General features: G+C 41.8%; 134 protein-coding genes, 1 other RNA gene, 1 pseudogene and 2 other annotated features (1 of these 138 running past the window's edge). Of the genes and pseudogenes, 17 read left to right on the forward strand and 119 right to left on the reverse strand.

Annotated elements, in window-relative coordinates; genetic code table 11:
- Positions 1–136 precede the first annotated feature (136 nt).
- From LD028_RS15555 to LD028_RS15565, 3 genes are read right to left on the reverse strand one after another with little or no spacing between them, the layout of a single operon-like run.
- Positions 137–2,341 carry a DNA internalization-related competence protein ComEC/Rec2 gene (locus LD028_RS15555; protein ID WP_237810666.1) on the reverse strand — a complete coding sequence of 735 codons (2,205 nt, stop codon included), beginning with the start codon at positions 2,339–2,341 and terminating at the stop codon, positions 137–139.
- Between the two features lie 18 nt (positions 2,342–2,359).
- Positions 2,360–2,827 (reverse strand): ComE operon protein 2, encoded by a 468-nt coding sequence (locus LD028_RS15560; protein ID WP_006317820.1) that lies wholly within the window; start codon positions 2,825–2,827, stop codon positions 2,360–2,362.
- A 45-nt stretch (positions 2,828–2,872) separates the two neighbouring features.
- Entirely contained in the window at positions 2,873–3,460 is a 588-nt protein-coding gene (locus LD028_RS15565; RefSeq protein WP_237810663.1) for a helix-hairpin-helix domain-containing protein, read from the reverse strand.
- 77 nt (positions 3,461–3,537) lie between these two features.
- Here LD028_RS15565 and comER point away from each other — a divergent pair, with 77 nt between their 5' ends.
- Positions 3,538–4,368, forward strand: a complete 831-nt coding sequence (comER, locus tag LD028_RS15570) for a late competence protein ComER (RefSeq protein WP_237810662.1) — start codon at positions 3,538–3,540, stop codon at positions 4,366–4,368.
- Positions 4,369–4,429: 61 nt separating this feature from the next.
- Here comER and LD028_RS15575 read toward each other — a convergent pair whose 3' ends face one another.
- From LD028_RS15575 to LD028_RS15610, 8 genes are read right to left on the reverse strand one after another with little or no spacing between them, the layout of a single operon-like run.
- Entirely contained in the window at positions 4,430–5,170 is a 741-nt protein-coding gene (locus LD028_RS15575) for a class I SAM-dependent DNA methyltransferase (protein ID WP_237810661.1), read from the reverse strand.
- Positions 5,167–5,523, reverse strand: coding sequence for a ribosome silencing factor (gene rsfS / locus LD028_RS15580; protein ID WP_237810660.1), 357 nt, complete (start codon positions 5,521–5,523; stop codon positions 5,167–5,169). Before rsfS ends, LD028_RS15575 begins: the two co-directional genes overlap by 4 nt.
- Entirely contained in the window at positions 5,520–6,095 is a 576-nt protein-coding gene (gene yqeK / locus LD028_RS15585) for a bis(5'-nucleosyl)-tetraphosphatase (symmetrical) YqeK (RefSeq protein WP_004889432.1), read from the reverse strand. The genes rsfS and yqeK overlap by 4 nt, the downstream gene beginning before the upstream one ends.
- On the reverse strand, positions 6,085–6,651 hold the full coding sequence (locus LD028_RS15590; RefSeq protein ID WP_004889430.1) for a nicotinate-nucleotide adenylyltransferase: 567 nt from the start codon (positions 6,649–6,651) through the stop codon (positions 6,085–6,087). The genes yqeK and LD028_RS15590 overlap by 11 nt, the downstream gene beginning before the upstream one ends.
- 10 nt (positions 6,652–6,661) lie before the next feature.
- Positions 6,662–6,955 (reverse strand): ribosome assembly RNA-binding protein YhbY, encoded by a 294-nt coding sequence (yhbY, locus tag LD028_RS15595; protein ID WP_004889429.1) that lies wholly within the window; start codon positions 6,953–6,955, stop codon positions 6,662–6,664.
- Positions 6,949–7,776: a shikimate dehydrogenase gene (gene aroE / locus LD028_RS15600; protein ID WP_255706777.1), complete on the reverse strand. Its 828-nt coding sequence runs from the start codon at positions 7,774–7,776 to the stop codon at positions 6,949–6,951. Before aroE ends, yhbY begins: the two co-directional genes overlap by 7 nt.
- Before the next feature lie 19 nt (positions 7,777–7,795).
- Positions 7,796–8,899 carry a ribosome biogenesis GTPase YqeH gene (yqeH, locus tag LD028_RS15605; protein WP_237810659.1) on the reverse strand — a complete coding sequence of 368 codons (1,104 nt, stop codon included), beginning with the start codon at positions 8,897–8,899 and terminating at the stop codon, positions 7,796–7,798.
- A gap of 5 nt (positions 8,900–8,904) precedes the next feature.
- Positions 8,905–9,417 (reverse strand): YqeG family HAD IIIA-type phosphatase, encoded by a 513-nt coding sequence (locus tag LD028_RS15610; RefSeq protein WP_237812300.1) that lies wholly within the window; start codon positions 9,415–9,417, stop codon positions 8,905–8,907.
- Between the two features lie 278 nt (positions 9,418–9,695).
- Between LD028_RS15610 and LD028_RS15615 the strand changes: the two genes are divergently transcribed.
- Positions 9,696–9,836 (forward strand): sporulation histidine kinase inhibitor Sda, encoded by a 141-nt coding sequence (locus LD028_RS15615; RefSeq protein WP_035019450.1) that lies wholly within the window; start codon positions 9,696–9,698, stop codon positions 9,834–9,836.
- 8 nt (positions 9,837–9,844) lie between these two features.
- On the opposite strand, the gene LD028_RS15620 is transcribed toward LD028_RS15615, so the two are convergent.
- A complete protein-coding gene (locus LD028_RS15620; protein WP_077428844.1) occupies positions 9,845–10,642 on the reverse strand; it encodes a phosphatidylserine decarboxylase in 798 nt (265 codons plus the stop codon).
- Between the two features lie 124 nt (positions 10,643–10,766).
- On the opposite strand from LD028_RS15620, the gene pssA reads away from it, so the two are divergent.
- The 3 genes from pssA (at position 10,767) to motB (ending at position 12,963) form a co-directional block, all read left to right on the forward strand.
- Entirely contained in the window at positions 10,767–11,306 is a 540-nt protein-coding gene (pssA, locus tag LD028_RS15625) for a CDP-diacylglycerol--serine O-phosphatidyltransferase (RefSeq protein ID WP_237812301.1), read from the forward strand.
- A 117-nt stretch (positions 11,307–11,423) separates the two neighbouring features.
- Positions 11,424–12,224: a flagellar motor stator protein MotA gene (gene motA, locus LD028_RS15630; RefSeq protein WP_006317787.1), complete on the forward strand. Its 801-nt coding sequence runs from the start codon at positions 11,424–11,426 to the stop codon at positions 12,222–12,224.
- Complete coding sequence (motB, locus tag LD028_RS15635; RefSeq protein ID WP_094240714.1) at positions 12,208–12,963, forward strand: flagellar motor protein MotB; 756 nt, start codon at positions 12,208–12,210, stop codon at positions 12,961–12,963. Before motA ends, motB begins: the two co-directional genes overlap by 17 nt.
- A gap of 26 nt (positions 12,964–12,989) precedes the next feature.
- On the opposite strand, the gene LD028_RS15640 is transcribed toward motB, so the two are convergent.
- Positions 12,990–14,306 (reverse strand): TrkH family potassium uptake protein, encoded by a 1,317-nt coding sequence (locus LD028_RS15640; RefSeq protein ID WP_275124996.1) that lies wholly within the window; start codon positions 14,304–14,306, stop codon positions 12,990–12,992.
- A gap of 172 nt (positions 14,307–14,478) precedes the next feature.
- Between LD028_RS15640 and LD028_RS15645 the strand changes: the two genes are divergently transcribed.
- Positions 14,479–14,868 carry a sigma-70 family RNA polymerase sigma factor gene (locus tag LD028_RS15645; protein ID WP_304512064.1) on the forward strand — a complete coding sequence of 130 codons (390 nt, stop codon included), beginning with the start codon at positions 14,479–14,481 and terminating at the stop codon, positions 14,866–14,868.
- A gap of 5 nt (positions 14,869–14,873) precedes the next feature.
- Here the strand turns inward: LD028_RS15645 and LD028_RS15650 are convergent, their stop codons facing one another.
- The 26 genes from LD028_RS15650 to LD028_RS15770 all read right to left on the reverse strand — a co-directional run bounded on the left by LD028_RS15650 (position 14,874) and on the right by LD028_RS15770 (position 29,821).
- Positions 14,874–16,367, reverse strand: coding sequence for a recombinase family protein (locus LD028_RS15650; RefSeq protein WP_237812303.1), 1,494 nt, complete (start codon positions 16,365–16,367; stop codon positions 14,874–14,876).
- Between the two features lie 337 nt (positions 16,368–16,704).
- Positions 16,705–17,061 carry a hypothetical protein gene (locus LD028_RS15655; RefSeq protein WP_237812304.1) on the reverse strand — a complete coding sequence of 119 codons (357 nt, stop codon included), beginning with the start codon at positions 17,059–17,061 and terminating at the stop codon, positions 16,705–16,707.
- Positions 17,058–17,399: a hypothetical protein gene (locus LD028_RS15660; protein ID WP_237812305.1), complete on the reverse strand. Its 342-nt coding sequence runs from the start codon at positions 17,397–17,399 to the stop codon at positions 17,058–17,060. Before LD028_RS15660 ends, LD028_RS15655 begins: the two co-directional genes overlap by 4 nt.
- Positions 17,368–18,024 (reverse strand): ATPase, encoded by a 657-nt coding sequence (locus tag LD028_RS15665; protein ID WP_237812306.1) that lies wholly within the window; start codon positions 18,022–18,024, stop codon positions 17,368–17,370. The genes LD028_RS15660 and LD028_RS15665 overlap by 32 nt, the downstream gene beginning before the upstream one ends.
- Positions 18,024–18,377: a hypothetical protein gene (locus LD028_RS15670; RefSeq protein ID WP_237812307.1), complete on the reverse strand. Its 354-nt coding sequence runs from the start codon at positions 18,375–18,377 to the stop codon at positions 18,024–18,026. The genes LD028_RS15665 and LD028_RS15670 overlap by 1 nt, the downstream gene beginning before the upstream one ends.
- 83 nt (positions 18,378–18,460) lie before the next feature.
- Positions 18,461–18,865 carry a hypothetical protein gene (locus LD028_RS15675; RefSeq protein WP_064214516.1) on the reverse strand — a complete coding sequence of 135 codons (405 nt, stop codon included), beginning with the start codon at positions 18,863–18,865 and terminating at the stop codon, positions 18,461–18,463.
- A 136-nt stretch (positions 18,866–19,001) separates the two neighbouring features.
- Entirely contained in the window at positions 19,002–19,283 is a 282-nt protein-coding gene (locus LD028_RS15680) for a hypothetical protein (protein ID WP_237812308.1), read from the reverse strand.
- Positions 19,283–19,750 (reverse strand): hypothetical protein, encoded by a 468-nt coding sequence (locus LD028_RS15685; RefSeq protein ID WP_237812576.1) that lies wholly within the window; start codon positions 19,748–19,750, stop codon positions 19,283–19,285. Before LD028_RS15685 ends, LD028_RS15680 begins: the two co-directional genes overlap by 1 nt.
- Positions 19,751–19,910: 160 nt before the next feature.
- Positions 19,911–21,296: a fibronectin type III domain-containing protein gene (locus LD028_RS15690; protein ID WP_237812309.1), complete on the reverse strand. Its 1,386-nt coding sequence runs from the start codon at positions 21,294–21,296 to the stop codon at positions 19,911–19,913.
- Between the two features lie 83 nt (positions 21,297–21,379).
- Entirely contained in the window at positions 21,380–22,498 is a 1,119-nt protein-coding gene (locus LD028_RS15695) for a hypothetical protein (RefSeq protein WP_237812310.1), read from the reverse strand.
- 59 nt (positions 22,499–22,557) lie between these two features.
- Positions 22,558–22,749: a hypothetical protein gene (locus LD028_RS15700; protein ID WP_006323838.1), complete on the reverse strand. Its 192-nt coding sequence runs from the start codon at positions 22,747–22,749 to the stop codon at positions 22,558–22,560.
- 58 nt (positions 22,750–22,807) lie between these two features.
- Positions 22,808–23,023 (reverse strand): hypothetical protein, encoded by a 216-nt coding sequence (locus LD028_RS15705; RefSeq protein WP_064214512.1) that lies wholly within the window; start codon positions 23,021–23,023, stop codon positions 22,808–22,810.
- Positions 23,024–23,027: 4 nt separating this feature from the next.
- Positions 23,028–23,186 carry a hypothetical protein gene (locus LD028_RS15710; protein ID WP_012574467.1) on the reverse strand — a complete coding sequence of 53 codons (159 nt, stop codon included), beginning with the start codon at positions 23,184–23,186 and terminating at the stop codon, positions 23,028–23,030.
- 281 nt (positions 23,187–23,467) lie between these two features.
- Entirely contained in the window at positions 23,468–23,698 is a 231-nt protein-coding gene (locus tag LD028_RS15715; protein ID WP_237812311.1) for a hypothetical protein, read from the reverse strand.
- Positions 23,699–23,900: 202 nt separating this feature from the next.
- A complete protein-coding gene (locus LD028_RS15720) occupies positions 23,901–24,197 on the reverse strand; it encodes a hypothetical protein (protein ID WP_237812312.1) in 297 nt (98 codons plus the stop codon).
- A gap of 244 nt (positions 24,198–24,441) precedes the next feature.
- Complete coding sequence (locus LD028_RS15725) at positions 24,442–24,816, reverse strand: hypothetical protein (RefSeq protein WP_035021139.1); 375 nt, start codon at positions 24,814–24,816, stop codon at positions 24,442–24,444.
- Positions 24,817–25,351: 535 nt separating this feature from the next.
- A complete protein-coding gene (locus LD028_RS15730) occupies positions 25,352–25,534 on the reverse strand; it encodes a Fur-regulated basic protein FbpA (protein ID WP_136260347.1) in 183 nt (60 codons plus the stop codon).
- Positions 25,531–25,716, reverse strand: a complete 186-nt coding sequence (locus tag LD028_RS15735; RefSeq protein WP_136260348.1) for a hypothetical protein — start codon at positions 25,714–25,716, stop codon at positions 25,531–25,533. Before LD028_RS15735 ends, LD028_RS15730 begins: the two co-directional genes overlap by 4 nt.
- The gene (locus tag LD028_RS15740; RefSeq protein ID WP_237812313.1) at positions 25,709–26,131 is read right to left on the reverse strand and encodes a TubC N-terminal docking domain-related protein; all 423 of its coding nucleotides are present in this window, start codon (positions 26,129–26,131) and stop codon (positions 25,709–25,711) included. Before LD028_RS15740 ends, LD028_RS15735 begins: the two co-directional genes overlap by 8 nt.
- Before the next feature lie 117 nt (positions 26,132–26,248).
- Positions 26,249–28,546 carry a phage/plasmid primase, P4 family gene (locus tag LD028_RS15745; protein WP_237812314.1) on the reverse strand — a complete coding sequence of 766 codons (2,298 nt, stop codon included), beginning with the start codon at positions 28,544–28,546 and terminating at the stop codon, positions 26,249–26,251.
- Positions 28,547–28,555: 9 nt separating this feature from the next.
- The gene (locus tag LD028_RS15750) at positions 28,556–28,774 is read right to left on the reverse strand and encodes a hypothetical protein (RefSeq protein WP_221277369.1); all 219 of its coding nucleotides are present in this window, start codon (positions 28,772–28,774) and stop codon (positions 28,556–28,558) included.
- A complete protein-coding gene (locus tag LD028_RS15755; protein WP_237812315.1) occupies positions 28,752–28,934 on the reverse strand; it encodes a hypothetical protein in 183 nt (60 codons plus the stop codon). Before LD028_RS15755 ends, LD028_RS15750 begins: the two co-directional genes overlap by 23 nt.
- Complete coding sequence (locus LD028_RS18045; RefSeq protein ID WP_255573357.1) at positions 28,918–29,049, reverse strand: hypothetical protein; 132 nt, start codon at positions 29,047–29,049, stop codon at positions 28,918–28,920. Before LD028_RS18045 ends, LD028_RS15755 begins: the two co-directional genes overlap by 17 nt.
- A 16-nt stretch (positions 29,050–29,065) precedes the next feature.
- Positions 29,066–29,323 carry a hypothetical protein gene (locus LD028_RS15760; RefSeq protein ID WP_237812316.1) on the reverse strand — a complete coding sequence of 86 codons (258 nt, stop codon included), beginning with the start codon at positions 29,321–29,323 and terminating at the stop codon, positions 29,066–29,068.
- Between the two features lie 21 nt (positions 29,324–29,344).
- Entirely contained in the window at positions 29,345–29,584 is a 240-nt protein-coding gene (locus LD028_RS15765) for a hypothetical protein (protein ID WP_043967619.1), read from the reverse strand.
- Between the two features lie 12 nt (positions 29,585–29,596).
- Complete coding sequence (locus LD028_RS15770) at positions 29,597–29,821, reverse strand: helix-turn-helix transcriptional regulator (RefSeq protein WP_219986004.1); 225 nt, start codon at positions 29,819–29,821, stop codon at positions 29,597–29,599.
- Positions 29,822–29,980: 159 nt separating this feature from the next.
- Between LD028_RS15770 and LD028_RS15775 the strand changes: the two genes are divergently transcribed.
- The 5 genes and pseudogenes from LD028_RS15775 to LD028_RS15795 all read left to right on the forward strand — a co-directional run.
- On the forward strand, positions 29,981–30,304 hold the full coding sequence (locus LD028_RS15775; RefSeq protein WP_219986037.1) for a helix-turn-helix domain-containing protein: 324 nt from the start codon (positions 29,981–29,983) through the stop codon (positions 30,302–30,304).
- A gap of 1 nt (position 30,305) precedes the next feature.
- Positions 30,306–31,064, forward strand: a complete 759-nt coding sequence (locus tag LD028_RS15780) for a restriction endonuclease (protein ID WP_237812317.1) — start codon at positions 30,306–30,308, stop codon at positions 31,062–31,064.
- A 283-nt stretch (positions 31,065–31,347) separates the two neighbouring features.
- A protein-coding gene (locus LD028_RS15785) for an IS3 family transposase (protein ID WP_152619630.1) occupies positions 31,348–32,513 on the forward strand; the annotation gives its coding sequence in 2 pieces (ribosomal slippage) (positions 31,348–31,624 and positions 31,624–32,513; 1,167 coding nt in all).
- Between the two features lie 699 nt (positions 32,514–33,212).
- A complete protein-coding gene (locus LD028_RS15790) occupies positions 33,213–33,710 on the forward strand; it encodes an ImmA/IrrE family metallo-endopeptidase (RefSeq protein WP_237812318.1) in 498 nt (165 codons plus the stop codon).
- A 41-nt stretch (positions 33,711–33,751) separates the two neighbouring features.
- Positions 33,752–34,138: pseudogene (locus LD028_RS15795) on the forward strand (sigma-70 family RNA polymerase sigma factor); the annotation flags it as partial.
- A gap of 36 nt (positions 34,139–34,174) precedes the next feature.
- Here the strand turns inward: LD028_RS15795 and LD028_RS15800 are convergent.
- The 7 genes from LD028_RS15800 to LD028_RS15830 all read right to left on the reverse strand — a co-directional run bounded on the left by LD028_RS15800 (position 34,175) and on the right by LD028_RS15830 (position 40,859).
- Complete coding sequence (locus tag LD028_RS15800; protein WP_237812319.1) at positions 34,175–34,945, reverse strand: DUF4405 domain-containing protein; 771 nt, start codon at positions 34,943–34,945, stop codon at positions 34,175–34,177.
- Between the two features lie 235 nt (positions 34,946–35,180).
- Positions 35,181–36,305: an IS200/IS605 family element RNA-guided endonuclease TnpB gene (tnpB, locus tag LD028_RS15805; protein WP_237812320.1), complete on the reverse strand. Its 1,125-nt coding sequence runs from the start codon at positions 36,303–36,305 to the stop codon at positions 35,181–35,183.
- 801 nt (positions 36,306–37,106) lie between these two features.
- A complete protein-coding gene (locus LD028_RS15810) occupies positions 37,107–37,340 on the reverse strand; it encodes a YrhC family protein (RefSeq protein WP_226373772.1) in 234 nt (77 codons plus the stop codon).
- 59 nt (positions 37,341–37,399) lie between these two features.
- Entirely contained in the window at positions 37,400–38,533 is a 1,134-nt protein-coding gene (locus tag LD028_RS15815) for a bifunctional cystathionine gamma-lyase/homocysteine desulfhydrase (RefSeq protein WP_237812321.1), read from the reverse strand.
- A gap of 1 nt (position 38,534) precedes the next feature.
- The gene (locus LD028_RS15820; RefSeq protein ID WP_237812322.1) at positions 38,535–39,458 is read right to left on the reverse strand and encodes a PLP-dependent cysteine synthase family protein; all 924 of its coding nucleotides are present in this window, start codon (positions 39,456–39,458) and stop codon (positions 38,535–38,537) included.
- Positions 39,459–39,503: 45 nt separating this feature from the next.
- Complete coding sequence (gene mtnN, locus LD028_RS15825; RefSeq protein ID WP_237812323.1) at positions 39,504–40,202, reverse strand: 5'-methylthioadenosine/S-adenosylhomocysteine nucleosidase; 699 nt, start codon at positions 40,200–40,202, stop codon at positions 39,504–39,506.
- A gap of 18 nt (positions 40,203–40,220) precedes the next feature.
- Positions 40,221–40,859: a class I SAM-dependent methyltransferase gene (locus LD028_RS15830; protein WP_237812324.1), complete on the reverse strand. Its 639-nt coding sequence runs from the start codon at positions 40,857–40,859 to the stop codon at positions 40,221–40,223.
- Between the two features lie 136 nt (positions 40,860–40,995).
- On the opposite strand from LD028_RS15830, the gene LD028_RS15835 reads away from it, so the two are divergent.
- Positions 40,996–41,199, forward strand: coding sequence for a DUF2536 family protein (locus LD028_RS15835; RefSeq protein WP_035018511.1), 204 nt, complete (start codon positions 40,996–40,998; stop codon positions 41,197–41,199).
- A 4-nt stretch (positions 41,200–41,203) separates the two neighbouring features.
- Here LD028_RS15835 and LD028_RS15840 read toward each other — a convergent pair whose 3' ends face one another.
- From LD028_RS15840 to LD028_RS15975, 28 genes are all read right to left on the reverse strand, one after another.
- On the reverse strand, positions 41,204–41,800 hold the full coding sequence (locus LD028_RS15840) for a DUF1510 family protein (protein ID WP_237812325.1): 597 nt from the start codon (positions 41,798–41,800) through the stop codon (positions 41,204–41,206).
- Positions 41,797–43,545 (reverse strand): peptidoglycan D,D-transpeptidase FtsI family protein, encoded by a 1,749-nt coding sequence (locus LD028_RS15845; protein WP_237812326.1) that lies wholly within the window; start codon positions 43,543–43,545, stop codon positions 41,797–41,799. The genes LD028_RS15840 and LD028_RS15845 overlap by 4 nt, the downstream gene beginning before the upstream one ends.
- Positions 43,546–43,592: 47 nt before the next feature.
- Positions 43,593–44,069 carry a transcription elongation factor GreA gene (greA, locus tag LD028_RS15850; RefSeq protein WP_035050159.1) on the reverse strand — a complete coding sequence of 159 codons (477 nt, stop codon included), beginning with the start codon at positions 44,067–44,069 and terminating at the stop codon, positions 43,593–43,595.
- A 93-nt stretch (positions 44,070–44,162) separates the two neighbouring features.
- Positions 44,163–44,798: a uridine kinase gene (gene udk, locus LD028_RS15855; protein WP_006320548.1), complete on the reverse strand. Its 636-nt coding sequence runs from the start codon at positions 44,796–44,798 to the stop codon at positions 44,163–44,165.
- Between the two features lies 1 nt (position 44,799).
- Entirely contained in the window at positions 44,800–46,053 is a 1,254-nt protein-coding gene (locus LD028_RS15860) for a peptidase U32 family protein (protein WP_237812327.1), read from the reverse strand.
- A 20-nt stretch (positions 46,054–46,073) separates the two neighbouring features.
- The gene (locus tag LD028_RS15865; protein WP_004889322.1) at positions 46,074–47,003 is read right to left on the reverse strand and encodes a peptidase U32 family protein; all 930 of its coding nucleotides are present in this window, start codon (positions 47,001–47,003) and stop codon (positions 46,074–46,076) included.
- Between the two features lies 1 nt (position 47,004).
- Positions 47,005–47,652 carry an O-methyltransferase gene (locus LD028_RS15870; protein ID WP_237812328.1) on the reverse strand — a complete coding sequence of 216 codons (648 nt, stop codon included), beginning with the start codon at positions 47,650–47,652 and terminating at the stop codon, positions 47,005–47,007.
- Between the two features lie 109 nt (positions 47,653–47,761).
- Complete coding sequence (mltG, locus tag LD028_RS15875; protein ID WP_237812329.1) at positions 47,762–48,844, reverse strand: endolytic transglycosylase MltG; 1,083 nt, start codon at positions 48,842–48,844, stop codon at positions 47,762–47,764.
- A gap of 86 nt (positions 48,845–48,930) precedes the next feature.
- Positions 48,931–49,224, reverse strand: coding sequence for a DUF1292 domain-containing protein (locus tag LD028_RS15880; protein ID WP_004889318.1), 294 nt, complete (start codon positions 49,222–49,224; stop codon positions 48,931–48,933).
- 5 nt (positions 49,225–49,229) lie between these two features.
- Complete coding sequence (gene ruvX / locus LD028_RS15885) at positions 49,230–49,652, reverse strand: Holliday junction resolvase RuvX (protein ID WP_077429362.1); 423 nt, start codon at positions 49,650–49,652, stop codon at positions 49,230–49,232.
- 4 nt (positions 49,653–49,656) lie between these two features.
- Entirely contained in the window at positions 49,657–49,923 is a 267-nt protein-coding gene (locus LD028_RS15890) for an IreB family regulatory phosphoprotein (RefSeq protein ID WP_035020016.1), read from the reverse strand.
- Positions 49,924–50,006: 83 nt separating this feature from the next.
- The gene (gene alaS, locus LD028_RS15895; protein WP_237812330.1) at positions 50,007–52,640 is read right to left on the reverse strand and encodes an alanine--tRNA ligase; all 2,634 of its coding nucleotides are present in this window, start codon (positions 52,638–52,640) and stop codon (positions 50,007–50,009) included.
- Positions 52,641–52,949: 309 nt separating this feature from the next.
- Positions 52,950–54,008, reverse strand: coding sequence for an AI-2E family transporter (locus tag LD028_RS15900; protein ID WP_237812331.1), 1,059 nt, complete (start codon positions 54,006–54,008; stop codon positions 52,950–52,952).
- Between the two features lie 87 nt (positions 54,009–54,095).
- Positions 54,096–54,236 carry a YrzQ family protein gene (locus tag LD028_RS15905; RefSeq protein ID WP_006320530.1) on the reverse strand — a complete coding sequence of 47 codons (141 nt, stop codon included), beginning with the start codon at positions 54,234–54,236 and terminating at the stop codon, positions 54,096–54,098.
- Between the two features lie 10 nt (positions 54,237–54,246).
- Complete coding sequence (locus LD028_RS15910) at positions 54,247–54,438, reverse strand: hypothetical protein (protein ID WP_021093919.1); 192 nt, start codon at positions 54,436–54,438, stop codon at positions 54,247–54,249.
- A 100-nt stretch (positions 54,439–54,538) separates the two neighbouring features.
- Complete coding sequence (recD2, locus tag LD028_RS15915) at positions 54,539–56,893, reverse strand: SF1B family DNA helicase RecD2 (RefSeq protein WP_237812332.1); 2,355 nt, start codon at positions 56,891–56,893, stop codon at positions 54,539–54,541.
- Positions 56,894–56,904: 11 nt separating this feature from the next.
- Positions 56,905–57,561, reverse strand: coding sequence for a tetratricopeptide repeat protein (locus LD028_RS15920; protein WP_237812333.1), 657 nt, complete (start codon positions 57,559–57,561; stop codon positions 56,905–56,907).
- 62 nt (positions 57,562–57,623) lie between these two features.
- Positions 57,624–58,724, reverse strand: coding sequence for a tRNA 2-thiouridine(34) synthase MnmA (gene mnmA / locus LD028_RS15925; protein ID WP_342754133.1), 1,101 nt, complete (start codon positions 58,722–58,724; stop codon positions 57,624–57,626).
- An 11-nt stretch (positions 58,725–58,735) separates the two neighbouring features.
- Positions 58,736–59,881 (reverse strand): cysteine desulfurase family protein, encoded by a 1,146-nt coding sequence (locus LD028_RS15930; RefSeq protein ID WP_237812335.1) that lies wholly within the window; start codon positions 59,879–59,881, stop codon positions 58,736–58,738.
- Between the two features lie 15 nt (positions 59,882–59,896).
- Entirely contained in the window at positions 59,897–60,313 is a 417-nt protein-coding gene (gene cymR, locus LD028_RS15935) for a cysteine metabolism transcriptional regulator CymR (protein ID WP_129000624.1), read from the reverse strand.
- A gap of 73 nt (positions 60,314–60,386) precedes the next feature.
- Complete coding sequence (locus LD028_RS15940) at positions 60,387–61,667, reverse strand: replication-associated recombination protein A (protein WP_077429367.1); 1,281 nt, start codon at positions 61,665–61,667, stop codon at positions 60,387–60,389.
- A gap of 12 nt (positions 61,668–61,679) precedes the next feature.
- Positions 61,680–62,489 carry a TetR/AcrR family transcriptional regulator gene (locus LD028_RS15945; RefSeq protein ID WP_077429368.1) on the reverse strand — a complete coding sequence of 270 codons (810 nt, stop codon included), beginning with the start codon at positions 62,487–62,489 and terminating at the stop codon, positions 61,680–61,682.
- 79 nt (positions 62,490–62,568) lie between these two features.
- Positions 62,569–65,628 carry an efflux RND transporter permease subunit gene (locus tag LD028_RS15950; RefSeq protein WP_237812336.1) on the reverse strand — a complete coding sequence of 1,020 codons (3,060 nt, stop codon included), beginning with the start codon at positions 65,626–65,628 and terminating at the stop codon, positions 62,569–62,571.
- 143 nt (positions 65,629–65,771) lie between these two features.
- A complete protein-coding gene (locus LD028_RS15955; protein ID WP_237812337.1) occupies positions 65,772–66,536 on the reverse strand; it encodes a tRNA threonylcarbamoyladenosine dehydratase in 765 nt (254 codons plus the stop codon).
- A 112-nt stretch (positions 66,537–66,648) separates the two neighbouring features.
- A non-coding RNA gene (ssrS, locus tag LD028_RS15960) (6S RNA) lies at positions 66,649–66,841 on the reverse strand.
- A 50-nt stretch (positions 66,842–66,891) separates the two neighbouring features.
- Entirely contained in the window at positions 66,892–68,670 is a 1,779-nt protein-coding gene (gene aspS / locus LD028_RS15965; protein ID WP_237812338.1) for an aspartate--tRNA ligase, read from the reverse strand.
- A gap of 11 nt (positions 68,671–68,681) precedes the next feature.
- Positions 68,682–69,953, reverse strand: coding sequence for a histidine--tRNA ligase (gene hisS, locus LD028_RS15970; protein WP_237812339.1), 1,272 nt, complete (start codon positions 69,951–69,953; stop codon positions 68,682–68,684).
- Positions 69,954–70,005: 52 nt separating this feature from the next.
- Positions 70,006–70,233, reverse strand: a binding site (T-box leader).
- A 52-nt stretch (positions 70,234–70,285) separates the two neighbouring features.
- On the reverse strand, positions 70,286–71,569 hold the full coding sequence (locus tag LD028_RS15975) for an N-acetylmuramoyl-L-alanine amidase family protein (RefSeq protein WP_237812340.1): 1,284 nt from the start codon (positions 71,567–71,569) through the stop codon (positions 70,286–70,288).
- Between the two features lie 132 nt (positions 71,570–71,701).
- Between LD028_RS15975 and LD028_RS15980 the strand changes: the two genes are divergently transcribed.
- Positions 71,702–71,875 carry a hypothetical protein gene (locus tag LD028_RS15980; protein WP_006320494.1) on the forward strand — a complete coding sequence of 58 codons (174 nt, stop codon included), beginning with the start codon at positions 71,702–71,704 and terminating at the stop codon, positions 71,873–71,875.
- 36 nt (positions 71,876–71,911) lie between these two features.
- Here LD028_RS15980 and dtd read toward each other — a convergent pair whose 3' ends face one another.
- The 7 genes from dtd to LD028_RS16015 all read right to left on the reverse strand — a co-directional run bounded on the left by dtd (position 71,912) and on the right by LD028_RS16015 (position 81,158).
- Positions 71,912–72,352, reverse strand: coding sequence for a D-aminoacyl-tRNA deacylase (gene dtd, locus LD028_RS15985; RefSeq protein WP_237812341.1), 441 nt, complete (start codon positions 72,350–72,352; stop codon positions 71,912–71,914).
- 14 nt (positions 72,353–72,366) lie between these two features.
- Positions 72,367–74,565 carry a RelA/SpoT family protein gene (locus LD028_RS15990; protein WP_004889286.1) on the reverse strand — a complete coding sequence of 733 codons (2,199 nt, stop codon included), beginning with the start codon at positions 74,563–74,565 and terminating at the stop codon, positions 72,367–72,369.
- Positions 74,566–74,669: 104 nt separating this feature from the next.
- Entirely contained in the window at positions 74,670–75,182 is a 513-nt protein-coding gene (locus tag LD028_RS15995; RefSeq protein WP_004889284.1) for an adenine phosphoribosyltransferase, read from the reverse strand.
- Positions 75,148–77,508: a single-stranded-DNA-specific exonuclease RecJ gene (recJ, locus tag LD028_RS16000; RefSeq protein ID WP_237812342.1), complete on the reverse strand. Its 2,361-nt coding sequence runs from the start codon at positions 77,506–77,508 to the stop codon at positions 75,148–75,150. Before recJ ends, LD028_RS15995 begins: the two co-directional genes overlap by 35 nt.
- 53 nt (positions 77,509–77,561) lie before the next feature.
- A complete protein-coding gene (locus LD028_RS16005) occupies positions 77,562–78,455 on the reverse strand; it encodes a cation diffusion facilitator family transporter (RefSeq protein ID WP_237812343.1) in 894 nt (297 codons plus the stop codon).
- 82 nt (positions 78,456–78,537) lie between these two features.
- Entirely contained in the window at positions 78,538–80,784 is a 2,247-nt protein-coding gene (gene secDF / locus LD028_RS16010; RefSeq protein WP_237812344.1) for a protein translocase subunit SecDF, read from the reverse strand.
- Between the two features lie 95 nt (positions 80,785–80,879).
- Positions 80,880–81,158 (reverse strand): post-transcriptional regulator, encoded by a 279-nt coding sequence (locus LD028_RS16015; protein ID WP_216366178.1) that lies wholly within the window; start codon positions 81,156–81,158, stop codon positions 80,880–80,882.
- 85 nt (positions 81,159–81,243) lie between these two features.
- On the opposite strand from LD028_RS16015, the gene spoVB reads away from it, so the two are divergent.
- On the forward strand, positions 81,244–82,767 hold the full coding sequence (spoVB, locus tag LD028_RS16020) for a stage V sporulation protein B (protein WP_237812345.1): 1,524 nt from the start codon (positions 81,244–81,246) through the stop codon (positions 82,765–82,767).
- Here spoVB and LD028_RS16025 read toward each other — a convergent pair whose 3' ends face one another.
- Positions 82,768–83,421, reverse strand: a complete 654-nt coding sequence (locus LD028_RS16025; protein ID WP_255706795.1) for a DUF421 domain-containing protein — start codon at positions 83,419–83,421, stop codon at positions 82,768–82,770. It abuts the gene before it with no gap.
- Positions 83,422–83,505: 84 nt separating this feature from the next.
- Between LD028_RS16025 and LD028_RS16030 the strand changes: the two genes are divergently transcribed.
- On the forward strand, positions 83,506–83,880 hold the full coding sequence (locus LD028_RS16030; RefSeq protein WP_237812347.1) for a TIGR04086 family membrane protein: 375 nt from the start codon (positions 83,506–83,508) through the stop codon (positions 83,878–83,880).
- Between the two features lie 25 nt (positions 83,881–83,905).
- Here the strand turns inward: LD028_RS16030 and yajC are convergent, their stop codons facing one another.
- From yajC to nadB, 14 genes are all read right to left on the reverse strand, one after another.
- Entirely contained in the window at positions 83,906–84,169 is a 264-nt protein-coding gene (gene yajC / locus LD028_RS16035) for a preprotein translocase subunit YajC (protein WP_077429381.1), read from the reverse strand.
- A gap of 14 nt (positions 84,170–84,183) precedes the next feature.
- The gene (gene tgt, locus LD028_RS16040) at positions 84,184–85,323 is read right to left on the reverse strand and encodes a tRNA guanosine(34) transglycosylase Tgt (protein ID WP_006320469.1); all 1,140 of its coding nucleotides are present in this window, start codon (positions 85,321–85,323) and stop codon (positions 84,184–84,186) included.
- A 20-nt stretch (positions 85,324–85,343) separates the two neighbouring features.
- Positions 85,344–86,375, reverse strand: coding sequence for a tRNA preQ1(34) S-adenosylmethionine ribosyltransferase-isomerase QueA (queA, locus tag LD028_RS16045; protein WP_237812348.1), 1,032 nt, complete (start codon positions 86,373–86,375; stop codon positions 85,344–85,346).
- Between the two features lie 24 nt (positions 86,376–86,399).
- Positions 86,400–86,606 (reverse strand): DUF2905 domain-containing protein, encoded by a 207-nt coding sequence (locus tag LD028_RS16050; protein WP_237812349.1) that lies wholly within the window; start codon positions 86,604–86,606, stop codon positions 86,400–86,402.
- Complete coding sequence (gene ruvB / locus LD028_RS16055; RefSeq protein WP_237812350.1) at positions 86,603–87,601, reverse strand: Holliday junction branch migration DNA helicase RuvB; 999 nt, start codon at positions 87,599–87,601, stop codon at positions 86,603–86,605. The genes LD028_RS16050 and ruvB overlap by 4 nt, the downstream gene beginning before the upstream one ends.
- Positions 87,602–87,613: 12 nt before the next feature.
- Positions 87,614–88,207 (reverse strand): Holliday junction branch migration protein RuvA, encoded by a 594-nt coding sequence (gene ruvA, locus LD028_RS16060; RefSeq protein WP_171700721.1) that lies wholly within the window; start codon positions 88,205–88,207, stop codon positions 87,614–87,616.
- A 99-nt stretch (positions 88,208–88,306) separates the two neighbouring features.
- Positions 88,307–88,771: a BofC C-terminal domain-containing protein gene (locus LD028_RS16065; RefSeq protein ID WP_370642800.1), complete on the reverse strand. Its 465-nt coding sequence runs from the start codon at positions 88,769–88,771 to the stop codon at positions 88,307–88,309.
- Between the two features lie 49 nt (positions 88,772–88,820).
- The gene (locus LD028_RS16070) at positions 88,821–89,558 is read right to left on the reverse strand and encodes a YebC/PmpR family DNA-binding transcriptional regulator (protein WP_237812352.1); all 738 of its coding nucleotides are present in this window, start codon (positions 89,556–89,558) and stop codon (positions 88,821–88,823) included.
- A gap of 84 nt (positions 89,559–89,642) precedes the next feature.
- On the reverse strand, positions 89,643–90,338 hold the full coding sequence (locus LD028_RS16075) for a YhcN/YlaJ family sporulation lipoprotein (protein ID WP_237812353.1): 696 nt from the start codon (positions 90,336–90,338) through the stop codon (positions 89,643–89,645).
- Between the two features lie 77 nt (positions 90,339–90,415).
- Entirely contained in the window at positions 90,416–91,156 is a 741-nt protein-coding gene (gene nadE / locus LD028_RS16080) for an NAD(+) synthase (protein WP_237812354.1), read from the reverse strand.
- 74 nt (positions 91,157–91,230) lie between these two features.
- Positions 91,231–92,163 carry a LysM peptidoglycan-binding domain-containing protein gene (locus LD028_RS16085; RefSeq protein WP_237812355.1) on the reverse strand — a complete coding sequence of 311 codons (933 nt, stop codon included), beginning with the start codon at positions 92,161–92,163 and terminating at the stop codon, positions 91,231–91,233.
- A 135-nt stretch (positions 92,164–92,298) separates the two neighbouring features.
- Positions 92,299–93,402: a quinolinate synthase NadA gene (gene nadA, locus LD028_RS16090; RefSeq protein ID WP_237812356.1), complete on the reverse strand. Its 1,104-nt coding sequence runs from the start codon at positions 93,400–93,402 to the stop codon at positions 92,299–92,301.
- A 12-nt stretch (positions 93,403–93,414) separates the two neighbouring features.
- The gene (gene nadC / locus LD028_RS16095; RefSeq protein WP_237812357.1) at positions 93,415–94,245 is read right to left on the reverse strand and encodes a carboxylating nicotinate-nucleotide diphosphorylase; all 831 of its coding nucleotides are present in this window, start codon (positions 94,243–94,245) and stop codon (positions 93,415–93,417) included.
- Complete coding sequence (gene nadB / locus LD028_RS16100) at positions 94,242–95,774, reverse strand: L-aspartate oxidase (protein WP_237812358.1); 1,533 nt, start codon at positions 95,772–95,774, stop codon at positions 94,242–94,244. The genes nadC and nadB overlap by 4 nt, the downstream gene beginning before the upstream one ends.
- 92 nt (positions 95,775–95,866) lie before the next feature.
- Here nadB and LD028_RS16105 point away from each other — a divergent pair, with 92 nt between their 5' ends.
- Both LD028_RS16105 and LD028_RS16110 read left to right on the forward strand, forming a co-directional pair.
- On the forward strand, positions 95,867–97,003 hold the full coding sequence (locus tag LD028_RS16105) for an IscS subfamily cysteine desulfurase (protein ID WP_237812577.1): 1,137 nt from the start codon (positions 95,867–95,869) through the stop codon (positions 97,001–97,003).
- Positions 97,000–97,533 carry a transcription repressor NadR gene (locus LD028_RS16110; protein ID WP_006320448.1) on the forward strand — a complete coding sequence of 178 codons (534 nt, stop codon included), beginning with the start codon at positions 97,000–97,002 and terminating at the stop codon, positions 97,531–97,533. Before LD028_RS16105 ends, LD028_RS16110 begins: the two co-directional genes overlap by 4 nt.
- Positions 97,534–97,544: 11 nt before the next feature.
- Here the strand turns inward: LD028_RS16110 and pheA are convergent, their stop codons facing one another.
- The 23 genes from pheA to LD028_RS16225 form a co-directional block, all read right to left on the reverse strand.
- Entirely contained in the window at positions 97,545–98,408 is an 864-nt protein-coding gene (gene pheA, locus LD028_RS16115; protein WP_077428044.1) for a prephenate dehydratase, read from the reverse strand.
- Positions 98,409–98,422: 14 nt separating this feature from the next.
- Complete coding sequence (locus tag LD028_RS16120; RefSeq protein ID WP_004889247.1) at positions 98,423–98,863, reverse strand: ACT domain-containing protein; 441 nt, start codon at positions 98,861–98,863, stop codon at positions 98,423–98,425.
- Between the two features lie 22 nt (positions 98,864–98,885).
- A complete protein-coding gene (gene obgE / locus LD028_RS16125; RefSeq protein ID WP_006320445.1) occupies positions 98,886–100,172 on the reverse strand; it encodes a GTPase ObgE in 1,287 nt (428 codons plus the stop codon).
- Positions 100,173–100,204: 32 nt separating this feature from the next.
- Positions 100,205–100,747 carry a Spo0B C-terminal domain-containing protein gene (locus LD028_RS16130; RefSeq protein WP_237812359.1) on the reverse strand — a complete coding sequence of 181 codons (543 nt, stop codon included), beginning with the start codon at positions 100,745–100,747 and terminating at the stop codon, positions 100,205–100,207.
- A gap of 92 nt (positions 100,748–100,839) precedes the next feature.
- Positions 100,840–101,130, reverse strand: coding sequence for a 50S ribosomal protein L27 (gene rpmA, locus LD028_RS16135; RefSeq protein WP_003396301.1), 291 nt, complete (start codon positions 101,128–101,130; stop codon positions 100,840–100,842).
- A gap of 13 nt (positions 101,131–101,143) precedes the next feature.
- Complete coding sequence (locus LD028_RS16140) at positions 101,144–101,479, reverse strand: ribosomal-processing cysteine protease Prp (RefSeq protein ID WP_006320440.1); 336 nt, start codon at positions 101,477–101,479, stop codon at positions 101,144–101,146.
- A gap of 10 nt (positions 101,480–101,489) precedes the next feature.
- Positions 101,490–101,798 (reverse strand): 50S ribosomal protein L21, encoded by a 309-nt coding sequence (gene rplU / locus LD028_RS16145; protein ID WP_003396311.1) that lies wholly within the window; start codon positions 101,796–101,798, stop codon positions 101,490–101,492.
- A 14-nt stretch (positions 101,799–101,812) separates the two neighbouring features.
- Positions 101,813–101,891 (reverse strand) — a sequence feature (ribosomal protein L21 leader region).
- Between the two features lie 44 nt (positions 101,892–101,935).
- Complete coding sequence (locus LD028_RS16150) at positions 101,936–102,799, reverse strand: site-2 protease family protein (RefSeq protein WP_237812360.1); 864 nt, start codon at positions 102,797–102,799, stop codon at positions 101,936–101,938.
- Complete coding sequence (locus tag LD028_RS16155) at positions 102,792–103,523, reverse strand: peptidoglycan DD-metalloendopeptidase family protein (protein ID WP_237812361.1); 732 nt, start codon at positions 103,521–103,523, stop codon at positions 102,792–102,794. The genes LD028_RS16150 and LD028_RS16155 overlap by 8 nt, the downstream gene beginning before the upstream one ends.
- Before the next feature lie 87 nt (positions 103,524–103,610).
- Complete coding sequence (gene minD / locus LD028_RS16160; RefSeq protein ID WP_006320437.1) at positions 103,611–104,417, reverse strand: septum site-determining protein MinD; 807 nt, start codon at positions 104,415–104,417, stop codon at positions 103,611–103,613.
- A 2-nt stretch (positions 104,418–104,419) separates the two neighbouring features.
- Positions 104,420–105,112, reverse strand: coding sequence for a septum site-determining protein MinC (gene minC / locus LD028_RS16165; RefSeq protein WP_309240413.1), 693 nt, complete (start codon positions 105,110–105,112; stop codon positions 104,420–104,422).
- A 37-nt stretch (positions 105,113–105,149) separates the two neighbouring features.
- Positions 105,150–105,674, reverse strand: coding sequence for a rod shape-determining protein MreD (mreD, locus tag LD028_RS16170; protein WP_237812362.1), 525 nt, complete (start codon positions 105,672–105,674; stop codon positions 105,150–105,152).
- The gene (gene mreC / locus LD028_RS16175) at positions 105,671–106,531 is read right to left on the reverse strand and encodes a rod shape-determining protein MreC (RefSeq protein WP_237812363.1); all 861 of its coding nucleotides are present in this window, start codon (positions 106,529–106,531) and stop codon (positions 105,671–105,673) included. The genes mreD and mreC overlap by 4 nt, the downstream gene beginning before the upstream one ends.
- 19 nt (positions 106,532–106,550) lie before the next feature.
- A complete protein-coding gene (locus LD028_RS16180) occupies positions 106,551–107,573 on the reverse strand; it encodes a rod shape-determining protein (RefSeq protein WP_006320433.1) in 1,023 nt (340 codons plus the stop codon).
- 84 nt (positions 107,574–107,657) lie between these two features.
- A complete protein-coding gene (gene radC, locus LD028_RS16185) occupies positions 107,658–108,332 on the reverse strand; it encodes a RadC family protein (protein ID WP_006320431.1) in 675 nt (224 codons plus the stop codon).
- A 28-nt stretch (positions 108,333–108,360) separates the two neighbouring features.
- Entirely contained in the window at positions 108,361–108,930 is a 570-nt protein-coding gene (locus LD028_RS16190) for a Maf family protein (RefSeq protein WP_006320430.1), read from the reverse strand.
- Between the two features lie 111 nt (positions 108,931–109,041).
- Positions 109,042–109,824, reverse strand: a complete 783-nt coding sequence (locus LD028_RS16195) for an SPOR domain-containing protein (protein ID WP_237812364.1) — start codon at positions 109,822–109,824, stop codon at positions 109,042–109,044.
- 105 nt (positions 109,825–109,929) lie between these two features.
- A complete protein-coding gene (locus LD028_RS16200; RefSeq protein WP_129000642.1) occupies positions 109,930–110,370 on the reverse strand; it encodes a type II secretion system protein in 441 nt (146 codons plus the stop codon).
- Between the two features lie 13 nt (positions 110,371–110,383).
- Positions 110,384–111,010 carry a type 4a pilus biogenesis protein PilO gene (gene pilO / locus LD028_RS16205; protein WP_237812365.1) on the reverse strand — a complete coding sequence of 209 codons (627 nt, stop codon included), beginning with the start codon at positions 111,008–111,010 and terminating at the stop codon, positions 110,384–110,386.
- Positions 111,007–111,588 carry a PilN domain-containing protein gene (locus LD028_RS16210; protein WP_237812366.1) on the reverse strand — a complete coding sequence of 194 codons (582 nt, stop codon included), beginning with the start codon at positions 111,586–111,588 and terminating at the stop codon, positions 111,007–111,009. The genes pilO and LD028_RS16210 overlap by 4 nt, the downstream gene beginning before the upstream one ends.
- Positions 111,572–112,540: a type IV pilus biogenesis protein PilM gene (gene pilM, locus LD028_RS16215; protein ID WP_237812367.1), complete on the reverse strand. Its 969-nt coding sequence runs from the start codon at positions 112,538–112,540 to the stop codon at positions 111,572–111,574. Before pilM ends, LD028_RS16210 begins: the two co-directional genes overlap by 17 nt.
- 12 nt (positions 112,541–112,552) lie before the next feature.
- Positions 112,553–113,302 carry a prepilin peptidase gene (locus LD028_RS16220; RefSeq protein ID WP_237812368.1) on the reverse strand — a complete coding sequence of 250 codons (750 nt, stop codon included), beginning with the start codon at positions 113,300–113,302 and terminating at the stop codon, positions 112,553–112,555.
- A 49-nt stretch (positions 113,303–113,351) separates the two neighbouring features.
- A protein-coding gene (locus LD028_RS16225; RefSeq protein WP_237812579.1) for a prepilin-type N-terminal cleavage/methylation domain-containing protein crosses the window boundary here: on the reverse strand, positions 113,352–113,501 show its 3' portion. It continues 378 nt past the right edge of the window; 150 of the gene's 528 nt are visible here — the last part of the coding sequence; its start codon lies beyond the right edge, outside the window — the gene reads right to left on this strand; its stop codon occupies positions 113,352–113,354.

Raw genomic sequence — 113,501 nt, forward strand, 5'->3', positions numbered from 1 at the left:
ATTTTAATTTTTGCTGTTAAAGTCAATTTCATGTCCTCACCACCTTTCACTAATTTTATTTTATATTTTTTTAGTGAAAAATAAACAAAAAAAACGCATTCCTCCCCATGCTTGAAAGCAGGGGTTTCCTGCGTGATTAATCATGAAAACGAATGACGACCGCACCATGTTCATCGGTGCGAAATATGCGCACGTGATCGTGACGTAAACGTTCGATGACTTCCCGGTGCGGATGACCATATCGGTTGCCGCGCCCAACTGAAATAAGCGCCAACTTCGGACGTATATGTCGTAAAAACGATTCAGACGTCGACGTTTTACTTCCATGATGCCCTACTTTTAATATGTCGACTGGCAATGACGGGTACGTTCTCATAATTTGTTGTTCCCCTTTTTCTTCTAAGTCACCTGTAAATAGCCAATATGCTCCTCCCATCAATGCATACAACACAATCGAACCATCGTTTGTCGTCTCTTCGTTTCCAAATGGAGAGAGAATGTAAAATTGCGCTTTCCCAACCGTCCAACGATCGCCACTTTTCACTATTTGCACACGTGTCCCTTTATTTATTGCTTGCTCCATCACCGATTCGATTAAATCATTTCGTTGCATACCGACGATAAGTTTTCGTACACGAACAGCATCGAATATATCGTTTATATCACCAATATGATCGAAATCACCATGTGTTGCGATAAGTGCATCAAGCGTACGAACTCCTTTTGCTTTTAAAAACGGAACGATTACATCTTCCCCAACACGAAACGATTGCTTTCGTTTTTTCCAATGTTCATCAGTAAATGACATCGTTCCACCCGTATCAATCATATAAACAGCTTTTCGATAAGGCAGTTCAATATATATACTATCCCCTTGTCCAACGTCTAACATGACGACTTCACCGGTCGGACGAAAAAATGGCCAAATGACATGTGCGATCATAACAAAAAGAAACGAAAAACGAAACATAACCGCGCGCTTTTTCGATTCGAAAGAAAGAAAAAAGAGAAAAACGGAGACGATATAAGCAACAAGCAGCCATAGTGACGGACGACCGAGCGTAAGCACGAACATATCGGATAATGAGAGAACAAGTGCGTTCGTATGTTCAAGCACAACCGTCAATACATATATGATCAGAGAACTAACAAATGGCATGAACAAGTGGCTGAGAAGGGCTACAAAGCAAAGCGGCAAAATGATAAACGAATAAAGTGGAACAAAGATGATATTTAACGGAATGGATAAAAGAGACACTTCGTAAAAGTGATAAAGCAAAAGTGGTAATGTACTTATTTGTGCAATGAAAGATGTCATGAACAATTGGCGAACAATAGAGCGTTCGTTTTGAATGAACGAAGAGCAAATAATTAACGCAAAACAAACGAGAAAAGATAGTTGAAAACCGAGCTGAAATACAGTATACGGATTTTTCCCTAATAAAAGGAGGCAAGCGATACTTAACGCATCAATTGTGCGGAAACGAGAAGAAAAAAGGAGAAAACAACTTGTCATAATGGCCGCGCGCATTACTGACGGAGCGGCACCGGCTAAAACAGCATACAGCGGGATACACCCAAGCAATATGACCGTCGCTCGTTCTCTTGAAATACCGAAGCGAATAAACAAATAAAAACAACCACCGACGAGCAATGTCATATGCAAGCCCGAAATCGCAAGCAGATGAATAAGCCCTAACTTTTGATAACTAGCGAGTACCGTTGGCTCTATATCGCTTCGTTCACCATAAATGAGCGCTTGCATAAACGCACTTACGTCATTTGGAAAGTGATGTTGAATGTAGCGAACACCTTGTTGACGAATGATTTGTAATCGTTCTATCCATGTTACATTTGTGCGTGTACAACTTTCAAGAGAATTCGGACGAACGATCCAATGAATGCGCTCGTAAAACAAATAGCGACGATAATTAAAAGCATATGGATTTGTCGGCAAAGAAGGGCGTTCAAGCTCCCCTTTTAGTAAACATGCTGTCCCTATTTGAATCTCTTCCCATTTTCGTTTTTCCTCTTCTGTTCGAAGACGATAAACGAGCTGTAATCGTTCTTTTTGCCATTGGACAGTCGTTTTCACTCGATCGCCGTCAATATAAATCGGAGCAATGAATCGGACAAAAAATGTCGTTTCATTCCCAGAAAGCGTTGTCACATGATGCACAGCTACCCATCTGCTCCACAACGAGAAAAATAAATAACAGCACATGCAAGCGAAAAATAACGCTCGCTTTCGCCAAAGTAAAAAGAAACTATACACACATGACAATGTAAAACAAACAACCGATTTTGTTAGCATAGACAAGACGGCCAAAACGGCCGCCATCGCCACATAAACGATACGTCATCTCCCCTTTGCATGTAAAAAGGTTGGGATCGAGTTTACATCAAACGGGACGTGCTTGACCGTTACGCCAGCTTGTTCGAACAACTGCAAAGCGAATGGGTGATTTTTATAGTCGTTCGCATAATAAACAGCTTTTATCCCGCTTTGAATGATCGCCTTACAACATTGTAAACACGGAAAATGAGTGACGTATATTTCCGCCCCTTCTGTTGGCACACCAAACTTGGCACATTGTAAGATAGCGTTCATTTCTGCATGAATCGTGCGCACGCAATGGTTGTCGATGACATAACATCCTTCATCAATACAATGCGCCCCACCTGCGATCGAACCGTTATATCCCCCAGCAATGATGCGCTTATCGCGCACAATGGTTGCCCCGACGGCTAGCCTTGTGCACGTGCTACGTAACGCTAACAGATGGCTTTGGGCCATAAAATATTGATCCCATGTAATTCGCTCCATCTACTTCTCCCCCTTGTCCATTATGCCTTTAGTTTATCGTCAATTTTAGCGAACGACAATTTGTTCTTTTATTTTTTCAAGTGATTTCGAACCGATTCCACTCACATTCAACAAATCTTCCACTTTTTGAAACGGTCCATGTTCCTCGCGATATGCAATGATGGCGGATGCTTTCGCAGGACCAATTCCTTGTAACGTTTGTAGTTGTTCAATCGTTGCTGTGTTAATGTTGATTTTCCCACTTGAACGGCTCGTTTGACTGGCTGTTTCCACGATGATGTCTTCGCCTTTTTTCGGCACGTAAATGACCATTTCATCATGCACTTTCATCGCCAAATTTACTTTCGTTTCATCCGCTTCGTCTGTTAATCCTCCTGCCAGTTGAATGACGTCGTGAATGCGGCTTGTCGGTGCCACTTCATATACTCCCGCTCGTTTGACGGCTCCTTTCACATCGACAATAACGGGAGCTTGTTCCTCTACTTGTTGTTCTTGCTGTTCCTCTTGTTCTACATGCTCTAAAGGAAGCTGTTGTACGGGGGCGTCCTCTTGTTGTTGCACGATCCAAATGATCGCTCCAATGACAATTAAGCCTACATATATCCAACGTTCATATGTTTTTATCCACTTCATGCTTTCATCCTTTCATAAAAAGCATTATTCGTGCATACATATGACGTATAGTGGTGACGGATAAGGGGGGAGTACCGTTGAATATAGGTTTTATTGGAACAGGAAATATGGGAACGATTTTAATTGAATCGTTTATTAACGGAAATGCGGTAAAGCCAGAACAACTATTCATTACGAATCGGACGCTTGAAAAAGCATACAATATACAAAAACGTTACCCGGACGTCCACGTCGTGGCGACGAATGAAGAAGTAGCAAAACACGCAACGATTGTTTTTATTTGCACGAAACCGTTGCATATGCCCGATGTTCTAAAGCAACTTCGTCCGCATTTGACCGATCATCATTGCATCGTATCGATTACGAGCCCCATTTCTGTGCAACAACTTGAATCACTCGTGCCATGTAGCGTCGCTCGCGTCATTCCGAGCATTACAAATCGCGCACTCGCTGGAAGTACGTTAATTACGGTAAGTGAACGTTGCACAGAAGCAGATCGGACAACGATTGAACAACTATTCCGCTCCATTTCTCGCCCAATATACATAGACGAGCCTATCACCCGCATCGCTTCTGATTTAACGAGCTGCGGTCCTGCTTTTTTCAGCTACTTAATTCAAAAGTTTATCGATGCAGCCGTTCAACAAACATCCATTACGAAAGAACAAGCAACAACGTTAGCGACAGATATGATTATTGGGCTAGGGGCATTGCTTGAACAGCAATTGTACACGCTACCGACATTGCAGGAAAAAGTGTGTGTGAAAGGCGGCATTACAGGAGCAGGCATTGAAGTGTTAGAAAAAGAAGTCGGGGACTTGTTCGTCCACGTTTTTCAAAAAACACACGAAAAGTTTTATGAAGAAACAGAAAGAGTGCGCCAACAAATTGACAATATTCGCGATTAACAAAAAAAATCCTGCTTATTTGTTAAAGAAAAATCCCAAAAGTGAGGCACTTTTGGGATCTTTATTTTTGCGCGATGAAGAAAATGCGCTCGCTTTCTTTTGTCGGTTGCTGTTCTGTGAAATCTGCCCATACATGCAACAGGCGAAATCCTGCTTGTTTTAACCACATGACATATTGATCGACATCGTATGTTCTCTGTACGTGCATTTCATCGACTCGTTCATACACACCTTCTTGTAATTGAACAAAAAACGTGAGCTCATGTTCGACGCTATGTGGCCACGGTCCTTCGTAACAGTTCCATATGTAGCTCACTTGGTCATCATTGCTCGCAAACGTGCGATGATGTAAAAAGACGTGTTCCATTTTAAATAAAGAATGTACATCAAATAAAAACAATCCGCCAGGTCGCAATTGTTCATATACGCGCATAAACGTAGCGACGACGTCTTCTTCCTGTAATAAATAATTGAGTGAATCACAAAAAATGACGATTGTATCAAACGGCTCGAACGGGCCAAATTCGCGCATATCTTGCTGAAAAAACGAGAGGTTTACCCCCCGCTCCTCTGCTTTCATCTGCGCAATAGTCAACATTTGTTCCGACAAATCGACACCGGTGACGTCAAACCCTTTTTCCGCTAACCGAATCGCAAGTTCCCCTGTACCGCATCCGAGATCAAGCAGTCGTTTTCCATTGTGATACGAAGCAACCGTTCGTTCAACGAGGGCACACCACGCATCGTATGGAGCATCGCTCATTAATTGATCATACCAACTCGCAAATCGTTCGTACGTCATGCCCCAAGATCACTCTCAATGTGTTCATGCGGTGCGTCGCCCCATAAGCGTTCAAGATTGTAATATTCGCGGTCTTCTTTATGAAACACGTGAACGACAACATCTCCTAAATCAACTAAAATCCAACGCGCCTCGTCAAATCCTTCAACACGTTTGACTACAACACCATGCTCTTCTGCTTTTTCTTTAATTTCACGCGCGATCGCTTGTACTTGTTTATCGGAATGACCGTGACAAATCATAAAGTAGTCAGCGACAAGCGAAATGCCTTTCATATTTAACGCTACGATGTTTTCGGCTTTTTTGTCATCCGCTGCTTGTACTGCAATACGTAAAATATCTCGTTCTGTCATGAAGAAACCTCCTTCAATTTTTTAGCTATATCATTATACGTATGGAACGTATCTGGGTAAATCGGTTCGCGTTTGTCCATTAAAAATTGGATCGTATTTTGAAGCGCTCGAAACAGCGCACGATCTAGATGTTCTCGCGCCAACGCACGCACTTCGTCAACACCCGGAAACGAACGATTTGGCTCAATGTAATCAGCGATGTATACAATTTTCTCAAGCAATGTCATATTTGGTCTTCCTGATGTATGATAACGTATCGCTTGTAAAATGTCTTCATCTTGAATGCCGACTTCCGTTTGGACTAAATATGCCCCAACAGGCGCATGCCATAACTCTGGGCTATATGCTAACAAATCTTGGGGCATATGTTGTTCGATAATGATGCGCTTCATTTCTTCTTTTGTGCGGAATTTTGCATAGTCGTGAAAAATTGCCGCCAATTCCGCTTTTTGCACATCAGCTCCGTACAATTTCGCCAGTTCAATGGCTGTTTCCATCACGCCTAACGTATGAATATACCGCTGTTCTTTTAATTGTGTGCGCACGATCGCTAACGCTTCTTCACGTTTCATACAACCGATTCTCCTTTATATATAATTGAACCGCTTCCGGCAACAAATACGTGACACTTTTCCCACTTTGAATCCGCTCACGAATGAGCGAAGAAGAAACCGCAAACGTCGGCACGTCCACTTCGATGATCGGATACGGTGTACGAAGAGAATAGCCAGGCCGTTTCACCCCGACAAATTGCACAAGCTGAACAAGTTCGTCAATTCGATACCAATTCGGTAAATATTCAACCATATCTCCACCGATAATAAAGTAAAACATCGTATCCGGATATCTTTGCTTCAACAAAACGATCGTATCGTACGTATATGATCGCTCTTTTCGTTCAAGCTCAATCGTTTCAACGCGAAAGTGCGGTTGATTCGCAATCGCCGCCCGCAACATATGAACGCGATGCACATGATCCGTCACCTGTTTATCTTTATGAGGTGGAATGTAATTTGGCATAAACCATATTTCATCGAGCTGTAACTCCGTTCGTACATCATCCGCAATTAATAAATGCCCGTAATGAGGCGGATCAAACGTCCCACCTAAAATGCCTACTTTTTTCACCACAACGCTCCTATTTCGGCAACACAATTTGTTTATGTTCACGCGATTCTTTATATAATACGATCGTATGCCCAATCAGTTGGACAACTTCCGCCCCTGCACCTTCCGCTAACTGCTCTGCCACTACTTCTTTTTCTTCTTCGCAATTTTTTAATACACTCACTTTAATCAGCTCTCTCGCTTCAAGCGCATCGGCAATTTGCTTAATCATATTGTCATTGACGCCACCTTTTCCCACTTGGAAAATCGGTGTTAAATGATGAGCTAAAGAACGTAAAAATCGTTTTTGTTTTCCTGTTAACATGTTTTTCCTCCTAACTGTTGTATCACAAGTTGTTCCATTCGTTTCGTATTTGGAAAGATCCCTGTCCACTTTTCGAACGCTAGTGCACCTTGATAGACGAACATGCCTACACCGTTTTGCACGCGCGCTCCTTTTTCTTTTGCTTCTTGCAAAAATTTCGTCATGAGTGGATTGTAAATAATGTCGCTGACGATCGTCCCGGTTTTTAACGTTTGAAGGGAGATCGGCATCGTATCGACATGCGGGTACATACCGACAGACGTTGTATTAATGATGATGTCGTACGCTCCTAACCGTTCTTCTGCTTGTTCAAGCGAATACACAGCTGACCGTTCTTTTTGAATAAACGCCTCTGCCTTTTCCGTCGTGCGATTACATACATCAATAGCAGCTGCTTCATGTTTTAAAAGAGTAAAATAAATGCCGCGCGCCGCTCCACCTGCACCGATAATCAATATGCGTGCGCCAGATAATTCAATGTTCATTTGCTCGCATAACGCTCGGACAAATCCTTCACCATCTGTATTATAGCCAACCCATTTTCCGTTTTCATTAACGACTGTGTTTACTGCCCCCATTTGCTTAGCCGTTTCATCAAGCTCATCCATATATTCCATCACCGCTGTCTTATGCGGGATCGTCACATTAAACCCAGCGCATTGTAACGCTTTTAAGCCTTCTACCGCCTCTTTTAACATATGCGGTTCGACGTGAAACGCATGATAATGCGCATCAATATGTAACGATTGAAACGCATCGTTATGCATAAGCGGCGACAACGAATGATGAACAGGACAGCCGATCAGCCCAAATAGTTTCAAAATCCTCTCCCCCTTTGTGTTAAATGAGCGACTTCCGCAACATTACCCCAACGCCTTTTGGCGCATATGCGATGACTTGTGCCCCCGGCTCGTGACACGTCACCCAGCCAAGCCCTGAAAAAACGATATCTGTTTTTGGTTCTTTTAACGTAAAATGATGGGCGACAAGCGGTGGCAATTGCTCGCAATAGCTTTTGCGCGGCGGCTGCAACAATTCACCAAGATGTCTTTCATACAATTCATCGGCATGTTCACGTTTCGTTCGATGAATAAATAATTCATTCGACATATAACATACAAATGGACGTCTCCCACCACTTACATAATCTAATCGAGCAAGCCCACCAAAAAACAACGTCTGTTGTTCGTTCAATTGATATACTTTCGGCTTAATTTCTTTTTTCGGTGTAATGACTTTTAAATCTTTCTTGTCAACGAAATGCGCCATTTGATGATGGTTTATAATTCCCGGTGTATCATGAAGCGCTGAGCCATCATCGAGTGGAATTTCAATCATATCAAGCGTTGTCCCTGGAAAATATGATGTCGTAATGACATTTCCTTTACCCGTCGCTTCTTTAATAATACGGTTAATAAACGTTGATTTTCCAACGTTCGTACAACCGACAACATATACGTCTTTTCCGTTGCGATACTCGTCAATCGCCGTCATGACTTCCTTCATGCCATATCCTTTATGTGCACTAACTAAAAAAACGTCACGCGGCTGTAAGCCAAGTTCTCGTGCAGTTTGTTTCATCCAACGCGTGACCTTTTCATGTTTGACGGACTTTGGCAACAAATCCACTTTATTGCCGACAAGTAACACATCTTTTTTTCCGACAAACCGATGCAACCCTGGCAACCAGCTTCCATTGAAATCGAAAATATCAACGATTTTCACGACAAGTCCATCTGCTTGTCCGATGCCGTGCAAAATGTTTAAAAAGTCGTCATCTGTTAATGATACGTCTTGCACTTCGTTGTAATGTTTTAACCGAAAACAACGTTGACAAATAATCGGGTCGCGTTCAAGCGCTGAAAGAGGCGCATATCCGACTTTCGTTTCGTCTTCTGTTTGAATCGTTACTCCACATCCAATACAAATGACTTGTTCACTCATTATCATCACTCCCAATGAATCATACCTTTTTTTCGCATGACATTTAAAATTTTTCGTTCAATATTTCGATTCACACGCGTAAAAAAGCCGTCTGTTTGCGCAACAGGGACGACTAAAATCGTATGCAATCCGAGGCGATTACCGCCAAACACATCGGTAAGAAGCTGGTCGCCGATGACGACGACTTCTTCCTTTCTTAGCTTCATGTCGCGCAACGCTTGTTGGAACGCTCTCGTTAACGGCTTGCGCGCCTCGAAAATGAACGGGATGCCGAGCGGCTTCGCGAACGCTTCCACTCTTTTTTTATTGTTGTTTGACACGATTGTCACTTGAATGCCGCTTTGTTTCATTTGTTCAAACCAACTGACAACTTCCGGCGTCGCAAGCGGACGATCCCATTCAATTAACGTATTGTCTAAATCGGTAATAATCCCTTTCATTCCTTTTTGTTTCAAATGTTCTGGCGTAATCTCAAAAATACTTTTCGCATGTTCATTTGGCAAAAAATATTTTAACATACTTCCTCATTCCTTCTCCGTTTTTTACATAAATAAACAAATTGTAAAATTTTTCGACAAATCCCGACGTTTTTCACGTTTTGTGGATAACTTTATACACATCATCCACACGCATTTTTCAACATTTCATCACCTTTATAAACAATAAATCCACAACTTATCCACCATCACATGTGGATAATTAGAACAATTGTTCTTATTTTTGATTTGTGATAAAGTAGAGATAAACCTACCATTATATGTATACATTTTCCTTTGTATACCGAGGAGGCGAAAAAATGAAATGTTTGCCTGACGACTTATTAATTGAATCATACTACAAAGCGAAAGAATTACAACTAAGCAAAGAATTTATTCAACTGATTGAGCGTGAGATTTTCCGTCGTCGTCTTCATCATAAACTGAAACAAACATCATAATTGAGCCTCTATTGGCTCTTTTTCTTTTGCGCCAAAAAGCCGATTCGTTGTCCCATTTTTACTTCAAATGGCGGAACGATTTGTTCGTCTAATGTGAACACATCTTTTTCAAACAGTAGCACAACCGTAGAACCGAATGAAAAATATCCGATTTCTTCTCCTTTTTTCACATAATCATGTTCATGTGTTAATTCAATGCTGTTGACAAACATCGCTCCGACTTTCACGATAGCCGTATACATGCCATTTGTATACAGTTCGGTAATTCTTCTGTAATTTTTAGAAAGTGGGGCCTTGCCATATTTCAATCCAAGGCGGTTTACAGGGTATGACTTCCCACCGAGCTCCCACTGCTTCACTACTTCTCCACATATTGGACTATGAATGCGATGATAGTGACTCGGACTTAAATACAAAATAATAAACGTTCCATGCAAATATTTTTCAGCTATCTGATCATCGCCAAGCATTTCACGAATCGAATACGTTTTTCCTTTGACGATGATTTCTTTTTGATCCGTAATGATCCCAACATCTTCAATGACTGCATCAACCGGGCTGACGACGCTATCTGGATGTGTATCGATCGGACGAAGCCCTTTTTTTAACGTACGCACGAACAATTGTTGTAACGTTTCGTATTCATGTAGCTTTTTTTCCATTTCTTCTTTATTAATTTTGTATACTTTCGCATAAGATGAAATGAATAACCGACTCCATTTCGATCGTGTGAACGAAGCGAGACATTTCGATGTCCATGCATGATTTGTCAATTCAATAAATAGTTGATATAGCCATTTAACCAACGATTTTCCCCCCTCAAGTAAAGAATATCCTTTACTAGTTTGCTTATTATCAATAAAATATTAGTAACCGAGTGATATTTTTGGCAAGTGGGTCGGCACGATTTCAATAAAGGAGTGAACTTATATGTTTTTATCCGATTATATTGATCATACCATTAAAAAACTTAAAGCGCATACGGCAAACGTATTGACGTTAACAAACTTAAGCTTAGGCGGTTTCGCGATTTTATTTGCGGTAAAAGGCCAGCTGAACGTCTCTGTATTATTTATCTTTTTAGCTGCACTTGCCGATCGTTTTGACGGAACAGTCGCTCGGAAAATGAACATCGAATCAGACTTAGGAAAACAATTGGACTCAATGAGTGATATTATATCATTTGGAGTAGCACCTGCACTATTACTTTATCAAGGATTGTTGCACGAATTTGGGGCACCCGGCTCATTTTTTACGATTTTTTATATCGGGTGTGGGGCATTTCGTTTAGCTCGGTTTAACATTACTGAAAGCAACGGGTATTTTACCGGCTTGCCGATCACAGCTGCAGGGTGTTTATTGACGCTCAGTTATTTAACAATTCACTATTTTCCGCCTTACGTCTTTATTTTTATTATTTTCACGCTTTCTCTTTTAATGGTTGGTTCATTTAGACTAAAGAAAATTTAACCCTTGAAGTTTTCCACTTCAAGGGTTTTTTTCGTACAAATTTCCCTTTTCAAACATTCGGATAAATTATATGATAAACTTGGATTTGTTTTTCATTCTACAACTAGAGGTGATATCATGGACCGTACGTCCTTAATCGGGCTCATTCTTGGCATTATCGCTGTCGGTGTCGGAATGGTGTTTAAAGGTGTAAGCCCATCTGTGCTCATTAACCCTGCTGCGATTTTAATCATTTTATTAGGGACAGCGGCCGCTGTTACAATCGCCTTTCCAACGAAAGAAATTTCGAAAGTGCCGAAATTATTTGGGGTTATTTTCAAAGAGTCAAAAACACCAAAAATTGAAGAACTCATCCCGCTGTTTGTCGAGTGGGCAAACATCGCTCGCCGCGAAGGATTATTAGCGCTAGAAGCAAAAGTAGCCGAAATTGATGACCCGTTTTTGCGCAACGGATTAAGTTTAGCGATTGATGGACAGTCACAAGAATTTATTCGCGATGTTATGACTGAAGAAATTGAAGCGATGGAAGAACGCCACTTAGCGAACGCTACCATTTTTACACAAGCCGGTACGTATGCGCCAACGCTTGGGGTACTTGGTGCCGTCGTTGGATTAATCGCCGCTCTACAAGATATGTCTGATATTGAGCGTCTCGGTCACGCGATTAGTGCGGCGTTCGTCGCAACACTTATGGGAATTTTTACAGGATACGTCCTTTGGCATCCATTTGCGAACAAACTAAAGCGCAAGTCAAAAGAAGAAATTAAAGTGCGACAAGTGATGATTGAAGGTGTGCTTTCCATTATTGAAGGACAAGCACCGCGAGCGATTGAACAAAAATTAGCTTCTTATTTACCGATGAGCGAACGTCAAAAACTTTTAGGACAAGGAGCTCAAAATAATGGCGAAAAAGCATAAAAAACATCATCATGAAGAACATGTCGATGAAAGCTGGTTAATTCCGTACGCCGATTTATTAACGTTGTTGCTTGCGCTATTTATCGTATTGTTCGCAAGTAGTCAAATTGACTCGAAAAAATTTATGGAAATTGCGCGCGCATTTAATAGCGTGTTTACAGGTGGTACCGGGGCACTACAATATTTAAGCCCGGTCGAACGGGAAGAAGTGGACTCTGTCATTAAAGACTCGCCAAATCAAAAACCGTACGTTAAAATTTCAAAAGAAGAATACGAGGAATTAAAAAAGATTCAAAGTAAGTTTAACGAATACGTCAAAACGAACCAATTGAGCGGGGAATTATCTGTTGCGATGACAGAAGAAGGGTTGCTTGTCACCATCGCAAACGACGTATTGTTTGATTCAGGTAGTGCTGATATTAAACCGCAATATCGCAACGTCGCTAAAAAAATATCGAATTTGCTTGTTATGAATCCGCCGCGCAATATCGTCATTAGCGGACATACAGACAATGTGCCAATCAACAATGCAAAATTTGCGTCAAACTGGGAATTAAGCGTCATGCGCGCTGTTAACTTTATGAAACTATTGCTTGAAAATACAAAGTTAGATCCGCAGCTATTTAGCGCCAAAGGGTACGGCGAATTTAAACCGATCGCCTCCAATGCAACTCCTGAAGGACGCGCCAAAAACCGACGCGTAGAAATTTTAATTATGCCGCAAGAGCCGACACAATAAAAGCGAGGGACTGCCCCTCGCTTTTTTCATCCTGTCAATATATCGCCATTTGGATAACGAATGTTTGTTTTTTTCGGCTTCGCAATCGAATAGACGAGCGTTAACGGACCTAATTTTCCAAACAACATGACGAAAATAATAAGCACTTTTCCGATCATTGATAAATGCGGCGTTACATTCATCGAGAGCCCAACGGTCCCAAACGCGGATACGACTTCAAATAAAAGCGCAAGGAGCGAAGCATCTTCAGTAAGCGTCAACATCATCGTCACAACAAAAATAAACAACATACTCATCGATGCAATCGCTAACGCGCGTAAAATAATTGTATGACGAATCGTGCGCATCGCAATCACTGTTTCTTCTTTTCCTTTTAGGAAACTCATGACTGCAAATACAATGACCGCAAATGTCGTCAGTTTAATTCCTCCGCCAGTTGACGTGCTTCCTGCACCAATAAACATAAGGAAAATCATAAGCATCGCTGTTGGTTGTTCTAGTGAGCCAATATCAATCGTATTAAATCCTGCCGTTCTTGGTGTAATGCCTTGAAAGTACGCGGCCCAAAGCTGTTCACGAAGCGAAAGTGAACCGAGCGTTTTCGGATTATGTTGTTCAAAGAAAAATACGGCAACAATTGCCACAACATTCACAACAAGCGTCATCACTAACATGAGCTTCGTATGGAGAGATAGTTTTCGCCACCGTCGTTGATATAACACGTCAAATACGACAGTAAAACCGAGCCCCCCAATAATAACAAGCAAAGAGACGGTCATATTGACGATCGGATCGCCGACAAAACGTGATAAATTATCAGGCCATAATGCAAACCCCGCATTATTAAACGATGCGATCGTGTGGAAAAGGCTGTAATACAGCCCCTTCGCCCAGCCCATTTTCGGAACCCAATCAATTGCTAATAACGTTGCCCCGACAAGCTCCATCAATAAAGAAAACAACAATAAATTGCGCGCTAAACGAATGACACCGCCAAGCGATGGTTGATTTAGCGCCTCTTGCATTAACATGCGCTGCTTCATTCCGATCTTTTTCCCAAGCACAATGACAACAAGCACCGCAAATGTCATAATTCCAAGTCCACCAACTTGAATGAGCACCATTAAAACAATTTCTCCAAATAAGGTAAATGTCGAACCGGGATCAATCGGTGCTAAACCGGTTACCGTTGCGGCAGATGTCGATAAAAAGAACGCATCAAGCCAGCTAATGTCCTTCTCTGATGCAATCGGCAACTTTAATAACACCCCACCGACAACAACGAGAAAAAGAAACATAAAAGCAAGTAGCTGAGGCGGAGTGAGTTTTAATGGTTTTATCATTGCCCTTCTCACAGTTCTTCCTTCTTTCATCTTTCATATTTATTTTACATTTCCCGATTATACAAGATTTTCTTTTCACAAACAAAGAAAAATCATGTGTCCAAACACGAACAAGTTTTCTAATGCATATACATACATAAGCAACAAATGACCACCTGTGAGGTGAACGATAATGGGTACTTTTTTTTCTGCACTCGCTTTGTTTATAAAGGAACTCGTTTTTTTAGTTTCTTATGTAAAAAACAATGCCTTCCCACAGCCACTTGATGCAAAAGAAGAAGCGATGTATTTAAGACAAATGGCTAAAGGGGATGAACACGCCCGAAACAAACTGATCGAACATAATTTACGTCTCGTTGCACACATTGTAAAAAAGTTTGAAAACACCGGAGAGGATCCAGAAGATTTAATTTCAATCGGCACAATCGGCTTAATTAAAGCGATCGAAAGCTATTCAACAGGAAAAGGAACAAAACTAGCGACATATGCTGCTCGTTGTATCGAGAATGAAATACTTATGACAATAGTGTGCGTTATAAAATGTAAAAAGAACGCTGTTTAAGCGTTCTAAAATAAGTGAATTTCGATATTTTCTTTATCAATAACACGAATCTCTTTAACAACTTTACGGATCAGCGTTTGTTTAATTTCAAAGTCAAGTTGTTCTTTGTGATTCAAGAAAAAGTCGATTGCTGCTTGCAAAATGTGTTCGTTCGGCTTTTCTTGCATTTCTTTTAGTTGTTGTTCCAGCTGGTTGTATTGTTCAATCAGCTCTTTTTCTCGTTGCTGCAAGTTGCGTATTTCCTCTTTCACCTCTTCAAGATCGAGTTCGTCGTCATCGGACATTGTGACAAGCGACAGCAGGCGTTTGCGCCCTTTTCGCGATCGCTCAATCTCTTTTTCAAGCCGTGCAAGTTCCTTCTTTTCAAAGCTATGTTCAACGTCAGCAGCAGGCTGGAATTCTCGTATGCGTTCTGGATGGTTGAATAGATCAAGAAGGTAGTTCCATACTTCTTGTTCGATTTCGTCTGCGCGAACGACCATTCCGCAGCCGCGGTGTTTTGCGCCAGCTGTGTTTTTTCTGTCCGTATATTCGCGATGATATTTCCCCCAGTTTTTCATCAATCGCCCGGTCAATGTGTTCCCGCATTGTGCGCAACGTAACAGCCCTGAAAGTAAATATTGACGTTTCGGTGCTTTCGTATAGCGCCTTCTCGCTTGTTCTAGCAGCATTTGCGCTTGCTGAAATTGCTCTTCTGAAACAATTGCCGGAACATCGACATATATCCACTCGTCTTTGCTCCGCAAGCGCATCGGCACTTTTTCATTGCGATATTTATTCGCCAGCATGCCTTCTGTATTCCACTTGTTTTGTGGCTTTTTTCCCATGTACGTTTCATTCATCAATATTTGCCGTACAACTTGTCGATGCCACACTGTCTTTCCTGTTTTCGTCGGTATTTTCCGTTCAGTCAAGTGCAATGCAATGCCGTTTACGCCTTTGAAACGCTCTTGAACGAAACTGTCAAATATGAAGCGAACGATTTCAGCTTCACTTTCATTTATTTTGAGTTGTCCCGTCTGTTTATCGTAATCGTAACCGTATATTCGGTCATTCTTCACAACTTTTCCTTGTTTTGCTTTTCTTTTCCGCCCCGCCATTGTTCTTTCGCGAATTTTAGCCTTTTCGAACTCGGAAATAGCTCCGCGCATCGAAAAAAACAGCTTCCCTTCCGGCGTGTTTGCATACTCTCCATTGACAAACAGCAATTCAACATTATATTTTCGAAACTCATCATCAAGCAGCAGCTGGTGCATGAGATTACGCGCTAGTCGGTCAGGATCGTATACAATGACCGTATCGATTATTCCATTTCGTATATCGTTGCGCAACCTCTCTAGCCCTGGACGCTCAAGAAATTCGCCGGAAAAGCCTTCATCGGTGTATATCATTACATCGTCCGTTTTCGCCTTCTTCTTCGCTTCCTCGATCTGATGAGCGATTGAATATCCTTTCTGTGCCGATTCTTCTGTCGATACTCTTGCGTAGATAGCTTTCATTTCTCTTCGCTATCTCCCTTCTATATATCTTCACTAAATAATGATAGCAGGCTTGAATATTGTTGTCAGTATGCTTTCCCTTTATAACCCGTACATTCATCGCGCATACCTCCCTTGATTGAAGATATGCAACAACTGGTTGTACAAATGAAAAAAAACAGATAACATGTACAAGCATGCTATCTGTTCTTAATCGATGATGATTTTGTATTTTTCAAAACAAATACGCTTAATTTCTTCAATCTCTTGCGCATAAATGTATGCAAGGAACTTATTCCCATTCCGTTTTGCTTCTGAAAGTATATATTGTTTACGATAATATTCCCTTATTAGCTCATCAATGCATTTTTGCAATTTGCATTCCCTCAACTTTGCATAAAATATCATTTAATAATTGAAATACCTCGCTACTTGACACATTCATTTTTTCTTTTTGAGCCTGCCGTTCAATTTCAACTGTGTATGATGACAAAAACGCATGTAACATGCCTAATTCTTCGTCATCAAGTGCAATATCATGTAATGTTTTCTTTTCGTTAAACGATGTAATTTTGTCTAAAATCGAGTCATAAACATTCATTTTTTTCTTTGCTTCAAAAAATCCATAATTGCGTTTTAATGCCTTCTTTATTTCTTTACGCATAATACTCATATGCAAAATAAGCATAGCTAATTCATCATTAGTTAGTTTCATATTTTTTTTTCTCCTCCTCGCAATTCAGATACATATTCGTTTAGCTTTTCTTTTTCCTTTTCCGTGAGTTCTTCAATTTTCATCATGAAAAATGAGTTTCTACCGATTTTTATTCGTCGATCTGCAAACTGTTTCACTCGTTCCCAGTGCATACATACAGACGGAAGCAAAATATACCCCATTCGGTTGACAATGTCCTGCGCGATTTCAAGCTGCTTAAAAAAATAGAATTTCTGTGTGATTTTCGCGAATTTCACGACTGGAATGGACGGAAAATGATACAACAATGTACGTGGATCTTTTTCTTTATATCGCTCCGGCACCAGTGAGTAATTCATGGGCAGCCCTCCTAACTGTTCCACGCGCTTTATCATGAATTTCTTCAAGTGTTTGGAAAAACTCATTTCCTTCCCGTTCGGTAGAGGGTAACGGGAAGCCTAGCACCATTGTGTCCGTATCGTACAAACCAAGTTTGAATATTTTCTTTGCCTTCCACATCGGAAGGAACTGTTTGTGCATGAACTCACCTGTTTGATAATCGGTGAAATGAATTGCAAAGCCTCTATCACCAATTTTTCTAACGTTGATTAATACTTCAACGATTTGGCGAATACGACTGTCAACATTGTTGATAGACGGTGAGCAATAGATTTGAACACTTTTCATTTTTCTTGTAAACATCATTACTTCTGTCGCAATTGTCGAGCCATATTTTGACCATTTTCGGTTAGAAAACGCCATTTGCGCTTCATCCCAGCAACATATGCTCCCCTGTGCTTCAGCTACTTTGTACCAATCTGTATAATGTTCAAGAGGAATCGAATCTTTTAAACCGTAATTTGAAAATAGTTGAATATCGCCGCCACGCGCGCGAACCTTTTCACGCCAATAGTGCGCAAAGAGAGACATCATTAATGTTTTCCCAGCACCAAGTGGACCTTGAATAAAAAAGTGATGGGCCATTATCTTTTTCCTCCCTTCTCCACACCGTTCGGAGCAACAATCACAGGCTTCGGTGGTTTAGGAATAAGAGCTTCGATTGTATCAATGTAATATTGCGGATCAGCAACAAGAACCTTACCGTGCATAATGAAATTGATAATTTCACGATACGGATCACTTTTTCCATGTAAGTACTCATTTTTCGATAAGCTTTCCAGCAACAAAATCGCTTTAATTTGCCACTCTTGCAGTTCTTGAGCTTTTGTCGTCATTTCTTCGAGAACTTGCTTTACGTCAGAAATATGCTGTACTTGAGGAAAAAGATCATCAGAAATGACACTTTGCAACTTCTCTGCATTGCTCGTACCTTGCATTTATCAACACTCCTTTTCCTGAATCAGTGCAACAAGTTCATTGATTTTCTTTTGAAGTCGTTCAATGCAAGGATGGTTTTGCATCAAGCTCCTCCTCCACTACAACTTGAAATTCCCATCACGATGAATGCAAAGAAGACGAGTGCAAATAAGAGAATTTTCGTAATATCTAGTTGGCTAGGCTGTTCTGGCGGACGATATGACGTAATTTGTCGTAACACAATGCTTTTTTCTAGCTCTGCGAGTCGCTTCGTTTCCTGGACAGATCGCGATGGCGCACGATAGAAAAAGTGCCGGCCTTCGGGTCCTGTTGTCACTTCACAATCGTCAATCGGCACATGATATTTTCCTGTTACGTATATCGCATTATCTCGAATATCTGAAATTCGCTGTATATCACTTGTTTTCTTTTCGTCATCGAAGACGATAAGAATGTCGTTTGTTTCTGGGAAAAATTCATCTTTTTCTTTTCGCTTAAAAAGTGCCATCATACTACCGCCCTTCTCTGTTGTTTTTTCAATGTTTTTCTATTTGAATACTGCACAAGCTTCCAACCGATGAATGCGACAACTCCAACTCCTGAGGCTGCGCCCGAACCAAGTACAAACATATAAAAGAATGCATCTACCACCACTTCACACCTTCTTTCAAAGAATAATAGAGGCGCATAACTGAACGAAAAATTAAAAGTGAACCTAATATTACAACCGACATAAGCGCCGATGAAATAACAAGTTGCCATGCAGTTGGCATGTCGCCGAATACCGACAGATACTTGCCGATATTCAAACCTTGCGCGGTTAATCGTCCAACTGCTTGGAGTTTCTCAATGCCCATATCAAGAAACGTTATAGGAGGGTTAAAAATTTTGTCGATAAAACCGCGAATTTGCTCTTTTATAGCCATTATTCCCCTCCTATCCGAATTGAGGATAATAATTTAATCGCTGCAACTGCCGTAAACATCCAAAGAATGAAGAGCAATATATACGCGATCGGCTCGAGTTTAAGTGGCTGCATTGCGGTAAAAATTTTTCCGAGCATGTCTGAATAGCCATTTCCACTTCCACTACGAGGGATATACACAAGACTGGCAAGCGTGCGAGCAAAACCAACAAACAAAGATACAATCATTTTTGCAAGGTCAAAAAACAACAGAAACAGTTTCACCGCCAGTACACCAATTTTGTAGAGAAAATACAACAAACCATCAATCAGCGCATAAATAACTTCGAAAAAACCGACAAACAAGTCAACAAGCCCTTGAAATAGCTTTTTCAACAATCGCCCGATCCACTTTATACCGCCCCATATGACATCAAAGAGCCTTCCAAATGCGTCGGTCAAAATCCCACCTACAACAAACATATACATGTAATTCATTGCTACCACCTACTACGTTTGAAAACGTCGTATAAAAACGCGACAAGACGATCAGAAAACAAAAAAACGGTAAAAAGAAACAAAATAGGCGTGAGATATACCATATAGCGTTGAAAAACTATTTCCAATACAGCTTGCAATATACTAAAATTCATTGTTTCACACGCCTTTCACTAATTGCTTTTTTAATAAAATTGAAAATTGGTCGCCAAAAAATGAACACAAGCGATAAAACGATAAATGGAGCTACCCATGCAAGAATACTCACTACTGTTTCCATAAAATCTTGAAAGCTTAAAGGAAAGTCAATCTTTTCCCCTAGACTTGGAACGCTGACAGCTTGCCCTTTTGTTCCATATTCACCAATAGGAATCAACGTAGCTGCGTATGCTCCAAAAAAGTCTGTTTTCATATCTTCTTTTCTTACTACGATTTGTTTCGTCGCTGCGTCTACCTGTGCATATTCTCGTCCTTCAATTAGCAGCTTCACTGTTCCTTTCGTCGGGCTTGTCCACGTGACGATATAGTCGCCGTTTTCGTTTTGCGTTGTCGCCACGCCAGCTAAGACTGGAACAGGCTCAGACGGTGTTGTCGTTTCAATTGTGACCCCTTGCGACTCATTCCCTTCAATATTGACCGACGTAACCTTGTATGAATACGTCGTTTCCGGCGTAACAGTCAAGTCCGTCCAGTACGTCCCATTTGTTTCAAACATCGGTGTATAGCCGTCTGATGTGGTTTCGGCGGAAACAGCTGTCGTGCCAAAAAGCTGATCCCAGAACGATTGTTGTTCGACCTTTTTACGATAGATTTTCACGTGATGAAAAAACTCACTATCCGGCGGTGTCCATGTGAGTTTTACATGGTCGTATTTTGCATCGGCCTGGAGATCGGTGATATCACCGACAATCGGAACAAGTGTTGTTACCATGACAGACTGCCCACTAGATTTGTTCCCTTTATTGTCTACTGATACAACCATAAAGTTATAATCTGTATTAGGATTTAGGTTTTGTATAGTGATTGAGGTGTAAGTATAATTCTCCGATATTAAATAACCATTTTGATATATTTGGTAGTGTGAAAAATCAACGTCTTCTGGCTCATTCCATGTTAGTGTGACATATTCTTCACCTATTTCACTCGCCTGTAAATTTGTAACATCTGCTGGTGGAATAATATCTTCACTATAAAGATTGAATTCATAAACCTTATTAACTTCATTTGCAAAATTATAGATGGCAAAAGATTTAATGTTATATTCTAGAGATATAAATGAACCATCTCCAATAAATTCACCACTTCGGTAAATGATTCTCCCTGTGGAGTCATAAAAATAGATATTTATATTGGTATCCGTTTTTATTCTAAAACCACTAATGTCAACTGAATTTTGAAACGTATAAAAAATCGTATCTGTAGATACATCTTTTTTAGAAAGTATAGAATATGTTGAAAGATTGTTGTCTGTTACGTACGGTGTATATCCACCGTAGTCTCCAAAATAATATCCAATATTTAGTCTAACATTATCCAATATCCCCCCGCTGTATGCATAAATTCTATTTTGAAGAGCAAGAAAGCAGATAGACATGGTTATTATAATTAATCCCAACCTCTTCAATAACTTCCACTCCCATCCGGATCATCAGGGTGTTTTTTGTAGTATTTTGATCCTTGTATGCCGTCATCTTGGCTTTGGCTTGGTATTGGTGCATTTCCGCCATTGTCGCCCGGGCTTGGCGGTGTGTCGTTGTTTTGGCTTGGTGTTGGTGCATCTCCGATGTTTGGCGTTCCTTCTTGGTCTTTTGGAATTGGCAATTGTGTTTCCGTTTCTTTTGGTTTCCCTGCATCCCAACCTTTTGGATCAGTTTCTCCTGGGATTGGCATGCTTGGAAAGTCAGGAAGTGTATCAAGTGGATCTGAAATATCCCATCCTCCTGTTGGATCAGAACGCTCCTCAATGACAGGTGCTTCGCTTTCGATTCGACTTTTCGTGAATCCCGATGTATCAAGCCCGGGATCAGGCATACTTGGAACTTTGTTTTCAATTCCTCGTGTGTCTAATCCCGATAATTCAGCTGGCTCGGTTGGTACACTTGGAGCCGGTCCTAGAAGCGTCCCTATATCGGATACAAGTTGAGGAACGATTGTATCACGAAAAACGGTCGCCACCTGGTTCCAGTTTGGTGCTGGTGGAATTGCATTTTTTATTTCTGTTAGTTTTCCTAGGTATTGATCCCACCCTGGACACGAGAAAAGGTCACAAGCATTACAGGTATTTGAATCACTTCCCCCCATGTCGTCGTAATTCCCATATGATGATGAATCACACGAGGGATTTACTAATCCCGTCACATGAATTTTAATGCGAATAAGTAAGTTGTCCGTCGCCCCAAAAAATTCAGCTTTATAGTATCTGTTGCATGAAAAATAAAATCCATTAAAATAGCTCCATCCGTAGTCTGCCGCCGTCCTTGTTTTCGGATTCAATGGTGTGCTGAACGAAGAATCGGCGTAGTCAGATACCCAAAGCTTTTTTATACTTGTTCCTCTAAAGTAAACAAGAACAACATCCATACCATGATAATCCGGGTTATAATGTAACGGCGTACTGATTAAGTTTTGCGGATCGTAAACTTCAATTACTTGAAACTCCCCTGCTGCTGAAGCAAAAAAAGGCTTGGAAAATGATACAAGGAGCAAGAAACAAAGTATGATGTTGATTTTCTTAAACATCTAAAATACGACACGCCCTTTCTATGAAAAAAGGAGGATCGCTCCTCCTTTTTTCTTGCTTATCGCGATGCAGCGCGACCGAAAATTGATTTGATAAAAGCAATAATTTTTGGTGCAAAACCTAATGCGATTGCCAAGAGTACGAATGGTCCCACCCAACCAAGCAAAGAGTTCACACTTCCAATGACATCTGAAACAGTGAATGGTAAAGAAAGACCTGATAAATCAATAGCAGCTCCTAAAACAGGCATGTATAATTCCTCCCTTAAAAATTTTTTTATATTTCACTAGCATTCGCTAGTTGAAAACCTAGTATCTTCGAATTTCGTAGTCCTCATTATTTTCGCTCTTGTCAATTTGCTTTGTATTCGCAAATGATTTTTTCATCATGGCAATAAACATGGATAATGCTCCAGCCGCAGCCATAATCATAATTGCTGGTGCTACATAGAAAAGCAACCACTTCACGTAGTACCAAAACTCATTTAGTCGTGCAGGTGTAAAAAACGTTTGAAATTCTGGCATGGTTTCACGACCTCGATCTGATCGCTACGATCACACCGTGTAAAAGCATTCCTACCGCCACAATAGCTATAATCAACATGATGAAGGGAGCAACTGTTTTCAACAAAAATCCGAATACACCCCAGAAAAACGCCCAGTCAAAAACGTTCCCGATGCTCGACATTATTACTCCCTCCTCGTTTCTTTATATATGGCGATAGATAGAAACAAAAGCGTTAAAAATATTGTCCATGTGGCGATACCTGTCATCACATCTGCATTTCCAAAAACCGTTTTGAAAGCGTATGCTGCGAGTGTCCCAGTCGTCACCATCGCTTCTTCACACCTTTTACAGTAGATATGAGAAACATTACGATCGGAAATGATGCGATACAGGATGCCATGATGATGAGGTATGTCGCAAGAATGTCCTTTGGCGTTGCAAAGACAAGGGAATACATTGTTCTACCTCCTCATCATGCGTTCTAAAAACATGAAAATGAGTGTTGCAGCGACCAAAACAGAAATGACAATGTCACCGAGTGTGATCTCATGAATGACAACAATATTTCCTTCTTTCGTTTCAATCAACGTATGTTCTCTCATATCGACGAAATCGATATTTGATATTGTAGACGAGTTTGCTGACGTTGATTGATCCGTTTGCGATTGTTCTGTTACTGATTGTTCATCCATGTACATCACCCCACAATTCAAATGTACAGAGAATTTTGTCGTTTTCATATCACCAAAAAAATTTGGTCATATTATGACAAAAATCGAGTGAAAGAATAGCTTCACTCGATTTTAGATGGTCAAAAAAATAAGTGATATTTTTCGATGCATTGTGTCATTCAGCGATGTGTGTCGTGAAAATTTGTAGATGTTATAAACATCTTTAAAACGCAGCACGTTTTACGTTCGTTTTGAAAATTCTTCCCGTTTTCGTTATACCTGTTTCTATTGTTCTAATCCATTCTTCCAAGTCTTCCATGCCACATCCAAGGTTAAGCAATTCATTCGGAAACTCGTTGAATTTTCTTTTCCAGCGCTTCATGCGAAGAAGCGCTCTCCTCGCTTCTCCAAACGCATATACACGCTGTTCTTTTCTCGTCGAGTATTCTTGCGCTCCTACATACATACAAAGGTAAATGTACTGTTTACCATTCGACTTCACTTGAGAGAGGTACGCCATATGTTTCCCTCCATTCCTGGATCATTTCTTTGCGTATTTTCGAAAGACTTGTTACTTTCATGTCGGTTTCATGCTGTATGTAGTACGGGTAAGGATTTTCGTCGTGATGAGAAAGAAACGCGAGAATGAACGCAAGCCAATTCATTTTTTCGCCTCCTAACTGGATAGATAATAAAGGAAAATGTACATCACAAAAGCAAATACGAATGACAACAATGCCGACTTTAGAAAATCACGCATGTTTTCACCTCAACTCAAGTGAAAGTTGCTCATATGTTTCCATAAACTGTGGGTAAACTTTTTCAATTTGACTAACTCGAACATCCCAGCAACCACTTCCGTTGCAGCAAATCAATGTTTTTTCATCGATATAAAAAAGCGCGTAATAATAATCGTATTTTGATTGATTCACACTAAACAGTAAGATGTTGTTTATTTTTCCTTCGTATCTTAGAAGAAAGCCGTCTTGCATCACAAAACGGCTTCGCTTTTTTTCACCTAGTTGTTTCACAAACTCTCCTGGGAAAAGCTGAGTTCCGGCAAGCTGGACAGGCTCGTGTTTTATTTCCTCATCGTTGGGCTTGACATACATCGCACCGTTAAAGTACCCGATTTGCATTGTCCTTCCTCCACTCGTCAATCTTTTTAATAATGTCATTTGCATCGCAGCAATGAAAATAATATGTTTCTCGCTCGTACCCACAAGCTACAATCGATAGCAATTCCCTGATTATTTCAAGATCTTCTTCGTTAAAAATCAACTTCCTAACCCCTTTGTTTTTTTTCGCTGTATAAATCCTTCCTTTTCCGCAAACTCGCGAATTTTCTTTACTGTTACCCGTCCTATTCCGTTTCCCGTTCCGGACATCATGTCTAGACGTTGCAAAAACCCTTCAATCAGTCCCATTTTCGATTCGATGGTTGTATGAGAAAATTCAAAGCATCTAGATTCGCAAAGAGGACAAGTGATAGGTTGCTTGTCCTCTTCAACCGAAAAACCTTCGCCGCACGTTGAACAAGTGTATATGTCCAGTCGCATTTTCAGTCCTCCTTTTCCTCACAGAGCACATAAAAGCCGCATTGACATTTCAACTTCGCAATAACTTTTATACTCCAAACTTCAAAGCCACATTTGTCGCAAAAGAAACGATATATCAAAAAAACACCTTCTTTTCTTTCATACATCTGTATTCATGTTCTAATTCAGATATCGTTAGATCATAAAGTTGCCGACCATCTTCCATCTTTACGCGTCCCATTTGAATGAGCTGCTCAATTCGTTTGTCTTTCACGTTCTCAATGGCTTCACGCAAATAGGACTTGAATGTTTTTGTCATTTGTCATCCCTCTTTTCTAGTTCTTTACCTAACGCACAAACAAAGTAGCCTGCTCCATATCCAAACAAAGTACTCATAATCATTACTTGATCCATTTCGTTCTTCACAATTGTTACCGAATACATTGCTAACATTATGCAAACTAACATGAAGCCCATCGGCATAATCATTTTTTTAAGCACCTTTTACACCCCTTTTTTGTCGTTGCAGCCAGTCTATGAAACCGGCTGCCTCTTGGAACGCTTTTTCGAATGGAACACGCTCAGCAAGAATTTTTGTTTTGTATGGTTGCTTGTCCTCCGGCATGTAGTTCGCACGCCATGCAATCGCCATATCTCCTTCGCGTTCGATGAACAAATACGCACCCAAGCCGTAGCGATACTCGTACAGTTCACCGTAGCGATAGATGAGAAAACCTTTTGCACGCGTCATTTCATTCTCTTCCAAGCGCTTTATTATCTGTTGTTTATGCTGCTTGATTTGTTTTTTTAAATCCAATGGCAATGTGCCTTCTTCATATATCAAACTTAGTTTTTTGTTTTTTATTTTTATTTGAATATTTAGATTATCTATTTCATAAAAAATGTTATATAACATATAAAGCCTCCTTATAAGTTACCTAGTTACTTCAAGTTACTTGAAATAGGGTATTTTCCTATATATAGCCCTATAGGAGAAATGCATAGAAATCAGTAACTGATGGTAACTAAGTAACTAAATTTCTTCCTCAACAAAGTTACTAGTTACCTTGAGTGACTTATTTTCCTGTATTTCCGTAAATGTATCTCCTATAGGCGATTTACCCGAATTTGAGTAACTAGTGGTAACTTTGTAACTTTCGTTTGAAAGACCGATGCCGAAAAAGAACGTTTTGTTCCCAGTGGATTTTCGTTTTTCGAATCCTCGCAGCACTAAACGCGCCGAAAACTTTTGCTTTTTCATCGCAATTTCGCTGTTTTCTTCGCACCAGTCGATATATTCTTTGTACAGCTCGTTCAATTGCACTTTCGCACCTGGATGAATCACGCAGCAATCATTCAAGAAATTGCTGAGAAGATCCATTTCGTCTTTATACTCGCTCGTTGCGTTCTTGATTTCCTCCGGCTCTCCTAAGCCTTCTTTTTGCCATTTTAAGCATCCCTCGACCGCCCAGCGTAAGATGCCAGGAAGCTCATTCATCAGTTTTTCAGGAAGATGCTTGTCCACTTGTTCTTTTGGAATGGTGTACGTGAACGGAACAAGGCGAATACGCCGCCAAATTCCTTCATCGTCGCCTTTGATGATCGGCTTGTGATTCGTTGTGAAGAAAATTTTAAACTCTGGCACAAACTCAAAAAATTCCTTTCTCAAAAAACGAGCTGTAATCGGCTCACCGCCGGTTAATTGTTTAATGAGCGATTCGCTGAGCCGTTGGCCGTCCTCGCTTTCGACAGCCGACACGAAACGTGAACCGTGCAAACGTGCAATATCGTTATTTATCCCCGAATCGTTCATTTTCGCTGTAAAAGTGTTCGAATTCGTTTGCTTCGCATAATCGCCCAGCAAAGCCTTCACCGTATTGATGAACGTCGATTTTCCGTTCCTCCCTGTTCCCCAAAGGAAGAAAACAACCTGCTCGCTTATATCGCCTGTCAGCGCATAGCCAATCGCTTTCTGGAGGAACTTGATAATGTCGTTCTTCACTTCATCGCCATCGCGAAAGATGGATTCAAGAAAGGCAATCCATGTCGGGCATTTTGCATTTGGATCGTATGGAATATGTGTGTTTTTCGTCATCATATATTTGCGATCATGAGGAAGCAGCTCACCTGTCCGTAAATCGACCACACCATTTGCGCAATTCAACAAAAATTTATCCATATTTAGTTCCTCCTGACTTATTGGTAACATCGCTTGTGCCCTTGCAATTGAGTTGAGAAACACCGAACTTTTTTCACTCGCCTTCGCCCATTTCAGCAACTCGTTTCGCGCGTCGTTGTTTTCTTCGTGCGCCGCCTCGGCGTACATTTCACGAAACGTGCGAATCGCAATGCGTTCAATTTGTTTCTTTTTATCCTCAATCCACGTCTTTCCGTCCCATATGAGCCACTCCTCAAACTCCACACAATAGCGCAAATTTTGTCCATTTCGAGCAACAAGACGTTCAGCATTCCCCATTTCGGTCAAGTTGAACTTTTTCGACTCTCCTTCTTTTCGTGCTGGGAAAGTCATCGGTGGCGGAGAAGAATAGTTTGTTCCACTTGGCTCATGCTTGAGTGCGCTGTTCAGTGTGCTTGCAAATTCACGCTGGTCTAACGGAGGAAGAAAAAAATATTGATTTAGGAAACTAGCAATCTCGGAAACTTGTTCTGGTGTATAACCAAATTCGACAAGACGGCAGCAATGCGCATATAGTGCGTTGTTCCGTCCTCCCTCGTGCATCGGAATCGGAAAAGGACGTTGCGTTTTATCAATCTTTTTTAATCGCTCAAAATAGATCGGCATCGGCGAAAGTTCCCCGTCTGCAATATGTACCCATTCGCGTCCGCCTGTATTTTCGCTTGGAATAACTATTTGACCGCGCCCGGAAAGGCGATAGTCGCCGACAAAGCCGCCAGCCATAAGCACTGTCGCGTCTTGTCCTTTGATTTTTTCGGTCGACCGAAAGAAAAACTGAAAGCCTCGTATTGTTCGAATCGCATGAAATTTATATCGTTCACGCAAAAGCGCCTTAAAAATTAGCTCCCCTTCTGTCTGTTCGTCGATGTCAATCACGTCATAACCGTCTGGAATGACAAGCCCTGTCCATCCTTTTTGCCGCAGCCAGGAACGAATTTCTCCTTCTGTCATGCCTGGACGATTTAGATCTTGCCAGCCTTTCATGCACGGTCGTTTTGCGACGCTATACGCTTTATTCGGATCGTTTTCCGTATTCATGCGCGAATAGCCGATTAAACGAATGATTTTCAACGGCTTTTTCGCGGACGGAAAAAGCCGTTCAAGTCCTGATTGTAGGTCAATCGCTGCTTGCATTTTCGTTCCTCACTTTCCTGTCGGGAATGTGTATTTGACTTGCTCTGTCCAAATGTCATAGAAAACGACCATCGTGTGCCCGTTTTCGTCTCGAACGAGCTTTCCAGCTGGGAAAACAGAAAAATCTTCGACTTGAATCGCGCTCATATCAAACGTATTTTCAATCCAACGCATGACCGCAGGAACGTATTTTTCCATCGGATTTTCATTTGTCTTTGCTTTTTTCATTGAAAACACCGCCTTTTTTTGAATTGCGAGGCTCTCCAAAAGAGAGCCGAATATGGAAAAATATCGCGAAACGTGTTATATTTTCAGTAAGAATGTTTTTTCTGTGCCTTGCAGTAAGTGTTGCCGCACTTGCTGCTTTTTTTTTATGACGCTTTCTCATTGTTTTCGCTTCCTTTTACTTTTTCGTATTGTTCTGGAAGCACTTTGGCCAAATACGCATACACTTCTTTCTCCACTTGGCTGAACAACGGTCCTTTTACAACGGTGATCTTCACCCCCAATCCCCCCTAACTAGGCATGTACTTTCGTTGCAAAATCTATCTTTATTCCTCGTTTCTGCATCTCGCTAACTAATTGCTCAAGATCTGCACGACGCTTTTTTTTTACCTCAATTTCTTTGAGCATTGTAATTACTGCTAAAAATTCTCTCGCTTCGATTTCTGCCGTTTCATAATCTTTGTTAAAAATCGCTTCAAGCATGTAATCAATACACAATAAAGCTTTATTTTTCTTGTCGATTTCTTCGAGATAAAACCCTTTTTTGAGCATTTTGACACCTTCTTTCGATATTTAGTTTGATTTACAATGATTACAAAGAAATGTAAGTTCTTGTTTGATTGATTCACATGCATCAACAACGTATTTTGGAAGCTTTTCTTTTGTGCGCATGTTATACGTCAACGATGTTTTCCGCCCTTGCACTTGAACGAAAATCGTTGCCGTTATCTCATCATGAAACTGTATACCGACAACGCGATACTTTCCGTTTAGGCTGTTCCATACCCGTTTGAATTTTTGCAAAAAGATCACCTTCTTTCGGCATTATGCTGAGTAATTTTCGATACACAAAACGTGACATTTATCTTCAAAAAAAATTGTCCAATCAAATTTAAGAACATCGGCAATTCGCTTTGCTACTGAAACACTTGGATTTCTCTCGCCTTTTTCAATCATTGCGTATGTGCTGCGAGAAATCCCAACTAATTTAGCAATTTCTTTTTGTGTTAACTCTTTGCTTAATCGTTTATTTTTGAGCCATTCTCTCATTTTTTCACCTCCCGTAATGTCACGTTTTGCGTATTGATATTTTAAGTATATGTCACATATAGTGTAGTGTCAATATTTAATTACACATTTTGTGTAAAATATTTTTTGTCACTAAATGTGACGTTATAATTAACCTTGAAAAGGAGGAATCTCTTTATGATGAGTTTCGGCGATCGCTTGCAAGAACTAAGAAACAAAATGAATTTGCGGCAAGAAGATGTGGCAAAAAAAATAGGAGTTGGAAGAACTACATATGCAATGTACGAACAAGGAAAGAGAGAACCTGACTATGAAACGCTTCTAAAAATTGCCGACTTGTTCGGGGTTTCAACTGATTATTTGCTAACTGGTCAAGAGAAGACAGACAGTGAAAAACACCTTTTCTTTTTCGACATGGACGGATTGACAGAACAAGAAATCGAGGAAATAAAAAAACATATTGAGTTTATAAAATGGAAAGCAAAACAAGAAAGGGGAATCTAACATGGCTAAGAAATTGCCATCGAGAAGGGAAAGACAAAATGCTGTAATCTCCCTTTTCACTTTCCCTGCAGCCATTGTCGGATTTTATCTTCTAATGAATGGAATTATTGAAATAGTAGGTTTAATCATTATTCTGTTTATCTCCCTTATTATTGGGTCTTGGGCAGCAAGATATGTGCCCGATATGCGTAAAAAAGAAAATAAGAATAAGAATCCATATACCGGACTCCCTCAAAAAACCGCAGAGAAGAAGCCTGCCAAAACCTCCTCATCTCAGAAACGTACATCTCAAGCTTCTTCCAGTCAAACAACAGGAAAATATAACGTTCGTCCTGATGACGTAATAATACAACTCCCATTAGAAGAATTAGAAGGGCTGGAATTTGAACAACTCGTATATTTATATTTGAAAGCGACTGGATGGAAACCGATAAAAACACCGGAAACAAAAGACGGTGGCGTTGATATCGTGGTTATAAACAAAACTGATGGTTTGAAAACTGCTGTACAAGTAAAGCATTATTATAGGTCGAAAACCCAGGTAACTGTCAAAGATATTCGTGAGCTTGACAGCGCTAAAAAGAATCATCATTGTATAGGAACATGGTTTATTACTTCAGGGACATTTACAAACGCTGCTCTTGTGGAAGCAGACACACGTCGAATGAAAACGTCCGACGTCACATTTGTTGAAACAAAAATCATTCCTTGGAAAGAACGAGAAGCAGCAAAACGCCAAGTGGCTGTTGCGAAAAAATGAATAGTTCATTATTATCGAATCAAAGAAAAGGGGGCGAATTTTTGCAACCCCTTTTTTTACTAATAAATTTGGTGATATATACTAATTTTTTTATTTGATATGATTTAATTAGAAATTCTTATCAAAATGGAGGGGTGAAGATGCTAGATTTTTCCCAAATAAAATTACCTTTTGATTTAAAAGACCTAATCGACTCTGAAGTGACCCAGTAAAATGGGACAAGGAAAAAACACCTCCTGAATCGAATGTATAACTCACTTCGATTTGTGGAGGTGTTTGTCTTATGGGGACAAGAGTTCATTATCCAGAGGAGATCAAGTGGAAAGCTATCGAGATGAAACAAGCAGGGTATACCAACCGAGAAATTATGGAGACGTTAGGGATTAAAAATAAGACGCAGATCAAGACATGGATGAGATGGTATAAAAATGGCGAAACTCATCGGTTTTCTCAGCCTGTAGGGAAGCAATATGTATGGGGGAAAGGGGCACAGGAATTAAATGAAATGGAACAGCTCAAAATGCAAAACCGTCAGCTAGAAGCACAATTGGAAATCTTAAAAAAGTACAAGGAACTCGAGAGGAGATGGTGCCAGAAGTAGTGGTCCAAGTTGTAAGAGAGTTAAAAGACAGATATCCTGTTACCCTTATCTGTTCTTGTTTAGGAATTCCAAGATCGACATATTATCGATGGGAAAAGAAATGGGAAGAGTTCATGATGGAATCAGAGTTAGAACGGTTGATTCAAGAAATTTGTGTAAAGAATCATTATCGTTATGGTCATCGCAAGGTAAGAGAAGTCCTACGGCTTAAATATGGAATCAAGTTGAATCGCAAAACCGTACAAAAAATCATGCAAAAACGGAATCTTCAATGCCGTGTGAAGAAAAAACGTCAAAACTGGATCAATGGAGAAAGTAAAATCATCGTACCGAATCGTTTAAACCGTGATTTTACGGCTTCTCAACTAAATGAAAAGTGGGTAACGGATATCACTTATTTGCCGTTTGGTACTTCGATGCTTTACTTGTCAACCATTATGGATTTATACAATAATGAGATTATTGCCTATCAAATCAGCGACCGACAGGATGTTCAGCTAGTGTTAAAGACACTAGAAATGGCCGTAAAAGAGCGACAACCAAAACAAGTGTTACTCCATAGCGATCAAGGGGCGGTCTATACGTCTTATGCTTTTCAACATTTAGCCAAAGAAAAAGGCATTACCACGAGCATGTCCCGCAAAGGAAACTGCCATGATAATGCAGTAATAGAATCGTTTCATTCTTCATTAAAGGCTGAAACATTCTATTCACAAGAAAAACAAAATCTCACTAACTCTATTGTAAAACAAATGGTTCAGAATTACATCTATTATTATAATCAAATTCGAATTCAGGCCAAATTAAACTACCTGTCTCCTATTGAGTTCAGGAAACAGGCAGCATAGGTGTTTTTTCTGTGTCTCAAATAGGTGGGTCAGTCCACTCTTTAGGTGGTTTATTTTTGTTTTTCGGTCCTTTCATCTTATTATCAATAACGTTGCCTTTTGTTCCCCGAATATTACAGTTTATCAGAATTGTATTAGGACATCTGGATAACCGTCGGAATTTTAATGAAGAATATGCAAACGATCCGTACACAAAGAAAATGACATACTGGGAAGCATTATCAAGCAGCTATAATCGTTGGAAATATAAATCACCGAAAAATGGTTTCCGAGTAGGCTGGGATGGAAAAATAAAGTATTAAACAAAAAATCAGGTGATAAAACATGATCGATTTTTCTAAAATTAATTTACCTTTTTCAGTGAGCGATTTATTTTCTTCTACAATGAGTCTTTTAAGTTCCATGTCGGGGTTTATTTTATTAATTTTTGTTTTCAGTATATCTCAAATATTCGTTAATTTCGTAACTATTTCCCTCATGAATAAGCAACAATCCACAACACAAAAGAAAAAACGGAAATCAACGAAAGGAAGAAAGCGAAGCAGCAGCCGAACAACTAGCAGTTCAACTAAAACAAGAAAAAATTTGAAAGTCGTATGAATATATCCCTTAGTCAAACTTAGGGATTTTTCTTTTTCTTGTAAATAAGAACGTATGTTTGTATAATAAAAGAAAAAAACCTGTGGGGGATGAGGTGGAATGTACTTATATAAGCCTTGCGACTTAGAAAAGCGTATCTCGGAAACATATCAGCAAAACGGGATCATCTATCCTTCCCAGCTCGATGAAGAGTATATCGCAAGGAAATTCGATATTTTGCTTGTCGAGTCAAAATTCGGATCGTTTGCGGAATACTGCGACGACTTGAAAATTGTAGGGCTTCACAACGATTTAGAATTGCTCAAGCGCCGTGAAGTATTTTTTCATGAAGTCGGGCATTTGTTTTTGCACGTCGGCGATCAATCGAAAATGGCGGACTCATTCAGATACTTTCAAGAATCACAAACAAAGCGATTTACGTTATTCGCTGCGATCCCTTATCATATGCTTACATATATCGATTTTTCACAAAAACGCGACTTCATCGTATATGAAATGCAGGAAACGTTCCGTGTGCCAGCTGAAATTTGTGAAAGGCGGATGGACTATATCGAAAATAAAATGCTTAGTGCAAAGCTTGCGTCTATTTGTTCATGATTGTTATTTATTATTGTTATTTTTTACCGCATACTATTGACATTAGAATTGAAATACTTATGCATTTACGTTCGCTAAAAAAGACGAGAAAAGACGTTTCATTACATGACCCGATCGGGCAAGATCGCGACGGAAATGAAATTAGTTTGTTAGATGTATTAAAATCTGAAGAGGAAGATATTAGTGATATGATTGAGAAAAATAACGAGCTCGAAAACATCGCCCAACATTTACATGTACTGGACGATCGCGAACGCCAAGTGATTATTAGCCGCTTCGGCCTAAACATGCAACCTGAACGCACCCAACGTGAAATCGCAAAAGAACTCGGCATCTCCCGCAGCTACGTTTCACGCATTGAAAAACGGGCGTTAATGAAGCTATATCACGAATGTTATAAACACGAGAAAGGGAAAAAAGAATCATAATAAAACAGGTGTCCTGCCAACCCAGGACACCTGTTTTTATACACGAACTTGTCGTTTATGACGCATTCGTTTTTCGATGTAGTAAACTGGAACAATCACAACTGCCCAAAATGTGAAGTGTCCCAAAATAACAAACAACGGATGGCTGTTTCCATGATGTTCTTTATGCGGAAACTCTCTTTCACGAAATTTTTCAGGTGGCGGAAATGTTTCGCTCGCTTGTGCTACCTTTTGCTCAAACTTCGGCTTAAACGCCTCTTCATTTGGCTTTACATTGGTTGCTAGCCACTGCATACTTCCTATAAACATCGCCAAAACAAACACAACCGCCACAACTGTTCCTTTCCGCCAATGCCCTTCTTTTGTTTTCAACATTTTCCGAAACACGCCCATAATCCATTGCCAATGCAATGCGATATGCACCCCAACAAGCAAAAGCGTCAATTTCGCAAACACATCATGTATCTCACGCAACGCATGATTTTCGCCACTAAGAAGATGTGGAAACACAACTTTCGAAATCAGAATACCTGTCACAATAATCCCCGTCATCGAAAGAAGCAACGATATATTTAGCAAAAAACTAAATCTCGTTTTCCCCGAAAGCGAACGATCGAATATTTTTTTCGTTGTATTGACAACCCATTTATAGTTCAATGCAATATGGACCAAAACAGCCACACCAATCACTAACCCTGCCACTTCATGAAACGGCAAACCATTAAACACTCTCGGATTCATCAACAACACAAACGTAATCGCCATCGATACGTCTAATATTATTTTTACAATGTTTTTCTTCAACATATACTCCCCTACCTTTCACATATCATGTACCCTATACCGTAAGTGTACAAGTCGATGGTGAAAAGTAGGTGAAAAGGGGGTATGTTCAAATAAAAACTGGAAGGTATGTGAGTGGTGGGAGAATTTTTTTGGCTTTACATCCCTCTACGTTCAGTTGAACTACTCACCGCTTAATAACCTTGTGGTTGGTTTAAAGCGAGAGATTCCTACGAACACCGAAGCATCCTTCAGTTATTTAGTAGGCTAGCCCCGCAGTTCCTGCGGTTAGAAGCCGAACAGCTTCGTTTTTAATATTTATACTTGCATTTACATCTCGGTCATGATGAGTGTGACAATTTGGACATTCCCACTCACGTAAAGCAAGATGTTTCACATCCTTGTTTTGATATCCGCAGCAGGAACATAACTGACTGGATGGAAAATTTTTCGCCACCACAATCAATTGTTTCCCATACCATTTGGCTTTGTACGCGATCATCGCTTCGAACGTTGCCCATGACGCTTCGCTAATCGCCTTGGCTAGTTTGTCGTTTTTGAGCATGTTGCTGACTGACAAATCTTCCATCCCGATGATGTCGTGGTTTTTGACGATCTCGGTGGAGATTTTATGCAAATAGTCGTGTCTGGCATTCACGATATTCTCATGAATACGAGCGACCTTCATACGCTGTTTATGCCAATTGGAACTCCCCATTTGGCGCCTAGATAGGATACGTTGTGCTTTTGCTAATTTTTCTTCAAGCTTCCGAAAGAATATCGGATTAGCGTACTTGGTGCCGTCTGAGAGAATAGCAAAGTGCTTTAGTCCCATGTCGATACCAACAGTTGTATGTGTTTTAGGGAGTGGTTGCACATCTGTTTCTGCAAGAATAGATACAAAATATTTTCCGCTTGGATTACGTCGAATGGTCGTGGATAAGATACGTCCTTCGACTTCACGACTTTTGGCAAAACGAACGAACCCTAGTTTCGGAAGTTTGATTTTGTTACCTACAATCGCAATATTTCCGTTCGTGTACTTTGTTGTATAAGATTGTACCTTGTTCTTTTTTGACTTAAAGCGAGGTCTGTCGTTTTGTTTTTGGAAAAAGCGTGTGTAAGCATCCGACAAATGTTTCAACGAGGTTTGAAGTGCGATACTGTCCACTTCTTTTAGCCAAGTGTATTCTTTTTTCAACTTGGTCAATTGTGCAGAACAAGACTGATAAGAAAGTCCTTTTCCTGTTTCTTTGTATGCGTTGTTCCATTTGGCAAGGAAATGATTAAACACAAAACGTGCGCATCCGAACGTTTTATTTATCAGTATTTTTTGTTTCTGATTTGGGTAGATGCGAAACCGATACGCTTTATATACGATCATGACTTTCACCTTCTGTTATGGTATACCATAATTTATGTGAACAATATTGAGATAGGACGATGCAAAAACAAACTGTTGTTTTACGCTTTCCAAAAACACTTTTAAAATACAAAACAGAAACAGAGAGGGTACGCGTACCCAAACGATTTTTCACCTGCTACAAATGACTCTCGAACAGTCAAACAATCGAGATGAAAAGTAGCTCCCCCTTATCCGAAAACGATTCATTTCTCACCTACTTGCTTGGTACTCCTCTTCACGTTCTTTGAGGTAGGAATATTCTCAACTAATTAAGATAAAGTTCTAGTTACGCTTTTCATCTATACCTATGTTTCAATTCCTCATAGGTACGATACAAACGCGAGCAGCCGTGTTAATTCACGAAATGCTCCATGGTTTCAATTCCTCATAGGTACGATACAAACCCGAAAAAGTGCTGTTAGATCAACACATGGAAAAGTTATACAATGTCATTATACATACATCCGAAAATTCAGTCAATAACCTGTATTCCGTGCTATATCTGCAAAAATTCCGAAAAACAAATTGTCGTCGATCCCCTGGGGTTTTTGCAAGATTGGGGGTCGACGACGGATGTGAATGTATTCACAAGTAGTTGTTGTATAAAAAACAGCCTCCGATTTGGAGACTGTTTTATGCTTCAGCGTTCACTTCCGCAATAATAACAAAACCGATGACAGCTGTAATGACTAAGCCTGTAATCATCCACATCATCATGCATTCCCCCTTTTGCCCATTTTCTTTTATTTTACACGTTTTTAGTTCGTTCGAAAATGGGGTTTACGCTTCTTCTTCTATTTTTCTTACGTATACATTTGAACGGTGAGAGAAAAAAATAGAGGCAAGCATGAGAATAAACACTGCTCCGAGCACAAGTGGACGCTTTGCTTCGTCGATGGCGCTCGGAATGAGCGTTCCGATATATAAAAACGCACTAAGCGCAAATAAAACGAGACTGTATGCTTTGTAGTCACGCGCTTTTCCTAACCAATGTTGCTTTTGTTCATCCAACATAACCGTCCCCCTTCCTCCTTTCAATGTATCATAGAAAAGAAAAAAGGGGGCGATGTAATTTATGCCAACGCTTGTGCTAAATCTTCAATTAAATCATCCGCATCTTCTAAGCCAACAGAAATGCGAATAAGTCCGTCCGTAATGCCGAGTTCAGCACGACGCTCTTTCGGAATGGAGGCGTGCGTCATTTTTGCAGGTAGGGAAATTAAACTTTCGACCGCCCCTAAACTTTCCGCTAGCGTAAAGTAGCGGACGCGCGTGAGCACTTGTTCTGCTTTTTCGGCGCTGCCAACGTCAAATGACACCATGCCGCCAAAGCCGCGCATTTGTTTTTTCGCTACGTCATGATTTGGGTGTGACGGAAGCCCAGGATAATACACGCGTGTAACAGCTGGATGATTCGTTAAAAATTCAACAATTTTGCGTGTATTTTCCTCATGTTCTTCCATGCGAATGCCAAGCGTCTTGATGCCACGCATTAATAACCATGAATCTTGCGGACCGAGAATGCCACCTGTCGAGTTTTGGATGAAGTGCAAGTCGGTCGCAAGTTGTTCGCTATTAACGACGACAAGCCCAGCAACGACGTCGCTATGACCGCCTAAATATTTTGTTGCGCTATGAATGACGATATCTGCACCGAGCGCAATTGGCGTTTGCCAATATGGTGTGCTAAACGTGTTATCGACGATCGTTAGTAGTCCATGGCGTTTCGCAATCGCTGCTGCCTCTTGGATGTCTGTAATTTTTAAAAGCGGATTCGTCGGTGTTTCAAGATAAATCGCTTTCGTATTTGGTTGAATATGCGCTTCAATATTCGCTAAATCGCTCGTATCGACAAATGTCGATGCAATGCCAAGACGGTTCAACACTTTCGTCATGACGCGGTATGTGCCACCGTATACATCGTCAGTTAAAATGACGTGATCGCCGCTGTTGAACAACATCATAACCGCTGTAATAGCTGCCATCCCAGAACTAAACGCAAAGCCAGCATATCCTTCTTCCACATCTTTAATAAGTTCCTCTAGTGCATGCCGCGTTGGATTGCCGGTACGTGAATATTCGTATCCTTTATGCACACCGACCGCTTCCTGTTTATACGTGCTCACTTGATAAATCGGAACCGAGACAGCCCCTGTATGCACATCCCCAGCAATGCCACCATGAATCAATTTCGTTTTTCTTCTCACGTTACATCCCGCCTTCGTAAATGTTTTTACTTAAATACCGTTCGCTACTATCTGGAAAAACAACGACGATGTTCGTTCCTTCTTTCGCCTGTTCTGCTTCGAGTAAAGCCGCATGAAACGCAGCACCAGATGAACTACCGACAAGCAATCCTTCTTTTTGCGCAAGCTCTTTAACACGACGAAACGCATCATCATCTAAAATCGTATGAATCGCATCAAAGTAGCTTGTATCCATATATGGCGGTAAAAATTCCATGCCGATCCCTTCGGTGCGATGCGGGCCTGGTTTTCCGCCGTTTAAAATGGATCCTTCTGGTTCAACGATGACCGTTTTAATTTGCGCATTTTTTTCTTTTAAAAATTGTGCCGTGCCCATAAACGTGCCGCCCGACCCAGCTCCCGCAACAAATACATCAATTTTTCCGTCTAACTGCTCCCAAATTTCTGGTCCGAGCGTTTTATAGTACGTACGTGGGTTCGCTGGATTTTCAAACTGTTGCGGGCAATAGGAGTTTGGAATTTCCGCAGCGAGCTCTTTCGCTTTGCGAATCGCTCCTTGCATTCCTTCGTGCGTTGGTGTATTGATGATCGTTGCGCCGAGTGCGCGCATGAGTTGTTGTTTTTCGATGCTAAATTTTTCTGGCACACAAAAAATGACGCGAATGTTTTTCCCGATCGCAGCAAGCGCAAGACCGATCCCTGTATTGCCTGCCGTCGGCTCGATAATCGTTCCACCTTCTTTTAACTTCCCTGTCGCTAGCGCGTCGTTTAACAATTCTTGGCCTAGGCGATCTTTGACGCTTCCCCCCGGGTTTAAATATTCGAGCTTCGCAAATAGGCGCACGCCTTTTGGAAGCGGAAATTGCGTAATTTCAACGATTGGCGTACGGCCGATTAATTCATGCACGTTTTTCGCTACTTTCATGTTGTGACCTCCCAAAAGATGAAAAGAAGGAGAGGATGCCTCTCCCTATTTATTTAATTCATTCACCATGAATTGCACAAGTTCAGATGAGTGAAGAGCTGCTTTTTGTAAAAATTGTTCAAACGATACGTTCGACTCTTTACCTGCGATGTCTGATAATGCGCGAATGACGACAAACGGGACGTTAAATTGATGACATACTTGCGCAATCGCAGCAGCTTCCATTTCAACTGCGTATAAGTCAGGGAATTGCGTGCGTACAAAATCGACGCGCGCTGGATCGTGCATAAATGAATCGCCTGTCGCGATTAATCCTTTTGCGACTTGAATGTCGCGAATGTGCGCTGCGCTCGTTTCGGCTGCTTGTATTAATCGTTCATCTGCGGCGTAGCGTGCTGGCATGCCTGGCACTTGACCATATGCGTAACCAAATGCGGTAACATCCACATCATGATGAACAACTTCCGTCGAAATGACGATGTCTCCAACGTTTAATGATGGCGTAAAACCGCCAGCCGAACCTGTATTAATAACGACATCTGGCGCAAAACGTTCAAGCAAAATCGTTGTTGACATCGCCGCATTGACTTTTCCGATGCCTGATTTTAATAAAACGACATTTGCCCCATCTAACGTGCCGCTATAAAAAGAACAATTCGCTATCGTCGTTTCCGTTCGATTAGCAATTTTTTCACGCAAAATCGCCACTTCTTCTTCCATCGCTCCAATGATTGCTATGTTCATCGTTTCAACCTCTTTCACTTATTGTTTGACAGCTTCCATCAACCAGACGAAACGATTCATTGGCGTAAATGTGACGGTAAAACCGTGCGTTGTAAACATATGCTCTAAGGCAGGAATTGTCGTGTAATATTCGCGCTGTAAGTCTTCCGCTAAATCGACAAATCCTTTTTGTTTCGCTTCTGCAATCATCGCCTCGTACGCTTCGCGGTTAATAAACGCTGTATCCGCAAACACTATTTTACCACCTTTACGAAGAAGTGTGCTATATTTGCCGATCGCTTCTTCTTTTTCTTGATCTGTTAAATGGTGAAAAGCATATGTGCTCACGATCGTATCGATCGGTTCATTTGGCAAAGGAAACTGTAAAAAGTCTCCGTCTTCAATCGTCACATGACCGAGTTTTTCTTTGGCGAGCTCACGCATCGGTGCAGACGGTTCAACGCCATATACGGTTTTATTCGCCTCAATTAGTTTTTTCGTTAAATTTCCTGTCCCAACCCCAAACTCTAACACGACGTTGCCGCTTTTTTCAACGACTGTATTTAAAATCGTCTCGTATCCGTCAAATACGTCGCGATATTGCTCATCGTGCCCGTATACTGACGAATCGTACGACTGTGCCCAATTCTCAAAGATGTCTAAAAACTCACGTCCCATGATGTCACACTCCATTAAATATAATAATTCCTATAAGTATAGTATGAATTAAATGTACTACTGTTCTCAATCTATCACATTTTTTTTAGATGTTCAATGGAAATATGTTAAACTACGTGTAGAGAGGAGGAAGACGATGATTACGTTTGATCTCATTCAAGATAAAGTAGAATTTTTCGAAGCGACAGACTTAGCGACGTTAGAGAAAAAAATTAACGACCAAATTGAACATAACAAAGCGATTATGCTTGAAGTACATCATGTTTCCTATCAAATGCAACTGCTCGAAAACGGGCAACGTCTTTATAGTGCCATGGTGCATTTTAAAGCAAAAAAATAGAGCGTCACGGACGGCGCTCTATTTCTTTTAATTGCTGTACTTTTGTTGGCTTCCATCCTTCATTTGTCACCCATTCGATAAACACTTTATAATGTTCTGTTTTATCTTTTTTGGAAACAGTAGCAACAGCGTGATTCGGGCTGCCGCCATTTCCGATAAACCAAACGATCAGATCAGAAGATGAAATGCCTGTCGCATAGCTAATCGCATCAATCATTTCTTTCCAATCAACAGAGTTTTTCTCGTATGTTGTCACGTGTGGCTCTGATTGTGTTGTGCCGATCGGTTGCCATGACGGGTTCACAATTTCACGAATAACGTTTGAGTTTGGATCATCGACAACCGTTTCTTCAACGTTGTCGTTCGATTGTTGCTCATTTGTTTCTGTTTCCATTTCGGATGGTTGCTCATCGTTTGGCGGCTCATTTGTCTCTACTTCAACCGGTTGTGGCGAAGCATTCGTTTCTTTTGTCGGTCGGTCGTTGGCGAACAACCATTTCCATCCAAAAAATAAAATAAGCGCAAATACAATGGTAATTAACGTATTCAATATGCGGTTTACTTTTCTTTGTTTTGAACGTTTCGCAAAACGGCTGCTCACTCTTCATACCTTCCTTTCTGTTCCAACTCATATGTTGCGCGAACGATATCAGCAAAAATGGCATTCGTGACTGAGGCAGATGACGTTGTTTCTAATTGTACCACAACGAGTGCATATTTGGGACGGTCGGCTGGGAAATAACCCGCAAACCATTTATTTACGAGTTCTCCTTTCCCTGTTTCTGCTGTTCCTGATTTTCCTGCTACGGCATATGGCAATGATTGAAACGAACGCCCAGTCCCTTCCGGATGCGTCACAACGAGTTGTAATAGCTCTTGTAGTTTGTCGATCGTCTCTTTCTGCAATGAATCCATCGTTAACCGCTTCTCATCAAATGTGAAAAATGTCGTTCCGTTTTTATACATCATTTTTTTAGTGATGCGCACTTGTTTTGCCTCGCCGCCGCGAGCAATCGTTGCCATCATATTCGCCACCGCCAGCGGTGAAACGCGTACATCTTTTTGACCGATTGACGTTTGGGCAATAGCAAGCGGAATATGTTTATCCCGTGCATCTCCCCAAATGTTCCCTTTTTTCTCTTCACGAAGTGGGCGAAACGATTGAAAATGATATACATCTCCTTCCCAACCCACGCGCGGAAGCAAACCGAGCTTTCGAGCATATACATCAAACATATTTTCATCTATCGCAATGAGCTGTTTTCCTAGCTCTCCAAACGTTCGATTGCAACTAATCGCAAAGCTATCTTCAAACGAGCGCATCCCTTTCTTTTTCTCTTCTTGTTCACCGTTAATTTTACGATCACAGTTAAACGTCTGTCCGTGAACAAGCCCGTTTTCAAGCGCTGCGGCTGCAACGACAATTTTAAAAACAGATCCCGGCACTTGCGGAAGAAGCGCCTTATTTTCCATCGCTCCATCTTTGTACGGATCTCGTTCATCAATGGCGGGAGCGCTCGCTAACGCAACAACATCATTCGTTTGAACATCGAGCAAAACGACCGCCCCTTTTTCCATGCCATGTTGTGCAACGATTTGCTCAACACGTTGTTGCAGAGTCCGGTCAATCGTCGTTTGTACCGTAATCGGATAAAACGGATTCGCTTGCTCTGTATATTTCACATCCATACCGAACAGCGGTTCACCGCGCGCATCAACATGATACAATAGTTTCGTTTCCCCATCTGGAATGAGAAATTCATCAAAAGAACTTTGTAACCCAGATACACCAATTTTTGTTTGTGGTGATAATGTTTTATCCCCGTATCGTTCTTTCAGCAATTTTTCATTTTCTCCAAGTAAACCGATGACATGTTGCGCATATTTTTGTTTCAGGTCATACTGTTTATGCACAGCAATGACGCCTGGAATATGCAGTGCATTGATTCGTTCCATTTGCCACGGTTGTAGTTGAATCGGCTGTTGACCATCATGTAAAATGATCGGACCTTTCGCCTCTTCTAGCTGTCGTTTAATTGTTTCTTTTGACACGGAAACGAGCGCAGCAATTTGATCGATTGGCCAATCCATTTTCTTTAAGAATGGAAATAACACGAGCGTTGGAACGTATTCATATGTGAGCGGCTGGCCGTTTCGGTCAACGAATACGCCGCGTCCATCGTCGATCACGAGCTGTTCGGTGCGCTGAGCGACGCTCGCTTCAATTAAGTTTATCCCGTGAAACGACTCGGTGCTCACAAGTTGTAATTGAACGAGGCGACCGATTAAACTAAATATGGCTAGTTGAATCATTATTAATATGATGACCATTCGTTTTTTTACCATAAAAAACACCTCGTCTTCATTGTCGACGAGGTGATGTATTTTAAAACCTATTTGACTGCAACGATTTTGACAACCATGTCGCCGCCAGGTGTATGAACGGTTACTTCTTCACCAACGCGACGACCGATGAGCGATTTGGCAATTGGAGAGTCGTTTGAAATTTTCCCTTCGAACGGATCTGCTTCTGCACTACCGACGATCGTATACGATTCTTCCTCGCCATCCGGAAGTTCGACAAATGTGACTGTTCTTCCAAGCGATACGATGTCTGTGCTTTCTAAATCTTCTTCGATAATTTTCGCATTGCGAATCATATTTTCAAGCATTTGAATGCGTGACTCCACAAACGCTTGCTCATCTTTTGCCGCATCGTACTCCGAGTTTTCCGATAAATCCCCGAAGCTGCGCGCAATTTGAATGCGCTCAACAACTTCTTTTCGCTTGACTGTTTTTAAATATTCAAGTTCTTGCTCGAGTTTCTCCTTCCCAGCTTTCGTCATTGGGTATTCCTTTTCCATTGACATATCATTCACTCCTTTTTATTTATGTATGGAAAATGTACGAACGAGCAGTTCGTACAAAAGACAAAAAGTTTACATATTATCTATGCTATGGTATTACAAAATAGAATTTTGTTCAAGAATCGTTTGAATTTTTGTAACCATTAAATCGATAGCAACGTGATTATGACCGCCTTCTGGGATGATAATGTCGGCATACCGTTTCGTCGGTTCAATAAATTGATTGTGCATTGGACGCACGACGTTTACATATTGCTCGATGACTGATTCAAGCGTGCGTCCGCGTTCTTTAATGTCGCGCAATAGGCGACGAATGATGCGAATGTCAGCATCTGTATCAACGTACACTTTAATATCCATTAAGTTGCGCAATCGCTCGTCTTCTAATACAAGAATACCTTCTAAAATGATGACATCTTTCGGCTCGACGCGAATGACTTCATTTGAACGCGTATGAAGCGTGTAGTCGTATACAGGTTTATCAATCGGCTCATAATTCAACAATTTATGAATATGTTCAATAAGCAAATCATTGTCAAAAGCAAGCGGATGATCGTAATTTGTTTTTAATCGTTCTTCAAACGGTAAATGACTTTGATCTTTATAATAAAAATCTTGTTCAAGCATTAAAATGGAATGTCCTTGAAAATGTTCATAGATCGCTTTTGTAACGGTCGTTTTCCCCGAACCAGAGCCGCCTGCGACTCCGATGACAACCGGTTTCTTTCTCATGTTAGTGCCCCTTTCTCATCATGTTGTATGGGAAAACTTCTCGATCGACTTTAAAACGAACAATTTGGAGCGGATGACGAGCGGCATCGAGCTCGTTCCCTTCTTCATCCCAAATGGTTTCAATGACTTGTGTAAAGTTTTCAATTTCAGGCCCGAAAAATTCCACTTCATCGCCCGGCTTAAAGAAGTTGCGTTGTTGCAACGTCACGATGCCTGTTTCTTTGTCATAGTCAAGCACAAGTCCGACGAAATCGTACGTCGTTTTTTTGCTATGAACGCCAAACATTTGCTCTTTATAGCCTGGAACACCTTCAAAAAAGGCTGGCGCGGTGTCACGATTCGCACATTTATCAAGCTCATCTAGCCACTCTTTACGAATGACGAAATTGTCAGGGTCAGCGCAGTACGCATCAATGACTTTGCGATACACGCTAACGACGGTTGCGACATAGTGAATGGACTTCATGCGTCCTTCGATTTTTAAACTATCAATACCGAGCTCAATCATTTTTGGAATCGATTGAATTAAGTTTAAATCTTTCGGGCTCATCGCAAACGGGTCGTCATTTTCATCAAACAACGCCATCGCTTGATCCCCTTCAAGCTTGTACAAATCGTAATCCCAGCGACACGACTGACAACAGCCCCCACGGTTAGAATCGCGCGCAGTCATATGGTTGCTTAATACACAGCGACCAGAATAGGCAATACACATTGCACCGTGAATAAATGTTTCGATTTCAATATCGACTTTTTCTTTAATTTCGCGAATTTCTTCCGCGCTCGTTTCGCGTGCTAAAACAACACGCTCAAGCCCTTCTTCTTTCCAAAATTGCACCGCTTTCCAGTTTGTAAGCGACTGTTGGGTACTTAAATGCACTTCTAATTTCGGTGCTACGCGACGTGCGGTTTCAATAATGAGCGGATCAGCGACGATAATGCCATGCACACCAACACGCTCTAAACCGCGCAAATAATCTTCAAGCCCCGGAATGTTTTCATTGTGGGCGTAAATGTTTGTCGTCACGTAAATTTTCGCGCCATATTTTTTCGCAAATTGCACACCTTCCGCCATTTCTTCAAGCGTAAAGTTGTCGGCATTTGAGCGAAGACCGTACTCTTGTCCGCCGATAAAGACCGCGTCTGCTCCATAATGCACAGCCACTTTCAATTTTTCTAAGTTGCCAGCGGGCGCAAGCAACTCTGGTTTTTTCACAATGACGCGCTTGCCATTGATAATTTGTGATATGCTCATGAAGACTCCCTCCTTTTCGTTTAATATACCGTTTCTTTAAAGAAAAAGCCGGTGTCTAACGGGCGATGTGTCGGCTGAATCGCTTCAATGCGCGCAAGCAGTTCACCTTTTTCCTCTTCGTATTGCTCGCGATTTTCTGCACATAAATCAATGGCGCGGCGATATAATTTCGTTACTTCTGTAATATAATCTGGCTCATGAAGGACGCCGTCAATTTTAAAGCTATCGATTTTGGCGTCAATCATGTCTTCAAGTTCATCAATAATGCAAATATCATTAGGGCTCATAATGTGCGTACCGTTTTCATCTTCGAAAATCGGATATTTGTTGTCGCGTTCTTTGTCGTACAAAAAGAGCCCTTTTGCGTATTTCATTTGTTGAATTTCCATAAACTTGCCTTGATATTCGAAATAGTTGCCGATGAGGGAACGTTTCGATTGGAACATACATGTCATTCCATGTACTTGCACTTCAATTTCCACTTCCGCATGATTTTTAATATCAATGATTTCTTCCATATTCAACTCGCGGGCAAGAACAGCACGTTTTGCTCCTTTTCGTCCCCAATAGTTGCAAGCGTACCAGTTTGTTGCTGTCGTTTCTGTATTCCAATGAAGTTTCATATGCGGTGCTACTTCCCGTACTGTCATTAAGACAGCTGGGTCGCCAAACACGATCGCATCGACTTGTTGCTCTGCTAAAAAGCGGACATAGTCGCTCAGTTCATCAACTTTGTCATTATGAAAAAGTGCGTTCATTGCCACATATACACGTACATCGTTTTTTCGGGCGACTTGCATCGCATCGATCACATCTTGACGTGAAAACTCACCTGCTAAACGCAAGCCGTACCGTTGTTCACCAATGATGACGGCATTCGCTCCTGCTTGTGCGAGTTGTTCAATATGTGCCACGCTCGTTGGCGTAACAAGCAATTCTGGTTTTTTCATTCTATTCACCTCGTTTTCTCGATATCGCCATTCCGTCACCGATCGGAATGATGACTGTCTCATAGCGTGGATGCGCCATCAGCCATTCGTTATATGCTTGAATTTTTTTGATAAGCTGACGAATGCGTTTTTGTTCAATCGGTTCGTTTGTTGCTACAAGCCCTTTGAATAGTACGTTATCCGTTATAATAATTCCTCGCTCGCTTAATAGCGGCTCATACAACTCAAAAAAGCGGCGATATTGTCCTTTTGCCGCGTCAATAAACAATACATCAAACGGAGCATGTTTTTTTACTTCATCGCTTATATGAAGCGCATCGCCAAACAATAACGTCATTTGCGCTTTTGTATTCGTTTGTTCTGCATAAACGAGCGCTTGTTTATAGCGCTTTTCATCTCGTTCAATCGTAACAATGTGCGCATTTGGCAACGCTTTTGCCATGCGTATGGCGGAGTATCCAATCGCGGTGCCAATTTCTAAAATGCGCGTCGGTTCGATGAGTTTTAATATGTGCAACATCGTTTCGATGCCGAGCGCATCCATAATCGGCACATGATGTTCATGCGCATATTGTTCCATCGCTACGATCGCTTCTTCTTTTTTTGGTAGTAATCGTTCTAAATAATGAATCATTTCCTCATTTACCAACGAACTGTCCTCCTCGCAAAAACAAGAGTTCAAACGAATTGAACTCTTGTTTCATCACGATCCATAACTTTATATATACTACCATAAATCAAAACAAAAAGCGAACGTTTTATTGCTTTCCGATATATTTTGCCTTTTCACGATTATGTTCGTCAAGTGTTTTTGTAAAAATGACATCTCCCGCTGGCGTCGCTAAAAAGTAAAAATAGTCCGTCTCCGCTGGATGAAGCGCCGCGTGGATCGACATCTCGCCGGCATTTGCAATCGGTCCCGGTGGAAGCCCTGTATACATGTACGTATTATACGGGGAATTCACTTCTAAATCTTTATAATATACACGTTGTTTATGTTTTCCGAGCGCATATAAAACAGTTGGATCTGTTTGTAATGGCATACCTTTTTCTAATCGATTGTAAAACACGCTTGCGATTTTTTCGCGATCCGCTTTTTCCGTTGCTTCTTCTTCAATAAGTGACGCCATCGTTAGTAATTGATGGACGGTCAAGCCACGCGCTTCCATGTCTTCTGTATATTTTGCTAATACTTCTTCCGTTTTCGCAATCATGGTTTCAATCATTTCTTCAAGCGAAGGTTTTTCTTCTGTAAACGAATATGTCGCTGGGAATAAATATCCTTCTAATGCGTAACGAATGTTTTTATTGAAAATGTCGGACGTCAAAACAGAAGGATATTTTTCCACTAACTCCTCGATATATGAACGATTTGTCAATTTCGCCATAATCTCTTCGGTCGAATAGCCTGTTTTTTGTGAAATGATCGTCGCAATTTGTGTCAGTTGTTTTCCTTCTGGAATCGTTATTTTTAGCTTCGCTTCTTTCACGAGTTTTCCCGTTTTTAGCTGTTCAGCAATTTGTGCTAACGTCATCGCTTTTGTAAATGTGTAATTGCCTGCTTGGAAGTCAGCATGATTTTTAAATTTCACGTAGTAGCGAAAAATCGTCGCATTTTTGATGACGCCGTTTTTTTCTAACACATTTGCAATTGTATACACCGACGAACCGATCGGAATTTCAACATGAATCGGCGTTTTGTCGTTCGGATCAACAGGCTGCAAGGCAGAACGAATATATACAAATAAGCCAATGCATGCGGCAATTATCAACAATAACAAAGGTGCTGTAATGTATAGGACAATTTTTCGCACCGTCTTCGCTTCATGTTCTTGTAACATACGTCATCCTCCCCTCACTTTTCACATTATACTACAAACACCGACACGACATAAATAAAAAAAGAAGCTGACGCATAGTCAGCCTCTTATTCTTCATCTTCTTCCTCTTCACCGAGAAATGTGTTTAGCATTTCTTCGATCATATCCCATTCTTCTTCTGTTTCGATCGGCTGCAATTCTCCTGCCTGCCCATCTTCTCCTGGGATAAAAGAAGATGCGTGAATTTCAATTTCTTCGTTGTCATCTTCTTCTGCACCGATTGGGTAGTACAAGACGTAAGATTTCCCGAACTCTTCAGATTCAAATGTAAATAGTACTTCGCAAAGTTGTTCGTTGCCGTCTTCGTCAACGACTGTAATGTGTTTTTCACCGTGTTCCATCATGTTCACCTCAATTGTTTATGGTCCAAATAAGATTGTAAAATCATCACCGCAGCCATTTTGTCGATCACTTTTTTGCGTTTTTTTCGACTAACGTCCGCAGCGATTAACATTCGTTCTGCCGCCATGGTGGACAGTCTTTCATCCCACAAGACGACAGGAAGTGAAAACGTTTGTTTCACTTGTTCGGCAAAGCGTTGTGTCGCCTCGCCGCGCGGTCCAATTGTACCATTCATATTTTTCGGAAACCCGATCACAATTTCTTCGACCGCATATTTTTCAATTAATTGGCGCAAACGGTCAAAGCCGTATTCACCGTTTTCTTCATCGATACGAATCGTCTCGATGCCTTGAGCCGTCCATCCTAACTCGTCGCTTACGGCAACGCCGAGCGTTTTCGTTCCAAAGTCTAATCCTAAAATGCGCATGTGTCTATTCCTCACGATGTGTTCGTAAATAGAATTTCACTAATTCTTCAATTAATTCGTCGCGATCGACTTTGCGAATCATGTTTCTGGCATCTTTATGACGAGGGATGTAAGCTGGATCACCAGACAACAAGTAGCCGACAATTTGGTTAATTGGGTTATACCCTTTTTCCTGTAATGCGTCGTATACGGCAAGCAATACTTCCCGAACATCGACGTCCATCGGTTCTTCCGAGAAGTTAAATTGCATTGTGTTATCAAACGAACTCACCGTTTTTTTGCACCCCACTCTCACGTTCCACGAAATCTGGCATATCCATCCTTACATCCATTGTACACGATTTCCACCGTTTATTAAACAGATTTTACCCACTGTTCGACAAATTTAAGTGCTTCATCTACTTTATTCGCATCTTTTCCGCCCGCTTGTGCCATATCCGCTCGGCCACCGCCGCCGCCGCCACAACGCGTCGCCACTTCTTTAATGAGTTTTCCAGCGTGATAACCGCGGTCGATTAAGTCGTTTGTGACACCAGCAATTAAGTTTACTTTATTTTGTTGTACAGAAGCAAGCACAATGATCGCTGAACCTAATTTTTGTTTTAAATCGTCGACCATTGCACGTAAGCTGTTCATATCGGCGTTGTTCACTTTACTTGTGACAAGTGGAACACCGTTTACTTCTTTTACTTGGTTCACTAAGTTTTCTGCTTCCATATGGCTTAAACGGGCAGCAAGCGATTCATTTTCACGTTGCAATTCGCGCATATCGTTCATGAGTGTATCGATGCGCGTTAACACATCTTTCGGATTCGTTTTTAATTTTTCCGCTACTTCTTTTAATAATGCAATTTGATCATTCATTAAACGATACGCAGCTTTTCCTGTAACTGCTTCAATCCGACGTGTACCTGCCCCAATGCCCGATTCAGAAACAATTTTAAACAAACCGATTTCGGCTGTATTTGTTACGTGACAACCACCGCAAAGCTCTAAGCTATAGTCGCCTACTTGCACGACGCGCACGATGTCACCATATTTTTCACCAAATAGTGCCATCGCTCCCATCGCTTTTGCTTCATCGAGCGGTTTATACTCAATCGCAACAGGGAGATTGCGCCAAATTTGTTCGTTGACGATCGCTTCAATTTGCTCGAGCTCTTCTTGCTTCACTTGACCGAAATGCGTAAAGTCAAAACGTAAACGATCAGGTGCAACAAGCGAACCGGCTTGGTTCACATGCACTCCAAGCACATCTTTTAACGCTTGATGCAACAAATGCGTCGCTGTATGGTTTTTCACAATATCGACGCGCGCTGCTTCATCGACATGTGCGATATATGTGCCGTTTGTTTGAATAACCCCTTGTTCGACGACGATGTGATGTAAATGTTGACCGTTCGGTGCTTTTTGGACATCTTTTACATACGCTTTTCCTGTTTCCCCTTTAATCCAACCGCGGTCAGCAATTTGTCCACCGCTTTCTGCATAAAACGGCGTTTCACGTAAAATCACTTGCGCTTCTTGTCCTTCGCTTACCTCGTTGACAAGTTGTCCGTCTTTTACGATTACTTCGACAACAGAAGAAACAGAAAGCTGGTCATAGCCGACAAACGTGCTTTCTACTTTAATGTCGCCTAATACGCCGCCTTGGACTTGCATCGAATCAACATCTTGACGTGCAGCACGTGCTCGTTCGCGCTGGCGCTCCATTTCACGTTCAAAACCGTCGTGGTCGACTTTCATTCCTTCTTCTTCCGCATACTCTTCCGTTAATTCCACAGGGAAGCCGTATGTGTCGTACAAGCGGAATACATCTTCACCACTAATTGTATCGCTACCACGTTGTTTTTCTTTTTCGATGACGCTTGCTAAAATTGCAAGTCCTTCATTTAACGTTTCATGGAAGCGCTCTTCTTCATTTTTAATTACTTTTTGAATGAACGATGCTTTTTCTTTCACTTCCGGATAATAGTCGACCATAATTTCACCGACAACCGGAACGAGCTCATACATAAATGGACGTTGAATGTTTAATTGTTTCGCATAGCGAACGGCACGGCGCAATAAACGACGCAACACATAACCGCGTCCTTCGTTCGATGGCAGCGCCCCGTCGCCAATCGCAAACGTGACCGTACGAATATGGTCGGCAATGACTTTAAATGCCACGTCTTTTTCGGCATCCGTGCGATATGTTTCCCCTGAAATTTGTTCAGTTGCACGAATGATTGGCATAAATAAATCAGTATCAAAGTTTGTCGGAACGTCTTGTAAAATCGAGCACATCCGCTCTAATCCCATGCCCGTATCAATGTTTTTCTTCGGAAGCGGTGTATATGTACCGTCAGGGTTATGGTTAAATTGCGAAAAGACGAGGTTCCATACTTCTAAATAACGTTCGTTTTCTCCACCCGGATATAATTCTGGATCGTTCGGGTCGTTGCCAAATTGTTCCCCGCGGTCGTAGAAAATTTCTGTGTTCGGACCGCTCGGACCTTCCCCGATATCCCAGAAGTTCCCTTCCAATCGAATAATGCGTTCTTCTGGCAATCCAATTTCGTTATGCCAAATGTCAAACGCTTCTTCATCTTCTGGATGAATTGTCACAGAAAGACGGTTCGGATCAAAACCGATCCATTTTTCGCTCGTTAAAAACTCCCATGCCCAATGAATCGCTTCTCGTTTAAAATAGTCGCCGATCGAGAAGTTTCCGAGCATTTCAAAAAACGTATGATGGCGCGCCGTTTTTCCGACGTTTTCAATGTCGTTTGTACGAATTGATTTTTGCGCATTACAAATGCGCGGATTGTCTGGAATGACGCGGCCATCAAAATATTTTTTTAACGTTGCGACACCGCTATTGATCCATAACAATGACGGATCGTCAATCGGAATAAGCGATGCGCTCGGCTCAACAGCGTGACCTTTTTCTTTAAAAAAGTCTAAAAACATTTGACGAACTTGAGCAGATGTTAGCTTCTTCACGTTTCCTTCCTCCCTTATAAAAATATAAAAACTCCCATCCCTGCTCAGGGACGAGAGCTTGCTCGCGGTACCACCCTGTTTATGGACAAAACGTCCATCACCTCAACCGCCGTAACGTGGCTTCGTCGGCAGGGTTTGCCTGCACTCAGGATTAGCGTTCTGTTACTCTTCATCTGGAATTTCTTTCAGCCACGGAAATTCCTCTCTGTGCGCCGAAAGCGCTTTAAGATGGGCTGTAACATACTCGATCCGTCATCGTTTTTGTATGTATTACTCTTGTGAAAATTATAGACAAGCCCCTTTTTTTTGTCAATTTGTTTTCAACGAGCGAATGTGTACAAATGTCGCCTTAGCAATCGCAACGATCGGAACAGCAACAATTAAACCGATGATGCCACCGATTTCTCCACCAACAAATAGGGAAAACATAATAATAAGCGGATGTAAATGTAAGCTTTTCCCTACAATAAGCGGGGATAAAATGTTTCCTTCAATAAACTGCAATAAAAAGACGATTCCAACAGTAAGAAGCAATTTGTTTACTGATACGGTTGCAGCAATAATCGCCGCTGGAATGGCTCCAATAATTGGTCCGAAATACGGGATGACATTTGTAACCCCGACGATCACGCCAAGCAAGAGGGGATATTTCATATCAATAAGCCAAAACGAAAGCGCAGCAGCCGTTCCGATCAAAAAACAGACGAACAATTGTCCACGAATATATCCACCGAGCGTTTGATCAACGTCGCGTAAAAATTGCATACCTTTATGGCGCCATTTTTTCGGAGTCCATTCCCATGCTGCTTTTTTAATAAGCTCCACATCTTTTAACATGTAAAAGGCAATGAAAGGAATAATAAAAAAGATGATGATTCGATTAATGAGTTGTTTCACTCCAATAATCGCACCTGTAACCGCCTCGCTAATAAATGACTCCGCTTCTGTCATCATCGCCTCAATGCGTTGATGGACATCATAAGGCCATGTGGCCGTTTCTTCATGAATATAATTCGTCCATTGTTCATACGTACGAACAAATATCGGTAAGCTTTTATTTAAATCTTCTAGCTGAGCAATAAACAACGGTGCCCCTTCGTAAACAGCAAAACCGATTCCGCCAAAAAATAATGCATAAATGGCAAGAATGGCAAGCGCTCTCGGCATACCTCGCTTATGAACGTATTCAACAACAGGATGCAATAAGTATGTAATGAATGCGGCGATAAGAAAAGGGGTCATAATTTTAATAAATACATGTAAAAACGGCAGCCATACCGACTTAAGCTTTACAATAAAATATAAGCAAACTAAAATGAATAGCAACTTCGTTAAACGAACGAAAAAATGCAGATGTGAATGTTCCAAGACCATCCCTCCTTGTTATAGTGTTAGAATACAAAGGGAATGTTATACAAACAAACGGCAACCTCAAATGAGATTGCCGTTTTTTCGTTACATAAATGGGCGCAACATTTGTTTGCCGACTTTTCGTACGTTGCGCATGTTCATGCCGCCGTTTCGTTGCGCTAATTGGTATGCTGCTACTCCTGCACCGATCGCAATTAAAGAAGCGATTGTTCGATTCATCGTCATTCTCCTTTCATTACGAAAACAAAGTTCGTTCCTGTTCGCTAAACAAATCGTCGAGCGAGCTAAGCGTTCCGTCTTCTTCAACTTGATGCGTATAAATCATTCCTTTTTGGACGGTTAGCTCAATAAAGCAATTCCAGCAATAATACTGATTAACGCCGATTTTCCCTAAATCTTTACTTTGACAATTCGGACACTTTAACATAAAGGACACACTCCTCTTTATTTTTTCTTCTATCTTTGTCATTTTTTTACGTAAACATACGTCACGGAAAGAAGGAGCGTGCCAATATGTGTGTCCGTCATTATGTTACGTCATTTTCCATAAAGTCATACGGGGTAACACCTTCCATTCCGATGTTTGCATCTTCCATCGGAAGCAGCTGTTGCTCGGGCGAAATAGTATTTGTTAATTTTTCGTACAATGTCGTTTGTCTCGTTCCGTCATCTGTTCGCATGACCCCAAGCTGGAACGCTTCTTCTTCACCGCACAAAATTAAATATTGTTTACTGCGCGTAATGGCTGTGTACAATAAATTGCGCCTTAACATGCGATAATAACTTTTTACAACAGGCAAAATGACGATCGGAAATTCGCTTCCTTGCGATTTATGAATCGAACAACAGTAGGCGTGCGTAATTTGATTCAATTCTTGTTTTGGGTATGTCACTTCGTTTCCATCAAACGAAACGACAACGAGATCTTGTTTTTCTACGTTTTCGTTGGCATAGAAAATCGCAACGATCTCACCGATATCGCCATTAAACACATTTTCATCCGGCTGATTGACTAGCTGCAACACTTTATCGCCTACGCGATAAACAACATCACCAAACGTAAGCTCTCGCTTATGATCATGTTTTGGATTAAATAGCTGTTGCAACGTTTCGTTTAATCGATCAATTCCTGCATGACCGCGATACATCGGTGCGAGCACTTGAACGTCTTTTGCGCGATATCCTTTTTGTTTTGCGTTTTCAGCTACTTTTTTTACGACGTCAACGACTTGTCCGCCCGTGCAACGAATAAATGAACGGTCTTTTTGTGGAAACGTCAAATCATGAGGAATGTTTCCATCTTTAATCGCATGGGCAAGGGAAATGATCGACGAACCTTCTGCCTGGCGATAAATGTCTGTCAAGCGAACGGTCGGAATGACGTTTGCGCGAAGCAAGTCTTTTAGCACTTGTCCTGGTCCGACGGACGGTAATTGGTCTTCATCACCAACGAAAATGACTTGCATGGATGATGGAACAGACTTTAATAACTGATTCGCTAGCCACGTATCGACCATGGACATTTCGTCGACAATTAACAACTTTCCGTTAATCGGTTCGTCTTCCCCACGTTGAAACCCGTCACCACTCCAGCCGAGCAAACGATGAATCGTCATCGCCGGCAAGCCTGTCGATTCCGTCATGCGCTTCGCTGCACGTCCGGTTGGAGCAGCAAGTAAAATCGGAAACGGCTCGTCCGTATCATAGCTCGTCGGATCAAGCGATAGCCCATGCAATTTAGCGAACAAATGAACGATACCATTAATGACCGTCGTTTTTCCTGTCCCTGGTCCGCCTGTTAAAATGAACAACGGGGAACAAAGAGCCTGTTGAATCGCCTCTTTTTGTTTTTGCGAATATTGAATGTTTGCTTCTTCTTCCCATTCACCAAGCGCTAGTAAAAATTCGGCTTCAGAAAACGTAGTCATGCCCTTTTGCTCAAGCAGCCGCTTCACGTTTGACACGATACCTTTTTCCGCAAAATATAACGAAGGGATGTAAAAACGATCTTCTTCCACAATTAACTTCCCTTCTTCAGATAAATGGATCATTTCGCGGGAAATGCAAGCAACTTCAACGGCTTCTTGCCGTTTCGCCTCTAACAATTGTTTCACTTCTGTAAGGAGCTGTTCATACGTCATATACACATGTCCTTCTTGCATACAATGTTGCTCCATGACGTATAAACAACCTGCCCGAATGCGATCCGGATGATTGCCCGAAATACCGAGCTGCAAGCCGAGATCATCAGCGCGGCCAAATCCAATTCCTTCAACGTCTTCGACAAGTTGATATGGATTTGTGCGAATGATTTGTAACGTTTCATCTTTGTACACTTGATAAATTTTCATCGATAATTGAGGTCCAAACCCAAATTGCGATAAAGCAATCATAATTTGTTCTAATCCTTCATGTTCGCGCAACGTCTCATACAGCTGCTTTGCTTTTGCTTTTGTTAGCTTCGGTACGTTCGCAAGCACATCGGGATCTTCTAATATTTTTGAAATCGCTCGCTCACCTAACGTTTCTACGATGGCGGCTGCTGTTTTTTTCCCGATTCCTTTAAACATGCCGCCCGATAAATATTGAATCACTCCTTCTTTCGTTTCAGGAAACTCTTTTCGAAAATGATCAACAACATATTGTTTTCCAAAGCGCGGATGTTCTTTGAATGTGCCGAAAAACGTATATGTATCATACTCACCGAGCAAAGGGAAATAGCCTGTCACAACAACGTCTTTTTCTATATGCGCTTCATTTGTTTCTTCCACGCGTACACGAATAACTGAATATAAATTGTCTTCGTTATGAAAAATGGTACCGACATGGACGCCTTTAATAAACGATCGTCCGTCTAAGTCTAACTGTTGTTGCAACGCCATCTCCCCCTTTGTTATTGCAATGCGCGTTCCATTAGCTTTTTCCCATGACCTGCTAACAAATGATCCGGTTGAATAGCCAGCGCCTTTTCAAACATCTCATATGCCGTTTTCAGATCGTCTTTGTATGCATATGCGACACCTAAATTGTAATACGCATCTGCATGTTGGTCGTTTAAATGAATCGTCCGTTCAAAATATGTCATCGCTTCATCGACAAACTGTAGTTGTGCGAGACAAAGTCCGAGCTGAAACGTTGCTTCGACATCGCGCTCGTTTAATTCTACCGCCCGCTGAAAATATGGTAGCGCTAAACGTGGTTGCTCTAAGTACATAAGCGACATGCCAAGCATAAAAAACACATCTCCATCTGCTAATCCGACTTGAATCGCCCGTTCAAATTGTTCTTTCGCTCGTTCAAATTGTTGGCGATTGTAATAAATGGATCCGAGTCCGTAATAAGCGGTCGCTGCTTTTTCATCAAGTTCAAGTGCTTTATGGAAAAAGCGAATCGCTTTTTCTTCTTCACCGACGGCTGCTAATACGTTTCCAAAATTAATGTAACCAACAGGATCGTTCGGTTGTCGTTCAATCGCTTCATGAAAACATTTAACCGCTTCTTCATATTGTCCTTGCTGCATATATTGAATGCCTTGTGCGTTGTAATCCATTACTATCACCTCATATGCATATTATAACAAAAAAGCCTTCAACTCGTCTGTTGAGTTGAAGGTTAGCCAACGTATGTCAATCTTTCACCGTTGCGAAATACTTGATCGATCGTTCCGCCACCGAGACATTGTTCACCGTTGTAGAAAACGACCGCTTGCCCCGGTGTTACTGCACGCACGCGTTGGCTAAATGATACGCGTGCCGTCGTTTCATCAATCATTTCTACTGTCACCGGTACATCTGGTTGACGATAACGGAATTTCGCTGTACAAGCAATCGGTTCATTCGGTTTTCGATCGCTGACCCAATTGACGTTCGTTGCAATAATTGCATCAGAATAAAGCAATTCGTTATCAAACCCTTGTGCAACGTATAAAATGTTGTCTTTTAAATTTTTCCCAACAACGAACCAAGGCTCTCCGCTACCACCAATACCAAGTCCGTGGCGTTGTCCGATCGTATAGTACATTAAGCCATCGTGCGTACCTTTTACTTCTCCATCGAGCGTTTGCATCTTGCCCGGCTGTGCAGGTAAATAATTGCTTAAAAACTGTTTAAAATTGCGTTCACCGATGAAACAAATGCCTGTGCTATCTTTTTTTCCTGCTGTCGCAAGTCCGGCTTCTTTCGCAATTTCACGCACTTTGGCCTTTTGTAATTCGCCGATTGGAAACAATACTTTTGATAATTGTGCTTGCCCGAGCTGATTTAAAAAATACGTTTGATCTTTGTTTGCATCTAATCCGCGCAACAATTGATATTCCCCATCGCGATAGGCAACGCGAGCATAATGTCCTGTCGCTAAATAGTCCGCTCCAAGCGCCATCGCATGTTCTAAAAATGCTTTAAACTTAATTTCTTTATTGCACATCACATCTGGATTTGGCGTGCGCCCTGCTTTATATTCGTCTAAAAAGTACGTAAATACTTTTTCCCAATATTGCTTTTCGAAGTTGACCGCATAATACGGAATACCAATTTGGTTGCACACACGCACAACATCTTCGTAATCTTCCGTTGCGGTACATACCCCGTTTTCATCGGTGTCGTCCCAGTTTTTCATAAAAATGCCGATGACATCGTACCCTTGTTGTTTTAGCAATAATGCGGCTACTGATGAGTCAACTCCACCGGACATGCCTACGACTACTCTCGCCATCATTTTACCTCCTTTCACGCTTTTGTTAGCCGTTTCACAATTTTTGCAATATCATATGCTGCTCGTTCGACTTGTTCTAATGTATTTCCATATCCAAAGCTAAAACGAACAGAAGAACGAATGCGCTCTGATTCATTTCCGTACATCGCCACTAACACATGTGACGGATCAATTGAGCCAGCTGTACACGCTGAGCCGCTTGAGGCGGCAATGCCTGCTAAATCTAAATTGACAAGCAATGCTTCTACATTTGTTCCGAAAAACGCAACGTTTAATACATGTGGCAAACGATTTGTTTCATGACCGTTCACCGCGTAATGAATGCCTTCTCGTTCAAATGTCGTCAACATGATACGTTGAAACTGTTCATATAACGCTCGTTTTTCAGACATCGTTTGTTGTGCGAGTTCAGCTGCTTTTTTCAATCCGACAATACCGGGTACGTTTTCTGTCCCTGCACGTCGTTTTCTTTCTTGTTCTCCGCCGTATATGTGTGGCGTCAGACGAACCCCTTCACGTACGTATAAAAAGCCGACTCCTTTTGGTCCGTTAATTTTATGGCTTGATACGGAAAGTAAATCGATGCCGAGTTCGTGCACATCGATCGGAACGAGACCATACGCTTGTACTGCATCTGTATGAAAATACACATCGTGGTCATGAAGCAATTGACCAATATCATGAATTGGTTGCAACACACCTGTTTCGTTGTTGCCAAACATGATAGAGACAAGAACCGTATCGTCGCGCAAAGCGCTTTTTAGCTGTTCAATAGAAATGATGCCATGCTCATCCACAGGTAAGTATGTCACATCAAATCCTTGTTTCTGTAAATATTTGCACGTGTTTAATACAGCATGATGTTCGACAGACGTTGTAATGATGTGTCGCCCTCTCTCGCGATTCGCCATTGCCACACCAATGATCGCTAAATTATCCGCCTCTGTTCCACCGCTTGTAAAAATGATTTCGTTCGCTTTTGCCCCGATCGTTCTAGCAATGGTCTCCCTCGCTTCATCAAGGGCACGTCGTGTTTCACGACCGAATGAATGAATGCTTGATGGGTTGCCAAAATATGTTGTCATGTACGGTATCATTGCCTCCACAACTTGCGGGTGAACAGGAGACGTCGCTGCGTGGTCTAAATAAATGCGCTCCAAATACATTCTCCTTTCCTAGATATAAAACATATATGCATCACCGTGGTCGTCGGTATGACTTGCTAAGTCTTCAAGCGTCGTGCTATCTAACACTTCTTTTACCGCATCGCGAACGCGCATCCATAATTCACGTTTCGCTGGTTCTTCATCTTCTAGTTCTTCAACGACTTGAAGCGGTCCTTCCAACACACGAATAACATCGCCCGCAGTAATTTTTGATGGTTCATCTGCTAAAATGTAACCGCCATACGCTCCGCGAACGCTTTTCACTAAACCAGCGTTTCGCAATGGGGAAATGAGTTGTTCTAAATAATGCTCCGACAAATTATTCATTTGAGCGATCGATTTTAATGAAATCGGTCCCTCTCCATATCGTTTCGCCAACTCAATCATAATCGTTAAACCGTATCGACCTTTTGTAGATATTTTCAAACGAATCATCCCCTCATTCACTGTCAAAAGAAACACAAGCCATTATAACATAAAAATACGAAACAGAGGAACGTTACTGCTTTTTTCGTTCATTGAGCCGCTCATAAACGGAAGCGAATTGCTTTTCTTCGCCGTTTTGTTTCGGTTGATAATATTGCACTCCGATTAAATCATCAGGTAAGTATTGTTGTGCCACCCAACCGTATGGATAATCGTGTGGATATTTATACCCTATTCCGCGTCCAAGATGTTTCGCCCCCGCATAGTGAGCATCTTGCAAATGAAGCGGAATCGATTGTCCTTTTCCGTTTCGCACATCTATAAGCGCTTGATCGATCGCTTTATATGCACTATTTGATTTCGGTGATAAACACATGTCAATCGTCACGACTGAAAGCGGAATGCGTGCTTCTGGCATACCGAGACGCTCTGCGGCTTCGATCGCGCTCATCACCTTCACACCGATTAGTGGATTGGCTAATCCAATATCTTCATAAGCAATGACTGCAAGGCGACGGCAAACAGCGGTAAGATCGCCACCTTCAAGAAGCCTTGCTAAATAGTGAAGCGAAGCATCTACGTCACTGCCACGAATACTTTTTTGAAAAGCGGAAAGTAAAGAATAATACGTATCTCCTTGTTTATCATACGTTAGCGACTTGTTTTCTACACAAGACAAAACAGCTTGCACATCCACAACAGCATATTGATCCCTTTGTTTCGTTGCATATACGACTTCTTCTAAAATCGTCAATGCCGCTCGAGCATCTCCGTTCGCCCCTTCAGCAATGATCGAAAGCGCCTCATCGCTAATGTCAATATGCCAATCGCCTAATCCTCGTTCACGATCGGCTAAAGCGCGGTGCAATAATGCGAGCGTCTTCTCTTTCGTTAATGGCTGCAACTGTTTTATTTGTCCTAAGCGACTGCGAACAGCCGGATTAATCGAATGAAATGGATTTTCTGTCGTCGCACCAATGAGGGTAATCAAACCGCTTTCGACATGTGGTAATAAATAATCTTGTTGCGCTTTTGTGAAACGATGAATTTCATCAATAAATAAAATAACGTTGCCTTCAAAGCGAGCATCCGCCACTATTTCTTCCATTTCTTTTTTTCCTGCCGTCGTCGCATTGAGCATATAAAACGGACGTTGTACCGTTCCAGCGATCGCATAAGCAAGCGATGTTTTCCCGACGCCAGGCGGTCCGTAAAGCAATAACGATGGCACATAACCATTTTTAATCATTCGATATAGCGCTGTATGTGAACCGATCACATCGTCTTGTCCGATGACTTCATCAATCGTACGCGGGCGCATACGATAAGCAAGCGGCTCTTGAGCAAACAACATCGTTTTCTCACCTCACAATGCTAACGCTGCACGTAAGGCAGGAACAAATTGGCGCATATGACTTTGTTGTAAATATAAAAGAAATGCATCAACAATCGCTTTTCTCGGGTCATCCTGTTGTATTTCTGTTTTTAACTGTTTGAGTAGCTCCACAATATGATGATCGCCTGCTTCTTCAATCATCTCCTCAATAAGCGCAAGGGCACGTGTTTTTTCTGCTTGGGCATCGTGGCTTAGCAATGGCATGTCGTGCTGTAAACTATCGACAAGCGCATCAAGCCGCTCGATTAAAAAAGGGGCTAATCGTTGAAAAGGAAACGACTTTTGTTCAAACAGAGCAAAAAATAAATATTCTTTTAACATGCCATTTAACATGATGGCACAATCAAGCACATACGGACGAATACGTTCCCCGTATACATCGATAAGTGATTGAACGTACCAGTCAAATAAATGGGAACGAATGCGCAAAACAAGCGCGTGGACGTCTTCACTAACTTTTTGTGCATGATCGCCCATATGCATTTGTACAATTTCTTTATGCTGTTCAAACGCTTCAATTTGCAAAGAAAGCTGTTTTAAAAATTTTTCGCGCGCCGTTAATGAACGGTCTGACGCAATGCGAGCGAATTGCTGAAACAACTGATCGTAATGATATTGAAAAATCGATAAAACAATTTCCTCTTTTGATTTAAAGTAGTTGTATAATGATCCTTTAGCTAACTGACTATGTTCAGCAATTTCTTGCATCGTTGTCGCATGATATCCTTTTTCAGCAAATAGTTTCATTGCGACTTCAATAATTTGTTCTTTTCTGCTCATGAGGCCCCATCCTTACTGTTCGTTTCTCGTTTTATTATAACACAACAGGCTGACCGAATTTCAGCCAGCCTGTCTCCAATTATGCTTGTCGTTCTTTTTTCGCTTGTCGGAAGAAAAATAGTTCGTATACAACAGGAACGAGAATTAACGTCAATAACGTTGATGACGTCAATCCACCGATGACCGTAATCGCTAACCCTTTAGAAATGAGCGTTCCCGATGACTTCGTCAACGCAAGCGGAATGAGTGCGGCCACCGTCGCAAATGCTGTCATTAAAATCGGACGTAACCGCGTTTTCCCTGCTTCAATAAGCGCTTGACGAATCGTCATTCCTTTTTGCTCACGATTTTGCCCGATTCGGTCAACGAGAACGATCGCATTCGTTGTCACAATTCCAATGAGCATTAATAAACCGATCATGACGCTGACGGACATCGGTTCATTCGCAATGAATAAGCCGAGCAACGAACCGATTGGAACGAACACAAGCGATGATAAAATAATAAACGGAATACGCGCTTTTCCAAACGTAATGAGCATCGTAATATACACAAGCCCAATCGCTACAACCATCGCTAAACCGAGCTGTTGGAACGTTTCTACCGTTTCATCGCTTCCGCCGCCACCTTCGAGTGAAACATCTTTTGGTAAATCAATTTCTTTTTTTACACCATTGATGACATCTTGTGTAACTTTTTGAATGTTGTCACCAACGACTTGAGCAGACACACGTGCAAACACTTTTCCATCAAGTTTTTGAATGGATGTAAATGTATCAACTTCTTGCACGTCTGCCAATTGTTTTACTGGCACTGGTCCGAACTTTGTGAAAATAAGTGTGTTTTCTAACTCTTCGATCGATGCCATTTGTTTGTCATATGACAATTGTACTGTCCGTTCTTCATCGTCTAACGTCAACGTGCCGACTTGAACCGGACGAGTTTGATCGGCGATTGTACCGAGAATTTGAAAGCCTGATACACCGTATTCCATTGCTTTGTTCGTGTCGATGTTAACGACTACTTGTTTTTGTTTATCTGTAAAATTATTTGTGACATATTTCAAATCGTCGCGCGTTTTTAAGTACGCTTCTACATCTTTCGCCGCTTGTTGTAATGCATTTAAGTCGGTCGAGTACAAGTCAATATTTACGTTATTGTTTGACGGCGGTCCACCAGATTGCAATTCTTGAACGCCGACTTTTGCACCTTTTACTTCCTCATTAGCGATTGTTTCCATTTCTTTTTCCAACTTTTTAATGAACGTGCTCACGTTCGTGTCTTCTTTCAACGTAATAAAATAGTTCGCTTGGTTTTTCCGCTTTAATCCGCTACGGAAATCACGGCTACCAATTCCTGCAGTAACTTCTTCAATCTCCTTCATCGAAGCAAACATATTTTCGATTTTCAATGATACATCGTTCGTCTTTTCTAATGACGTAGACGATGGAAGTTCGACTGCAGCAATTAATGATTTTTGTTCTTCGTTCGGAATAAATGTAAAGCCTAACTTCGGTACGATAGCGAATGAGCCACCGAGCAATAAAACAGACAAAAACAACACAATTTTTTTATGATCGAGCGCCCATTCAATCGCTTTACCGTAAGCTCGTTGCAACGCACCTTCTTTTTCTTCTGGCGGCACTTTTTTAAACGAAAACTTCGCTAAAATTGGAACGATCGTAATGGCCACAACGAGCGACATTAAAAGCGAAAACACAATCGTTAACGCAAATGGTAAGAAAAACTCGCCTGTCACGCCACCAACGAGACCGAGCGGTAAAAAGACAACGACGGTCGTGATAGTAGACGATGTAATTGCCTTTAAAATTTCTTTCGTCGAGTCTTCGACAAGTTCATCTGTCATCCCGGTTTTTGACTTACGCACGCGACGGAAAATGTTTTCGATGACAACGATGCTGTCGTCAACTACTCGCCCGACCGCAACGGCCATTCCACCTAACGTCATAATGTTTAAAGAAATATCCATCCGCTGTAAGAAAATAGATGCAACTAATAACGAAAGTGGAATGGAAACAATGGCAATGATTGTGGCACGCACGTTTCGTAAAAAGACGAGCACTGCAATGGATGCAAACAATGCTCCGAGCAATCCTTCTCGCACGAGCGTTTCGACAGACTTTTTAATTCCTTCAGCAGAATCAAATCCTATTGCATAGTCTATTTTGTCTTTATATTTGTCAAGTACGTTTATCACTTTGTCCGCTACTTCAACCGTGTTCGCATCTTGCTTTTTCGTAATTGCCATCGATAAAGATGGTTGTAAGTTGTAGCGCGTAATTTCTCCTTGGTCTGTCACTGCTTCAATCGTCGCTACATCTTTCAACGTAATTTTTGTGGGAGCTTGCTGTCCACTTGCTGGTGCTCCCGGTGATGCGTTCATCAATGGAGAAGATAACGGTAAATCTTCAAGTTGTTTAATCGTTTCAATTTTTTGTTGTACGCGAATCGGAATTTGTACCGTTTCTGTTTGAACGTTTCCGGCAGGGAACGCTAAAAATTTTTCATTAATTTGTTCTTTAATTTGCGTTAAGCTTAATCCGTATTGCAACGCTTTTTGTTTATCAACTGTAATTTGAACAATGTCTTCTTCCATCCCACCGACAGAAATGGAGTTAATGCCATTAATTTTTTTCAACTCTGGAATAATTGTATCATCCAACAGCTGTTGTACGTTCGTATCCCCTTTTGCAAATAAAGAAATATTATAAATCGGGAACGTACCAAACGAGAAACGATTCACTTTCGTCTGCACGTTTTCTGGCAAATTCGCTTCTTTCATGAGCGATTCAACCTGTCGCTCAACTTCATCCATGTCCGTGTTGAACGGAAACTCTAAGTTAATAATAGAAATACTTTCAAACGATGTGCTCTGGAGCTTCTTTACCCCTTCCACTCCTTTGAACTTTTCTTCTAACTTTGTCGTCACTTGCTCATTCATATCTTCTGGTGAAGCGCCTGGATAAATGACTTCTACAGATAGTTGTGGAAACTCGATATTTGGTAACAAGTCAACTTTTAAAGAAGAAAATGAGTATAGTCCGCCTAATATGAGTAGAAATGAAATGATAAATACGGCGACTGCATTCTTTAAACTAAACCTCGTTAAAAAGTTCATCTCGCTCTTCCTTTCTTTCTTGAAATATGACCAATTGGTCGTTTTTTTACGACCATACAGTCACAATTTCACTATAATTCAATTTCCTCTCCTTTGCAACTAATAATGTGCTGTAAAAAAACGCAAAGGAGTTCCCTTTGCGCTCATTGTTGATCGACACGTTGGATCGGAATATCTTTTAATAATTGTTGTACGACATGTGCAGCCATGATGAGGCCAGCAACCGATGGAACAAACGCATTCGATGAAGGTGGCATTTTTGCCTTACGAATGGTTGCCTCATCATTTCCTACTTCTTTTCGCACGTCTTCGCGAATGACAATTGGACTTTCATCCGAGAAAACAACGGTGATGCCTTTTTTAATTCCTTCTTTCCGCAATCTCGTGCGAATAACTTTTGCAATCGGATCCGTATGCGTTTTTGAAATATCAGCAATGCGAAAACGGGTCGGATCCATTTTATTTGCCGCTCCCATGCTCGAAATGATCGGAATGTTTCGTTCTAAACATTGTTTCATCAAATGAATTTTATACGAAATTGTATCCGATGCGTCAATGACGTAGTCGATGTTATACGAAAAAATTTGCTCATATGTTTCTTCTGTATAAAACATTTTTAATGCAATCACTTCGCATGCTGGATTAATGTCTGCGATGCGCTCTTTCATCACTTCTACTTTCGGACGCCCAACCGTCGATAACAGCGCATGAATTTGACGATTGACGTTTGTAATGTCAATATCATCTTTATCGATTAAAATAAGACGCCCCACACCTGAGCGAGCAAGTGCCTCGACGGCGAACGAACCGACGCCACCGATACCGAGAATCGCAACGGTACTTTCACTTAGTCGTTTTAATCCTTCTTTTCCGATCGCAAGTTCGTTACGAGAAAATTGATGTAACATGTTTTGCCTCCCATATGTAAGTATTTCAATCGGATATACATGCATTATGGCACAAAAAAAGCCTCAACGTAAAGCATGTTCTTTACGTCAAGGCTTTATTCGTTTTTGTTTCCTAAGTCCCAATCGTGCCGTCGCTGATGGCCTTTGTTTTGAACCCGCTCTCTCACAGGTGGGTGCCCTGTTTCAAGCTTATGTACGTCCTCTCTATGTAAATGAGGCATGTACGCCACCTGAAAACCCGGGCTCCCGTATCACACATTGTTCGGTCAAAACAATAGGTGATACGACAAACACATCAGGACTTGTTGTTACTTGTATGTTAGCACACTTCGAACGTATTTGCAACGTTACAAATTTAGTCTACTTTTTGAACGTCTTTGATTCGCAAATGTAATTCTTCTAATTGCTCTTCGCTAACTGCACTTGGCGCTTCCGTTAACAAGCAACTCGCGCTCGCTGTTTTCGGGAAGGCAATTGTATCACGTAAATTCGAACGCCCCGCAAGCAACATGACAAGCCGGTCTAATCCAAGCGCAATTCCCCCATGTGGAGGCGTACCGTATTCAAACGCTTCGAGCAAAAAGCCAAACTGTTCACGCGCTTGTTCTTCAGTAAAACCGAGCGTTTTAAACATTTTTTCTTGTATATCCCGCTCGAAAATACGGAGTGAACCTCCACCTAACTCATATCCGTTTAACACAAGATCGTACGCTTGTGCACGAATGCTTGCTGGGTCTGTTTCAAACTTTGGCACATCTTCACGAACAGGCATGGTAAACGGATGATGCGCCGCATAATAGCGACCTTCTTCTTCGTCGTATTCAAACAGTGGCCAATCTGTAATCCATAAGAAATGAAATGCTGATTCGTCAATCAACTGCAAATCTTTTCCTAACTTTAAACGCAATGCACCAAGCGCATCGGCAACAACCGATTTTTTATCAGCGACAAATAACAATAAGTCAGCCGTTTCTGCTTCAAGTGTTTGCATCATTTGTTTTTGTTCATCTTCATTGAAAAACTTAGCAATTGGACCTTTTAAACCGTCTGCTTCAACTTTCAACCAAGCTAATCCTTTTGCTCCATAACGAGCAACATATTCTGTTAATGCATCAATATCTTTACGCGAATATTTATCCGCAGCACCTTTCACATTGATCGCCTTCACTTGTCCACCGTTTTGCACCGCGCTTGCAAACACTTTAAACCCGCAATCTTTCACTTGCTCGGATAAATCAACAAGCTCAAGCCCAAAACGCGTATCTGGCTTGTCCGAACCGTAACGCGCAATCGCTTCATCGTATGACATGCGCGGGAACGGAATAGAGATGTCGACTCCTTTTGCGACTTTCATGACGCGCGCCATCATTCGCTCGATCATTGCTAAAATATCGTCTTGACTCATAAACGATGTTTCAATATCGACTTGTGTAAATTCTGGTTGACGATCAGCACGTAAATCTTCATCGCGGAAACAACGAGCGATTTGATAGTATCGTTCAAAGCCAGCGACCATTAATAATTGTTTAAAAATTTGCGGCGATTGTGGTAACGCATAAAACTCGCCTGGATGTACACGGCTTGGAACTAAGTAATCGCGCGCCCCTTCTGGCGTACTTTTCGTTAAAATTGGCGTTTCTACTTCTAAAAAGCCTTCTTCGTCTAAAAAGTCGCGAATCGCTTTCGTTACTTGATGGCGCATTTGAAACGTCTGGAACATCACCGGGCGACGCAAATCTAAGTAGCGATATTTTAAGCGAACGTCTTCAGATACATCTGTTTTATCTGAAATCGGAAACGGCGGCGTTTTTGCTTCACTTAAAATCGTCACGTGCGTCGCATGCACTTCAATTGTTCCAGTCGGTAAATTCGGATTAACTTGTCCTTCTTCCCGTTGAACGACCGTTCCTTCTACGTCTAACACGTATTCGCTACGAATTGTTTCTGCTACTTGCAACGCCTCTTTTGACACATCTGGGCTAAATACAATTTGCACAATACCTGTACGGTCGCGCAAGTCGATAAAAATAAGCCCTCCGAGATCGCGACGTTTTTGCACCCATCCTTTTAAGCGCACCGTTTGACCGATCGCCATATTTGTTACTTCTCCACAATAATGCGTCCTTCCGAACATACTTTCCCCTCCTATTTCAATACGTTTTCCATATGTGAAACAAATGTGTCAAGAGGCACTTCTTGCTGCTCTCCCGTTGCCATATGTTTTACGTTAATGACACCTTTTTGCAATTCATCTTCACCTAAAATTGCAACATACGTCGCATGTAAACGGTCTGCGGCTTTAAGCTGTGCTTTCACTTTTCGATCTTGATAATCTTTTTCTGCCGAAATGCCTTCTTTACGTAGCGCAGCAACGAGCGCAACCGCTTCTTCTTTCGCTTGTTCACCTAAAGCTACAACATAACAGTCAATTCCTTCTGAAATCGGTAACGAAATACCCTCGGCCTCTAATGCAGCAAGCAAGCGCTCAATGCTTAAAGCGAATCCGATCCCTGGCGTTTCCGGTCCGCCAATTTCTTGAACGAGACCGTTATAACGCCCACCGCCACATAGCGTCGTAATGGCGCCAAACCCTTCTGCCTCGCTCATAATTTCAAATGCCGTATGATTGTAATAGTCTAAACCGCGCACAAGCCGTGAATCGACTTCAAATGCGATGCCAAGTTTCTGTAAATACATTTGCACTTTTTCAAAATATGTGCGCGACTGTTCATTTAAGTAATCAAGAATCGATGGGGCAGTACGCATCAGTTCGTGGTCGCGATCTTTTTTACAGTCTAAAATGCGCATTGGATTTTTATGTAACCGTGCTTGGCAATCATCACAAAACTCATGAATGCGAGGTTGGAAATGATCGATGAGCGCTTGGCGGTGCGCTTTTCTACTTTCAACATCACCTAAACTATTGATGACAAGTTTCAGCTTTTTCAATCCGAGCGTGTGGTAAATGTCCATCGCTAAAGCGATGACTTCAGCATCAATCGCAGGATCGTTACTTCCGAGTGCTTCGACACCAAATTGGACGAACTGACGAAAACGACCTGCTTGCGGACGTTCGTAACGGAACATCGGCCCCATGTAATACAATTTCACTGGCTGATTCGGGTAGCCATACATTTTATTTTCAACAAATGAGCGAACAACCGCTGCTGTTCCTTCTGGACGAAGCGTTAAACTTCGACCGCCACGATCTTCAAATGTGTACATTTCTTTTTGAACAATATCCGTTGTATCACCGACACCGCGTAAAAACAGCTCCGTATGTTCAAAAATGGGGGTGCGAATTTCTTGATAATTGTAACGACGGCAAAGTTCGCGCGCAATGTGTTCAATATATTGCCATTTTGCTGCTTGTTCGGGCAAAATGTCTTGCGTTCCGCGCGGAATTTGAAATGACATATGTTTCCCTCCTTCAGTTTTTATGCAAATAAAAATCTCCCACCCCTAATAAATTAGGGACGAGAGACGAGTTCCCGTGGTGCCACCCTAGTTGAAGCGCATGCTTCCACTTTCATCCGATAACGCCCGGAAAGCGTTCTCTCCTACTGACTGACGCGTTCAAAGAGAAACCTACGGAGTGTTCGTTCGTTAAGTCATCATGGAGAAATGCTTCCAGCCTACGGCATTTCCTCTCTGGCCATGTGTACTCTTAACTACTTTTCTCCATCATCGGCGAGATGTTGAATTTTCTTTTTATATTACGTACGAACAAACCATTTGTCAAGATGGCCTTATTTTCCGAAATACTGAAGCAATCCATTGCAAATCGCCTCTGTCGCTGCTTGTTGATAGTCTTGTGACATAACAAACAACTCTTCATTCGGATTGCTTAAATAGCCAAGTTCAAGCAATACAGAAGGGCGACTATTTTCGCGCAACACATGGTAATTGCCACTTCGAACCCCGCGTTGCTGAATGCCTGTTAGACGGCTCAGCGGATCAAACATCGCATTAGCGAGCGAACGATCAATTGATTTATAGTAATATATCGTTAAACCACTTGCCGTGCGGTTTAATGCGCTATCGTAATGAATGCTAATAAACGCATCTGCTTGATGTTTCCCCGCTATGTAGACACGCTCACTAAGCGATAAAAAGCGATCATCTTCGCGTGTGAAAATGACGTTCGCCCCCATTTGCTTTAGTTTTTCACCTAACAACAATACCGTTTGTAACGTTAACATTTTTTCAATTGTTCCGTTGACTCCAGTCGCCCCATAATCTTTTCCACCATGCCCTGCGTCAATGACAATCGTTTTCCCTACAATCGTTTTTTGAGAAGGCGTAGGTTTCTTTGTTACTTGAACGATCCATTCTGCGACATAACCGATCGTTTGTGCATCTACTTGTATGACGTACCATCGTCCTTCTTTTCGAATGACTGCAAACTGGTCGCCACGTTTTGCTTTAGTAATGATAGAGGACTGTGTTGAAGCAGCAGAACGAATATTTGTATTGTCATATAACATTTGGACGTATGTATTTTGTTCTGCATTTTGTTCTGCATTTTGTTCTTTATTTTGTTCTGTGTTTTTTTCAACATTTGCTATGTATGAGCGATGCACCCAACCTTCTTTTCCATCCCAACGCACATACATCCAATCCCCTTGTATCATCGTTGCCGTTCCTTTTTCGTTACGATTGACATACCCGATGATCGCATACGTCGTTCCTGGTCCTTTACGAAGTCGTAATCCGTCTGCTTGGCATACAACAAGTTGTTGTATTTGTTTTTTCTTTTCCATCTGTTCGTTTTGCATTTGCACGTATTTGCCGTACACCCAACCTGTCCGATTCGAAGCGAGCCGAATTTGCAGCCATTCCCCTCGCTTTTGAACGACAGCATATTGCTTTCCTTTCGCTACTTTTCCTTGCACCGGAAATGTCAATCCCGGACCTGTTCGTACGTTTAATCGGTCAACAACGATGCGCACGTTCATTGCTGCTGATGCTGTTTGAAAGATCATCAAGAAACAACAACAAATGAACAATGAAGCCATGAACGTTTTTTTCATGCTGTACATCCTCCTACGTTGTCAATGGTCGCTACTTTATTTCTTCACAAATAAACAAAATCCTTCTTTGAATGAAAAGGTAGAAAAATTGGGAATAATACGAAAGACATTTGATGCGAAAGGAGATTGATCATGCGCCATAGTGAAAAAGGGGAATTTATTCATTCACAATCCCCACTTATGCACGTCGATTTTCATTCATTTATTCAAAAAGAAAATGAGCTCACATCGTTTGAACTCGCTTCTGAATTCGGCCTTACCCTCCGTGACGTACAAAAAATAAAAAAACATTTAGCACGAGGATAAGAAAAAACCGGGCTCGTCCACATGCGAGCACGGTTTTTATTTGCTTTCAACGATGAGCGTCACAGGACCGACGTTCGTCAACGTTACATCCATCATGGCACCAAATACACCTGTTTCTACACGAATTCCTTTTTGACGCAATTGTTCATTAAACGCCTCATAAATGTGTTTCGCGTGTTCTGGTTTTGCTGCATCCATAAAGTTCGGTCTTCTTCCTTTGCGACAGTCTCCGTACAGCGTAAATTGCGAAATTGATAAAATCGCTCCGCCAACATCTATAAGTGATACGTTCATTTTTCCGTGTTCATCTTCAAATATGCGCAAATGAGCAATTTTATCGGCAACAAATGCTGCATCTTCCTCCGTATCATCATGCGTAATGCCAACTAACAAAACGAGCCCAAAATCAATTTCTCCGACTACTTCGCCAGCTACTGTGACTTTTGCATCTTTTGCGCGTTGAACGACAACTCTCATGGCGACAACCCTTTCTAATTCATGATCCGTCTAACTGAATAAATATCTGGAATTTGTTTAATGCGCTCCACCACTTTTTGAAGATGACTTACGTTATGAATAAAAATCGTCATATGAATCGTTGCCATTTTATTACGATGATCCGTTCTTCCAGATACAGCAGAAATGTTCGTTTTCGTCTCATTGACAGCTTGCAACACTTCGTTCAGCAAGCCACGTCGATCATATCCAGTAATTTCGATGTCGACTGTATATTCCCGTTGACAGTTTGCCCCGCTCTCCCATTGCACAGGAATAAGTCGCTCTTTTGCTTCTTCAACAAGCACGTTCGGGCAATCGGCACGATGAACAGAAACGCCACGTCCTTTTGTAATAAAACCGATAATTTCATCACCAGGCACCGGATTGCAACAGCGTGACAGACGAATAAGTAAATTGTCTACTCCTTCCACGCATACACCAAAATCGCGCTTTTTCATTGGAGTAATTGTCTTCGCCTCTTGCAGCATGTCCGATAAGCGTTTCGCTTGCTCTTCTAAATCGCGTTGTTTCCGCCACTTTTCTGTTAGACGATGCGCAACTTGGGCAGCTGTAATGCCGTTGTATCCAACAGCAGCATACATATCTTCTTCGTTAGCAAAATTAAATTTTTCCGCTACCCGTTTCATATTTTCAACAGTGAGCACTTCTTTGACATCAAAACCCATGTTGCGAATTTCTTTTTCGACAAGCTCTTTTCCTTTTTCAACGTTTTCTTCACGGCGTTGCTTTTTGAAAAATTGGCGAATTTTATTTTTCGCATGTGATGTTTGGGCGATTTTTAACCAATCTTGACTTGGGCCATATGAATGATTGGACGTCAAAATCTCAACGATGTCTCCTGTTTGAAGCGGATGATCGAGCGGCACCATTTTTCCGTTCACTTTTGCCCCAATCGTTTTATTTCCAATTTCTGAATGAATGCGATACGCAAAATCAATCGGCACCGAACCGGCTGGAAGCTCAATGACATCACCTTTTGGCGTAAAAACAAACACCATATCGGAAAATAAATCCATTTTCAACGTTTCGACAAACTCTTCGGCGTTGTTCGTTTCGTTTTGCCACTCAACAATTTCGCGAAACCATGCTAGTTTTTCTTCAAACGTATTTGGTCGAATCGTCTTTCCTTCTTTATACGCCCAATGGGCAGCAATTCCAAATTCCGCAATATGATGCATCTCAAACGTCCGAATTTGCACTTCAAGCGGTTCGCCTTTTGGTCCTACAACGGTCGTATGAAGCGATTGATACATATTTGGCTTCGGCATGGCAATATAATCTTTAAAACGCCCAGGCATCGGCTTCCAACATGTGTGGATGATCCCGAGTACCGCATAACAGTCTTTAATGCTTTCGACGATGATGCGCACAGCAAGCAAATCGTAAATTTCGTTAAATTGCTTATTTTGCAAAACCATTTTCCGATAAATGCTGTAAATATGTTTTGGACGTCCAGAAATTTCGGCCTGAATCCCGACTTCCTGTAACCGTGCACGCATTTCTTGGATGACTTCTTCTAAATATTGCTCACGTTCTGCCCGCTTTTTCTTCATCAAATTGACGATGCGATAATATTGTTGCGGATTTAAATAACGGAGCGCTGTATCTTCAAGCTCCCATTTAATTTTTGAAATTCCAAGCCGATGGGCAAGCGGCGCAAAAATTTCAAGCGTCTCATTCGCAATTCGGCGTTGTTTTTCGATCGGCAAATGTTTTAATGTGCGCATGTTGTGCAAACGGTCCGCCAACTTAATTAAAATGACTCGTATATCTTGCGCCATTGCTAAAAACATTTTGCGATGATTTTCTGCTTGTTGTTCTTCATGCGATTTATATTTAATTTTTCCGAGCTTCGTTACACCATCAACGAGCATCGCTACTTCTTTTCCGAATTCTCTTTCTAAATCTTCTTTCGTCACATGTGTATCTTCAACGACATCATGTAAAAATCCAGCCGCAATTGTCGCAGGGTCCATTTCTAAATCGACTAAAATCCCTGCCACTTGAATTGGATGAATGATATACGGCTCCCCAGACTTCCGATATTGCTCACGATGCGCTTCTTTCGCAAATTCATATGCCCGTTCGATAAACTGTACGTCGTCTTTCGACAAATAACGGCTCGCCTTTTCAATAACTTGTTCCGCCGTTAATACTTGTTCATTTGCCATGCAATCACCTTTTATTTTAAACGTATTTACAATATTATCATGAAAATTTTTTCAAATGTAAAGAGCAACGATGTGAAAAAGAGGAGCGTTTTGCCCCTCCTTCATTAAAATTGCATTAGCGTCAAAATATCGTATCCTTTTAATTTTTCGCGACCTTCTAAATATGTTAATTCAATCAAAAATGCAATCCCCGCGACAATGCCGCCGAGCTGTTCAACGAGCTTAATCGTCGCTTCAATCGTGCCACCTGTCGCTAGCAAGTCGTCTGTAATAAGAACGCGCTGTCCTGGCTTAATCGCATCTTTATGCATCGTTAATACGTCCTTGCCGTATTCTAAACCGTATTCGACACGAATGACTTCGCGAGGTAATTTTCCTTCTTTACGGACAGGGACAAATCCAACACCGAGCGCATAAGCAACTGGACAACCGATAATAAAACCACGCGCTTCTGGTCCAACAACGACATCAATTTTCTTTTCACGTGCGTAATTGACGATTTGATCTGTTGCGTACTTGTACACTTCCCCTTTATCCATAATTGTTGTAATATCTTTAAATTGAATGCCTGGTTTTGGGAAATCAGGAACAATCGTGACGTATTGTTTTAAATCCATTGACATTTTCCTCCTCATACAATGAATCAAACCAACGTTTCAGTTGGGAATAAGATGAGTATAAAAACATATGCTCGAGCTCTGCCTGCGCTTGTTTCAATCGGTAAGAAGGCGATTCCGTTAAATCCCGTTTTTGGACATCGCGAGCTAAAGAAACGATTCCGTTTTCAACAGTTATAAAGCCAAGCTCTTTAAACACTTGAATCATAAACAAAATCGTGTCTTTTGTCCATCCGCGCGAGCGAGCTAAGTCATCAGCGTAACGCCGCACATCAAACGGGCTACGCTTATGCAAAAAGGAATATAACCACTTAAAATGTTCACGCGTTGGCAATACGCTAAAGAAGTGATTCTCCCTTTGATAGAATAACGCATAAATGCGTTCAGGTAAACTACAACTTAATAAAACTTTAACGATTTGCTGTGACGGAGGCAAATCAAGAAAAACAATATACTTTCCACCTACATCAATTATCGCCTCTTGTTCGTTCGACACATATACAATTTCATCTGCATATGCCGACAATTGCAATGCGTCTACTGTGTCGCGATGAAAAGCGATCAATAACCGCTTTTCTTTCGGTAGCAACGCCATGAACTTACTTGGATGACGAATGTGACGCATATCAAACAATTGCCACTCATTCACTGCTATATCTTGAATCATTAACTGCGGCTTTCGAAAGTTGTTCCATTCGTTAATAGCAAGTTCTCCTACGATCGAAAGACGAACGTTCGGTGCAATTTCGTCACCGATGTTGCCAAAACCGAATCCGATCGCTTCTAACGTTTTTCCGTCTTCCGTTAACAACAATTTTAAGTGGTTTTGATCCGTTCCAATTTTTCGCAACGTATCGAGTTGCACATGTTGGAAAAGGACACGCGGCTTCGGATTCCCCATTCCAAACGGTGCAAGCCGATTCATTTGTTCGATAAGTTCAAGCGAAACGTCTGGGATGGAGCAACATAAATCGATGTGAGTGATAGGAATGAAATGTTCGTCCGTTAATTGTTGCTCCGCTGCTTCGTTTAGGCGACGACGTAATTCATCTACATCATGAAAAGAAAGCGTCATTCCGGCCGCCATCGGATGCCCGCCAAAATGCGGCAAAATATCGCGACAGTTTGACAAGTTCGCAAATAAGTCAAATCCCTCAATACTTCGCGCTGATCCTTTGGCTATTCCTTTTTCTTGATCAATGCTTAACACGATCGTCGGACGATAAAACTTTTCGACTAAACGAGATGCCACAATGCCAATAACACCGACATTCCATCCTTCTTTCGCCACAACTAATACACGATCATCTCTATAATGTTGCTCGACAAGTTGAATCGCTTCTTCGGTTATCTCGTTAACAAGTTGTTGACGTTCGCGGTTCATTGCATCAATTTGCTCCGCTAGCATGTCCGCTTCGTGTGCATCTGTCGTCAACAACAGCTGAACAGCTGGATCAGCGCAATCGAGACGTCCGGCGGCATTAACGCGCGGACCGATCATGAAAGCAATCGTATCTTCTGTCACAGCTGTATGTGATACGCCACATTGTTTACAAAGTGCCTGTAAACCGAGACGGTTCGTTTGACGAAATTGTTCAATGCCCAATCGAGCGAGTAAATGGTTTTCGTCTTGAAGCGGAACGAGATCGGCAATTGTCCCGATTGCAACAACGTCCAACCATTCATACGGCACGCGCCCGATAAGCGCATGAGCAAGCTTAAATGCTACGCCGACGCCAGCTAAATGTTTAAACGGATAATTCGGGCTTATTTTCGGATGGATCGTTGCGTACGCTTCCGGTAGTACCGGACCAGGTTCATGATGATCGGTAATAATTAAATCGATCCCAAGCTGTTTCGCTACGTTGGCTTCATGTAAAGCAGAAATGCCTGTATCGACTGTAATGATAAGCGAAACACCTTGTTGTTTTGCTAGCCGAAACGCTTGTTCATTTGGTCCGTATCCTTCTGTAAAACGATTCGGAATGTAAAAAGACACATTCGCTCCTTTTTCTCGTAATGCGCTGACCATGACGACTGTACTGCTTACTCCATCGGCATCATAATCACCGAAAACGAGAATATGTTCATCGTTTGTAATCGCTTTCTCTATTCGCTCAACCGCTTTTTCCATATCGTTTAATAAAAATGGTGAGTGAAACGATTGCTTTCGCTCAAAAAAAGAACGAGCGGCTTCAACGGTATGGTAGCCGCGGCTAACAAGCAATGAAGCAACGAGCGGAGTGATATGTAGCGCTTGCGCAATCATTTGCACTTGTTGCTCGTTTACTTGTTGAATATTCCAACGAGTTTTCGATGCTAACATGTCATTCACCCCTCAACCTTTTTATTATACAAAACAATAGGCTGAGGGGCAATTCATTGTTCATCGTACGGATTAATATGCACCATCACATTATGCACTTGCGGAAACGTCAGTAGCTTTTCTTTCACCCTTTTCCCGATCTCATGCGCTTCTAAAACTGTTAAATGTGGTGACACAGCAATTTTTAAATCGACAACAACATAATGCCCATGTTGACGAGCATAAAGTGAATCAATGCGTTTCACTTCAGAAAATGACAAAACCGCTTCGCGCAAGTTCACCGTCTCTTCTTCGTGCCACACGTGATCAAGCGCATGATGAATCGACTCTGCTCCTAACTGCCACGCCATTTTTAAAACGAGGAGCGAAACGAATAGCCCTGCAACGGGATCTGCATAAACGAGCCATGGTGCATGTAATGTTTCACCTAACATCGCGGCAACAATGCCAATGCATGCAGCAATCGAAGAAAAAACATCCGAACGATGCTCGTACGCATTAACGATAATCGCATCGCTTTTAATTTTTTTCCCTAACGCATATTTATAGCGAAACATCGCTTCTTTTACGATGATGGATAAGATGACCGCATATACAGCTATCATTTTCGGCGGTTCAATCGGGTGAAAAAATGAAGAAAAAGAAGATGTTCCAATTTCTATTCCGACGAGAAAAAGCAAAACCGCGACAATAATGGCAGCAATCGATTCCGCCTTCCCGTGTCCATACGGATGATCGTCATCAGGCGGTTGTTTTGCCGCCCGCAACCCAATCCATACCGCAAGTGAGCCTGCTACGTCAGAAGCGGAATGTACCGCATCAGCCATAAGCGCCTTACTGTTTGCGATCATCCCAATCCATCCTTTGATAACTGCTAAAACAACGTTGCCAACAACACCAACCATCGCGGCAAATTGAGCTTGGCGAAAGCGCGCTTGTTCATTCACCCCATTCGCTTCCTTTCCCTTTTGTTTTTTTTAGTGTATCCTATTCACGCCACGAAAAAACGTCGCGGCATGCGCCACGACGTTATACTTCTGGTTCTGCTTCTAGTTGGTCGCGTTTTTGCTTTCCTTTTTTCAATTGCTTTGCTTTCCAAATGAGCCACAGCTGTGCAGCAATGAAAAGCGAAGAATATGTGCCGGAAATTAAACCAGCAAGCAATGCGAATGAGAAATTGCGAATCGCTTCACTACCGAACAATAAAAGTGCGACAACGGTAAACATAACGGTTAAAACCGTATTTACAGAGCGTCCGAATGTTTGTTGTAATGCTTTGTTGACGACATCTTTTAAATCGTCAACCGTTTTTACTTTCCGCTTTTTCATCAAATAGCGAATGCGGTCAAATGTGACAATTGTGTCGTTAATGGAATAACCTACGATCGTTAACACAGCAGCGATAAATGTTAAATCAACTTCTAAACGTGTTAAGCTGAAGAAGGCGATGATAAAAAACGCATCATGCAATAGCGCAACAATAGCCGCAATCGCCATATACATTTCAAAGCGAACCGTTACGTAAATGATGATACCGATAGATGCAATGAGTACGGAAATAAACGCATTGCGCGCCAATTCTTTTCCGACTGTCGGCGATACGGTACTTACGTTCGGTTCTACCCCGTATTTTTCTTTAAAATGCGATTTTAACTTTGAAATTTCTTTTTGATCAAGTACCCCGAGAAAACGCACAATCGCCATTTCGTTGTTATTGCCAGACAGGACAATATCTTTCGGTTCGAGTTGTAATTGTTTTAACTCTTGCTTCACTTCTTCGGTCGTTAATGATTTTTCGCTCATTAAATCAACGCGCGTACCACTAGAGAAATCGATTCCTAAATTTAATTTAGCCGTTAGCAATAATACAAGCCCGATAGCAAACATGGCCCCTGAAATGATGAAAAATAGTTTGCTTCGTTTCACAAAATCAAGACGTGCAAACTTCGTCGGCACATCTGTATCATCTGTCACTTTCGCAATGTCTAACACGTCCTTCGGATTGACGCCAAAGTAATGTAGTTTTTTATCAAATAAACGGCTTTTCACCAATAAACCAAGCAATACACGCGTGCCATATACCGCTGTAATAAAGCTCGCCAAAATGCTAATAATGAGCATTGTCGCAAATCCTTTAACAGAGCTCGTCCCGTACACAAACAAAACAACACCGGCAATGATTGTTGTAATGTTTGCATCTAAAATCGTGCCGAAAGAACCGCGATTACCGATGCGATATGCTGACATGAGCGATTTTCCGAGCTTTAATTCATCTTTGATGCGCTCGTATGTAATAATGTTTGCATCGACTGCCATCCCAACACCTAAAATAAGTGCCGCAATGCCCGGTAGCGTCAATACACCGTTCATCCAATCGAAAACAAGTAAGATCACATAAATATATACACTTAATGTAACGACAGCAACAATTCCTGGAAGACGATAAAAAATGAGCATAAACAAAAAGACAAGGGCAATGCCGATAATGCCAGCAAAAATCGTTTTTTGTAACGCTTGTTCACCGAACTGCGCACCGACCGATGTTGAATAAATTTCTTTTAACTCAACAGGGAGCGCTCCGGCGTTTAATAAATCAGCTAATTGTTTTGCTTCTTCAACAGTGAAATTTCCAACGATTGAAACATCTGTCTGGTTGAACACTTCGTTCACTTGTGCTGCCGAAATAAACTTCGGATGCTCTTTTCCTACTTCTTTTGCATATGAGTCAACACCTTCTTCGAAATCGAGCCAAATGACAAGCACGTTGTTCGGTGCCATGCTTAATACTTTTTGTGTCACTTCTTTAAACTTGTTGGCGTCTTTTAATTGAATGGCAACGCTTGGTTTCCCTTTATCATCAAACGTTTGTTTCGCGCCCCCTTCAACGAGGTCGCTCCCATCCATTAATACGTTATCGTGTACATCGCGAAATGTTAACTTCGCCTCTGTAGATAAAATTTCACGGGCCTTATTTTGATCTTTCACTCCTGCTAATTGAACGCGAATACGATCGTTTCCTTCTACGTCAATGCGTGGTTCGCTCACCCCAAGCACGTTAATGCGTTTATTTAGGGCACTAACTGTGCTAAGCAACACGTCTTTCGTAATTTTTTCTCCTTCTTTTGTCGGCTTCACTTCATATAAAATTTCAAAGCCACCTTGCAAGTCTAAACCGAGTTTAATGTTTTTTACAATTTTCTCCGCTGTTGTTCCCATCATGCCGCCTAGTAAAACGACAAGAAGGAAAAAAGCAATGATGCGACTACGTTTTACCATAAAAATCCTCCTCTATTCTGGCATCTGCCAGAATTTTTACCAACAAAACAAATTATGAATGACAGTACACTTTCTGTCAATTTCCAAACGAACAATTAAAACAATTGTTCTAACTCGGAGAGCCCTTCTTCTGTAAACCAATGATCATGTTTTTGTTCCTTTTGAACGACATATGCCATGTAATCACTTGCACGCAATGATAAAATGTCGTTAACAAGTTCAAACAGCCGCTTTTCTTCTTTGTTTTTTTTCCATTTTTTCACCATCAAACAATTCCATACATCTTCAATCGTCGCTTGCTCATAACCGAGCAGTTTTAGTTCATCTACTTTACTTTGTAGCGCTGGCATTAATTGTTTTCGATCCACATTCATCTCCCCCATTTTGTCATGCTTGGCCAACATGTGCATATATTTCATTGTATAAAAGATGACCTCATTTGAGAAGGTAGGGAGGAACATGTCCAAATTTTTGAAAGGAACGATCATTTTAATTGTTGCAGGATTGTTGACGCGCATACTCGGTTTTATTAATCGCATCGTCGTTGCTCGTCTCATTGGTGAAGAAGGCGTCGGTTTATATATGATGGCAGTTCCGACACTTGTATTAGCCATTACGATTACACAGTTCGGCCTCCCTGTCGCCATTTCAAAACTTGTCGCCGAAGCAGAAGCGGTGGGCGACAGACGAAAAGTAAAAAAAATATTAGTCGTGTCTTTATCCATTACAATTGTTTTAAGTATGATCTTTTTTCCAGCTCTACTTGCCATTGCGCCTGTTCTTTCTCAAACGTTATTTACAGATGCACGCGTTTATTATCCGCTCGTGGCGATCGCTCCCGTCGTCCCAATCGTCGCTGTATCTTCCGTTTTGCGTGGATATTTTCAAGGGAGACAGCAAATGAAACCATATGCGTATTCTCAATTGCTTGAACAAGCGGTCCGCATTACGCTTATCGCTACTTTTACAACCGCTTTTTTGCCGTATGGTATCGAATATGCCGCAGCAGGGGCGATGATTTCTGCGGTCGTTGGGGAGTTTGTATCGCTCGTTTATTTATTCATTACGTTTAAACGAAAAAAGCCGATTCGCATTCGTTATCGCTTTTTCGCTTACGTAAAGGAAGGAAAGGATACGTTCGTTTCACTTATGCGCATTGCTGTACCTACGCTTGGGAGCCGCATGATTGGATCAATTGCCTGGTTTTTTGAACCAATTGTCGTGGCACAAAGTTTGGCGCTTGCTGGCATCACTGCAACCCATGCGACAAAACAATATGGGGAGCTGACTGGATACGCCCTGCCCCTTTTAATGCTTCCATCATTTATTACATATGCGCTCGCCACTTCACTCGTTCCGGCTATTAGTGAAGCGGCTGCTCAAAAGCAACACCGACTCATCGAGTATCGTTTGCATCAAGCTGTGCGGCTATCCCTTTTAGCTGGAGGGCTATCGATTGTTGTGTTGTACGTATTGGCGGAAGAAATAATGCAATTGATGTATGGTGCGAATGGAGCTGCAATTTTTGTGAAAGTGATGGCTCCGTTTTTCATCTTTTATTACTTGCAAGGCCCACTGCAAGCTGTGTTGCAGGCACTCGACTTAGCGAAAGAGGCGATGACAAATAGTTTGATCGGTGCCATCGTGAAAACAGCACTTATTTTTTGGCTCGCCTCTCAACCATCGCTCGGCATTATGGGGGCTGCGCTCGCCATCACCGTTGGCATCATGGTTGTTACATTATTACATGCAGCAACGATCGTGAAAGCTATATCACTCTCTTTATACGTTAAACAATACATCGCCCATTTTCTCGTCATCGTTTCTGTTGGAACAGTTGGACATTGGATCGTTCCGCTTTTACCATTTTCATTGCTTACAAAAACAATTGTCGCAATCACAGTTATGGCGTTCGTATATCTCGCTCTTGCTCAATCGTTTCGGCTCATTGAAAAAGATGAGTTTCGCCAATTATTTCGTTAATCACTCATCTTTTTCATCAATATAAAACGTTCCATCTTCATATGTACAATACGAAATGTGATCGATCTGCTCATATCCACGTTTTTTTAGTTGTTCGATTAACCATGCAGCTGTTCGATTGATGAGCGCTAAATGTTCTTCTTGAATGACGCCGTCTTTAATAAGCGGCAACGCTAAAGACGGTGTTTTCTTTTTTCCTTTTTCTTTTTCAAATACAGACAGTTTACCAGACGGCTCTAAAATGGCGAACTCGACATCAGCAACGTTTTTAATATTTTTTTCCCGCAACTGAATAAGTAAATCATCAAAATTGTATCTTTGCTTTCGCATCGCTTTTTCATCGATTTTTCCGTTGTTAATAATGACCGTCGGTGATCCATCGACGAGGCGGCGAAACATTTCACTTTTTAAAGAAAAATACGCAAAAGCCATTTGAGCGGTTGTCAATACAATCATCGGCACGAGCGTGTGAAAAATCGGATCTTTCGGCTGCTCAATCGCCATGACTCCCATTTCCCCGATCATGATAAACACAACTAAGTCTAAAATACTTAACTCCCCGATCTCTCTCTTTCCCATCATACGAAAAATAAATAAAATGACACCGTACAATAGTAACGTTCGAAAAATAATCGTGACGTACTCCACATTCATCCTCCTCGTTTGTTGCTACGTTTTTATTCTAAACAAATAGACAACCGAATATGTTTGTACTAAATGCAGGAAGGAGGGTTACGAATGATTCGTGCTATTTTTTATGGGGTTATAACAATTTTTATAAGTGCTATCATATGCAGCTTTATATTTGCTCTTTTGTTGAAGTTGACAAGTTATGACGAAACATCATTGCAATGGGTGATGCACGGTTTTGCATTTTTATCATTGTTTTTTGGTGGGTTTATTGCTGGAGGAAAAGGGAAAACACGCGGCTGGATGCTTGGCGGGGCAACGGGTGTCATTTTTACAACCATCATTTTTTTATTTCAATTTCTCGGCATGGATCAAACGTTTTCAATTGAACAATGGGGATACCATGCTGGGTTTCTCATCACAGCCATCATTGGCGGAATGATCGGCGTCAACGTAGCGACATCTCGCTCACGAAGCGCATAAAAATAAGACAGGCAACAAACCTGTCTTATTTTTCATTGACGACTTCGCGAATAGCCGCACGATCGTATGTAAGGCGCGAACCGTCGCCCGCGCGAATAACGACCGTATTTTCATCAAGTGAATCGATGATGCCATGCAATCCGCCAATCGTAATGACTTTGTCTCCTTTTTGCAAATTTGCCTGCATTTGTTGAACAGCCTTTTGGCGTTTTTGTTGCGGGCGGATAAGCAAAAAGTAAAAAATCGCAAAGAATAAAATAAGCGGTAATAAGCTTGCTAACGTCTCCATATTTTCACCCCTTTCTAAAAGTTTTTCGCATTCGGCTTATTGAAACCGTATTGTTCAAAAAACTGTTCTCGGAAATCGCCAAGGCGATCTTCGCGAATCGCTTGTCGCACTTGCTCCATTAATTTTATCAAAAAGTACACATTATGGTAAGAGGTTAGGCGAATACCGAATGTCTCATCGCATTTAATTAAATGACGAATATACGCCCTTGTATAATTACGGCAAGTATAACAATCGCAATTCGGGTCAAGCGGTGTAAAATCGCGCGCATATTTGGCGTTTTTAATGACGACGCGACCTTCGCTTGTCATCACTGTCCCATTGCGACCAATGCGCGTCGGTAGTACGCAGTCAAACATATCGATACCGCGAATCGCCCCATCGATGAGAGAATCTGGCGAGCCAACTCCCATTAAATAACGCGGTTTATTCGCTGGCAATAATGGCGTTGTAAACTCTAACACCCGATTCATTACTTCTTTCGGTTCACCAACGGACAAGCCGCCGACTGCATATCCTGGGAAATCGAGCGACACTAAATCTTGCGCGCTTTGTTTGCGCAAATCTTCAAACTCCCCGCCTTGCACAATGCCGAATAGTCCTTGCTCATTCGGACGCTGATGCGCTTTTAAGCACCGCTCCGCCCAACGGCTCGTTCGCTCAACTGACCGCTTCATATACTCATACGTAGCAGGATACGGTGGACATTCGTCAAACGCCATCATAATATCAGATCCAAGCGCATTTTGAATTTCCATCGCCTTTTCTGGTGATAAAAATAATTTATCGCCGTTTAAATGATTTCGGAAATATACACCCTCTTCTTCAATGCGGCGAAACTCACTTAAACTAAATACTTGAAATCCACCAGAGTCCGTTAAAATACCGCGATCCCAATTCATAAAGGAATGGAGCCCGCCTGCTTCTTTGACGATATCATGCCCTGGTCGAAGCCATAAATGATATGTGTTACTTAAAATGACGCCTGCTCCCATTTCCTTCAATTCCTCAGGTGAAAGCGTCTTTACAGTCGCGAGTGTACCGACAGGCATAAACATCGGTGTTTCAAACGAGCCGTGCGGCGTATGAAGAATACCGAGGCGCGCCCCCGTTTGTTTACATGTTTTAATGAGTTCGTAACGAATTGGTGTCACATATAGTCCCCTTTCTCAACTTATATAATGAGCATTGCATCGCCAAAGCTAAAAAACCGATAACGCTCTTTTACTGCTTCTTCATAAGCGCGCAACACATGCTCTCGACCTGCTAGCGCACTAACGAGCATAATGAGCGTCGACTTTGGCAAATGGAAATTTGTAATCATGCCGTCAATTGCACGAAACGTATAACCCGGATAAATAAAAATGTCCGTCCAACCGCTTTCAGCGAAAAACGTTCCATCGTGACGGGATGCAATCGTCTCCAACGTGCGTGTTGAAGTCGTCCCAACAGCGATAATACGTCCGCCGTTTGCTTTTACATCGTTCAGCAATTGCGCAGTTTGTTCTGACATTTGATAAAACTCTGCATGCATATCATGTTCTTCAATGTTTTCTACATTCACAGGACGAAACGTCCCTAATCCGACGTGCAACGTAATGAAGGCGAGATGTACCCCTTTTTTCCGTACATCTTCAAGAAGTTGCTCTGTAAAATGTAACCCTGCTGTCGGAGCCGCAGCTGATCCTGCTTCACGAGCATAAACCGTTTGATATCGTTCGCGGTCATGAAGTTGTGCTTTAATGTAAGGAGGAAGCGGCATTTCGCCAAGCGACTCAAGCACTTCAAGAAAAATACCATCATACGAAAACGAAAGAATGCGTCCACCATGTTCGAGCTCCGCGACACATTCCGCACGTAAACGACCGTCACCAAATGAGATGATCGTTCCAACTTTTACACGCTTCGCTGGCTTGACAAGCGTCTCCCATTGATCGCCATCGAGCTGTTTCAATAAAAGCACTTCGATATGCGCCCCTGTTTCTTCTTTTTCTCCATATAGTCGGGCTGGCAATACGCGCGTATCGTTTAAAACAAGGCAATCGCCTTCTTTCAAATACGATAAAATAGAACGAAATGTTGGCTCATGTGTCACTTCGCCTGTTTTTTTATCGAGCACCATAAGGCGTGATGCTTCACGATTCGGAAGCGGGGTTTGTGCAATGAGTTCTTCTGGTAAATAAAAATCAAATAAATCGATTTTCATATTCGCGTCCCTTTCTTTATTGTATTAACGAAAACGGCCAATCATATAAAAAATAAGCGATAAAACAACACTTAAAATGATTGACGTCATAATCGGAAAATAAAAAGTGGCATTTTCTTTTTTAATAACAATATCCCCCGGTAAACGACCAAGTTTAATAAATTGCATCAAAAAACCGACGATGATAAGAACGACACCAATAAGCATGATTGTTTTTGGTAGGTTCGTCATTGCGGCACCTCCACTCCAAAATGATGGTATGCAAGCGGTGTAACGATTCGTCCACGCGGTGTTCGTTGTAAAAAACCGATTTGTAACAAATACGGTTCATATACATCTTCAATCGTTTGTGCTTCTTCCCCAATCGTTGCGGCAAGCGTTTCTAATCCGACAGGCCCACCGCGAAATTTTTCCATCATACTTTTTAATAGTTTATGGTCAAGATGATCTAATCCTAATCGATCGACTTGCAATTGTTCGAGCGCCTCATTCGCTAAAAGAAACGTGATCGTCCCATCACCGCGCACTTGGGCAAAATCGCGTACACGTCGCAACAGTCGGTTTGCGATGCGCGGTGTGCCCCGTGAACGACGAGCAATTTCAAACGCGGCTTCTTCCTCGATTTGTACTGCAAAAATGTGCGCTGTTCGCTTCACAATATGCGCAAGCTCCTCAGGGGTATAGTATTCTAAACGGCTTAATACACCAAAGCGGTCACGAAGCGGGGCAGAAAGCGCCCCAGATCTTGTTGTTGCCCCTACGAGCGTAAATGGTGGTAAATCGAGGCGGACAGAACGAGCAGCTGGTCCTTTACCGATGACAATATCTAAACAAAAGTCCTCCATTGCCGGATACAACACTTCTTCTACTGCTCGCGGCAGACGATGAATTTCATCAATAAAGAGCACATCACCAGGTTCAAGCGTTGTTAAAATTGCGGCTAAATCGCCGGGCCGCTCAATCGCTGGTCCCGCTGTTGTACGCAATTGTACCCCCATTTCGTTTGCGATAATCGCGGCAAGCGTTGTTTTTCCAAGCCCTGGTGGACCGTACAACAACACGTGATCAAGCGTCTCCCTGCGCATTTTCGCCGCTTCAATAAATACAGTTAAATTTTCCTTTACCTTTTGCTGTCCAACATATTCCCGCAACTGTTTCGGGCGAAGACTGTATTCAAGCGATGCGTCATCATAGTCAGCTGCGCTTGAAATGAGACGCTCCTCCATCATGCATCCTCCTTACTTTAGTAGTTTCTGTAAAGCAAGCTTAATATATCCTTCTGTCGATAATCGTTCTTGTTTTAGCATCGGCACAACTTTTTGAATTTCTTTGTCTGCATAACCGAGCGCCTTTAACGCTTCAAGCGCTTCAGAAAGTGCGTTCGTTTCTTCAAGCGGCTCTGTAAATAAATTCGGGAAAGCATCAGGTACAATGGCTTGCAGTTTTCCTTTTAAATCTAAAATCATTTGCCGCGCCGTCTTCTTCCCGACACCTGGAAACTTACATAAAAACTGATCGTTTTCTGCTTCAATCGCTTCAACAAGTTGCTCAAGCTGACCAGCTGCTAAAATGGCAAGCGCCCCCTTTGGTCCGATGCCCGATACTTGCAATAGTTTAGCAAATAACGTTCGCTCTTGGCGAGTATGAAAGCCGTAGAGCGCAAGCACATCTTCACGCACGTACTGATATGTATATACAACAATTTGTTGCTGTTTGTTCATTTGAAATGAAAACGGATTGGGAGTAAAAATTTGATAGCCTACTCCGTTATTTTCGATGACAACATATTCCGGGCAAACGTAATCGACATATCCACGAATAAATTCAATCAACGCCTCGTCCTCCTTTTCTCACGCTTTTCATTTTAGCATAATACAAGAAAAGCGGAAAGCAGAAGGCCAAACACAAAAAGTCCGCTTTCGTGCGCGGACTTATTTTCCAAACGGTTTATATGCTTCGATGACACGTTCATAATTTCTCTTGGAACGAACTGAAATGCCTTTTTTCAATTTCTCTCGTTCATGACTTTCTAGTTTTTTTACATCAATTTGAAAAAACGATTGAATGACGCGAGATGATTCACCTGGCTTCCCTTCAAAAATCGAGAGTGTGCCATCTTCAGTAAGACCGAAATACCCTGCTTTCGTTAATGGAGATAAATCGTCAACATATCGTTGAAAAACAATTTGCTCGTCATCCATATTGATTAGGCGCCAATCTTTATATTTGTTCCAAATGTCTTTCATTGATGTTACCGTTTCTTCCCTTATTTCCTCGCCCACTTCCCCATCCATATATACGGTTTCTAAAATAATTGTCATCTCCACAGGAAACGTATGTTGCAAAACAAATAAACTGAACAGTAATGTAAGTATCATGATTTTCACCTCATTCATATGTTGCCCATTTTCTCCAAAATTAAACGGTCTTGCTACCGCAAGACCGTTATTCTAACATAGATTCGTCTAAATTATGGTAAATTTCTTGCACATCATCATCATCTTCAAGCATATCAATGAGTTTTAACATTTTCGTTAAATCGTCATCCGTTAACGTCGTATACGTTTGCGGAATCATCGTTATTTCGGCTGTCGCAAACGTAAATCCTTGGGCAGCTAACGTATTTTTTACTTGTTCGAACTGTTCTGGGGATGTATAAATTTCAAATGAATCTTCCGTTGTTTCCATTTCATCTGCCCCTGCTTCAATCGCTTGTAACAGCATCTCATCTTCATCGATATGTAAATTTTCACGTGCGATAACGATTAATCCTTTTCGATCAAATAAATACGAAACACATCCCGTTTCCCCTAAGTTTCCGCCATTTTTTGAAAATGCGACACGAACGCTAGAGGCTGTACGATTTTTATTATCTGTTAAGCAAATCACCATGACCGCTACGCCGCCTGGTCCATATCCTTCATAACGAATTTCTTCGTAATGTGTATGTTCTTGATTTCCTGTTGCTTTTTTAATGGCACGTTCAATATTTTCGTTCGGCATGTTCGCTGATTTTGCCTTTTCAATCGCAAGGCGCAACGTAGCGTTTGTTGTTGGATCGCCACCGCCCATCTTTGCCGCTACATAAATTTCTTTTGCCAACTTCATAAATAGTTTTCCGCGTTTCGCATCTTGTGCATTTTTGCGCCGTTGAATATTTTTCCACTTAGAATGTCCTGCCATTCGGATCCCCTCTCATATGTGAAAAATGTCCATAAAAACTATAACAAAAATAGATGAAAAAGAACAGGGGTGAGCCCCTGTTCTTTAGCCGCGATTCATAAATGGCCGTTCGATCATATCGCCCATATCGTTAAATATATCGCGAATATCGCGCTCTAGTTGATCCATCGGACCACCATCGCGAATGTCATTATCTAGCGTACGAATGCGATTATACATGCTTTCATTTGCTACAACACGAACGGTTTTGCCCGCGGTATATGGAGCGATCGCTTCACGAACGAGACGTTCGATGCGCGCTGTATTTTTTTCTGTCGTCGATACAGCAACAACAACTCGGTCACCTGAGACGACGGCACGTGCATCTTTTACGTTTGAAACGTTTGTAGCACGTTTTGCAATTTTTTCAGCTAACGCTCCGTTATAATTACGGTAATACGACGGGCGGGTGCGTTCATCCATCGCATTTAGATGCCCGTGATAGTTGCGATCGGCGCGACTAAAATTTCGATCCACTTGCGGTGTTCGTGTTGTTCGGTTCATGCCACGATCGAGCATTTCCGTAATCGGTCCATCATTGTCGCGCACTTGACGAACGTTTCCGTTTAAACGCTCTGTACCGTAACGACCGTATTGAAACCCATTCATGTCGTTTTCATTTGAGTAATATCCAATCGGACGTGTACGGTCAGTGTAACGTGTATCAAATGCTTGGTTATTGCAAGCAACTAACCCGCTAAGTGCGATAACTGCCCCAAGAGCAACAATTCGCTTCCGCAAAGGAAAAACCCCCTTTTTGCTTTTGTAGACCATGGTCTACATCATTAGCTTGGCGCAAAAAAGGAGTTTTATCGCTGTTAAAATTTCGGTGGAGCAATCGCTAATTGCCGTTTATGATGCGAACGTTCATGAAGCCGTTCAATAATCGCACGGTCACGTTCTGGAATAGGCTCACCTTTTAAATATTTATCGATCATATCATACGTTGTACCCATTTCGTTTTCGTCTGTTTGTCCTTCCCAAAGACCTGCGCTAGGCGCTTTCGTAATAATTTCTTCAGGTACACCGAGAATGCGAGCCATTTCACGCACTTCTCCTTTTGTGAAATGAACAAGTGGGACTAAATCAACGCCACCATCGCCGTATTTTGTAAAGTAGCCCGTATGCCACTCTGCTGCATTATCCGTCCCGACGACGAGGTAACCATAATTATTTGCGACCGCATACAACGTCGTCATACGCAGACGTGCACGTGTATTCGCATCACCAAGGCGCGCAGCTTGCTCGTTCCATTGCCCCTTTTCTTTTAGTTGTTTCTCAATTTCACCGAATAATACGCGATGTGTTTCTGTTAAGTCGATGACATGATAATCAATGCCGCAACTTTGTACAACTTTTAATGCATCTTCTTTATCTTTTGGGTTACTTTTACATGGCATAATGAGCCCTAACGAGTTGTTAGGAAATGCCCGCTTAATTAAATGGGCAACGACCGCAGAATCAATGCCGCCACTAATCCCGACAATCGCTCCGTTCATCCCTGCTTCCTGTACGCGTTCACGAAGCCATGCAATTAACTTCTCAATTTTTTGTTCCATGTATGTACATCCCTTTCTTTTTACATCATCATGTTCATTTTATCACACAAAAAGCAAAAAGAAAAAGAGGCGACTTATTGCCCCTCTTCTTCTTCACGATAAGGAACAGAAAAATATGGATTCATTCCATACGGTTGCCCCTGCCACCCTTGTTGCCATCCGTACGGACCATATGGCATAGCTGGCTGTGGCATATACATTTGCTGTGGCATCATCGGCACGTTTTCACCATACATTTGTTGTGGATATGATGCTTGTTGCGATTGTTGTGAATACTCCCCTGCACCTGTTGGCATCTGTGGCATCATCGGTTGCGACTGTTGAGAATATTCACCTGTTGGCATTTGTGGCATGTATGGTGTCGGTTTCGGTTCACCACATCCGCAATCATCGTTGTTTGCCATGTTTTGTGGATATGTCCACGGCATCATTGGATACATTGGCGGAAACCACGGATAAAAACCGTATCCTGGCATCATTGGCGAAATAGGAATGCACGGCATTGGCATCGGCAAAGGCATTGGAGCAGGCTGCGGCTGCATCGGTTGTTGTGGTTGTTCTTCCATCACTGGCGCTTGCGTTGCTGGAATTGGTGGAATATTTGGAAATGGCGGCATTGGTATCTCTTCGTCAGGTTCCATCATATTCGGCATAATATTTGGCGGCTTTGGCGGCAAAAGCGGCATCTCTTGTTTCGGCTCTTCTTTTTTTTCCGATGCTTTTGCAATTGGAACTTCTTTTGCGATTGGTTCAACGTTTTGCGGTTGTTGTAATGGTTGCTCTTTTTCGTTTACATGAATGTCAACATCAACAGAAACTTTTGGCGTTTCCTTTTTGACTGGTTTCGCTGGTGCGGCTGGTGTTGGTACCTTAATTTTCATCCCCGGCATAATGGAATTTGGATCACTTAAATGAGCGTTCATTTTTTTTAGCTCTTCAAAATCAACCCCATATTTCTCCGCAATTTTCCAAAGGGTATCTCCTTTTTGAACGATATGAATTTTCACGTGTTTCCCCCTCCTATGTTCAGACGTGACGTATATGTCATGTTCAGCTTGTCGCTACTAGGCTTCAACATAACTTATGAACAGAAAGCTTTTTTTATGATAAAAATAAAAAAGACCGGCAAAAAAATGCCGATCTTATGCGCGTGCTAACATGCGCTCAAGTGCTAACATCGCTCCTTCTGCTACATCTTTTGGGACAGTAATGCGATTGACGATTTTCCCTTCAAACAACGATTCAAGCGCCCAAAGTAAATGCGGTAAATCAATGCGATTCATCGTTAAACATGGACACATATACGGGTTTAACGATACAATTTCTTTATCTGGATGTTGTTGAATGATGCGATTCACTAAATTCATTTCTGTTCCGATCGCCCATTTGCTTCCTGATGGTGCGTTGGCAATCGTTTCGATAATATATTTCGTCGATCCTGCATCATCTGCTTGTTGCACGACTTCCCAGCTACATTCTGGATGAACGATAATTTTCATATCTGGCTTCGTTTTTCGAATATGTTCAATATGTTTTACTGTAAAGTTTTCATGAACGGAACAATGCCCCTTCCATAAAATCACTTTAATTTGTTGGACATCTCCCTCATATTGCAATGTATTTGTTATCGGGTCCCATACAGCCATTTGCTCTAACGGAACACCGAGATCGTATGCTGTATTTCTTCCTAAATGTTGGTCAGGCAAAAAGAAAATACGCTCCTTTTGGGTAAACGCCCATGCGACCATTTTTTTCGCATTTGATGATGTTACTGTTGCACCGCCATGTAAACCGACAAACGCTTTAATCGCAGCTGTAGAGTTGACGTACGTTAACGGTAAAATCGTATCGCCAAACAGTTGTTGTAATATAGGCCATGCTCGTTCCACTTGTTCAATTTCTGCCATATCAGCCATCGAACAGCCTGCACGCATATCTGGCAAAATGACGATTTGTTCATCACTCGTTAAAATATCCGCTGTTTCCGCCATAAAATGGACGCCACAAAATACAATATATTCAGCCTCTTTATTTTTCGCTGCTACTTGAGCGAGTTGCAATGAATCACCTGTCGCATCCGCAAATTGAATGACTTCGTCTTTTTGATAATGATGACCTGGAATAAATAAACGCGTGCCGAGCTCCCGTTTGACACGAGCGACTCGTTTTTCCATTTCTTCAACTGACAACTGTTTATATGTCTCTGGCATCGTGTCGTGTTGTTGCATGATTTGTAATACGTTCATCGTTCATTCCTCCTATTGCACGTTTAAACTAATGTCCAGCGCTTTCGCTGAGTGCGTTAACATCCCTAACGAAATGTAGTCAACCCCTGTATCCCGATATTGTGCAATATTTTCAAGGGTAATCCCACCTGACGCTTCTGTAATGATAGACGATGGGACGAGTTGGACAAATTCGCGAATTTCATCGGGTGTACGGTTATCAAACATAATGATGTCCGCCCCTGCTTCAACCGCTTCGATGACTTGTTGTTTCGTTTCCGTTTCCACTTCAATTTTTACCATATGACCGAGTTGGGAACGAACGCGTTCGACCGCTTTTTTTATCGATCCACAAAACGCAATATGATTATCTTTAATCATCACCCCATCATACAAACCGAAGCGATGATTATAGCCGCCACCGCATGTCACCGCATATTTTTCTAACATGCGAAGCCCTGGCGTTGTTTTTCGTGTATCACAAATGCGAGTGTGATTGCTGTTGAGTGCCCGAACGGCTTGGTTTGTCAATGTAGCAATACCACTCATACGCTGAAGTAAGTTTAAAATGACGCGCTCACCTGATAAAAGCGGGATGATTGGACCTGAAACGACGGCGATGACCTCTCCTTTTTTTACGCTTTCCCCGTCTCGTTTATATGATTGACATGCGATAGATGGGTGTAATAACTGATATCCGATTTCAATAATGGAAACACCCGCGATGATCCCATCTTCTTTAGCAACAAATATCGCTCTTCCCTCATTTGAAGGAGAGAAAATTGTTTCGCTCGTAATATCACGTTCCCCAATGTCCTCTAAAAAAAACCGCTTCAATAGCTCTTTTAACTTTAGTTCATTCAACTCAAACCCTCCTTCATGAGATGCTCTGCTCTCGTGCGCATGATGCGCCGCTTTTCCCAATACATTTTTTCAAACGGCTCATCACTTCGATAATGAGCACCGCGACTTTCTTTTCGTTGCAAAGCTGAAGTCGTGATAAGCCATCCAACGATTAACATGTATATGGTCGTCCGTTTCTCATCGTCATGTTCAGGTGCCATATCCACGAGTTTATGAATCGCGTATTGCTCAAACCATCGTTTCGCTTGTAACAGTTGATCATAATCACGCACAATCCCAACATATTGCGTCATCGTTTGTTGAATTTGTTCTTTTGTTGGTAACGTGATACGTACGTGAGTTCCTTTCCTCTCGCTTTTCTTTAACGTCCGATGTTGTCCCCTTTTTTGCAACAAGTGAAAAGCTAATCTTCTACTAAAAACAAGCGCTTCAAGCAACGAGTTGCTCGCTAAACGGTTTGCACCATGTACACCTGTACATGCCGCTTCCCCAACTGCATACAATCCCGGTAACGTCGTTTCTCCATCCGTATTTACAACGATACCCCCCATTAAAAAATGAGCACCCGGGACAACAGGAAGAAGACCGTTACGCCAATCAATATGATAGCGCTCACAAAGAGATGTGATCGTTGGAAACCGAGATGAAAAGTGTGGGATCGTAGAAATATTTAAAAAAACACGATGACCATTTTTTATTTCACGATCAATGGCTCGAGATACAACGTCACGTGGAGCTAAATCTTTTTGCGGATGCACCCCGTCCATCACGCGTCGACCGTCATCGGTGACGAGAATCGCTCCTTCACCGCGCACCGCTTCGGAAATGAGACCAACCGCTTTTCCATTCACATAGAGCATTGTCGGATGAAACTGCACAAATTCCATATCCGCCACAGCCGCGCCAGCTCGATATGCCATCGCAATTCCATCGCCTGTTGCTGTTTCAGCGTTCGATGTAAACGTGTACAACTGCCCAATTCCACCTGTTGCAATAATTGTTGCATTCGCTACATACGTTCCTTGCTTCGTTTGCACCCCTACACAACGCCTATCGGAGACAAGCAAGTCAATCACAGGATCGTTTTCTATAAACGTTACACGTCCGGAAAGCTTCTCAAATAAGAAGGATACCATATTTTTCCCAGTCGCATCTCCTCCAGCATGTAAAATACGCTTCGTGCGATGCGCACCTTCTTGGCCAAAAAGGAGCTGTCCACGTTCGTCCACATCAAATGAAAAACCGAGATTCATGAAATGTTGAATCGCTTCACGTCCTTCTTGAACTAAAATACGTACCGCCTCGTTATCATTATGCTCACACCCAGCAATGATCGTATCTTCGTAATGAGATGACCAATGATCATTCGGGTGGATGGCAGCAGCCACTCCCCCTTGAGCAAGCCAAGAATTACTCGTTTCTTTATTCGACTTCGTGAAAATAATCACATTTTTATGCTCACATAAATGGTAGGCAACCATTAATGCTGCAAGGCCGCTACCAACGATAATCACATCCGCTTCACGCATGGATGCTCCTCCATTTCATACTGTCTTGACACCTATATTGACATATATTTAAACTGATGACAAGACTTTTGTTTTGGAAGTTGGTGAATGAGATGATTTATTTAGACCACGCTGCAACAACACCGATGAGTGAAGAAGCGTTAGCTGTTTATGTAGAAAGCGCAAAAAAATATTTTGGAAACGCCAGCAGTCTCCATGACATCGGAACAGCGGCAAATGAGTTGCTTACCGTTTGCCGAAAACAAATCGCTCAACTCGTTGGAGGAGAAGAAAAAGGGATATATTTCACAAGCGGTGGGACGGAGGCAAACGTCCTTGCTATTCGTTCGCTCGCTTATGCCCATTGTCACAAAGGAAAACATATTATTACATCAAGCGTTGAACACGCTTCCGTCCATGCGGTATGCGCCCAGCTAGAACAAGAAGGATTCACCGTCACGTACGTTCCTGTCGATCGTTTTGGACGAGTAAATATTGAAGCGCTTGAACGGGCGTTGACAGAAGAAACGATTCTTGTATCTATTCAACATGCGAATTCTGAAATTGGCACAATTCAACCATTAAAGCAAATTGGTGAATTGTTAAAGAAAAAACAAATTATCTTTCATAGCGATTGTGTACAAACTTTTGGTAAAATACCGATAGATGTGAAACAGTTCCATCTCGATAGCATATCCATCTCTAGCCATAAAATTTACGGTCCGAAAGGGGTTGGAGCTGTTTATATCAACCCACGCGTCCCTTGGCACATGTCGTTACCAAACACAACACATGAAGGCGGATTTCGACCGGGAACGGTCAACGTCCCCGGCATCGCTTCTTTTACAACGGCAGCTCTTGAAATCGAAAAAAAGCGCACAACAGCGCAACACCATATGAATGAATTGCGTCGCTATTTTGTTGAGCAAATCGTTCAAAAACAACTACCGATAACTGTTTTTGAGCATCCGACTGACCAATTGCCACAAATTGTAGGCTGTCTCGTTCACGGCTTTGAAGGACAATATGTCATGTTGCACTGCAATCGTCACGGAATAGCCATTTCGACGGGAAGCGCATGTCAAGTCGGAAAACAAGCTCCTTCAAAAACGATGATCGCGATCGGCAAGGAGGACGATGAAGCGAAGCAATTCATTCGTCTTTCATTTGGTGTGCATACAACAAAAAGCGAAATCGAAGCCGTTGTTTCTGTACTTGAACAGCTTCAAAAAGAAAGGATGTCAACATGAAAAAAGAGAGAAAATTACTTGGGGAGGAACGACGAGCGCTTATTTTGCAATGGCTAAAAGAGAACCATCGCCCGATGACAGGGACTGAATTAGCCAATAAAACAAACGTCAGTCGTCAAGTTATCGTTCAAGATATTTCGCTATTAAAAGCAAGAAACGAACCAATTATCGCCACAAGCCAAGGATATTTATATTTATCGCCTTCTTCTACTCACATGTATACGCGCGTGGTTGCTTGTTGTCATACGCCAGAACAAACAAAAGACGAACTGTACACTATTGTCGATCATGGCGTTACTGTTAAAGATGTCAAAATTGAACATCCCGTATACGGTGACTTAACAGCGTCGATTATGGTCAGCAATCGGTTAGAAGTCGATGAATTTATTCGAAAAATTAACGAAACGAAATCTGCCTATTTATCTCAACTGACAGATGGTGTGCATTTGCATACGCTTGAAGCAGATCGTGTAGAAAAGCTCGATGAAGCATGTGCAGCTTTAAAACAAGCAGGATTTTTAATCGAATAAAAAACATCCCTTTACACGAGGGATGTTTTTTTTACGGTATAATATGGATAGCTGCCTAATAGTTGCACCGTACAGCCGAGCGCTTCTAGCTCCGCAATCGCTCCCGGAATTAAAACGTCATCCATTTTTTGATCGATATCAATAATGAAAAAGTAGTTCCCTAAGCCTGTTTTCGCTGGTCTTGACTCAATTTTTGTTAAGTTGAGCTTTCGCCATGCAAACGCCGATAACACTTGATGAAGCGCTCCTGCTTGATCTTTTGGCAACATAACCATCAACGTTGTTTTAAATCCGTCTTCTTGATCTTTTACAGGCAATAAACAGCGTTCACGGTGCAATACGATAAAGCGCGTATGGTTGTAGTCATAATCATGAATGTTTTCTTTCGCAATCGCTAAACCGTATTGTTTTGCGGCAAGACGATTGCCAATCGCTGCAATATTTTCTTTCGGATGCTCGCTTACATATTGAGCTGCTGCACTTGTTGAAGTGACGTATTCGTACGTGGCATGCTTTAAATGACGATGTAAAAACTTATGACATTGTGCAATCGCATGTGAATGGGAATAAATACGTTTAATGTGCTTCCAATCGTCCAATTGAGACGGATGAACGAGCAAATGTTGTTCAATCGGTGCGATAATTTCCCCTACAATCGGCAAATTACATTCGTGAATTAAATAATCAATCGTCAAATTGACGGAACCTTCGAGCGCATTTTCTAACGGAACGACAGCAAACTCCACTTCGCCGTCACGGACAGCGTCCATGCATTGCGGAATTGTATGATATGGGACGTTCAGGATATGTGGAAAAACCGCCTCAACGGCCGCATGCGTAAACGTCCCTTTTGGTCCTAAATATCCGATTTTCACATTTCCTCTCCTCTCTACGCCCCTGAACCGAGAATCTCTACTTTTTCAACAAAAGGCAGTTGTTTTAATTGCGAAAGTAGCTCATCAATCGTCATCGTCATCTCGCTTGTACTGATCGATAACGTCACGTTTGCACGTCCTTGAAGCGGAATCGTTTGGTGAATCGTAAGCACGTTGCAATTGGCTGCTGCAACAACACTTAACAGCTTTGAAAGGGTGCCTGAGCGGTCTTCTAAATGAAAAAAAAGCGTAATAATTTTTTCGCGAACCATCGTATGAAATGGAAAAACGGCGTCGCGATATTTGTAAAAAACGCTTCGGCTAACATCGACAAGTTGCACAGCGTCAGCGACGGAATCAACTTTTTTTCGTTCAATTAATTCTTTTGCAGCCAATACTTTTTTCATCGCCTCAGGCAACACATCTTCACGCACTAAGTAAAACTTTTTATCCACCGCACAGACGCCCCCTTTCGCATTAATCAACAAATTCAAATTCGTAATTCAACAGTTTGACAATATCTCCATCTTTTGCTCCGCGAGCGCGCAATGCATCGTCGACTCCAAGTGAACGCAACTGACGCGCAAAACGACGCACGGACTCTTCGCGTGAAAAATCGGTCATTTTGAACAGTTTTTCAATCTTTTCTCCGGATAAAATAAATGTCCCATCATCATCGCGCGTAATATGAAACGGAGCTTCTTCTTTTTCAAGCTTGTAAACGACGCGATGAATCGCTTCTTCCTCTTGTGGATAGAGCGGAAATTCTGGCGTCGTTTCAAGCAAGTCGGCAATCGCAAATAACAGTTCACGAATCCCTTGGCGCGTGACTGCTGAAATTGGGAAAATCGGCACATCTTCATTTAATTTTTGTTTGAACTGTTGCAAATGTTCCTCTGCATTTGGCATATCCATTTTATTCGCCACAATAATTTGTGGTCGCTCTGTTAAGCGTAAATTATATTGTTTTAATTCTTCGTTAATGACTACATAATCTTCGTACGGATCCCGTCCTTCGATGGCAGCCATATCAATTACGTGCACAATGACGCGCGTTCGTTCAATATGACGTAAAAATTGATGCCCAAGTCCAACGCCTTGGTGTGCCCCTTCAATGAGACCTGGTAAATCTGCCATTACGAAGCTGCGGCCATCTTCCGTTTCAACAACACCTAGATTAGGAACGATCGTCGTAAAATGATAGTCTGCGATTTTCGGCTTCGCTGCTGAAACGACCGACAGTAACGTCGACTTACCGACGCTTGGAAAACCGACAAGCCCCACATCTGCAAGCAGTTTTAATTCTAACGTCACGTATCGTTCTTGTCCCGGCTCACCGTTTTCAGCAATTTCTGGCGCCGGATTCGATGCGGTTGCAAAGCGAGTATTTCCTCGTCCACCGCGACCACCTTTTGCTACGACAAATCGTTGTCCATGTTCTGTTAAATCAGCAATGACTTCTTTCGTTTCATCGTCAATGACAACTGTTCCCGGCGGCACTTTCACAATTAAATCTTCGGCGTTTTTTCCGTGTTGATTTTTCGACATACCATGTTCGCCACGTGGCGCTTTAAAATGACGCTGGTAGCGAAAATCCATTAACGTACGTAATCCTTCATCAACAACAAATACGACATCGCCACCTTTTCCACCGTCCCCTCCAGCAGGCCCGCCTTTGGGAACGTATTTTTCGCGCCGAAACGCGACCATTCCGTTTCCGCCGTCGCCACCTTTCACATATATTTTCACTTGATCAACAAACATCGTCTTTCTCCTCCGATCTGTTCATCTTTCATTTAAAAAGATGAAATAGTTGCACATAGCGTTAGTTCATGTTCTTGAATGACATATTCATAAAGCGAGAGCGCCTCATATTGACTATGTTTTTGAATCCATGCTTTCACCGCCTCGAGTTTGTGAAGCATGCCGCGATAGTCAAAAAATAAGCGCACATCTTTTCCTGTTAAATCGATCGTAATCGTTACATAGTTTTCAACATGTGGAGAAGAGCATTCCTCAAGCATATGTAAAAATGTTTGACACCATGTAACGAGCATATGATCGTATGCATGTAGCGAGCGTGGCTCTCCTAACACTTCATACTCTAATTGAATATGACGAGCTTGCCAATGGTACGTCATAAGCAATTCAGTGAACCGCTCTGCTTGTAAATTCGTTAGCTTCGCTTCATGTTCTGCCTCAATGATAATTTGTTGAATAATCTCATTGACGCGATCCATCCGTTGCAAAGATAAATTCCCTTTAATGAGCTGAATTTTATTGAGCCAGTCGTGCCTGGAATGACGCAACGCTTCTACAATTGTCCACCGCTTCTCCATCATTCATTCTCCCATAAACATTTTGAGTATAATTATAACATACGACAACAAAAAGAAAACCCTAACCAAGTTGGTTAGAGTTTTCCACTTCCTTATGCTTCTTTTACAACAGGATAAACGCTCACTTTTTTACGATCGCGACCCATGCGCTCGAAGCGAACGATGCCGTCAACTTTCGCATAAAGTGTGTCGTCGCCACCGCGGCCTACGTTTAATCCTGGGTAAATTTTTGTTCCGCGTTGACGGTAAAGAATCGAACCGCCTGTAACGAATTGACCGTCCGCACGCTTCGCACCAAGACGTTTTGCGATCGAATCACGACCGTTCTTTGTTGAACCTACCCCTTTTTTCGATGCGAAAAACTGAAGATCTAAACGCAACATGTCGTGTCACCTCCTACAACGTTTTCGTCGTTATGTTGACGTATTTACCGTAATCACGCTCAATCGTTTGGAGCGACACGATCATTCCTTCAAGAAGAAGTTGCACATCGGCTAGTACTTTCGCATCTTCAATTGTCGGAAGTTCACAATGAAGATAGCCGTCTTTCCCTTGTTGAATGATCGGTTTCACATTCGTCAAGGCAATGATTGCATTGACCGCACCAAACGAAATGGCTGATACACCTGCACATACAATGTCTTGTCCACGCTTTGCAAACTGAGCGTGTCCGCTAATAGTAAAGGAACGAATCGTCCCTTCTGACGTTCGATTAATTGTTATGCGAATCATCGCTTACGCCTTATGCGTTAATTTTTTCGATAACAACTTTTGTGTATGGTTGGCGATGACCTTGCTTACGACGATAGTTTTTCTTTGGCTTATATTTGAAAACGATGATCTTCTTTTGACGACCATGTTTTTCAACTTTCGCCGTTACTGTTGCGCCAGCGACTGTAGGATTGCCAACTTTTACGTTTTCGCCACCTACAAATAACACTTTGTCAAATGTTACAGTTTCGCCTTCCGCTGCATCGATTTTCTCGATGTAAATCGCTTGGCCTTCTTGTACTTTAATTTGTTTTCCACCAGTTTCAATAATCGCGTACATATTTGCACCTCCTAAATTAGACTCAGACTCGCCAGCTGCGAGGCGGTTCAAGCGAACGCTTAAATAGCCTTAGCTGAGCGGTTGTAGCACGGGTGCTACACAACATAGAAGATGATAGCATAAAAAGAAAACAATTGTCAATACGTATAAATGAAATGGCCGATCGGTTCATTTGTTCGTTTCTCATGAAAATATGCGTACAATAATTCGTTTTCGTCGAGCTCCATTTCCATTTGATTTTTCTTTACGATAATCGCATGTTTTTTTCCGCGATGAAACAAAAGAAGGACGCGAAATAACGGATCATTTGCATCAACGACAAGACGCTTTAACGCTCGATATTCCGTTCGTTTCCCATAGTAACGTTCAAGTAAGAAACGGATCCATACGTACGTTCTTTGCTTCCATTCAAACCAAATAGCATGCGCTAAAAAAAGACCAATGATCCATAAATTCATGTGCGCCGGTGCGACGACCAATAAAGCAATAAAATATATAATCAAGAAAAGGAAGGAGAAATAAAGCGTTTGCTCATGCGCACGCCGAAACGACGTACGCGCTGTGCGATAAAGGAACATTAGCTTTCCTCCATCAAGCGGCCAAATCGGCAATAAGTTAATAAGTAAAATAGATAAATTATATTCAATAATCTGTTGATACCATTCATTAGATAACATGTTTGCCTCGTGAGCGATATATGCCATAAAAAAAATAAATATGTGCTGAAACGGACCTGCTAGTGTTACGATCAATTCTTCATGAAACGGACGATTTCCGTGCTCATCTATCTCCGCTACCCCGCCAAACGGCAAGAGTAAAACGCGTTTGACACGCCATGAAAACAAATGAGCTGCAACAACGTGTCCAAGTTCGTGCCAAAGCACAATCCAAAATAGTAAAAGGAGCGTCTGAAATTGCGCAGTCATGACAGCTATCAACGCAACAAACCAAAAGAGCGGATGAATATGAATGTTCATAAATATAGCTACCCATTTATTCAAAGGAAATCACCTGAACCGGATCAATGAAGCGATCCCCTTTTTTAACGGCAAAATAAAATACACTTTTCTGATTATTCGCTTCCGCCTTCCCTACTTCTTTTCCCGCTTCAATAAAATCATATAACTTTACAGAAATAGCTGATAATTTTCCATACCACGTTTCACTTCCGTCTGCATGTTGAATAATGACCGTTTTTCCATACGGTTCTTTCACACCGGCAAACACGACAATCCCTTCTTCGACTGCTTTAATGGCTTGATTAGTTTCAATAACAACGCCTTGTCCATTATGTTCGAATGTTTCTACAACACGTGCTGAAGCAGGGAAGGCATACGTTGCAGCAGTTGTCTCTTGTTGTTTTTTTGTTTGAAAAAATGCAAGCGGCTTGCCGAATGTGTTTTCATACCATTGCGCAACGGTCGCAAATTGAAAATCTTCTTCCATCACTTGTTTGACGAATGTGCGTGCTTCTTCCATTTTCGGAGAATCATATTGAAACAAAATGGCAACGCTAAAAAATAACATCGCCGCCAAAAAACTTTTCAATAAAAATATATCTTTACGAAACAGCGGCGGCTCCCGATCGCCGTCATACGTCACAACGGTCGGATTTCCGTATTTTTCATCTTCGCTCCAATTCGTCAACATCGTTTGAACGTAGCGTTCGCGTTGCTTTTTTCGCTTGGCCATTCGTTTTCGAATATGTTCAATTCGATCGCTCACACTCCCACCCCTCTCGTCCGATTTGTATTATATGTATTTGGGAAATAGAGAAGATATGAATGAAAAAAGCACCTCCAAATGGAAGTGCTAACGAGCGCTAAACAGTTTTTTAATTTTCGAGAAAAAGCCTTTTTGTTCTTCATCATCAAGCGACATAAGCGGCACCGATTCACCGAGAAGGCGACGGGCGATGTTGCGATACGCTAGCGATGCTTTACTATTCGGATCGAGAACGATTGGTTCACCATTGTTTGATGCTTTAATCACATGTTCATCATCGACAATAATACCGAGTAAATCAATCGATAAGTGCATGACAATTTCATCAATATCTAACATATCATGATTTTTCAACATATGACTACGAATGCGGTTAATAATTAAACGTGGTCGTCTCATATGCTCTTCTTTTTCAAGCAAACCGATAATTCGGTCGGCATCGCGAACCGCTGAAATGTCTGGGGTTGTCACAACAATCGCTTCATCCGCTCCCGCGACAGCATTTTTATATCCTTGTTCAATACCTGCAGGACAATCAATTAAAATATAATCGTAATCTTGTCTTAAATCGTCAATGAGCTGTTTCATTTGTTCCGGCGTCACAGCAGATTTGTCGCTCGTTTGAGCAGCTGGCAACAAATATAAACGATCTTCAAATCGCTTATCTTTCACAAGCGCTTTTTGAACGGTGCAACGTCCTTCAACAACATCGACAAGATCGTAAATGATGCGATTTTCCAATCCCATAATGACATCAAGATTGCGCAAACCGATGTCAGTATCAACGAGACAGACACGCTTTCCTAAAAGCGCAAGCGCCGTTCCGAGATTTGCCGTCGTTGTTGTTTTGCCAACGCCGCCTTTACCAGAAGTAATAACAATCGCTTCTCCCACTGTCAAATGCTCCTTTCTAATCGGGTTAAATTCGGTCGTAAATGCATCAATAGTTGCAACCGATCGACAACAATTTGATCGTGTTCATCAATATAAGCGCACTCCATTTCATTTCCTTCGTCGGCACGATAATCTGGTGCTCGATTCATCACATCGCTAATGCGCAACTGTGTCGGCTTCATAACTGACGCAGCAATGATCGCTTGACGATTCCCATCATATCCCGCATGAGCAATGCCACGTAACGCCCCTAATACAAAAATGTTTCCTGTGGCAATGACAGTTCCGCCAGGATTCACATCACCTATTAACAGTAAATCTCCATCGACATGTAGCACTTGCCCAGAACGAATAATTTTCGCAACAGATACAATTTCATTTTTCTTCTTCCATTCTAACGCCTCTTGTTTCGTCATCACGTTGCTTACAATCGAGTGAACGATTAAGTTTTTTTTCATTCGAATCACATCGCGCAATCGCTCTTCTTGCTCACGCGTCAAATATCTGTTTCCCACATGTACATGCACCGCAACAAACGGACCTTCTTCATCGCGAGTTGTCGTCATCAACAACTCATCCACTTGTTTTAATAATTCGTCATAGGCGCACGTATCGTCGAGATACAACGTCAGTCCTTCTTTCGTTCCTTTCATCGACACATATGCTCTTTTCTCCTTGCCAGCCACGACTTTCACCTCAATGAATATTTCTCCGCATTTTTTTTGTATTCCTTCACACTGGCGACGATTCGTCCTGTTTCTCATGCCACTTTAACAACGTTTGCTTTAGCGGATAGGCGGCGACCAAAATGATTACTGTATGAATAAACAACGTTGGCAAAAAACGTGCTTGTAAAAACGTTTGAACAGACATGGTCGTTCCACCAATAACAAGTTGGATGGCGTATGCGTACCATTCGACACATGCAATCGCCACAATGGCAAAAAAAGAAGCCGTCCATGCATTTTTATGAAAAATGTTCATCGCTTTTGCGATTAAATAGGCGATGAGCGAAAAGGCAAAGGCATAAGCACCTAATAGTTCCGTATATGCTACATCGTATAATAGCCCGAAGATGAATCCGTACATCATTCCTTCTGTTTGTCCAATAAAAATCGTAATAAACACGATAAAAACGAGCAACATACGCGGAACAAGTAAATAAACATCAAATAATGGCTGTGAAAACAATTGAACAATAATGCTTTCAAATAAAAACATCACGGTCACAAGGAAAGGAAGAAACAAACGGTTCATTGTCCTTCCTCCTCTGGCGACATTTCAATTTTCCGTTTCACAATAATCACATCATCGATGTCATAAAAATTCGCTGCTGGCTTGATATAGGCAATTTGTGTAAGCCCGTACTCATCCGCAACGACTTCTTCCACTTCTCCGATAAACAATCCTTTTGGAAAAATCCCGCCAAGTCCTGATGTAAAGACACGCTGCCCTTTCTCGATTTTCGCGTCATACGGAATGCGTTTAAGCAGCAACGTCTCTCGCTCTTCATCGTATCCTTCTATTAAACCGAATACGTTTTCATCTCCTTGAATAAATGCGGAAATGCGATTTTGCCGATCTTTTGCGCTTAGCAGTTGCACCGTGGCGCTAAATGGCGATACGCTCCGCACTTTTCCGATTAGTCCTTGTGGCGTAATGACCGCCATATTTTTTTCCACACCGTGCTGTGACCCTTTATTGACAATTAACGTCTCTTCCCAACGCTCTGGATTGCGCCCAATGACTGTCGCTTGAATGGCAACAAAGTCACGTAAACTTTCTTTTTTATTCAAAAGTTCACGCAAACGTTCGTTTTCTTTTTTTAGCGATTCCACTTCCGATTGCAAAAGAACGTATTGCTCTAAATGCTCTTTTAAACGCTTGTTTTCTTCGTATGTATGGCGCAAATCATTCACATTTTCAAAGAAGCCCGCAACAAACTGTGCGGGCTTATGCACGATCGATTGCATAAAAACAACAGTGTCTTTCACAAACTTTTCCATCCAACTTAATTCGTTTCGCTCTTTCAATGAAAAACCGATCAAGGCGACGAGAACCATGATACTGACAAGCAATATGATGAGCCGTTTATTTAAGAAAAACTTCGGCATAAAAACACCTTCTTACGTATTAGCGATGGTCTCGCGCTTTATTTTTAAATAAGTGAATATGATCAAGCGCTTTTCCTGTACCGATCGCAACGCAATCGAGCGGGTTTTCGGCAATAATGACCGGCATGTTCGTTTCTTGGCTAATGACTTTATCTAAGTTCCGTAACAAAGCTCCTCCACCTGTTAACACGATGCCGCGATCCATAATATCGGCTGCAAGCTCTGGCGGCGTTTTTTCTAGCGTATTTTTTACGGAATCAACAATCGCATATACGGTATCACGCAAAGCCTCTGCAATTTCTTCCGCATGAATTTCAATCGTTTTTGGCAACCCTGTTAATAAGTCGCGACCGCGAATTTCCATGCTTCCGATTCCTTCTGGATTTCCTGCGGAACCAATTTCAACTTTAATTGCTTCTGCCGTGCGCTCCCCGATCATTAAATTGTACGTCTTGCGAATATACTGGATAATTGCCTCATCCATTTCATCACCAGCAACACGAATGGATTGGCTCGTTACAATCCCACCTAAAGAAATGACAGCGACTTCCGTTGTGCCACCCCCGATGTCAACGACCATACTTCCTGTTGGCTCCCATACAGGCAAGTTTGCTCCGATCGCCGCCGCAAATGGCTCTTCGATCGTATATGCATCACGAGCCCCTGCTTGTCTCGTCGCATCGATGACCGCGCGCTCCTCTACCGCTGTAATTCCTGATGGTACGCATACCATGACGTACGGCTTCCCAGCAAACAGGCCGCTATTTTTTGTCGCTTGCTTAATGTAGTACTTCATCATAATGGCTGTCGTTTCATAATCGGCAATAACTCCGTCTTTCATCGGGCGGAGTGCGACAACATTTCCTGGTGTACGTCCGATCATTTGCTTTGCTTCATTTCCAACCGCCACAATTTGCTTCGTATCTTTTTGGAGCGCGACAACAGAAGGCTCGCGCAAAACAATGCCTTTTCCTTTGACGTATACAAGCGTATTTGCAGTACCTAAATCTATTCCGAGATCTCTTGATCCAATGCCAAACATATTCGTATCTTCCTTTCTGAAACAAAATGCTTTCAAAAACTCATGACACTTATTATAACGCAATTACAACGAAAAGAGAACGATTTACACATATCCTTTTTCTTTTAAGCTTACATATGTTTTGTCGCCAATAATTAAATGATCGAGCAGCTCAATGCCAACGAGACGACCACATTCCACGAGCCTGCGCGTCACTTCAATATCTTCACGGCTCGGTGTCGGGTCCCCCGACGGATGATTATGAATGCAAATAATCGACGCTGCCGAACGTTTTATCGCCTCTTTATACACTTCGCGTGGATGAACAATTGATGCATTTAAACTGCCAATAAATACTGTTTTTTTATGCATCACTTGGTTTTTCGTATTTAAATATAACACAACGAAATGTTCTTGACTTAAAAAACGCATATCTTCCATGACGTATCGTGCACCGTCTTCTGGCGAGCGAATGACGTAACGATCGTCATATTGAAGTTGATGCACACGCCGACCGAGTTCAAGCGCTGCAATAATTTGAATCGCTTTTGTTTTTCCGATTCCTTTAATGCTTGTCATTTCTTCAATCGTTGCATCTTTTAGTTGGCGGAGTCCTTCAAAATGGGTGAGTAAATGTTGTGCAAGTGTGAGAACAGAATATTGTTTCGTCCCCGTGCGAAGCAAAATGGCTAACAATTCTTGATTTGATAAGCTTTGCGGTCCTTCGGAAAGCAAGCGTTCACGCGGGCGTTCATCGGGCGGAACATGACGAATAAGCATACGTTCCCCCCTCTATTTTAACCTTTTTTTAACGAAATGGACAAAATCCGAATTTTTTTAATTCGCGAGCAAGTTTAGCGATCGGCAAACCAACAACAGAAAAATAATCGCCATCGATTTTTTGAACAAAAAGCGCTCCACGTTGTTGAATGCCATATGCCCCTGCTTTATCAAGCGGCTCTTTCGTTGCAATATATGCCCAAATGTCATCGTCTGAAAGCGGCCAAAACGTCACGTCCGTCTTTTCAGCAAACGTCACGCACTCGTTTGCGGTACAAATCGCTACCCCTGTCCACACTTCATGTGTCGTTCCAGATAAACGTTTTAACATGCGAAAAGCGTCTTGTTCGCTTACTGGCTTTCCAAGCACTTCTCCTTCACATACGACAATCGTATCTGCACCGATGACGCACGCATCGCTTGCTTGTTGCCATACCGCATTTGCTTTTTTATATGCGAGCTGTTGTACAATTTCACTTGGGGATAACTTTGCATCAAACGATTCATCGACATCGCTGACGAGGATGTCAAACGGAAGTCCAAGCATATGGAGAAGTTGTTTTCGACGAGGAGAACTAGAAGCTAACACAAGTTGCATCGTCATCACCTTTCTGTCATGAGCGTTTGTTTCAAGGAAGATACACTTGTATCGTACCAAATTTATACACAATATACAACGGTTCGACAAAAAAAAGAAGCTGCCCGCTTCTTAATGTAAAACATGCAACATATGTTGTTGTGCTTCCCATAATTGTTTTTCGTCGTTGGACTGACGAAAAGCGAAAAGTGCTTCATATGCTTTTTTCATTTGTTCATTATGAGGCGAATACGACTGCAATTGTTGCCACTGTTCATTTTGAAGTTGCTGTCCATTTAATAATCGACTAATGACGGACACGACCATCACAAAAGGTTCGCTTTCTTTTTCGTCGATGGATACATTCCATGATTTCACATATGTGTCAATACCGAGCGATTCGTATAAACTTGCGATTTGCTTTGCCTCCTCTTTTGTCAATGCCATGCCTAAAAATACATAAACAGGCTGTTTTCCAATCATTACACTCGGACGTTGTTGTGCCTTTATTTTTTGTACATATACATTCGCTGCTTTTTCATCTTGAAACACTCCACCTTGAATGACAAAAACCGTTTCCGTTCGTTGCGCGATCGATGTTTCTTCTTTTTGTTCTTGTTCCAACGTCGCTGTCGATGCCGATTTATTTTCAGTTGTCGGAATGATTGTTAACACAAGGAAACCGAAGCTTGTCCCAAGAACGACTGCTAAAACAACCGCCAACATAAACGAGCGCCAAGGGGATCGTTTTGTATATCGTTTACCCGTTTCAAATGGTGTAAGCTCGTCCTGTGTTTCGTTTTGTTTATCATGTTCTTCACTCGACCATTGGGGCAACGTATTTGTTACTGTCGTGTATGGCTGTTCTTTTCCGTTCACTTTAATCACGATCGCTTTTTTCGCTGGCTTGTCCATTTTTTTCCCTCCCGCTGTCATTCTTCGCCCATCGTAACATAAAAAAAGAAAAAAAAAACGAGACATTTGTCGTCTCGTTGCGGAAGGTTTTCGTCAAATTTCGCACTACTTGTCTTGAATATCATTGACAGACAATTGATCGACAGGCACGCCGTTTTCTTTACAAATTTGCTTCGTTTCCCCTTTTAAACAAACGGCATATGTGATCGTACCGTCACTTTGTTTTGTCACAATGACGTATGAATCATCATTTGGCGGCAAACGTTTCGATGTGTATGGATCGATAATTCCTTCGAGAACCCCATCAGCGACTAATTGTTCATACGTCAATATCTCGCTTTCATTTGGCGTTAAAAACTCTACTTTTTGCGCACCAACGTGAAGCCGTGCTGCTTCATAGAGCGTATACGCTGTTGCAACAAACGCCCGATCGCGCGATTTTTTAATGATCTCAACGACAGAGACAGTCGCAATCATGACTAAAATGCTTAAAATGACGATGACAGCTAACAGTTCGATTAACGTCATTCCCCGTTCATCTTGCATTCGACCGCCCCCTTTATTGTTCCGTTAGTGAAGGAAACGGATTGCGCTTTTCGCTCGGTTGCGGTAAATCAAGTGGTGGCAATTGCTCAATCCATTGGCGCAATTCTGGTGCATAAAATGTTGATACAGTCAAGGAATAAGACAATGCTGGTACTTCATCCATAACCGTCGTCCATTCTTCATATCCGGTGAACGATAGCGAATCAACGGAAACGATACGCTTTGACCGCTCCAACGTGTCGATAAACTGTTCAAGTGCAAAATAAGAAGGAGAACGAACAGATAGATTAACTGTCAATTTTTGAATGGGTGTTGGCGGTCCTTCCACGTTTTCCCCTTCTTGAAAAGTAAGCGACAATACTTCACTCTTGGATACAACTTCTGCTTTTTCTATATTTAATAAAAACTGCTCGACAAACGGTTGAACAGGAACGCGCTTTTGCAATTCTACGATGCTCACGCGCAATTCGTCTGGCGTTTGTTTCGCTTGCAACGTTTGTAACAACTTTTTTTCGGTTTGTAGTTCCGTTTTAATTTGCTCTCTGCGGTCATCGAGCGGCTTATATATATACATATAAAGCACAAGTGACAGTAATGTAAGCAACAAAAGAGAGAGGCTAATGACTAAAGTTTTTCTCATGTTTCCCCTCCTTGTTGCTGTTTCTTCCATTCCTCCATATTTAACTGAAGCGAAAACTGTCCAATATATCGCGGCATTGTTCCTTCTTCTTCCGCCTTCCCTTCTACTGCTGTTAAACTCGTTAGTTTTACGTCAGCGATAAACGATGCTTCTTTTAATGCTTGTAAATAGGCGGCGCTTTCACGTGTTGTATCAAATTGGGCCGTTAGTTGAATGGCACCATCACGGGCGTACGAAACGCTCATTAAAAAGCCGCGCTCTGGCAATCGCTCAATCAATTCATGTAAAAACGCGACCGTATGAACAGGGTATTGTTCTGCCCATTGAATCGCTTCTTGTAACTGTGCGCCGACGGAAGCATTCGAGGCTGTTTTTTGTTTTTCTTCTTCAGCGATACGAAGCGCTTTCGTTTGATCGAGCTCTGTTTTCAATTGCGCAATTTGCTGTTCCATACGCTGAACGATGAAATAAAAGGTTGTCGCGCCAACGATCAATAAAACAGCTACCACAATCGATATCATTGGGATAATTTGAGATTTCCGTTCACGTTTTGGCAGTAAATTAATTTCTACTAACATGTCCATTACCCTCTTTTAATCCGAGTCCGATTGGTAAGTAGTAAGCAGGGTCGATCGGAAGTGGCAACGTTAACGTTTCAACAGTGACATCAAGACGCTCTTGTAACAAATGAGAGAACGTCTGAACGAGTGGATGATCGCCAGTCATAACGATGCGTGTAATTTGCGCCTCGCCTTTTTGCAGCGAAAAACGATAAAAGCTCATCACACGCTCGAGCTCTTTATATACGTCTTCAAGCTGTCGCTCTGGTTCACCTTCTTTTAACCATTTCCATCCTTCATTCGTTTTTTCCCAATATGTCCATTGTGAATCAAACGCTAACTGACGCGTGAATATTGGACGGTGCTGATGAAAGACACTGACGTTTAACGATGATAAATCAAATTGAACGAATAAAAAGTGATCGACGTCATTCGCTAAATGAAAATTGTAAAACAAACGATATAAACTAAGCGGGGAAATATCTGCGACAATCGGTTTTAATTTCACCGCCTCAAACAACTCGGCATATTGCATGACACTTGCTTCTGGCGCCGCAAACAGTAAAACGTGAAGCGCTTCTTTCGTTTTTTCAAGCACCGCATAATCGAATACCGCATCGTCAAACGGAAGTGGAATGGTCGCCCCGATTTCCATAAATAAATAGCTACGTATATCATCATATTCGATTTCTGTCGGCAATGGGATTTTACGAATGACAATGAGCGGATCAGGAACGAGAAAACGAATACGACGATGCTTCATTTTCCACATATCGACACATTGCTCCATAATATGAGTAAGCTGTTCTTCATCGACAATTTTCCCATCGCGCACAACTCCTTCTGGAAGTGGCCATTCCTCGCACGTATGCAAAACAAGCGGTTGCTTTTGTTTAAGTTCTACGTAGCGAATGACATGATCTTTTATGACGATGTTGCCTACTTTATTTTTCATCGAAAAAAACCGCATAGTTTGTTCTCCTTACATCATAACCTTAACATACGCATCGATGATCGTTTCACCAAAAAAATAAGCGACAAGTGTACCAACGACAATGGCCGGTCCAAACGGTATCGGTTCACCACGCTTCACACGCCCCATCGCCATGCCGACAAGCCCGAATATTGTCCCGATGAGCGTCGATAAAAAAAACGCTAAAATCGTCAGTTTGACCCCAAGCGCCAAACCGATCACGGCAAACAGTTTAATATCTCCACCGCCCATGCCACCTTTACTCACGAGCGCAATAAGAAATAACGTCATAAATCCGATAGCACTTCCAAGCAAACTATCCCACCACGGAGTAAGCGGCGCAAACCATAGACGCTCAATAAGAAGAAGCGGGGCGAAAAATAATAAAACACGGTTTGGAATAATCATATAATGCACATCAGAAACGAAAATAATAACGAATAAAGAAATGAGCGTCCAACTAACGGCTACTTCCGCCGACCAACCGACAAAAAGCGGGGCGAGCGCAAACAATATCGCCGTGGACAGCTCAATGAACGGATAAACAAAGGAAATGCGCGCCGAACATGCGCGACATTTCCCTTTTTGTAACACATACGAAACAACCGGAATTAATTCAAACGCCGTTAACGTTCGCTTACAATGCGGACAATGCGAACGCGGCGCAACAATCGACTCCCCTTTCGGCACCCTTAACCCGACAACGTTATAAAAAGAACCGAGAAGAAGACCGAGGAGGAAGGAAATAAAAAACAACATATGCGATCACTCTAATTGTAAATTTAAATTTGTTTATCTATCTTAATCATTATGATTGCTGCTGAATTTTGTTTACTGCATCACGTTTTAAGTCTTTTTCTTCTACAGCAGCTCCACCTGTTCCAAATACACCACGTGAGCTATTAATTAGTTTCACATAATATTTTAATTTTGTGTCTTCATTTTTTATAAGTACATA

Source organism: Anoxybacillus sp. LAT27 (assembly GCF_022030075.1).
GTDB lineage: Bacteria > Bacillota > Bacilli > Bacillales > Anoxybacillaceae > Anoxybacillus > Anoxybacillus kestanbolensis.

What these genes read in the sequence shown, in the direction of transcription:
- LD028_RS15555 (WP_237810666.1), bottom strand. Translation starts at nt 2,341, where the DNA reads ATGGCGGCCGTTTTGGCCGTCTTGTCTATGCTAACAAAATCGGTTGTT.
- LD028_RS15560 (WP_006317820.1), bottom strand. Translation starts at nt 2,827, where the DNA reads ATGGAGCGAATTACATGGGATCAATATTTTATGGCCCAAAGCCATCTG.
- LD028_RS15565 (WP_237810663.1), bottom strand. Translation starts at nt 3,460, where the DNA reads ATGAAGTGGATAAAAACATATGAACGTTGGATATATGTAGGCTTAATT.
- LD028_RS15575 (WP_237810661.1), bottom strand. Translation starts at nt 5,170, where the DNA reads ATGACGTACGAACGATTTGCGAGTTGGTATGATCAATTAATGAGCGAT.
- rsfS (WP_237810660.1), bottom strand. Translation starts at nt 5,523, where the DNA reads ATGACAGAACGAGATATTTTACGTATTGCAGTACAAGCAGCGGATGAC.
- yqeK (WP_004889432.1), bottom strand. Translation starts at nt 6,095, where the DNA reads ATGAAACGTGAAGAAGCGTTAGCGATCGTGCGCACACAATTAAAAGAA.
- yhbY (WP_004889429.1), bottom strand. Translation starts at nt 6,955, where the DNA reads ATGTTAACAGGAAAACAAAAACGATTTTTACGTTCTTTAGCTCATCAT.
- yqeH (WP_237810659.1), bottom strand. Translation starts at nt 8,899, where the DNA reads ATGAGTGAACAAGTCATTTGTATTGGATGTGGAGTAACGATTCAAACA.
- LD028_RS15610 (WP_237812300.1), bottom strand. Translation starts at nt 9,417, where the DNA reads ATGTTAAAATATTTTTTGCCAAATGAACATGCGAAAAGTATTTTTGAG.
- LD028_RS15615 (WP_035019450.1), top strand. Translation starts at nt 9,696, where the DNA reads ATGAAATGTTTGCCTGACGACTTATTAATTGAATCATACTACAAAGCG.
- pssA (WP_237812301.1), top strand. Translation starts at nt 10,767, where the DNA reads ATGTTTTTATCCGATTATATTGATCATACCATTAAAAAACTTAAAGCG.
- motA (WP_006317787.1), top strand. Translation starts at nt 11,424, where the DNA reads ATGGACCGTACGTCCTTAATCGGGCTCATTCTTGGCATTATCGCTGTC.
- motB (WP_094240714.1), top strand. Translation starts at nt 12,208, where the DNA reads ATGGCGAAAAAGCATAAAAAACATCATCATGAAGAACATGTCGATGAA.
- LD028_RS15640 (WP_275124996.1), bottom strand. Translation starts at nt 14,306, where the DNA reads ATGATAAAACCATTAAAACTCACTCCGCCTCAGCTACTTGCTTTTATG.
- LD028_RS15645 (WP_304512064.1), top strand. Translation starts at nt 14,479, where the DNA reads ATGGGTACTTTTTTTTCTGCACTCGCTTTGTTTATAAAGGAACTCGTT.
- LD028_RS15650 (WP_237812303.1), bottom strand. Translation starts at nt 16,367, where the DNA reads ATGAAAGCTATCTACGCAAGAGTATCGACAGAAGAATCGGCACAGAAA.
- LD028_RS15655 (WP_237812304.1), bottom strand. Translation starts at nt 17,061, where the DNA reads ATGAAACTAACTAATGATGAATTAGCTATGCTTATTTTGCATATGAGT.
- LD028_RS15660 (WP_237812305.1), bottom strand. Translation starts at nt 17,399, where the DNA reads ATGAATTACTCACTGGTGCCGGAGCGATATAAAGAAAAAGATCCACGT.
- LD028_RS15665 (WP_237812306.1), bottom strand. Translation starts at nt 18,024, where the DNA reads ATGGCCCATCACTTTTTTATTCAAGGTCCACTTGGTGCTGGGAAAACA.
- LD028_RS15670 (WP_237812307.1), bottom strand. Translation starts at nt 18,377, where the DNA reads ATGCAAGGTACGAGCAATGCAGAGAAGTTGCAAAGTGTCATTTCTGAT.
- LD028_RS15675 (WP_064214516.1), bottom strand. Translation starts at nt 18,865, where the DNA reads ATGGCACTTTTTAAGCGAAAAGAAAAAGATGAATTTTTCCCAGAAACA.
- LD028_RS15680 (WP_237812308.1), bottom strand. Translation starts at nt 19,283, where the DNA reads ATGGCTATAAAAGAGCAAATTCGCGGTTTTATCGACAAAATTTTTAAC.
- LD028_RS15685 (WP_237812576.1), bottom strand. Translation starts at nt 19,750, where the DNA reads ATGTATATGTTTGTTGTAGGTGGGATTTTGACCGACGCATTTGGAAGG.
- LD028_RS15695 (WP_237812310.1), bottom strand. Translation starts at nt 22,498, where the DNA reads ATGTTTAAGAAAATCAACATCATACTTTGTTTCTTGCTCCTTGTATCA.
- LD028_RS15700 (WP_006323838.1), bottom strand. Translation starts at nt 22,749, where the DNA reads ATGCCTGTTTTAGGAGCTGCTATTGATTTATCAGGTCTTTCTTTACCA.
- LD028_RS15705 (WP_064214512.1), bottom strand. Translation starts at nt 23,023, where the DNA reads ATGCCAGAATTTCAAACGTTTTTTACACCTGCACGACTAAATGAGTTT.
- LD028_RS15710 (WP_012574467.1), bottom strand. Translation starts at nt 23,186, where the DNA reads ATGTCGAGCATCGGGAACGTTTTTGACTGGGCGTTTTTCTGGGGTGTA.
- LD028_RS15715 (WP_237812311.1), bottom strand. Translation starts at nt 23,698, where the DNA reads ATGGATGAACAATCAGTAACAGAACAATCGCAAACGGATCAATCAACG.
- LD028_RS15720 (WP_237812312.1), bottom strand. Translation starts at nt 24,197, where the DNA reads ATGGCGTACCTCTCTCAAGTGAAGTCGAATGGTAAACAGTACATTTAC.
- LD028_RS15725 (WP_035021139.1), bottom strand. Translation starts at nt 24,816, where the DNA reads ATGCAAATCGGGTACTTTAACGGTGCGATGTATGTCAAGCCCAACGAT.
- LD028_RS15730 (WP_136260347.1), bottom strand. Translation starts at nt 25,534, where the DNA reads ATGACAAAAACATTCAAGTCCTATTTGCGTGAAGCCATTGAGAACGTG.
- LD028_RS15740 (WP_237812313.1), bottom strand. Translation starts at nt 26,131, where the DNA reads ATGTTATATAACATTTTTTATGAAATAGATAATCTAAATATTCAAATA.
- LD028_RS15745 (WP_237812314.1), bottom strand. Translation starts at nt 28,546, where the DNA reads ATGCAAGCAGCGATTGACCTACAATCAGGACTTGAACGGCTTTTTCCG.
- LD028_RS15750 (WP_221277369.1), bottom strand. Translation starts at nt 28,774, where the DNA reads ATGAAAAAAGCAAAGACAAATGAAAATCCGATGGAAAAATACGTTCCT.
- LD028_RS15755 (WP_237812315.1), bottom strand. Translation starts at nt 28,934, where the DNA reads ATGAGAAAGCGTCATAAAAAAAAAGCAGCAAGTGCGGCAACACTTACT.
- LD028_RS15760 (WP_237812316.1), bottom strand. Translation starts at nt 29,323, where the DNA reads ATGCTCAAAAAAGGGTTTTATCTCGAAGAAATCGACAAGAAAAATAAA.
- LD028_RS15770 (WP_219986004.1), bottom strand. Translation starts at nt 29,821, where the DNA reads ATGAGAGAATGGCTCAAAAATAAACGATTAAGCAAAGAGTTAACACAA.
- LD028_RS15775 (WP_219986037.1), top strand. Translation starts at nt 29,981, where the DNA reads ATGAGTTTCGGCGATCGCTTGCAAGAACTAAGAAACAAAATGAATTTG.
- LD028_RS15780 (WP_237812317.1), top strand. Translation starts at nt 30,306, where the DNA reads ATGGCTAAGAAATTGCCATCGAGAAGGGAAAGACAAAATGCTGTAATC.
- LD028_RS15790 (WP_237812318.1), top strand. Translation starts at nt 33,213, where the DNA reads ATGTACTTATATAAGCCTTGCGACTTAGAAAAGCGTATCTCGGAAACA.
- LD028_RS15800 (WP_237812319.1), bottom strand. Translation starts at nt 34,945, where the DNA reads ATGTTGAAGAAAAACATTGTAAAAATAATATTAGACGTATCGATGGCG.
- tnpB (WP_237812320.1), bottom strand. Translation starts at nt 36,305, where the DNA reads ATGATCGTATATAAAGCGTATCGGTTTCGCATCTACCCAAATCAGAAA.
- LD028_RS15810 (WP_226373772.1), bottom strand. Translation starts at nt 37,340, where the DNA reads ATGTTGGATGAACAAAAGCAACATTGGTTAGGAAAAGCGCGTGACTAC.
- LD028_RS15820 (WP_237812322.1), bottom strand. Translation starts at nt 39,458, where the DNA reads ATGAAAGTAGCGAAAAACGTGCATGAATTAATCGGCCGTACGCCAATC.
- mtnN (WP_237812323.1), bottom strand. Translation starts at nt 40,202, where the DNA reads ATGAACATAGCAATCATTGGAGCGATGGAAGAAGAAGTGGCGATTTTG.
- LD028_RS15830 (WP_237812324.1), bottom strand. Translation starts at nt 40,859, where the DNA reads ATGGGACGTGAGTTTTTAGACATCTTTGAGAATTGGGCACAGTCGTAC.
- LD028_RS15835 (WP_035018511.1), top strand. Translation starts at nt 40,996, where the DNA reads ATGATTACGTTTGATCTCATTCAAGATAAAGTAGAATTTTTCGAAGCG.
- LD028_RS15845 (WP_237812326.1), bottom strand. Translation starts at nt 43,545, where the DNA reads ATGGTAAAAAAACGAATGGTCATCATATTAATAATGATTCAACTAGCC.
- greA (WP_035050159.1), bottom strand. Translation starts at nt 44,069, where the DNA reads ATGTCAATGGAAAAGGAATACCCAATGACGAAAGCTGGGAAGGAGAAA.
- udk (WP_006320548.1), bottom strand. Translation starts at nt 44,798, where the DNA reads ATGAGAAAGAAACCGGTTGTCATCGGAGTCGCAGGCGGCTCTGGTTCG.
- LD028_RS15860 (WP_237812327.1), bottom strand. Translation starts at nt 46,053, where the DNA reads ATGAGCATATCACAAATTATCAATGGCAAGCGCGTCATTGTGAAAAAA.
- LD028_RS15865 (WP_004889322.1), bottom strand. Translation starts at nt 47,003, where the DNA reads ATGAAAAAACCAGAATTGCTTGTTACGCCAACGAGCGTGGCACATATT.
- mltG (WP_237812329.1), bottom strand. Translation starts at nt 48,844, where the DNA reads ATGTTACAAGAACATGAAGCGAAGACGGTGCGAAAAATTGTCCTATAC.
- LD028_RS15880 (WP_004889318.1), bottom strand. Translation starts at nt 49,224, where the DNA reads ATGGAACACGGTGAAAAACACATTACAGTCGTTGACGAAGACGGCAAC.
- ruvX (WP_077429362.1), bottom strand. Translation starts at nt 49,652, where the DNA reads ATGCGCATTTTAGGATTAGACTTTGGAACGAAAACGCTCGGCGTTGCC.
- LD028_RS15905 (WP_006320530.1), bottom strand. Translation starts at nt 54,236, where the DNA reads ATGACGATGAATCGAACAATCGCTTCTTTAATTGCGATCGGTGCAGGA.
- LD028_RS15910 (WP_021093919.1), bottom strand. Translation starts at nt 54,438, where the DNA reads ATGTTAAAGTGTCCGAATTGTCAAAGTAAAGATTTAGGGAAAATCGGC.
- recD2 (WP_237812332.1), bottom strand. Translation starts at nt 56,893, where the DNA reads ATGGCGTTGCAACAACAGTTAGACTTAGACGGACGATCGTTTATTAAA.
- LD028_RS15920 (WP_237812333.1), bottom strand. Translation starts at nt 57,561, where the DNA reads ATGGATTACAACGCACAAGGCATTCAATATATGCAGCAAGGACAATAT.
- mnmA (WP_342754133.1), bottom strand. Translation starts at nt 58,724, where the DNA reads ATGATGGCGAGAGTAGTCGTAGGCATGTCCGGTGGAGTTGACTCATCA.
- LD028_RS15940 (WP_077429367.1), bottom strand. Translation starts at nt 61,667, where the DNA reads ATGTTGTTTGCTCAAGAGCCGCTTGCTTATCGTATGCGCCCGCGTACG.
- LD028_RS15945 (WP_077429368.1), bottom strand. Translation starts at nt 62,489, where the DNA reads ATGAGCAGAAAAGAACAAATTATTGAAGTCGCAATGAAACTATTTGCT.
- LD028_RS15950 (WP_237812336.1), bottom strand. Translation starts at nt 65,628, where the DNA reads ATGAACTTTTTAACGAGGTTTAGTTTAAAGAATGCAGTCGCCGTATTT.
- LD028_RS15955 (WP_237812337.1), bottom strand. Translation starts at nt 66,536, where the DNA reads ATGTTACATCAATTTTCTCGTAACGAACTTGCGATCGGAAAAGAAGGA.
- aspS (WP_237812338.1), bottom strand. Translation starts at nt 68,670, where the DNA reads ATGTTCGGAAGGACGCATTATTGTGGAGAAGTAACAAATATGGCGATC.
- hisS (WP_237812339.1), bottom strand. Translation starts at nt 69,953, where the DNA reads ATGTCATTTCAAATTCCGCGCGGAACGCAAGACATTTTGCCCGAACAA.
- LD028_RS15975 (WP_237812340.1), bottom strand. Translation starts at nt 71,569, where the DNA reads ATGAAAAAAACGTTCATGGCTTCATTGTTCATTTGTTGTTGTTTCTTG.
- LD028_RS15980 (WP_006320494.1), top strand. Translation starts at nt 71,702, where the DNA reads ATGCGCCATAGTGAAAAAGGGGAATTTATTCATTCACAATCCCCACTT.
- dtd (WP_237812341.1), bottom strand. Translation starts at nt 72,352, where the DNA reads ATGAGAGTTGTCGTTCAACGCGCAAAAGATGCAAAAGTCACAGTAGCT.
- LD028_RS15990 (WP_004889286.1), bottom strand. Translation starts at nt 74,565, where the DNA reads ATGGCAAATGAACAAGTATTAACGGCGGAACAAGTTATTGAAAAGGCG.
- LD028_RS15995 (WP_004889284.1), bottom strand. Translation starts at nt 75,182, where the DNA reads ATGGATTTAAAACAATACGTCACGATTGTTCCTGATTTCCCAAAACCA.
- recJ (WP_237812342.1), bottom strand. Translation starts at nt 77,508, where the DNA reads ATGTTAGCATCGAAAACTCGTTGGAATATTCAACAAGTAAACGAGCAA.
- secDF (WP_237812344.1), bottom strand. Translation starts at nt 80,784, where the DNA reads ATGGTAAAACGTAGTCGCATCATTGCTTTTTTCCTTCTTGTCGTTTTA.
- LD028_RS16015 (WP_216366178.1), bottom strand. Translation starts at nt 81,158, where the DNA reads ATGAATGTGGATCGAAAACAATTAATGCCAGCGCTACAAAGTAAAGTA.
- spoVB (WP_237812345.1), top strand. Translation starts at nt 81,244, where the DNA reads ATGTCCAAATTTTTGAAAGGAACGATCATTTTAATTGTTGCAGGATTG.
- LD028_RS16025 (WP_255706795.1), bottom strand. Translation starts at nt 83,421, where the DNA reads ATGAATGTGGAGTACGTCACGATTATTTTTCGAACGTTACTATTGTAC.
- LD028_RS16030 (WP_237812347.1), top strand. Translation starts at nt 83,506, where the DNA reads ATGATTCGTGCTATTTTTTATGGGGTTATAACAATTTTTATAAGTGCT.
- yajC (WP_077429381.1), bottom strand. Translation starts at nt 84,169, where the DNA reads ATGGAGACGTTAGCAAGCTTATTACCGCTTATTTTATTCTTTGCGATT.
- queA (WP_237812348.1), bottom strand. Translation starts at nt 86,375, where the DNA reads ATGAAAATCGATTTATTTGATTTTTATTTACCAGAAGAACTCATTGCA.
- LD028_RS16050 (WP_237812349.1), bottom strand. Translation starts at nt 86,606, where the DNA reads ATGACGAACCTACCAAAAACAATCATGCTTATTGGTGTCGTTCTTATC.
- ruvB (WP_237812350.1), bottom strand. Translation starts at nt 87,601, where the DNA reads ATGGAGGAGCGTCTCATTTCAAGCGCAGCTGACTATGATGACGCATCG.
- LD028_RS16065 (WP_370642800.1), bottom strand. Translation starts at nt 88,771, where the DNA reads ATGAATGAGGTGAAAATCATGATACTTACATTACTGTTCAGTTTATTT.
- LD028_RS16070 (WP_237812352.1), bottom strand. Translation starts at nt 89,558, where the DNA reads ATGGCAGGACATTCTAAGTGGAAAAATATTCAACGGCGCAAAAATGCA.
- nadE (WP_237812354.1), bottom strand. Translation starts at nt 91,156, where the DNA reads ATGGAACAAAAAATTGAGAAGTTAATTGCATGGCTTCGTGAACGCGTA.
- nadA (WP_237812356.1), bottom strand. Translation starts at nt 93,402, where the DNA reads ATGAACGTATTACAAATCATGCAACAACACGACACGATGCCAGAGACA.
- nadB (WP_237812358.1), bottom strand. Translation starts at nt 95,774, where the DNA reads ATGCGTGAAGCGGATGTGATTATCGTTGGTAGCGGCCTTGCAGCATTA.
- LD028_RS16105 (WP_237812577.1), top strand. Translation starts at nt 95,867, where the DNA reads ATGATTTATTTAGACCACGCTGCAACAACACCGATGAGTGAAGAAGCG.
- LD028_RS16110 (WP_006320448.1), top strand. Translation starts at nt 97,000, where the DNA reads ATGAAAAAAGAGAGAAAATTACTTGGGGAGGAACGACGAGCGCTTATT.
- obgE (WP_006320445.1), bottom strand. Translation starts at nt 100,172, where the DNA reads ATGTTTGTTGATCAAGTGAAAATATATGTGAAAGGTGGCGACGGCGGA.
- LD028_RS16130 (WP_237812359.1), bottom strand. Translation starts at nt 100,747, where the DNA reads ATGGAGAAGCGGTGGACAATTGTAGAAGCGTTGCGTCATTCCAGGCAC.
- rpmA (WP_003396301.1), bottom strand. Translation starts at nt 101,130, where the DNA reads ATGTTGCGTTTAGATCTTCAGTTTTTCGCATCGAAAAAAGGGGTAGGT.
- LD028_RS16140 (WP_006320440.1), bottom strand. Translation starts at nt 101,479, where the DNA reads ATGATTCGCATAACAATTAATCGAACGTCAGAAGGGACGATTCGTTCC.
- rplU (WP_003396311.1), bottom strand. Translation starts at nt 101,798, where the DNA reads ATGTACGCGATTATTGAAACTGGTGGAAAACAAATTAAAGTACAAGAA.
- mreD (WP_237812362.1), bottom strand. Translation starts at nt 105,674, where the DNA reads ATGAACCGTTTGTTTCTTCCTTTCCTTGTGACCGTGATGTTTTTATTT.
- mreC (WP_237812363.1), bottom strand. Translation starts at nt 106,531, where the DNA reads ATGCCGAAGTTTTTCTTAAATAAACGGCTCATCATATTGCTTGTCAGT.
- LD028_RS16180 (WP_006320433.1), bottom strand. Translation starts at nt 107,573, where the DNA reads ATGTTTGGCATTGGATCAAGAGATCTCGGAATAGATTTAGGTACTGCA.
- radC (WP_006320431.1), bottom strand. Translation starts at nt 108,332, where the DNA reads ATGCTTATTCGTCATGTTCCGCCCGATGAACGCCCGCGTGAACGCTTG.
- LD028_RS16190 (WP_006320430.1), bottom strand. Translation starts at nt 108,930, where the DNA reads ATGCAACTTGTGTTAGCTTCTAGTTCTCCTCGTCGAAAACAACTTCTC.
- LD028_RS16195 (WP_237812364.1), bottom strand. Translation starts at nt 109,824, where the DNA reads ATGGACAAGCCAGCGAAAAAAGCGATCGTGATTAAAGTGAACGGAAAA.
- LD028_RS16200 (WP_129000642.1), bottom strand. Translation starts at nt 110,370, where the DNA reads ATGCAAGATGAACGGGGAATGACGTTAATCGAACTGTTAGCTGTCATC.
- pilO (WP_237812365.1), bottom strand. Translation starts at nt 111,010, where the DNA reads ATGAGAAAAACTTTAGTCATTAGCCTCTCTCTTTTGTTGCTTACATTA.
- LD028_RS16210 (WP_237812366.1), bottom strand. Translation starts at nt 111,588, where the DNA reads ATGTTAGTAGAAATTAATTTACTGCCAAAACGTGAACGGAAATCTCAA.
- pilM (WP_237812367.1), bottom strand. Translation starts at nt 112,540, where the DNA reads ATGCGGTTTTTTTCGATGAAAAATAAAGTAGGCAACATCGTCATAAAA.
- LD028_RS16220 (WP_237812368.1), bottom strand. Translation starts at nt 113,302, where the DNA reads ATGTTGTTTTTTATTTCCTTCCTCCTCGGTCTTCTTCTCGGTTCTTTT.